105 protein-coding genes (2 of these 105 only partly in view) are annotated in these 113,214 nt (G+C 73.0%); 69 read left to right on the forward strand and 36 right to left on the reverse strand.

Translation table 11 applies throughout. The features are described 5' to 3' along the window. From D1350_RS15830 to aztD, 7 genes are all read left to right on the forward strand, one after another. Nucleotides 1–224: the 3' portion of a carbohydrate ABC transporter permease gene (locus tag D1350_RS15830; protein WP_125777006.1), read on the forward strand. Its footprint begins 715 nt before the window's first position; the window shows 224 of its 939 coding nt (coding positions 716–939); its start codon lies beyond the left edge, outside the window; its stop codon occupies nt 222–224. Further along, nucleotides 221–1,180 (forward strand): carbohydrate ABC transporter permease, encoded by a 960-nt coding sequence (locus D1350_RS15835; RefSeq protein WP_125777007.1) that lies wholly within the window; start codon nt 221–223, stop codon nt 1,178–1,180. The genes D1350_RS15830 and D1350_RS15835 overlap by 4 nt, the downstream gene beginning before the upstream one ends. Beyond that, nucleotides 1,177–2,172: a hydroxyacid dehydrogenase gene (locus tag D1350_RS15840; RefSeq protein ID WP_240644148.1), complete on the forward strand. Its 996-nt coding sequence runs from the start codon at nt 1,177–1,179 to the stop codon at nt 2,170–2,172. Before D1350_RS15835 ends, D1350_RS15840 begins: the two co-directional genes overlap by 4 nt. Before the next feature lie 34 nt (nt 2,173–2,206). Further along, on the forward strand, nt 2,207–3,997 hold the full coding sequence (locus D1350_RS15845) for a glycoside hydrolase family 35 protein (RefSeq protein ID WP_125777008.1): 1,791 nt from the start codon (nt 2,207–2,209) through the stop codon (nt 3,995–3,997). Nucleotides 3,998–4,088: 91 nt separating this feature from the next. Continuing rightward, a complete protein-coding gene (locus D1350_RS15850) occupies nt 4,089–5,339 on the forward strand; it encodes a YibE/F family protein (RefSeq protein ID WP_125777009.1) in 1,251 nt (416 codons plus the stop codon). A gap of 56 nt (nt 5,340–5,395) precedes the next feature. Continuing rightward, entirely contained in the window at nt 5,396–6,130 is a 735-nt protein-coding gene (locus D1350_RS15855; protein WP_240644149.1) for a rhamnogalacturonan acetylesterase, read from the forward strand. A gap of 145 nt (nt 6,131–6,275) precedes the next feature. After that, entirely contained in the window at nt 6,276–7,568 is a 1,293-nt protein-coding gene (gene aztD / locus D1350_RS15860; protein ID WP_125777011.1) for a zinc metallochaperone AztD, read from the forward strand. A gap of 77 nt (nt 7,569–7,645) precedes the next feature. Here aztD and D1350_RS15865 read toward each other — a convergent pair whose 3' ends face one another. Further along, nucleotides 7,646–8,947 carry an ATP-grasp domain-containing protein gene (locus D1350_RS15865; RefSeq protein WP_125777012.1) on the reverse strand — a complete coding sequence of 434 codons (1,302 nt, stop codon included), beginning with the start codon at nt 8,945–8,947 and terminating at the stop codon, nt 7,646–7,648. Nucleotides 8,948–9,090: 143 nt separating this feature from the next. On the opposite strand from D1350_RS15865, the gene D1350_RS15870 reads away from it, so the two are divergent. Further along, complete coding sequence (locus D1350_RS15870) at nt 9,091–9,384, forward strand: type B 50S ribosomal protein L31 (protein ID WP_125777013.1); 294 nt, start codon at nt 9,091–9,093, stop codon at nt 9,382–9,384. Then, nucleotides 9,384–9,551 carry a 50S ribosomal protein L33 gene (gene rpmG, locus D1350_RS15875; protein ID WP_125777014.1) on the forward strand — a complete coding sequence of 56 codons (168 nt, stop codon included), beginning with the start codon at nt 9,384–9,386 and terminating at the stop codon, nt 9,549–9,551. Before D1350_RS15870 ends, rpmG begins: the two co-directional genes overlap by 1 nt. A 13-nt stretch (nt 9,552–9,564) precedes the next feature. Here the strand turns inward: rpmG and D1350_RS15880 are convergent, their stop codons facing one another. Beyond that, on the reverse strand, nt 9,565–11,409 hold the full coding sequence (locus D1350_RS15880) for a helicase HerA-like domain-containing protein (RefSeq protein WP_125777015.1): 1,845 nt from the start codon (nt 11,407–11,409) through the stop codon (nt 9,565–9,567). Between the two features lie 118 nt (nt 11,410–11,527). Between D1350_RS15880 and D1350_RS15885 the strand changes: the two genes are divergently transcribed. From D1350_RS15885 to holA, 4 genes are all read left to right on the forward strand, one after another. Beyond that, nucleotides 11,528–12,424 (forward strand): DegV family protein, encoded by an 897-nt coding sequence (locus D1350_RS15885; protein WP_125777016.1) that lies wholly within the window; start codon nt 11,528–11,530, stop codon nt 12,422–12,424. Nucleotides 12,425–12,555: 131 nt separating this feature from the next. Continuing rightward, nucleotides 12,556–13,503, forward strand: a complete 948-nt coding sequence (locus tag D1350_RS15890) for a ComEA family DNA-binding protein (RefSeq protein ID WP_125777017.1) — start codon at nt 12,556–12,558, stop codon at nt 13,501–13,503. A gap of 3 nt (nt 13,504–13,506) precedes the next feature. Next, entirely contained in the window at nt 13,507–16,062 is a 2,556-nt protein-coding gene (locus D1350_RS15895) for a ComEC/Rec2 family competence protein (RefSeq protein WP_125777018.1), read from the forward strand. A 60-nt stretch (nt 16,063–16,122) separates the two neighbouring features. Continuing rightward, nucleotides 16,123–17,127, forward strand: a complete 1,005-nt coding sequence (gene holA / locus D1350_RS15900; protein ID WP_125777019.1) for a DNA polymerase III subunit delta — start codon at nt 16,123–16,125, stop codon at nt 17,125–17,127. 135 nt (nt 17,128–17,262) lie between these two features. Here the strand turns inward: holA and rpsT are convergent, their stop codons facing one another. The 4 genes from rpsT to D1350_RS15920 form a co-directional block, all read right to left on the reverse strand. Continuing rightward, complete coding sequence (gene rpsT, locus D1350_RS15905; protein WP_125777020.1) at nt 17,263–17,523, reverse strand: 30S ribosomal protein S20; 261 nt, start codon at nt 17,521–17,523, stop codon at nt 17,263–17,265. 280 nt (nt 17,524–17,803) lie between these two features. Beyond that, nucleotides 17,804–18,424, reverse strand: a complete 621-nt coding sequence (locus tag D1350_RS15910) for a type II toxin-antitoxin system PemK/MazF family toxin (protein ID WP_125777021.1) — start codon at nt 18,422–18,424, stop codon at nt 17,804–17,806. A gap of 68 nt (nt 18,425–18,492) precedes the next feature. Then, complete coding sequence (locus tag D1350_RS15915) at nt 18,493–18,888, reverse strand: type II toxin-antitoxin system VapC family toxin (protein ID WP_125777022.1); 396 nt, start codon at nt 18,886–18,888, stop codon at nt 18,493–18,495. Continuing rightward, complete coding sequence (locus D1350_RS15920) at nt 18,879–19,103, reverse strand: type II toxin-antitoxin system Phd/YefM family antitoxin (RefSeq protein WP_240644150.1); 225 nt, start codon at nt 19,101–19,103, stop codon at nt 18,879–18,881. Before D1350_RS15920 ends, D1350_RS15915 begins: the two co-directional genes overlap by 10 nt. 128 nt (nt 19,104–19,231) lie before the next feature. Here D1350_RS15920 and D1350_RS15925 point away from each other — a divergent pair, with 128 nt between their 5' ends. Beyond that, the gene (locus D1350_RS15925) at nt 19,232–20,125 is read left to right on the forward strand and encodes an aminoglycoside phosphotransferase family protein (RefSeq protein WP_125777024.1); all 894 of its coding nucleotides are present in this window, start codon (nt 19,232–19,234) and stop codon (nt 20,123–20,125) included. A 14-nt stretch (nt 20,126–20,139) separates the two neighbouring features. Here the strand turns inward: D1350_RS15925 and D1350_RS15930 are convergent, their stop codons facing one another. After that, nucleotides 20,140–20,937, reverse strand: coding sequence for a maleylpyruvate isomerase family mycothiol-dependent enzyme (locus D1350_RS15930; RefSeq protein ID WP_125777025.1), 798 nt, complete (start codon nt 20,935–20,937; stop codon nt 20,140–20,142). A 137-nt stretch (nt 20,938–21,074) separates the two neighbouring features. Here D1350_RS15930 and lepA point away from each other — a divergent pair, with 137 nt between their 5' ends. From lepA to D1350_RS15955, 5 genes are all read left to right on the forward strand, one after another. Beyond that, complete coding sequence (lepA, locus tag D1350_RS15935) at nt 21,075–22,952, forward strand: translation elongation factor 4 (protein WP_276313761.1); 1,878 nt, start codon at nt 21,075–21,077, stop codon at nt 22,950–22,952. A 103-nt stretch (nt 22,953–23,055) separates the two neighbouring features. Next, the gene (gene hemW, locus D1350_RS15940; RefSeq protein ID WP_125777026.1) at nt 23,056–24,309 is read left to right on the forward strand and encodes a radical SAM family heme chaperone HemW; all 1,254 of its coding nucleotides are present in this window, start codon (nt 23,056–23,058) and stop codon (nt 24,307–24,309) included. Between the two features lie 95 nt (nt 24,310–24,404). Next, entirely contained in the window at nt 24,405–25,172 is a 768-nt protein-coding gene (locus D1350_RS15945; RefSeq protein ID WP_125777027.1) for a hypothetical protein, read from the forward strand. Nucleotides 25,173–25,233: 61 nt separating this feature from the next. Continuing rightward, nucleotides 25,234–26,232, forward strand: a complete 999-nt coding sequence (locus D1350_RS15950) for a hypothetical protein (protein ID WP_125777028.1) — start codon at nt 25,234–25,236, stop codon at nt 26,230–26,232. Nucleotides 26,233–26,312: 80 nt separating this feature from the next. Then, nucleotides 26,313–27,464: a DUF2189 domain-containing protein gene (locus D1350_RS15955; protein ID WP_125777029.1), complete on the forward strand. Its 1,152-nt coding sequence runs from the start codon at nt 26,313–26,315 to the stop codon at nt 27,462–27,464. A gap of 7 nt (nt 27,465–27,471) precedes the next feature. On the opposite strand, the gene D1350_RS15960 is transcribed toward D1350_RS15955, so the two are convergent. Then, nucleotides 27,472–28,332, reverse strand: a complete 861-nt coding sequence (locus tag D1350_RS15960; protein WP_125777030.1) for a DUF3097 domain-containing protein — start codon at nt 28,330–28,332, stop codon at nt 27,472–27,474. Nucleotides 28,333–28,541: 209 nt separating this feature from the next. On the opposite strand from D1350_RS15960, the gene D1350_RS15965 reads away from it, so the two are divergent. The 5 genes from D1350_RS15965 to D1350_RS15985 all read left to right on the forward strand — a co-directional run bounded on the left by D1350_RS15965 (nt 28,542) and on the right by D1350_RS15985 (nt 35,177). Continuing rightward, the gene (locus D1350_RS15965) at nt 28,542–30,980 is read left to right on the forward strand and encodes a glycoside hydrolase family 3 C-terminal domain-containing protein (protein WP_206074566.1); all 2,439 of its coding nucleotides are present in this window, start codon (nt 28,542–28,544) and stop codon (nt 30,978–30,980) included. A 44-nt stretch (nt 30,981–31,024) separates the two neighbouring features. Continuing rightward, on the forward strand, nt 31,025–32,080 hold the full coding sequence (locus tag D1350_RS15970; RefSeq protein WP_125777032.1) for an alpha/beta hydrolase: 1,056 nt from the start codon (nt 31,025–31,027) through the stop codon (nt 32,078–32,080). A 44-nt stretch (nt 32,081–32,124) separates the two neighbouring features. Then, entirely contained in the window at nt 32,125–33,141 is a 1,017-nt protein-coding gene (gene hrcA / locus D1350_RS15975) for a heat-inducible transcriptional repressor HrcA (RefSeq protein WP_125777033.1), read from the forward strand. A 121-nt stretch (nt 33,142–33,262) separates the two neighbouring features. Next, on the forward strand, nt 33,263–34,384 hold the full coding sequence (dnaJ, locus tag D1350_RS15980; protein ID WP_125777034.1) for a molecular chaperone DnaJ: 1,122 nt from the start codon (nt 33,263–33,265) through the stop codon (nt 34,382–34,384). A 4-nt stretch (nt 34,385–34,388) separates the two neighbouring features. Beyond that, nucleotides 34,389–35,177, forward strand: coding sequence for a 16S rRNA (uracil(1498)-N(3))-methyltransferase (locus D1350_RS15985; RefSeq protein WP_125777035.1), 789 nt, complete (start codon nt 34,389–34,391; stop codon nt 35,175–35,177). Nucleotides 35,178–35,293: 116 nt separating this feature from the next. On the opposite strand, the gene D1350_RS15990 is transcribed toward D1350_RS15985, so the two are convergent. Further along, nucleotides 35,294–36,103, reverse strand: coding sequence for an OmpA family protein (locus D1350_RS15990; RefSeq protein WP_125777036.1), 810 nt, complete (start codon nt 36,101–36,103; stop codon nt 35,294–35,296). Next, nucleotides 36,100–37,713 (reverse strand): helix-hairpin-helix domain-containing protein, encoded by a 1,614-nt coding sequence (locus D1350_RS15995; RefSeq protein WP_125777037.1) that lies wholly within the window; start codon nt 37,711–37,713, stop codon nt 36,100–36,102. Before D1350_RS15995 ends, D1350_RS15990 begins: the two co-directional genes overlap by 4 nt. A gap of 247 nt (nt 37,714–37,960) precedes the next feature. Between D1350_RS15995 and D1350_RS16000 the strand changes: the two genes are divergently transcribed. The 8 genes from D1350_RS16000 (at nt 37,961) to leuA (ending at nt 48,368) form a co-directional block, all read left to right on the forward strand. Then, the gene (locus D1350_RS16000; protein ID WP_125777038.1) at nt 37,961–38,308 is read left to right on the forward strand and encodes a histidine triad nucleotide-binding protein; all 348 of its coding nucleotides are present in this window, start codon (nt 37,961–37,963) and stop codon (nt 38,306–38,308) included. A 95-nt stretch (nt 38,309–38,403) separates the two neighbouring features. After that, nucleotides 38,404–39,471 carry a PhoH family protein gene (locus D1350_RS16005; protein ID WP_125777039.1) on the forward strand — a complete coding sequence of 356 codons (1,068 nt, stop codon included), beginning with the start codon at nt 38,404–38,406 and terminating at the stop codon, nt 39,469–39,471. A 10-nt stretch (nt 39,472–39,481) separates the two neighbouring features. Beyond that, nucleotides 39,482–39,934, forward strand: coding sequence for an rRNA maturation RNase YbeY (ybeY, locus tag D1350_RS16010; RefSeq protein WP_125777040.1), 453 nt, complete (start codon nt 39,482–39,484; stop codon nt 39,932–39,934). A 10-nt stretch (nt 39,935–39,944) separates the two neighbouring features. Further along, nucleotides 39,945–41,297 (forward strand): hemolysin family protein, encoded by a 1,353-nt coding sequence (locus D1350_RS16015; protein WP_125777041.1) that lies wholly within the window; start codon nt 39,945–39,947, stop codon nt 41,295–41,297. Beyond that, a complete protein-coding gene (gene era, locus D1350_RS16020) occupies nt 41,294–42,241 on the forward strand; it encodes a GTPase Era (protein ID WP_125777042.1) in 948 nt (315 codons plus the stop codon). Before D1350_RS16015 ends, era begins: the two co-directional genes overlap by 4 nt. A gap of 98 nt (nt 42,242–42,339) precedes the next feature. Then, on the forward strand, nt 42,340–43,920 hold the full coding sequence (locus D1350_RS16025) for an alpha/beta hydrolase family protein (RefSeq protein WP_125777043.1): 1,581 nt from the start codon (nt 42,340–42,342) through the stop codon (nt 43,918–43,920). Between the two features lie 132 nt (nt 43,921–44,052). Beyond that, nucleotides 44,053–46,263, forward strand: a complete 2,211-nt coding sequence (locus D1350_RS16030; protein ID WP_125777044.1) for a DUF7937 domain-containing protein — start codon at nt 44,053–44,055, stop codon at nt 46,261–46,263. A 281-nt stretch (nt 46,264–46,544) separates the two neighbouring features. After that, complete coding sequence (gene leuA, locus D1350_RS16035) at nt 46,545–48,368, forward strand: 2-isopropylmalate synthase (RefSeq protein ID WP_125777045.1); 1,824 nt, start codon at nt 46,545–46,547, stop codon at nt 48,366–48,368. Nucleotides 48,369–48,447: 79 nt separating this feature from the next. On the opposite strand, the gene D1350_RS16040 is transcribed toward leuA, so the two are convergent. Then, nucleotides 48,448–48,717: a hypothetical protein gene (locus D1350_RS16040; RefSeq protein ID WP_125777046.1), complete on the reverse strand. Its 270-nt coding sequence runs from the start codon at nt 48,715–48,717 to the stop codon at nt 48,448–48,450. 101 nt (nt 48,718–48,818) lie between these two features. Between D1350_RS16040 and D1350_RS16045 the strand changes: the two genes are divergently transcribed. Continuing rightward, nucleotides 48,819–49,643 carry a hypothetical protein gene (locus tag D1350_RS16045; RefSeq protein ID WP_125777047.1) on the forward strand — a complete coding sequence of 275 codons (825 nt, stop codon included), beginning with the start codon at nt 48,819–48,821 and terminating at the stop codon, nt 49,641–49,643. A gap of 22 nt (nt 49,644–49,665) precedes the next feature. Further along, nucleotides 49,666–50,772: an acetamidase/formamidase family protein gene (locus tag D1350_RS16050; RefSeq protein WP_125777048.1), complete on the forward strand. Its 1,107-nt coding sequence runs from the start codon at nt 49,666–49,668 to the stop codon at nt 50,770–50,772. A gap of 28 nt (nt 50,773–50,800) precedes the next feature. On the opposite strand, the gene D1350_RS16055 is transcribed toward D1350_RS16050, so the two are convergent. Further along, a complete protein-coding gene (locus D1350_RS16055) occupies nt 50,801–51,982 on the reverse strand; it encodes a Fic family protein (protein ID WP_125777049.1) in 1,182 nt (393 codons plus the stop codon). Nucleotides 51,983–52,142: 160 nt separating this feature from the next. Here D1350_RS16055 and D1350_RS16060 point away from each other — a divergent pair, with 160 nt between their 5' ends. The 13 genes from D1350_RS16060 to D1350_RS16120 all read left to right on the forward strand — a co-directional run bounded on the left by D1350_RS16060 (nt 52,143) and on the right by D1350_RS16120 (nt 65,694). Next, on the forward strand, nt 52,143–52,964 hold the full coding sequence (locus D1350_RS16060) for a metallophosphoesterase family protein (protein WP_125777050.1): 822 nt from the start codon (nt 52,143–52,145) through the stop codon (nt 52,962–52,964). Then, entirely contained in the window at nt 52,961–53,692 is a 732-nt protein-coding gene (locus D1350_RS16065; RefSeq protein WP_240644151.1) for an alpha/beta hydrolase, read from the forward strand. The genes D1350_RS16060 and D1350_RS16065 overlap by 4 nt, the downstream gene beginning before the upstream one ends. A 99-nt stretch (nt 53,693–53,791) precedes the next feature. After that, nucleotides 53,792–54,580, forward strand: coding sequence for a DUF4383 domain-containing protein (locus D1350_RS24150; protein ID WP_206074567.1), 789 nt, complete (start codon nt 53,792–53,794; stop codon nt 54,578–54,580). 168 nt (nt 54,581–54,748) lie between these two features. Then, on the forward strand, nt 54,749–55,249 hold the full coding sequence (gene uraD / locus D1350_RS16075) for a 2-oxo-4-hydroxy-4-carboxy-5-ureidoimidazoline decarboxylase (RefSeq protein WP_125777051.1): 501 nt from the start codon (nt 54,749–54,751) through the stop codon (nt 55,247–55,249). Continuing rightward, nucleotides 55,246–55,629 (forward strand): hydroxyisourate hydrolase, encoded by a 384-nt coding sequence (locus D1350_RS16080; RefSeq protein ID WP_125777052.1) that lies wholly within the window; start codon nt 55,246–55,248, stop codon nt 55,627–55,629. Before uraD ends, D1350_RS16080 begins: the two co-directional genes overlap by 4 nt. Then, nucleotides 55,630–56,535: a factor-independent urate hydroxylase gene (gene pucL / locus D1350_RS16085; RefSeq protein WP_125777053.1), complete on the forward strand. Its 906-nt coding sequence runs from the start codon at nt 55,630–55,632 to the stop codon at nt 56,533–56,535. Next, complete coding sequence (allB, locus tag D1350_RS16090; RefSeq protein ID WP_125777054.1) at nt 56,532–58,067, forward strand: allantoinase AllB; 1,536 nt, start codon at nt 56,532–56,534, stop codon at nt 58,065–58,067. Before pucL ends, allB begins: the two co-directional genes overlap by 4 nt. Then, nucleotides 58,064–59,479, forward strand: coding sequence for a pyridoxal-phosphate-dependent aminotransferase family protein (locus D1350_RS16095; protein WP_240644152.1), 1,416 nt, complete (start codon nt 58,064–58,066; stop codon nt 59,477–59,479). The genes allB and D1350_RS16095 overlap by 4 nt, the downstream gene beginning before the upstream one ends. Beyond that, entirely contained in the window at nt 59,476–60,747 is a 1,272-nt protein-coding gene (locus tag D1350_RS16100) for an allantoate amidohydrolase (RefSeq protein WP_125777055.1), read from the forward strand. Before D1350_RS16095 ends, D1350_RS16100 begins: the two co-directional genes overlap by 4 nt. After that, nucleotides 60,744–61,577 (forward strand): MurR/RpiR family transcriptional regulator, encoded by an 834-nt coding sequence (locus D1350_RS16105; protein WP_125777056.1) that lies wholly within the window; start codon nt 60,744–60,746, stop codon nt 61,575–61,577. The genes D1350_RS16100 and D1350_RS16105 overlap by 4 nt, the downstream gene beginning before the upstream one ends. Then, complete coding sequence (locus D1350_RS16110) at nt 61,578–62,387, forward strand: FAD binding domain-containing protein (RefSeq protein ID WP_125777057.1); 810 nt, start codon at nt 61,578–61,580, stop codon at nt 62,385–62,387. Beyond that, nucleotides 62,384–65,074, forward strand: a complete 2,691-nt coding sequence (locus D1350_RS16115; protein ID WP_125777058.1) for a molybdopterin-dependent oxidoreductase — start codon at nt 62,384–62,386, stop codon at nt 65,072–65,074. The genes D1350_RS16110 and D1350_RS16115 overlap by 4 nt, the downstream gene beginning before the upstream one ends. A gap of 119 nt (nt 65,075–65,193) precedes the next feature. Next, the gene (locus D1350_RS16120; protein WP_125777059.1) at nt 65,194–65,694 is read left to right on the forward strand and encodes a hypothetical protein; all 501 of its coding nucleotides are present in this window, start codon (nt 65,194–65,196) and stop codon (nt 65,692–65,694) included. 163 nt (nt 65,695–65,857) lie between these two features. Here the strand turns inward: D1350_RS16120 and D1350_RS16125 are convergent, their stop codons facing one another. The 6 genes from D1350_RS16125 to D1350_RS16150 all read right to left on the reverse strand — a co-directional run bounded on the left by D1350_RS16125 (nt 65,858) and on the right by D1350_RS16150 (nt 70,709). Further along, nucleotides 65,858–66,502, reverse strand: a complete 645-nt coding sequence (locus tag D1350_RS16125) for a nucleotidyltransferase family protein (RefSeq protein ID WP_125777060.1) — start codon at nt 66,500–66,502, stop codon at nt 65,858–65,860. A 5-nt stretch (nt 66,503–66,507) separates the two neighbouring features. Next, complete coding sequence (locus D1350_RS16130; RefSeq protein WP_125777061.1) at nt 66,508–67,341, reverse strand: ABC transporter permease; 834 nt, start codon at nt 67,339–67,341, stop codon at nt 66,508–66,510. Beyond that, the gene (locus D1350_RS16135; RefSeq protein ID WP_125777062.1) at nt 67,338–68,120 is read right to left on the reverse strand and encodes an ABC transporter permease; all 783 of its coding nucleotides are present in this window, start codon (nt 68,118–68,120) and stop codon (nt 67,338–67,340) included. Before D1350_RS16135 ends, D1350_RS16130 begins: the two co-directional genes overlap by 4 nt. Further along, nucleotides 68,113–68,853: an ABC transporter ATP-binding protein gene (locus D1350_RS16140; RefSeq protein WP_125777228.1), complete on the reverse strand. Its 741-nt coding sequence runs from the start codon at nt 68,851–68,853 to the stop codon at nt 68,113–68,115. The genes D1350_RS16135 and D1350_RS16140 overlap by 8 nt, the downstream gene beginning before the upstream one ends. Nucleotides 68,854–68,969: 116 nt before the next feature. Further along, on the reverse strand, nt 68,970–70,031 hold the full coding sequence (locus tag D1350_RS16145; RefSeq protein WP_125777063.1) for an ABC transporter substrate-binding protein: 1,062 nt from the start codon (nt 70,029–70,031) through the stop codon (nt 68,970–68,972). A gap of 195 nt (nt 70,032–70,226) precedes the next feature. Next, nucleotides 70,227–70,709, reverse strand: coding sequence for a nucleoside deaminase (locus tag D1350_RS16150; protein WP_240644153.1), 483 nt, complete (start codon nt 70,707–70,709; stop codon nt 70,227–70,229). A 127-nt stretch (nt 70,710–70,836) separates the two neighbouring features. Between D1350_RS16150 and D1350_RS16155 the strand changes: the two genes are divergently transcribed. The 6 genes from D1350_RS16155 to D1350_RS16180 all read left to right on the forward strand — a co-directional run bounded on the left by D1350_RS16155 (nt 70,837) and on the right by D1350_RS16180 (nt 77,255). Next, entirely contained in the window at nt 70,837–71,805 is a 969-nt protein-coding gene (locus D1350_RS16155) for a DUF2332 domain-containing protein (RefSeq protein WP_125777065.1), read from the forward strand. Nucleotides 71,806–71,946: 141 nt separating this feature from the next. Beyond that, the gene (locus tag D1350_RS16160; protein ID WP_125777066.1) at nt 71,947–73,242 is read left to right on the forward strand and encodes a cytochrome ubiquinol oxidase subunit I; all 1,296 of its coding nucleotides are present in this window, start codon (nt 71,947–71,949) and stop codon (nt 73,240–73,242) included. Then, a complete protein-coding gene (locus D1350_RS16165) occupies nt 73,239–73,967 on the forward strand; it encodes a cytochrome d ubiquinol oxidase subunit II (protein ID WP_164545189.1) in 729 nt (242 codons plus the stop codon). Before D1350_RS16160 ends, D1350_RS16165 begins: the two co-directional genes overlap by 4 nt. A gap of 92 nt (nt 73,968–74,059) precedes the next feature. After that, a complete protein-coding gene (locus tag D1350_RS16170) occupies nt 74,060–74,686 on the forward strand; it encodes a hypothetical protein (protein ID WP_125777068.1) in 627 nt (208 codons plus the stop codon). Nucleotides 74,687–75,634: 948 nt separating this feature from the next. Then, nucleotides 75,635–76,444, forward strand: a complete 810-nt coding sequence (recO, locus tag D1350_RS16175; protein ID WP_125777069.1) for a DNA repair protein RecO — start codon at nt 75,635–75,637, stop codon at nt 76,442–76,444. A gap of 1 nt (nt 76,445) precedes the next feature. Further along, complete coding sequence (locus tag D1350_RS16180; protein WP_125777070.1) at nt 76,446–77,255, forward strand: isoprenyl transferase; 810 nt, start codon at nt 76,446–76,448, stop codon at nt 77,253–77,255. A gap of 107 nt (nt 77,256–77,362) precedes the next feature. Here the strand turns inward: D1350_RS16180 and D1350_RS16185 are convergent, their stop codons facing one another. The 8 genes from D1350_RS16185 to D1350_RS16220 form a co-directional block, all read right to left on the reverse strand. Further along, entirely contained in the window at nt 77,363–78,403 is a 1,041-nt protein-coding gene (locus tag D1350_RS16185) for an iron-siderophore ABC transporter substrate-binding protein (RefSeq protein ID WP_125777071.1), read from the reverse strand. A 100-nt stretch (nt 78,404–78,503) separates the two neighbouring features. Then, complete coding sequence (locus D1350_RS16190) at nt 78,504–79,358, reverse strand: ABC transporter ATP-binding protein (RefSeq protein ID WP_125777072.1); 855 nt, start codon at nt 79,356–79,358, stop codon at nt 78,504–78,506. Beyond that, nucleotides 79,355–80,413: a FecCD family ABC transporter permease gene (locus tag D1350_RS16195; RefSeq protein ID WP_240644154.1), complete on the reverse strand. Its 1,059-nt coding sequence runs from the start codon at nt 80,411–80,413 to the stop codon at nt 79,355–79,357. Before D1350_RS16195 ends, D1350_RS16190 begins: the two co-directional genes overlap by 4 nt. Before the next feature lie 2 nt (nt 80,414–80,415). Continuing rightward, entirely contained in the window at nt 80,416–81,474 is a 1,059-nt protein-coding gene (locus D1350_RS16200) for a FecCD family ABC transporter permease (protein ID WP_125777073.1), read from the reverse strand. A 29-nt stretch (nt 81,475–81,503) separates the two neighbouring features. Further along, nucleotides 81,504–81,896 (reverse strand): Fur family transcriptional regulator, encoded by a 393-nt coding sequence (locus D1350_RS16205; protein ID WP_125777074.1) that lies wholly within the window; start codon nt 81,894–81,896, stop codon nt 81,504–81,506. Continuing rightward, entirely contained in the window at nt 81,896–82,810 is a 915-nt protein-coding gene (locus D1350_RS16210; protein ID WP_125777230.1) for a metal ABC transporter permease, read from the reverse strand. The genes D1350_RS16205 and D1350_RS16210 overlap by 1 nt, the downstream gene beginning before the upstream one ends. Nucleotides 82,811–82,815: 5 nt before the next feature. Continuing rightward, nucleotides 82,816–83,664, reverse strand: coding sequence for a metal ABC transporter ATP-binding protein (locus tag D1350_RS16215; protein ID WP_125777231.1), 849 nt, complete (start codon nt 83,662–83,664; stop codon nt 82,816–82,818). After that, the gene (locus D1350_RS16220) at nt 83,661–84,653 is read right to left on the reverse strand and encodes a metal ABC transporter substrate-binding protein (RefSeq protein ID WP_125777075.1); all 993 of its coding nucleotides are present in this window, start codon (nt 84,651–84,653) and stop codon (nt 83,661–83,663) included. Before D1350_RS16220 ends, D1350_RS16215 begins: the two co-directional genes overlap by 4 nt. Nucleotides 84,654–84,972: 319 nt before the next feature. Between D1350_RS16220 and D1350_RS24155 the strand changes: the two genes are divergently transcribed. Next, nucleotides 84,973–85,824 (forward strand): helix-turn-helix domain-containing protein, encoded by an 852-nt coding sequence (locus tag D1350_RS24155; RefSeq protein WP_240644156.1) that lies wholly within the window; start codon nt 84,973–84,975, stop codon nt 85,822–85,824. Here the strand turns inward: D1350_RS24155 and D1350_RS16230 are convergent. Next, complete coding sequence (locus D1350_RS16230) at nt 85,794–87,191, reverse strand: glycine--tRNA ligase (RefSeq protein WP_125777076.1); 1,398 nt, start codon at nt 87,189–87,191, stop codon at nt 85,794–85,796. The genes D1350_RS24155 and D1350_RS16230 overlap by 31 nt on opposite strands. Before the next feature lie 254 nt (nt 87,192–87,445). On the opposite strand from D1350_RS16230, the gene D1350_RS16235 reads away from it, so the two are divergent. Genes D1350_RS16235 through amaB form a run of 3 tightly spaced genes read left to right on the forward strand, consistent with a single transcriptional unit; the run spans nt 87,446 to nt 91,621 of the window. Further along, a complete protein-coding gene (locus tag D1350_RS16235; protein WP_125777077.1) occupies nt 87,446–88,636 on the forward strand; it encodes an NAD(P)/FAD-dependent oxidoreductase in 1,191 nt (396 codons plus the stop codon). Between the two features lie 34 nt (nt 88,637–88,670). Beyond that, complete coding sequence (gene hglS / locus D1350_RS16240) at nt 88,671–90,047, forward strand: 2-oxoadipate dioxygenase/decarboxylase (RefSeq protein ID WP_125777078.1); 1,377 nt, start codon at nt 88,671–88,673, stop codon at nt 90,045–90,047. Continuing rightward, a complete protein-coding gene (gene amaB, locus D1350_RS16245; protein ID WP_125777079.1) occupies nt 90,044–91,621 on the forward strand; it encodes an L-piperidine-6-carboxylate dehydrogenase in 1,578 nt (525 codons plus the stop codon). Before hglS ends, amaB begins: the two co-directional genes overlap by 4 nt. A 123-nt stretch (nt 91,622–91,744) precedes the next feature. Here the strand turns inward: amaB and dusB are convergent, their stop codons facing one another. Continuing rightward, on the reverse strand, nt 91,745–92,974 hold the full coding sequence (gene dusB / locus D1350_RS16250) for a tRNA dihydrouridine synthase DusB (protein ID WP_125777232.1): 1,230 nt from the start codon (nt 92,972–92,974) through the stop codon (nt 91,745–91,747). A 50-nt stretch (nt 92,975–93,024) separates the two neighbouring features. Between dusB and D1350_RS16255 the strand changes: the two genes are divergently transcribed. From D1350_RS16255 to D1350_RS16265, 3 genes are read left to right on the forward strand one after another with little or no spacing between them, the layout of a single operon-like run. Beyond that, complete coding sequence (locus D1350_RS16255) at nt 93,025–93,849, forward strand: ABC transporter substrate-binding protein (protein WP_125777080.1); 825 nt, start codon at nt 93,025–93,027, stop codon at nt 93,847–93,849. Next, complete coding sequence (locus tag D1350_RS16260; RefSeq protein WP_125777081.1) at nt 93,846–94,700, forward strand: amino acid ABC transporter permease; 855 nt, start codon at nt 93,846–93,848, stop codon at nt 94,698–94,700. The genes D1350_RS16255 and D1350_RS16260 overlap by 4 nt, the downstream gene beginning before the upstream one ends. Then, on the forward strand, nt 94,697–95,443 hold the full coding sequence (locus D1350_RS16265) for an amino acid ABC transporter ATP-binding protein (RefSeq protein ID WP_125777082.1): 747 nt from the start codon (nt 94,697–94,699) through the stop codon (nt 95,441–95,443). The genes D1350_RS16260 and D1350_RS16265 overlap by 4 nt, the downstream gene beginning before the upstream one ends. A gap of 81 nt (nt 95,444–95,524) precedes the next feature. On the opposite strand, the gene D1350_RS16270 is transcribed toward D1350_RS16265, so the two are convergent. Both D1350_RS16270 and D1350_RS16275 read right to left on the reverse strand, forming a co-directional pair. Further along, a complete protein-coding gene (locus tag D1350_RS16270; protein ID WP_125777083.1) occupies nt 95,525–97,297 on the reverse strand; it encodes a glycoside hydrolase family 13 protein in 1,773 nt (590 codons plus the stop codon). A gap of 95 nt (nt 97,298–97,392) precedes the next feature. Next, nucleotides 97,393–98,412: a LacI family DNA-binding transcriptional regulator gene (locus tag D1350_RS16275; RefSeq protein ID WP_240644157.1), complete on the reverse strand. Its 1,020-nt coding sequence runs from the start codon at nt 98,410–98,412 to the stop codon at nt 97,393–97,395. Nucleotides 98,413–98,619: 207 nt separating this feature from the next. Here D1350_RS16275 and D1350_RS16280 point away from each other — a divergent pair, with 207 nt between their 5' ends. The 4 genes from D1350_RS16280 (at nt 98,620) to D1350_RS16295 (ending at nt 102,796) form a co-directional block, all read left to right on the forward strand. Beyond that, nucleotides 98,620–99,837 (forward strand): sugar ABC transporter substrate-binding protein, encoded by a 1,218-nt coding sequence (locus D1350_RS16280; protein ID WP_125777085.1) that lies wholly within the window; start codon nt 98,620–98,622, stop codon nt 99,835–99,837. Then, a complete protein-coding gene (locus tag D1350_RS16285; RefSeq protein ID WP_125777086.1) occupies nt 99,837–101,408 on the forward strand; it encodes an ABC transporter permease subunit in 1,572 nt (523 codons plus the stop codon). Before D1350_RS16280 ends, D1350_RS16285 begins: the two co-directional genes overlap by 1 nt. A 68-nt stretch (nt 101,409–101,476) precedes the next feature. Beyond that, nucleotides 101,477–102,325, forward strand: coding sequence for a sugar ABC transporter permease (locus D1350_RS16290; RefSeq protein WP_240644168.1), 849 nt, complete (start codon nt 101,477–101,479; stop codon nt 102,323–102,325). A 51-nt stretch (nt 102,326–102,376) separates the two neighbouring features. Then, a complete protein-coding gene (locus D1350_RS16295; protein WP_164545191.1) occupies nt 102,377–102,796 on the forward strand; it encodes a carboxymuconolactone decarboxylase family protein in 420 nt (139 codons plus the stop codon). A 19-nt stretch (nt 102,797–102,815) separates the two neighbouring features. On the opposite strand, the gene D1350_RS16300 is transcribed toward D1350_RS16295, so the two are convergent. The 3 genes from D1350_RS16300 to D1350_RS23795 all read right to left on the reverse strand — a co-directional run bounded on the left by D1350_RS16300 (nt 102,816) and on the right by D1350_RS23795 (nt 104,867). Further along, nucleotides 102,816–104,102, reverse strand: coding sequence for a deoxyguanosinetriphosphate triphosphohydrolase (locus D1350_RS16300; RefSeq protein ID WP_125777089.1), 1,287 nt, complete (start codon nt 104,100–104,102; stop codon nt 102,816–102,818). Nucleotides 104,103–104,153: 51 nt separating this feature from the next. Beyond that, nucleotides 104,154–104,333 (reverse strand): DUF4236 domain-containing protein, encoded by a 180-nt coding sequence (locus D1350_RS16305; protein ID WP_125777090.1) that lies wholly within the window; start codon nt 104,331–104,333, stop codon nt 104,154–104,156. Between the two features lie 84 nt (nt 104,334–104,417). Continuing rightward, nucleotides 104,418–104,867 carry a VOC family protein gene (locus D1350_RS23795; protein ID WP_164545192.1) on the reverse strand — a complete coding sequence of 150 codons (450 nt, stop codon included), beginning with the start codon at nt 104,865–104,867 and terminating at the stop codon, nt 104,418–104,420. 52 nt (nt 104,868–104,919) lie between these two features. Here D1350_RS23795 and D1350_RS16315 point away from each other — a divergent pair, with 52 nt between their 5' ends. From D1350_RS16315 to dnaG, 3 genes are all read left to right on the forward strand, one after another. Continuing rightward, nucleotides 104,920–105,777, forward strand: a complete 858-nt coding sequence (locus D1350_RS16315) for an AraC family transcriptional regulator (RefSeq protein WP_164545193.1) — start codon at nt 104,920–104,922, stop codon at nt 105,775–105,777. A gap of 109 nt (nt 105,778–105,886) precedes the next feature. Continuing rightward, on the forward strand, nt 105,887–106,231 hold the full coding sequence (locus D1350_RS16320; RefSeq protein WP_125777092.1) for a DUF8129 domain-containing protein: 345 nt from the start codon (nt 105,887–105,889) through the stop codon (nt 106,229–106,231). A 64-nt stretch (nt 106,232–106,295) separates the two neighbouring features. Next, nucleotides 106,296–108,416, forward strand: a complete 2,121-nt coding sequence (gene dnaG, locus D1350_RS16325; RefSeq protein WP_125777093.1) for a DNA primase — start codon at nt 106,296–106,298, stop codon at nt 108,414–108,416. A 138-nt stretch (nt 108,417–108,554) separates the two neighbouring features. On the opposite strand, the gene D1350_RS16330 is transcribed toward dnaG, so the two are convergent. Further along, a complete protein-coding gene (locus D1350_RS16330; RefSeq protein ID WP_125777094.1) occupies nt 108,555–109,481 on the reverse strand; it encodes an NAD(P)/FAD-dependent oxidoreductase in 927 nt (308 codons plus the stop codon). Nucleotides 109,482–109,544: 63 nt separating this feature from the next. Here D1350_RS16330 and D1350_RS16335 point away from each other — a divergent pair, with 63 nt between their 5' ends. Continuing rightward, a complete protein-coding gene (locus tag D1350_RS16335) occupies nt 109,545–109,988 on the forward strand; it encodes a MerR family transcriptional regulator (protein ID WP_125777095.1) in 444 nt (147 codons plus the stop codon). Between the two features lie 94 nt (nt 109,989–110,082). On the opposite strand, the gene D1350_RS16340 is transcribed toward D1350_RS16335, so the two are convergent. Beyond that, complete coding sequence (locus D1350_RS16340) at nt 110,083–111,471, reverse strand: MDR family MFS transporter (RefSeq protein ID WP_125777234.1); 1,389 nt, start codon at nt 111,469–111,471, stop codon at nt 110,083–110,085. Between the two features lie 209 nt (nt 111,472–111,680). Between D1350_RS16340 and D1350_RS16345 the strand changes: the two genes are divergently transcribed. Next, entirely contained in the window at nt 111,681–112,832 is a 1,152-nt protein-coding gene (locus D1350_RS16345) for a lytic polysaccharide monooxygenase (protein ID WP_206074568.1), read from the forward strand. 79 nt (nt 112,833–112,911) lie between these two features. Here D1350_RS16345 and D1350_RS16350 read toward each other — a convergent pair whose 3' ends face one another. Further along, nucleotides 112,912–113,214, reverse strand: partial view of a MarR family winged helix-turn-helix transcriptional regulator gene (locus D1350_RS16350; protein ID WP_125777096.1) — the 3' portion only. The gene runs 156 nt beyond the window's last position; the window shows 303 of its 459 coding nt (coding positions 157–459); its start codon lies beyond the right edge, outside the window; it ends in the stop codon at nt 112,912–112,914.

The following is a 113,214-nucleotide window of genomic DNA, read 5'->3' on the forward strand; positions in this document are numbered from 1 at the left end:
TGTTCACGGTGGTCGGTGCCATGCAGCTCTTCGCCGAGCCGCTCCTGCTGGCCTCGCGCGCGCCCGCCATCAGCTCGACCTGGACGCCCAACATGTTCATCTACCAGACCGCTTTCGTGCAGCAGGACATGGGGTATGCCGCGGCGTCGGCCGTGCTGTTCGCCGCCGTGATCGGCGTCCTGTCCTGGCTCGTGACCCGCGTCGGACGAAAGGCCTCGTCATGACCACCGCGACCTCCGTCCCTCCGGTGCCCGGCGCACCCGCCGGCGCGGGCCCCGCGGCCCCGCCCCGCGGCGGCAGCCCGGCCCACCGCCGCGGCTCCGCTCGCGCGGCCGCCGGCCGCCGGCCCGCCTGGGCCTCCCGCATCGTGGTGAACCTTGTCCTGGCCGGGTTCGCGCTCTACACGCTGCTGCCGCTGACGTGGCTCGTCATCGCGTCCACCAAGGACACCGCCGACCTCGTCGGCACGCACGGGTTCGCGCTGGCCGACCTGAACTTCGTCGAGAACCTCACGCGCATGTTCGCCGAGGACGGGGGCATCTTCGGTCGCTGGATGCTCAACACCGTGGCGTACGCCGGGGTGGGCGCGGCGCTGTCCGTGCTGGTCTCGCTGCTGGCGGCGTTCGCCTTCGAGATGTACGACTTCCGCGGCAAGGAGAAGGCCTTCGGCTTCGTGCTGATCGGCGTGCTCGTCCCGGCCGCCGTGACCACCATGCCCCTGTACCTGCTCGCGTCGAGCACGGGAATGGTCAACACCTTCTGGGGAGTCTTCCTGCCGCAGGTGGCGAGCCCGTTCGGGGTGTACCTCGCCCGCATCTTCATCGCCTCGTACGTGCCTCGCGAGCTCATCGAGGCAGCACGGATCGACGGCGCGGGCGACTTCCGGGCGTTCTTCAGCGTGGCGCTGCCGGTGCTCAAGCCCGCCGCCGTGACGCTCTTCCTCATGGCGTTCAGCGCCATCTGGAACAACTTCTTCCTGCCGCTGGTCATGCTCACGGACCGCTCGCTGTTCCCCGTCGCGCTGGGCATCTACACCTGGAACCAGCAGGAGATCGCGGACCCGGCGTACGCGCCGCTCGTCATCGTGGGGTCGCTCCTCGCGATGCTGCCCGTCGTGGCGCTCTTCCTCGCCCTCCAGCGCTACTGGAAGGCCGGCATCGGGGCGGGGGCGCTCAAGTGACCGCCCGCCGTCCCGTCGCCGCCCTCGCGATGCTGCCGGACCTGCCAGTGCGGCTGTTCGGGTCCGACGCGGCCGAGCGCCTCGGCGAGGTCCTGGACCTCCTGCCCGGGATCATGGACTCCGAGGGCCGGTTCCCCGGCCCGGTGGACGAGATCGAGGTGCTGGTCGCCGGCTGGGGCGCGCCCCTCCTCGACGCCGGTCTGCTCGACCGGATGCCGAAGCTCCGCGCCGTCGTCTACACGGCCGGCTCGACCAAGGGCATCATGACCGCCGAGGCCTACGCCCGGGGCGTGCGCGTCAGCACGGCCGCCGGGGCGAACGCGCTCCCGGTCGCCGAGTTCACGCTCGCCGCGATCCTCCTGGCGGGCAAGCGCATCTTCGCGATCTCGGACGAGTACCGCAGCACGCAGGACTACCGGCCGCCGTCGGCCCGGCACGCGCGGTGGGGCAACAACGGCGTCGTCGCGGGCATCGTCGGCGCCTCGCGGATCGGGCGCCGGGTGATCGAGCTGCTCGCGCCCTTCGACGTCGAGGTGCTGCTGTACGACCCGGTGGCGCCCGACGACGTGCCGGGCGTGACGCGTGTCGGCCTGGAGGAGCTGCTCCGCAGGAGCGACGTCGTCAGCGTGCACGCCCCCGCGAACGCCGAGACGCACCACATGATCGACGGTGCCGCCCTCGCCCTGATGCGCGACGGCGCCACGCTGATCAACACCGCCCGGGGCAGCCTCGTCGACCAGGGCGCGCTCGTGGCGGAGCTCGAGTCGCGGCGGCTGTACGCCGTCATCGACGTCACCGACCCGGATCCGCTCGACGCGGGCTCGCCGCTCTTCTCGGCACCCAACCTGGTGCTCACCCCGCACATCGCCGGCTCGCAGGGCAACGAGCTCCTGCGCCTGGGCGACGCCGCCCTGCGCGAGGCGGCGCGCTACGCACGCGGGCTCGAGTTCGCCGACGGCGTGCCCGAGTCGAGCCTCGCCCACATCGCGTAGCCGTCGAACCGCGTAGCCCCCGAGGGAGACCAGCATGACCAGCCTGACCGTCTACGGCGCGCAGCTCCTGCGCGACGGCCGCTCGCACCGCATCCTCTCGGGCGCCCTCCACTACTTCCGGGTCCACCCGGACCAGTGGGCGCGGCAGCTGCGCATGCTCCACGCGATGGGTCTCAACACCGTCGAGACGTACGTACCCTGGAACCTGCACGAGCGGGACGAGGGGCGCTACGACTTCGAGGGCCTCGCGGACCTGGAGCGCTTCGTCGCGCTGGCGGACCGGGAAGGGCTCGACGTCATCGTCCGGCCGGGACCGTTCATCTGCGCGGAGTGGGAGAACGGCGGGCTGCCGGCCTGGTTGACCGCGCGCACAGGCACGCGGATCCGGTGCCTGGACGACACCTACCTGCCGGCGGTGGACCGCTGGTTCGACGAGCTCATCCCGCGGGTCGCGGCGATGCAGCACACGCGGGGCGGGCCGGTCTCGATGGTCCAGGTGGAGAACGAGTACGGCTCCTACGGCTCGGACGCGGCGTACCTGGAGCACCTGCGCGCGGGTCTCGTGGCGCGCGGGATCGACGTCCCGCTGTTCACGTCGGACGGCGACGAGGACTGGATGCTCGCCGGGGGCACCCTCCCGGGAGTGCTGGCGACCGTGAACTTCGGCAGCCGGGCGGGACGCGCGTTCGCGGCGCTGGACAAGTTCCGGCCCGACCAGCCTCGCATCTGCATGGAGTTCTGGGACGGCTGGTTCGACCACTGGGGCGAGGACCACACCGAGCGCGAGCCGCGGGACGCCGAGAACGCGCTGCGCGAGATCCTCGACCACGGGGGTTCGGTGAACCTGTACATGGCGCAGGGCGGCACGAGCTTCGGCCCGTGGGCGGGGGCCAACCGCGGCGGTCCCGTGCACGACGGCGAGTACCAGCCCACCATCACGAGCTACGACTACGACGCGCCGATCGACGAGCGCGGCGACCCCACCGAGACGTACTGGCGCTTCCGTGACGCGCTGCTCGGGTTCCGCCGTTCGGTCGGGGACGAGTCCGAGGTGCCCGACGTGCCGCTGCGCCTGCCGGAGCTCGAGGAGCAGGCCTTCCGGCTCGTCCCGGTGGCCGGGTCGGCGTTCGCCGCCGCCGCCGGGGTCTCGACGTCGCCGGTGCCGACCGTCGAGGAGCTCGGGCTCGACCAGGGCGTCGTGATCCACACCGCCGTCGTAAGCGGCCCGCGCGCCCCGCTCCCGCTGCGCGTCACCGGGGTCCACGACCGGGCGTCCGTCTACGCCGCGGGCCGCCTCGTCGGCTCGGGCGCCGGACCGGTGGTGGAGGTGCCGCTGCCCGCGGTGCCCGCGGAAGGGCTGCGTATCGACGTGGTCGTCGAGACCCTCGGGCGCGTCAACTACGGGCCGCTCGTGGGCGAGCCCAAGGGCATCACCGGCCACGTGATGCACGAACGGCAGGTGGTGCACGGCTGGACGAGCCGCGCCGTCCGGCTCGACGAGCTGGACCGCCTCGCCCGGTGGGACGCGGCGAACGAGGCGGTGGCCGAGGTGGCGCCGCTGACGCTGACGGGCACGTTCGTCGCGCCGCAGCGCGCCGACACCCGCCTCGCGGTCGACGGGGTCGACCGCGGCGTCGCGTTCGTCAACGGCTTCTGCCTCGGCCGGTTCGACGCCGCAGGCCCGCAGCACAGCCTCTACGTCCCCTGGCCGGTGGTGCGGGAAGGGGAGAACACGGTCACCGTCGTGTCGCTCGACCCGCGCACCGGCACCCCGACCCACGCCTGCGCACGGCTCGTCCGCGGATCGGGATTCATCCCGGCCTGAGCGGCCCCCCTGCCGCCCGGCGCCGGCCGGTCGCCTCGCTGGGGAGACGACCGACCGGCGTCGGGCACCCTCGCCGTGTGAGGATGCCGCCATGGCTGCCCACGCACACTCCCACGGGCCTGTGCCCGCATCGCCCCCGAGGACGCGAGCCGTCCTCGCGGCCACCCTGGTCCCGGCGCTCCTCGCGACTCTGATCGGCCTGTGGGCGCTCTGGCCGAGCGCCGACGAGGTGCCTGACCGGGTGCCCGTCGTCGCCGAGGGCAGCAAGTTCGTCGACGTGACGATCGAGGGCCACGCCGACCCGGAGACGGGCAGCATCCCCGTGCGGCTGCCTTCGGGGGAGCTGTCGTCGATGCAGTCGCCCGGTCCGACGATCCCGCTCGAGCCCGGCGACCGGATCGTGGCGCTCAGCATCGAGGAGATCGCGCAGGCGGTCGACCCGCTCGTCTTCATGGACTTCCAGCGGGAGGTCCCCCTCGGCTGGCTCGCCGTCGCCTACGGCCTGGTGGTGCTGCTCGTGGCCCGCTGGCGGGGCCTCGCGGCCATGGTCGGGCTCGGCGTCGCCTTCGCGGTGCTCCTCGGCTTCACCATGCCCGCCCTGCTCGCCGGCCAGCCGGCGATGGCGGTGGCTCTGGTGACCGCCTCGCTGGTCATGTTCGCCACGCTCTACCTGGCGCACGGGTTCTCCGCCCGGACGTCGGCCGCGCTGCTCGGGACGCTGCTCGGCCTGGCGCTGACCGCCGTCGTCGGCGGCTGGGCAGCGGGCGCCGCCCAGCTGACCGGTGCCACGTCCGAGTCCGCCCAGTACCTCCCGTCCGCCGCGCCCGGTGCCGACCTGCGAGGCATCGCCCTGTGCGGGCTCGTGCTCGCGGGCATGGGCGTGCTCAACGACGTGACGATCACGCAGGCGTCTGCCGTCTGGGAGCTGCGGGCCGTGGCGCCCGGGGCCACCCGCGGAGAGCTCTTCGCCCGCGCGATGCGCATCGGGCGCGACCACATCGCGTCCACGGTCTACACGATCGCCTTCGCCTACGTCGGCGCCGCGCTGCCGCTCATCATGATGGTCTGGTTGATCGACCAGTCGCCCGTGTCGGCACTCTCATCGGGCGAGATCGCCGAGGAGGTGGTCCGCACGCTCGTCGGGTCGATCGGCCTGGTGCTCGCCATCCCGATCACGACGGCGATCGCGGCGCTCGCGGTGCCGGGCCCGGTCGCGGGGGCGTACGCGGGGGAGCCGGGGCCGGGGGCCGGTCCCGCGGCGGGTCCGGAGTCGGGGGCCGGGCCGCAGGCTGGGCCGGACACGGACCGGGACGACGACCTGGCGTGGGCGGCAGCCCGCTGACTAGGATGGCAAGCGCTTTCCAACATGTCACCGACGACGAGAGGCAACGACGCCCCATGACCACCGAGAGCGCCGCCACCCCGGCCCGCACGATCTTCCTCGCCGGTGACTCGACGGCCGCCCCCAAGGACCTCGGCGTCGCCCCCGAGGCGGGCTGGGGGATGGCCCTGCCGTTCTACCTCGCTGACCGGATCGCCGTCGCCAACCACGCGCGCAACGGTCGCAGCACCAAGAGCTTCGTGGACGAGGGGCGCCTCGCGGCGCTCCTCGCAGAGGCGCGCGAGGGCGACGTGGTGGTGATCCAGTTCTCGCACAACGACGAGAAGATCGAGGATCCCACCCGGTACACCGAGCCCTGGTCCACCTACCAGGAGCACCTCGCCCTCTACCTGGAGGGTGTCCGGGAGCGCGGGGCGGTCCCCGTGCTCGCCACCTCGGCGGAGCGGCGCCGGTTCGACGAGGGTGGGAAGGCTCTTCCCACCCACGGCGAGTACCCGGACGCGATGCGCGCGCTCGCCGAGCGGGAGGGCGTCCCGTTCGTCGAGGTCCAGCGGACCACGCTCGCCCTGTGGCAGCGCCTCGGGCCCGACGAGACCACGCGGTACCTCCTCCACACGCCCGACGGGCGCCGGGACGACACGCACTTCAACACTCCCGGTGCGGCGGCCGTCGCCGCGATCGTCGCGCGCGGGCTCGTCCAGGCGGGCGTGCTGACGCCCGAGGACGTCCACAGCCTGGACCAGGTCCCCGAGCCGTCCTGGTTCGCCTGGCTCGCGGAGCCGCCCGCGTAGGGCGGGCCGGCTGGGCCCGGCGCCGGCGGCGGCCGGGGGGCACTTTTGATAATGATTCTCGTTCTGTGGTTCACTGTGGCCCGCGCCTGTGAGAATGATTCCCATCACGGGCGTCCACCCCTGTCTGCGCCACGAAGGACGCCACATGACTCGCTCCGTACACCGCCGCCCCGCGGCCCTCGCCCTGGTGCTCACCCTGCCGCTCGTTCTCGGGGCCTGCGCGTCAGGGCAGCCCGCCGGATCGGCCTCGGCCGATGCCTCTGCCGGCGCGACAGCGCCACCCGCCACCGAGAACCAGACGACCACCCCGCGCCTCGCGGTCACCTACGACGGCGGCATCCGGGTGCTCGACGCGCTCACGCTCGAGGAGGCCGCCGACCTCGAGCTCGACGGCTTCAACCGCCTCAACCCGGCCGGCGACGGACGGCACGTGCTCGTCTCGACCACGGGCGGTTTCCAGGTGCTCGACCTGGGGACCTGGGCCGCGGCGCACGGTGAGCACTCCCACTACTGGACCGCCGAGCCCGTCCTGACCGGCATGGTCTACGAGGCCACCGAGCCGGGCCACGCCGTGGCGCACGACGGCCGGACGGCGCTGTTCGACGACGGCACCGGCAAGGTGACGGTGCTCGACGCCGCCGAGGTGGGCGAGGGCGGCGGCGACCTGCGCGAGCTGACCACGCCGTCGGCCCACCACGGGGTCGCTGTCGAGCTGCCGGACGGCGTGCTCGTGGTGTCCGAGGGCACGGAGGAGGGGCGCACCGGGATCCGGGTGCTCGACGCCGACGGTCACGAGACCGCCGCGAGCGACGAGTGCCCCGGCGTGCACGGCGAGGCCGTGGCGGCCGACGGGGCCGTCGTGATCGGCTGTGAGGACGGCGCCCTCGTGGTCCTCGACGGAGTGATCACGAAGGTGCAGTCACCCGACGCCTACGGCCGGATCGGCAACCAGGCCGGCTCCGAGGCGTCACCGATCGTGCTCGGTGACTACAAGGTCGACAAGGACGCCGAGCTCGAGCGCCCCACGCGCGTGTCCCTCATCGACACCCGCACCGCCACCCACCGCCTCGTCGACCTCCCGGCGAGCTACACGTTCCGCTCGCTGGGCCGCGGCAGCGACGGCGAGGCCCTGGTGCTGGGGACCGACGGTGCGCTCCACGTCATCGACCCGGAGGCCGGCACGCTCGTGCGGTCCATCCCCGTCATCGACGCGTGGGAGGAGCCCCTCGAGTGGCAGGAGCCGCGGCCCGCGGTCCTGACGCTCGACGGGTCGGTCTACGTCACGGACCCTGCGGGCAGCGCGATCCACGCCGTGGACCTCGAGACCGGCAAGGTCTGGCTCTCCGCCGAGCTCGACGTGGTGCCCAACGAGATCACGGGCGTGTCCGGCGACGAGGAGGCCCACGGGCGCGAGGACGAGGGGTCGCACCAGGACTGACCGTTCCACCCCGCCCGCGGAGATAGCCCCCGTCTGCGAGACAGGTGCTGGACACGCCTGTCTCGGCGGACTTGGGCCTATCTCGCGGGCTGTACGCCCGTCTCGGCGGGGGTGGTGAGCTCCAGCTCCAGGTCCAGGCCTGCGACGATCTCGTCCGCCCACTCCTTGGCCCGCCCTCCCGTCGGGTCGGCCACCAGGACGTGACCCAGCCGGTCGTTGTTGTCCGCCGGTCGCACCACGCGACCGGCGGGCGGCAGCTCCCAGGCGACCACGCGGCCGTCGTCGGCCAGGTGCTCCGCGCCCCGGACGGCGCGCAGGACGCCGTCGGCCGGAGCCGTGACGAACGAGACAGCCGCGCTCGCGGCGGTGCCGCCCGCCGGCGGGGTCGTCACGTCTCGGCCCAGGGCAAGGTCGACGAGGAGAGCCAGCGGGCTCTCGCCGGTCACGAGCCGGACCAGGTCGAACACGAAGCCGCCGCCCTGGCGGGGGTTGAGCTCCACGACCCGCGGCCCGGCGGAGGTGAGTCGCACCTCGGTGTGGCTGAGGCCGTGCGTGTACCCGAGGGCATCGAGCGTGGCCACCACGTGGCGCTCGACGACGGCGCGCGTGGCCGTGTCCAGGGGTGCGGGGAACAGGTGACCGGTCTCGATGTAGGCGGTGTCCCCGCCGGGGAGCGCCACCTCCTCGACGGTCTTCGCGGTGATCCCGAGGATGCGGGTGCGCCCGCCGGTGGTGACCGCCTCGACGCTCACCTCCGGACCTTCCAGGACCTGCTCGAGGAGGGCGAGCCGCTCGAGCGGCTGTTCCCGCGAGTTCCGCTCGGGTCCGGTGATCGCCGAGAACGCCTCGGCGAGCGCGGTCTCGTCGGCGACGCGACGCACTCCTGTCCCCGAGTTCAGGTCGACGGGCTTGACCACGAGCGGGTAGCCGAGAGCGGCTGCGACCTTGCGGGCGTCGAGCCAGGTGCGGGCGGTGGCGTGGGCTGTGTCGGGCACGCCTGCGACGGCGAGCGCGCGCCGGACGAGGTGCTTCCGGGTGGCGGCGCGCAGGACGTCCGGCGCCGATCCGGGGAGGCCGAGCGCGGCTGCGGCGACCGCGACGGCGGGCAGGTAGTAGTCGCAGGTCGACAGGACGCCGTCGATCCGGCGCCGGCGGGCGACCTCCCTGGCGGCCGCGGCGGTGGCGTGGTCGTCGTTGGTCTCCGCGACCACCACCTCGTCGGCGAGCGCGAGCACCGGGTGAGGGCGCCCGTCGGGCAACCGGTACAGGCCGGGGTCGCGGGTCAGGAGGACGTAGTGGTGCCGTGAGTCGCGAAGGAGCGGAGGGAGCGTCAGGCCGGTCGACTGGAGCCAGCTCTCGATCATCATCACCGTGGACATGCCGTCACCAGCCGGTAACGAGAGTCGTTCTCATCATGAGTCCTGATGATGTCACGAGGAGGCGGCTGCGGCTCACCGAGATCATGGAATGAGAACGGTTCTCGATCTGTTGGGGAGGGCGAGACGCTCACCAGGAGGACGCCATGAAGAAGACCATCCACCCGGAGTACGGACCCGTCGTGTTCCGCGACACGAGCGCGGGCTTCGCGTTCCTCACCCGGTCCACGCTGGTCGGTAGCACGCCCGCAGGCCCGGGGCGTCCCGCCAAGACCGTGGAGTGGGAGGACGGGAACACCTATCCCGTGATCGACATCGAGATCTCGAGCGCCAGCCACCCGTTCTGGACCGGCGCCGCCCGTGTGGTCGACACCGCCGGCCGCATCGAGAAGTTCCGCCGCCGCTATGGCGCCGGCAGCACCGGAAAGGACAACGGCTGATGGCCTCGAAGACCGGCCTCCGCCCGATCGTCACGCTGCGTTCCACCGCGGGGACGGGCTTCACCTACGTGACGCGCAAGAACCGCCGCAACGACCCCGACCGCCTGGTGGTCCGCAAGTACGACCCGCTGGTCAAGCAGCACGTGGAGTTCCGCGAGACGCGGTGACCCCACCGGGCGGCTACCGCCGGCGGGTGCCGAAGATCGAACGCGTCAGCTCGCGGACGATCGTGGTGCCCGCCGTGCGGACCACGGACGTGACCACGCGGGAGCGGTCGCGCGCGGCCGCCTCCCGGCGACGCTGCTCCGCCCGCTCGTCGGCCGAGGCCTTCTGGGCCGCCTCCTTCTCGAGCCGGGAGCGCATCTTCTCCAGCTCCGCCTGTTCCTTCTTGGCGGCGGCCGCCCGTTCCTCCGCGGCCTCCTGCTCGGCCTCGGCCGCCTCGCGCGCCACGACGTCCTGCTGGGCCCGGACCTGGAGCAGCTCGAACGCCGACTCGGGGTCCACGGGCGTGCCGTACTTCGCCTGACCGGGCGAGGCGGCGACGACCTGGTCGATCGTGGCCTCCGGCGCCGGGTCCATCGAGGCCTGCGGGGCTCGGACCCGGGTCCACGCCACGGGGGAGGGCGCCCCCTTCTCCGTCAGCACGGTGACTACGGCCTCGCCGGTGCCGAGCGACTGCAGCAGCCGCTCGATGTCGTACGGCGAGTGCGGGAACGTGCGGGCGGCCGCGCGCATCGCCGCCGCGTCGTCGGGCGCGAAGGCGCGCAGCGCGTGCTGCACCCGGTTGCCCAGCTGGGCGAGGACGTCGCCCGGCACGTCCTTGGGGTTCTGCGTCACGAAGAACACGCCCACCCCCTTGGACCGGATGAGGCGGACGGTCTGCACCACCTGCTCCAGGAAGTCCTTCGTGGCGCCCGTGAACAGCAGGTGCGCCTCGTCGAAGAAGAACACGAGCTTGGGCTTGTCGGCGTCGCCCACCTCGGGCAGCTCCTGGAACAGGTCGGCGAGGAGCCACATGAGGAACGTCGAGAACAGCGCCGGCTTGTCCTGGACGGCGGGGAGCTCGAGGCAGGAGACCACGCCCTTGCCGTCGGCCGTCCGCAGCAGGTCGCCGCTGGAGAAGGCGGGCTCGCCGAAGAAGACGTCGGCCCCCTGGCCCTGGAGGGCCACGATCTCCCGCAGGATCACGCCGGCCGTCGCCGCGGAGATGCCGCCGATGCCCTTGAGCTCGTCCTTGCCCTCGTCGCTCGTCAGGTACGCGATCGTGGACTGCAGGTCCTTCAGGTCCAGCAGCGCGAGCCCCTGCTTGTCGGCCCAGTGGAAGATCAGGCTCAGGCTCGACTCCTGGGTGTCGTTCAGCCCCAGGACCTTGCTCAGCAGCAACGGCCCGAAGTCGGTCACCGTGGTCCGGATCGGCACACCCTTGCCCATGCCGCCGAGACTGTAGAACTCGACGGGGAACTGCGTGGGCGCCCAGTCCTGCCCGATGCTCTGGGCTCGCGCCCGGATCTTCTCGTTGTCCGTTCCGGGTACGGCGATGCCGGACAGGTCTCCCTTGACGTCCGACACGAAGACCGGCACACCCGCGAGAGACAGGCCCTCGGCCATGCCCTGCAGCGTCTTCGTCTTGCCGGTACCGGTAGCGCCCGCCACGAGCCCGTGGCGGTTCAGCATCGACAGGGCGAAACCGACCTGGACGGCCGGGTTCGGCGTGGCGTCGCCCCCGACCTCGCCCTCCAGGAGCGCGCCGAGCGCGAGCGTGCCGCCCTCAGCGGCGTAGCCCGCCGCCACCTCGGCGGCATACCCCTCGAGGCTGCCCGACGGCGGAGCGGTCGCCGGGGTGGCCGTTGCTCCGGTGGTGCTGACCTCGGCCGTGCTGACCTCGGCAGTCGGTGGCGCGGGGGCGGGAACGGGCTCGGTCCGGGTCTGTTCCGCCGCGGCGCGTTCAGCGTCCTCGAGGGCTTTCCTCGCCGCCTCGGCGGCCGCGCGCAGTGCGTCGAGATCGGGGGTCTGTGCGTCCGGCATGGTTCGGATGCTAGGGCGGTACGGGGCGGTGCGCGCGGCGGATGACGAACGCCTGTGGACGCCAGGGCTGACCGGGGGCTTCGGCCAGGGTCTCGAGCGTCGGTAGAGTGTCCGGCACATGCGCGCCATCCGACGAGCTCCCGCCGAGGTGAGACCAGAGGTCCGGGTCGTCACCGACTCCACGTCCTGCCTGCCTGCCGCCGTCCCCGGACCCCGAGGGGGGGTCGGTCCCACGGTGGTGCCCCTGCGCGTCCTCGCGGGTGAGCGCGCGTACGAGGAGGGCGTCGACATCACGCCCGACCGGGTCGCCGAGCTGGTCGCCGCGGGGGAGCGCGTCACCACGTCGCAGCCCCCGCCCGAGGCGTTCACGGCGGTGTACCGCGACCTGGCGGCAGAGGGCGCGAGGAGCATCGTCTCGCTGCACCTGTCGGGCGAGCTGTCCGGCACGGTGCAGTCCGCCCGGGCGGCGGCGGCCCGTTCACCGCTCGCCGTGCGCGTCGTCGACTCCCGGACCGCCGCCATGGGCCTCGGGTTCGCCGCGCGGGCCGCCGCCGAGTGCGCGGCCGCCGGCTGCGACGCCAACCACGTGGCGGACCGGGCCCAGGAGGTGGCCCGGAGCACCAGCGCCCAGTTCGTCGTCGACTCCTTGGAGCACCTCCGCCGCGGCGGGCGGCTCTCCGGCGCGGCCGCCGCGATCGGGACGGTGCTCGGCGTGCGGCCGGTGCTCGGCCTGCGGGACGGCCGGATCGAGCTGCTGCACCGCGTGCGCACCCGCGCGGCCGGGATGGAGCGGCTGCTCGAGCAAGGGGCCGCCGACGTCGCGGCCGCCACCCGGCCCGTCGTCGCCGTGCACCACTTCGGTGCGCCCGAGCGCGCCGGGATCCTCGCGGGCCGGTTGCACACGCGGACGCGGGCCGAGGTGGAGGTGCGACCGCTCAGCGCGGTGCTGGGCGTGCACGTGGGTCCCGGAACCATGGCAGTCGTGGTCACGGACCTGGGCGACCACACGCACTGACGACCGCTCCGACCCCGCTGACGGGCTCGGGCGGGCGGGAGCCCGACCACAGGGCGCAGATCCGGGCGACCGTGCACAGGTGATCCGCGGAGCCGCCCGGAGGACGGCCGAGGCCGCCTACGGTCGGGCGCATGGAGCACCTCACAGACCGTGGGCCGGCCGCCCGGACCGGCACCGGCGACGATCCCGGGAGTGCTGCCGGCGCGGCGGCCGAGCCGCTGGCCGGGGCGCCGGCCGGGGCGCCGGTCGCGGCGCCGGTCGCGGCGCCGGTCGCGGCGCCGGTCTCCGCCGAGGCGGAGGCGGCCGAGCTGGTCGCGCGGCTCCGGTCGCGGCGCTCGGCTGCTGGGGTCGCCGCCGCCTACGCGGCCGCCCACGGGAACATCGGGGAGCCGCCGCCTGAGGAGGGTGCGCGCCGCTGGGCGCTCGCAGGCCGCACCGCGCTGGTCGCCGCCGTCTCGCTCCTGATCCTGGCGGCGGTCGTGGCCCTGGTGGCGTTCGGGCCGTGGCGCGACGGGGACGTCCAGGCGCTCGCTCCGGTGGCCGGCCCCGCCTCGTCGGACGACACGCCCGATCCCGCGCCGAGCCCCGCACCCGCAGGCGCACCCGCGGCGAGTGCCGCTCCCGGCCCGGCCCCCGGCCAGGTCGTGGTGCACGTGGTGGGGCAGGTGCACGGGCCGGGGCTCGTCTCGCTGCCCGACGGCGCCCGCGTGGCCGATGCTGTGCAGGCAGCCGGAGGTGCGACCGGGGAGGCCGACCTGTCGGCCCTGAACCTGGCCAGGCCGGTCGTGGACGGCGAGCAGCTTCGTGTCCCGGCGCCGGGGGAGGTGGTCGTCGTGCCGGAGCAGGGGAGCGGAGGTTCGGGCGGACAGTCACCGGCGGTCGGCGACGGTCTCGTCGACCTCAACACCGCCGACGCCGCGGCGCTCGACGCGTTGCCCGGCATCGGGCCGGTCCTCGCCGAGCGGATCGTCGCCTGGCGTGACGAGAACGGTCCCTTCGCGAGCGTCGACGAGCTCGGCGACGTGGACGGGATCGGTCCGGCGCTGCTGGGCAAGCTGCGCGACGACGTCCGGGTCTGAGGAATGGCCGACCTCCGCCTCCTGCCCGCGGCGGCCACGGCCTGGGCGGCGGCCTGGTGGGTCACCGGGCCGGGCTCGGGTGCGCCAGGCCTCGTCGCTGGACCCGTCGCGCTCGTCGTCGTCGCGCTGGTGCTCGCACGCCTCGTGCACGTCCGGCCGCGCCACGCCGTGCCCGGCGCCGCACGGCTGGGCCTCGACGTACGGGGTCCCGGGCGGGCGGGCCTTCCGCACGCGACCCTCGCGCACGCGACCCTCGCGGCCGCAGGCCTGCTGGCCGTCCTGATCAGCGGGCATGTCCACCTGGCAGGGAGGGCGCCTGTCGCCGCGATCGCCGCCTCGGGGGTGACCGCGACCCTGACCGGGACCGTCGTGTCGGAACCGGCAGGGGTGAGCTACGGTCACGCGCAGGCGGCAGCCCAGGCTCCGGCAGGCTCCCTCGGCGCCGTCGTAGGCACCTCCGACCAGCGATGGGCCCTAGCGGTCCGCGCGATCACCGCCCGAGGCGTCACGACGTCCGCCCGAGCCCAGGTGGAGGTCACGGCGCCGGCAGGCGGAGACGTCGCGTACGGGTCGGAGGTGGTGGTGACCGGTCGCCTGAGGCCGGCGGAGCCGGGCGATCCCGAGGCCGCCCGCCTGGGGGCCACCGCCGTCGCTGCTGAGCCGCCTGCGGGCCTCCACCACGTCACGGCAGTCTTGCGGTCGGCGCTCCTCGCCGTCACGGACGACCTCTCGTCACAGGCCCGCGGGCTCGTCCCGGGCGCGGCGATCGGCGACACGTCGCGCGTACCGCCGGAGCTCGACGACGCCATGCTCGTCTCCGGGCTGACGCACGTGACAGCGGTGTCCGGAAGTCACTTCGCCATCGTCGTCGCGGTACTCACCGCCCTCGCGGCGACGGCACGCCTCCCGCGCGCGGGCAGGGTGCTGCTCGTGGCGGTCGCAGCCGGAGGGTTCGTCGCCCTCGTCCGGCCCGAGCCCAGCGTGCTCCGGGCAGCGGCGATGACGGCCCTCGCGCTGGCCGGGACGTCGCTCGGCCGCCCCTCGCAGGCGGTGCCCGCCCTGGGCGCCACGATCCTCGCGCTCCTCGTGGTGGACCCGTGGCTGTCCCGTTCCTTCGGGTTCGCGTTGTCGGCGACTGCGACGGCAGGCCTGGTGCTTCTCACCGCACCGCTCGCCGCCCGGCTGACCCCGTGGACCGGAGGGCCGCTCGCCTTCGCACTGGCGGTACCGGTCGCCGCCCAGCTGGCGTGCGGCCCGGTGCTCGTCCTGCTGGACCCGTCCGTCTCGGCGGTCTCGGTGGTCGCCAACCTGCTCGCGGCGCCCGCGCTGGTGCCCGCGACCCTTCTCGGCCTGACGGCGACCCTCCTCTCGCCGTGGCTCCCGGCCCTCGCCCACGCCGTCGCGTGGGCGGCGGGCGGTGCTACCTGGTGGATCGCCGAGGTGGCTGTACGGAGCGCGGCCCTTCCTGGTGCCCGGCTGCCCTGGCTCGCGGGCGTCGCGGGCTCGCTCCTGCTGGCCGGGCTCACTCTCGTGGCCCTGTGGGCGCTGCTTCGGCGAGGCCCGCGATCGGGCTGGCCGGAGGCGTGGCGGTACGCGGCCAGGTCCGGCGTGCGCCGTGCGGTCACGGCCCGGCGCCGTTCGTCCGTGCCCCGGCGGATCGTCGCGGGGTCGGCCGTGGTGGCCATCGTCGTCGTCATCGTCGTCGCGATACCCCGGGTGCTCCGGCCCGCGCCCGAGATCCCGCCCGACTGGCAGGTGGTCGCGTGCGACGTGGGCCAGGGTGACGGGCTGGTTCTCCGCAGCGGCCCGCAGTCGGCCGTGGTGGTCGACGTGGGGCCGGACGGCGATGCCGTCGGACGGTGCCTCGACAGCCTGGGCGTGACCCGGATCGACCTGCTGGTGCTCAGCCACTACCACGCGGACCACGTGGGCGGACTGCCCGCAGTCCTTGCCGGGCGCGACGTCGCAGCGGCGCTCGTGTCGCCGCTCGACGCCCCGGCGGCGAACGCCGAGTGGGTGCTCGGGACGCTGGCGGACGCCGCGGTCCCGGTTCAGGTGGCCGCGGCCGGAGACCGCGGTACGACGGGTTCCGCCGCCTGGGAGGTCCTGCTCGCGGGTCTCCCCGGTGCCCGGGACGTCGGTGACCCGGGCACCCGGGGCGAGGCCCCGGCGTCGGGCGGCGAGGGCGGCGACGGGGCCAACGACGCGAGCGTGGTGCTCGCCGTGAGCACGGCGGACCTGGACGTGGTCCTCCTGGGCGACCTGGAGGACGCCGGGCAGGCCGCCCTGCTCGGCGAGCTGCGTGGCCGAGGGGCGGGGGCCGTCGATGTCGTGAAGGTGGCGCACCACGGGTCCCGGGAGCAGTCGGACGGCCTGGCGGAGCTCCTCGACCCGGCGGTGGCGGTGGTGTCCTCGGGGGAGGGGAACACCTACGGCCACCCCACGGACGCTGCCCTGGACCTGTACGAAGGCGTGGGAGCCGCGGTGGTGCGCACGGACGAGTGCGGCACGTTCGCGCTGGTGGTCCGAGGCGGGACGGTGTCGCTCGCGGGCTGCTGAGGCGAGCGTCACCGGCGGTGCGGACCGGGAGGTGTGGGTGGGACGTGGCAGGCTTTGCTCGTGCCCCCAGCCACCCGAGCCCGCCGGTCCAGCGCCCCCGCCCGCAGCTGGGACGAGCCCACGCTCGCGCCCGTCGTGCTGGTGCGCGGGGCGGAGCCGTTGCTGACCGAACGGGCGGTCGACGGGGTGGTGCGGCTGGCGCGCGAGCGCGACCCGGAGCTCGAGAAGGTGGAGCTCGAGGGCGCCACCTACGGCGCAGGGCAGCTGACCGTCGCGGCGAGCCCGTCGCTGTTCGGCGAGGCGAAGGTGGTCGTGATCCTCGGTGCCGACGCGGGCACCGAGGACCTCATGGCCGACACCATCGCGTACGTCGCCCGGCCCGATCCCGAGACCACGGTGATCGTGGTGCACGGCGGGGGGCAGCGTGGCAAGAAGATGCTCGACACGGTGACGGCGTCGGGCGCACCGGTCATGACCTGCGACCCCATCGCCAAGGATGCCGAGAAGGCGCAGTTCGTGGCGAACGAGTTCCGCGCGGCAGGTCGCCGTGCCGACGCCTCAGCCGTACGCGCTCTCGTGGAAGCCCTCGGCAGCGACCTGCGCGAGCTCTCCGCAGCGTGCTCTCAGCTCGTTGCCGACACGACGGGAACCATCAACGAAGGGGTCGTGGACCGGTACTACGGCGGCAGGGTCGAGGCCACCGGGTTCAAGGTCGCCGACGCGGCGGTCGACGGCGACACGGGCCGGGCTGTCGCCCTGCTGCGCCACGCCCTCGACACCGGCGTGGACCCCGTGCCGATGGTCGCCGCGCTGGCCATCCGCCTGCGGGTCCTCGCCAAGGTCGCGGCCATGCGGGGCGGCGGCATCACCGCACGCGAGCTGGGCATCGCGCCCTGGCAGGTGGACCGCGCACAGAAGGACCTGCGTCGCTGGACCCCGGAGGGCCTTGCCGCCGCCATCAGTGCCGTGGCGCAGGCCGACGCCGAGGTCAAGGGCGAGGGCCGAGACCCCGTGTTCGCGGTCGAGCGTGCGGTGATGGCGATCGCACAGGCGCGCCGGGGCTGACCAGCCTCCTGGGCCCGCGGCCGCGCCGCCGCAGGGCGCACGAAAGGCGCCGCTCCCTGTGCCCTGGCGAAAGGGCGGGAGAGCGGCGCCTGACGAAGTTTGAGCGCCGGGCTCAGCCGAGCCTGGACATCACGCTCAGATCGACGCGACCTGCTTGGCGAGAGCCGACTTGCGGTTCGCAGCCTGGTTCGTGTGGATGACGCCCTTCGTGGCGGCCTTGTCGAGCTTGCGCGTGGCGGCGGCGAGCGCGGTGGTCGCCGCGTCCTTGTCGCCGGCGACAACGGCCTCGCGGACCTTGCGCACGAACGTCTTGAGCTCGGACTTGACAGCCTTGTTACGCAGACGGGCCTTCTCGTTCGTCTTGATGCGCTTGAGCTGGGACTTGATGTTTGCCACGTGTGGACTTCCTGGTGTGTTCGCCTGGCGGCGAGCGGATAGGTCGTAGAGGGCGGTCGCAGCTCCGGGACTGGGGTGGGGAACCCGTGGAGAGGAACTGAGACTGTGCCCGCCGACCTGGGCGGACACGCAACCACCAAGATTAGCAGAATTCGACAGGTGCGCCGAGGCAGGCGGCTGTGAACCGGGACTCACCCATGTCGTTCGTGGCCCCGGCCCCGGCCTCGGCCCCGGCCCCGGCTGTGGCCCCGGCCTCGGCGAGGCCGGCCGGCGGGGCGCCTCAGGTCAGGTCGAGCGCCCGCGCCATGTACTTCACGACGTCGTCGAACCGGTCGCGCGGCATGACCGCACCCTCGCGCCGCACGGCGTCGGGGTGCACGCGGATCACGCGGTTGATCCGCACCTCCGACGGCCGCCCCTCGCGGTCCCACGGACCGGTGCCCACGTCGAACCAGATGCGCCCGGCACGCGCCTCCTGCTCGGCGTCGCGGTCGTGGTCCTGGCTGGTGAGCTGGAGAGCGAGGAGCCACGGTCCGTCGTGACCCACGAGCAGAACCGGCCGGTCCTTGCCCTGCGAGTGGTCCTCCTCGTACGGCACCCAGGTCCACACGACCTCGCCCGGGTCGGGCTCGCCGTCCAGGTCGGGCGCGTACGTGGGGGTGACGGTGCCGTCGTAGTCGCCCGGGTACCCGGCGGTCCGCGGCGCCCGGCTGCCCGACGACGTCCGGCCCTCCGCCGGCGTCCGCCGTGCCGACACGTCGGCCGGGCTGGGCGCCGAGGCCACACGCGCGGGTTCGCGAGGCGTGTCCGCCGACCGGTCCGGCGTCGGCTTGTCCGACAGGTGCGACACCACGGCGTCGACGACGTCCTCGAGCAGGCTGATCCACGGGTTCCGAGTCACGCGGGAACTGTAGCGGCCCAGCCGAAAAGGGCCACTCGAACCCTCGGTTGGCGGTTGGTGCCCGAGGGCTACCAGCGGGTGCGCAGCCCTGGCAGCCCTGTGAAGACGTCGTCTCTCGTCACGAGCGGAACGTTCTCGACGAGCGACTGTGCCGCGAGGAGCCGGTCGAACGGGTCGCGATGGTCCCACCCCATCGAGCCCGCGAGCAGAGCGTGCGGTGCGGAGATGCGCAGCTCCTCGGCACGCAGATCGGCGACACGCTGCTCCCAGGTGCTCACCAGGAACCGTGCTTCGTCGAGCTTGCCGAGGCGGACCTTCGTCGCGACCTCCATCGCTGAGACCGCCGACACGAGAAGCCGGTTCTCGCCTCGCGCCAGCTCGTCGCGTAGCTCGGCGGGCAGGCGGTGCGGGGTGCCGAGCAGCCAGATCAGGGTGTGGGTGTCGAGCAGGTAGGTCACTCCCATGCGGCGAGCTCCGACTCGGTCAGCGACGCGAAGAAGAACTCGTCCGGCACGTCGATCGGCACAGTGCCGAACTGGCGAGGCGGCACCGCGTCCACGGGTGCCAGCCGCACGACAGGGCGGCCTGCACGCGCGATGACGACCTCCTCGCCCCGCTCGGCGCGAGCCAGGAGGCTGGAGAGGTTGGTCTTGGCCTGTTGCACGTTCACCGTGGTCACTCCTTGACGGTAAGGACGAACCCTGGTCTGGTCAAGGGAACCAGACCAACCCATCATAAACTCTAGACATCCCGCCTGCCTGCCGAAAAGCCCTGGCCGCGACCTCACGGCACTCCTAGCGTGGCCACGTGCCGCTCCATGACGACGAAGTTCCCGTCCACCCCGACCAGGTCCGCCGTCTCGTCGACGACCAGCTGCCCCGGTGGGCGCACCTGCCGCTGCGTCCCGGCCCCCCGGGTGGTACGGACCACGTGCTCTACCGCCTGGGCGACGACCTGCTGGTGCGCCTGCCCAAGATCGGCTGGGCCACGGGCCAGGTGGAGTCTGACGCTCGCTGGCTGCCGTTCCTGGGCGAGCACCTGCCGGTCGACGTCCCGGTGCCCCTCGCTGTCGGGGAGCCCGGCGAGGGCTACCCGTACCGCTGGTCGGTGACGCGGTGGCTGCCCGGCGCCGCCGCCGCGCCCGGCACGTTCGACGCGGTCCCGGTGGCGCGCCAGGCGGCCGAGCTCGTCGTCGCGCTGCGCGCGGTCGACACGACCGGCGGCCCGGTCAAGGACGGCACGAGCCGGGGGGTGCCGCTCGACCGGCTCGACCCGTCCGTGCGGGACGCGATCGCCGCGTGCGGCACCCGGGTCGACGCCGCGGCAGTCACCCGGGCGTGGGACCGCGCTCTGGAGGCACGGCCGTCGTCGGGCGGCGCCTGGATCCACGGCGACCTGCTCCCGGGGAACCTGCTCGTCCACGAGGGGTGCCTGAGCGGCGCGATCGACTGGGGTGGCGTGGGGGTGGGCGACCCGGCGGCTGACCTGATCCCGGCCTGGACGCTGTTCCGCGGCGAGGCACGCGAGCGGTTCCGCGAGGCCGCGGCAGAGGGCCTTCCTCACCCTGAGGACGCTTGGGAGCGGGCGCGCGGCTGGGTCCTCGTCCAGGGTGTGATCGGGCTGCCGTACTACTGGGACCGGTGGCCGGAGTTCGCCCGGGAGGGCCTGGCGCGGGTCGACGAGGTCCTGGCCGAGGGCTGACCGACCTGGCCCGCTCAGGGGATGATGTGCTCCGCGAGGGCGTGCGTGAGGTCGCGGTGGTCGCCCTCGATCGTGACTCCCGCCTCCTCGGGCGTGAGGCGCCGCCACAGCATGAGGGCGAGCCCTTCGGCGGTGCCGGTCACCAGCACGTCGGGTGCGACCTCCTCCGCACGGTCGCCGGAGGCGCCCAGCACCCACACGGGGGCGCCGGGCACGTCTGTCGCGGCGAGAGCGACGGGGTGCCGCAGAGGAGCCATGCGACCGAGGGCGACCTGGCGCGGCTGGAGCACCGCGACCACCTCGTCCACCGTGTCGCTCCAGACCTCCGGCGCCGCGGGCGCGAGCCCGAGCGCCGGGGCGCCCGCCTCGGCGGCCCGCAGGTCGTGGAGGTGGACGAGCGTCTCGTGGGTCTGCCGACGGTGCCAGAAGGTGACCGGCCCGGTGCCGTCGGGGGTGAGGCCTCCGAGGACCCGCCCCATGGCGTGCGGCCCGAGCGCGCCGAACGTCTCGCGGACCACGGCCGCGTGGACGTTGTAGTGGCTCGCGAGCCCTTGCGCGTCGAGGCCGGAGTCGAGGGCGGGCGGCTCCGGGTCTTCCTCGCCCCGGGCGCGCGCCGCGGCCCAGTCGTGGATCTCGGCGAGGTGCTCCACGAGCTCGCGGACCGTCCAGTCGCCGCACGCGGGCACACGTGCCGCGGGGTCGGCGGTCAGGACGCCTGTGCGGAACTGCTCCTGAAGGTCCGCGAGGACCGACAGGTACGCGATGGTGCTCGGGCTGCCTGCGCCGCGCCCGGCCGGGGTCTCCACGGTCATGGGCGCACCGTATCGCGCACCTCCGACATCGGCGCGAGGCCGCTCGGCGAACGAGGGTGAAGCGCGGGGTGAAGCGCGGGCTGGAGCACGCCACCGCGTGCGTGCGGCCGTGCCCGCCCGCGTGGGAGAATAGGCGGGTGCCCCCGATTCCTTCTCCGCAGAACGCCGCGCGCATCCAGCCCAACGCCACGCCGGCGGAGCTGATCCGCAACTTCTGCATCATCGCGCACATCGACCACGGCAAGTCCACGCTGGCGGACCGCATGCTCCAGCTGACAGGTGTGGTCGATGCACGCGCCATGCGTGCGCAGTACCTCGACCGCATGGACATCGAGCGGGAGCGCGGCATCACCATCAAGTCGCAGGCCGTCCGCATGCCGTGGGAGGTCGACGGGACCCCGCACGCCCTCAACATGATCGACACCCCGGGTCACGTCGACTTCACCTACGAGGTCTCGCGCAGCCTTGCGGCGTGCGAGGGCGCGGTGCTGCTCGTCGACGCCGCGCAGGGCATCGAGGCGCAGACTCTCGCCAACCTGTACCTGGCGATGGAGAACGACCTCGCGATCATCCCGGTGCTGAACAAGATCGACCTCCCTGCCGCGCAGCCGGAGAAGTACGCCGAGGAGATCGCCGGCCTGGTGGGCGTCGACCCCGAGTCGGTCCTGCGCGTGTCGGGCAAGACGGGGGTGGGGGTCGAGGCACTCCTGGACCGCATCGTCGAGGAGGTGCCGGCGCCCCAGGGCGACCCGGAGGCCCCGGCGCGCGCCATGATCTTCGACTCGGTCTACGACACCTATCGCGGCGTCGTCACGTACGTCCGGGTGATCGACGGCAGCCTGAACCCGCGCGAGAAGATCGTCATGATGTCGACCCGTGCCACGCACGAGCTCCTGGAGATCGGCGTCACCTCGCCCGAGCCGCAGCCCACCAAGGGCCTGGGCGTCGGCGAGGTCGGCTACCTGATCACCGGCGTGAAGGACGTGCGCCAGTCGAAGGTGGGCGACACGGTGACCAACGCCGGCAAGCCGGCCACGGACGCCCTCGGGGGCTACTCCGATCCCAAGCCCATGGTGTTCTCGGGCCTCTACCCGGTCGACGGCTCGGACTACCCCGCCCTCCGGGACGCGCTGGACAAGCTCAAGCTCAACGACGCCGCGCTCAACTACGAGCCGGAGACGTCCGTGGCGCTCGGCTTCGGGTTCCGCGTGGGCTTCCTCGGCCTGCTGCACCTCGAGATCGTGCGGGAGCGCCTGGAGCGCGAGTTCGACCTCGACCTGATCTCCACCGCACCGAACGTCATCTACGAGGTGACGCTCGAGGACAACACCGTGGTCACGGTGACCAACCCGAGCGAGTTCCCGGGCGGCAAGATCAAGGAGATCCGCGAGCCGATCGTCAAGGCGACGATCCTGTGCCCGTCGGAGTTCATCGGTGCTGTCATGGAGCTCTGCCAGACCAAGCGCGGCGTGCTCGGCGGCATGGACCACATCTCCCAGGAGCGCGTCGAGATGCGGTACACGCTGCCGCTCGCCGAGATCGTGTTCGACTTCTTCGACCAGCTCAAGTCCCGCACCCGCGGCTACGCCTCGCTCGACTACGAGACCTCGGGCGACCAGGCCGCCGACCTGGTGAAGGTCGACATCCTCCTCCAGGGCGACCACGTGGACGCGTTCAGCGCGATCGCGCACCGCGACAAGGCGTACGCGTACGGCGTGATGATGACGGGCAAGCTCAAGGACCTCATCCCGCGCCAGCAGTTCGAGGTGCCGATCCAGGCCGCGATCGGCGCGCGCGTCATCGCCCGCGAGACCATCCGCGCCATGCGCAAGGACGTCCTCGCCAAGTGCTACGGCGGCGACATCTCCCGTAAGCGCAAGCTGCTCGAGAAGCAGAAGGAGGGCAAGAAGCGCATGAAGACCATCGGGTCCGTCGAGGTCCCGAAGGACGCCTTCATCGCAGCGCTCTCCTCGGACTCGGCAGCGGTCAAGGACGCGAAGGACAAGCGGAAGTAACGTGCCGTCCCTTCCCGAGGGCGTCCCGGTGCCCGAACCCCGGGGTCCCCGCGAAGCGCCGCAGCGAAGCGAGGACGCTTCGTGGGGTGGGGGCGACGGCCGGTTGCCTCCCTGGGTCGCGTCGTCCCCCGCGGGGGTCGCCCCGGGCGGCTCCGGCACCGCGGGCGCCCGGCCTTTCGGCGTCTACGTGCACGTGCCGTTCTGCACGGTGCGCTGTGGCTACTGCGACTTCAACACCTACACGGCGTCGGAGCTCGGCGGCGGGGCGTCGCAGGTGGCCTATGCGACCACGGCCCTGCGCGAGGTGGACCTGGCGAGCAAGGTCCTGGCCGACGTCGGGCTGCCGCAGCGCCCGGTGTCCACCGTCTTCTTCGGCGGCGGGACACCGACGATGCTGCCGGCCGCCCACCTCGCGCGGATCCTGGCCGGCGTCCGTGACGCCTGGGGCCTGGAGCCCGGCGCCGAGGTCACCACGGAGGCCAACCCCGACTCGGTGACCCCGGAGTACCTGGCGGTCCTGGCCGAGGCCGGGTTCACGCGCGTCTCCTTCGGCATGCAGTCCGCCGTGCCTCACGTGCTCGCGACGCTGGAGCGGACGCACGACCCGCTGCGGATCCCGGACGTGGTGCGCTGGGCGCGCGACGCCGGGCTCGACGTCTCGCTCGACCTCATCTACGGCACGCCGGGCGAGTCGCTCGACGACTGGCGTACGTCGGTGGAGACAGCGCTCGCGACCGGCGTCGACCACGTCTCCGCCTATGCGCTCGTGGTGGAGCAGGGCACCAAGATGGCGGCGCAGGTGCGCCGCGGCGAAGTGACGCTGCCCGACGAGGACGACCAGGCAGCCAAGTACGAGCTGGCCGACGCGCTCCTCACCGAGGCAGGCCTGACCTGGTACGAGGTGAGCAACTGGGCGCGCGGGGACGAGCACGCCTGCCGGCACAACCTGGCCTACTGGCGAGGGCACGACTGGTGGGGCGTCGGGCCTGGGGCCCACTCGTACGTCGCCGCGGCCACGGAGCACGGGGAAGCTGGTGCGGCAGAGGCCGCCGGCGTCCGTTGGTGGAACGTGAAGCACCCGCGCCGGTACGCCGCGCTGCTGGAGGCGGGGACGAGCCCGGGCGCGGGGCGAGAGCTCCTGACGCCTGCCGAGCACCACCTGGAGCGCGTCATGCTGGGCGTGCGGCTCCGTGAAGGGCTCGACCTGGGCGTGCTCTCGCCGTCGGCGCGTACCGCGGTGGGGGGTCTGGTGGCCCGAGGGCTGCTCGACGGCCGGGCCGCGATCAGCGGACGCGGCGTCCTGACGCTGCGCGGCCGGCTGCTGGCCGACACGGTGGTCCGCGAGCTCACCGACTGAGGCGACCGGCACCCTCCCCGCGGTGCCCGAGGCGTGTCGGAGGCGGACGCTACTCTGTGCCCGACCTGCGACGCAGCACCCCCGAAAAGGAACCCATGAACAACGCCGTACCGACCGAGCCCTCTGCGCCGCCGCCCGGGTACGGCCCGCCGCCCGGGTACGGCCCGCACCCCGGCTATGCGCCCCGTCCGCAGTCCAGCTCGATCCTGAGCGAGGCGTTCTCCTGGGCGTGGAGCCGGTTCACGCGGAACTGGCTGCCTCTGACGGGCGTGTCGCTGGTGTACACGATCGTCGTCCTGGGCGTCACCGGGGTCGCGATGGTGTGGTATTTCCTGGGGTTGGGCTCGTTCGTTGCGCTGAGCCAGGGGGAGGAGTTCCCGGTCGAGGTGCCGCACGGTGCGTTCGCCGCGTGGCTCGCCGCGGGCGTGGTCCTGCTGTGGCTCACCGGTCCGTTCCTGTACTCCCTTGTGCTGCGCGTGGCGCGCGGGGTGTCGATCACCGGGGCCTCCCTGCTCCAGGTGCCGGGCTACGGGCGTGCCCTCCTCGACAGCTTCGTGGTCGGGTTGCTGACGTTACTCGGCACGCTCGTGTTCTATCTGCCAGGCATCGCGGTCGCGTTCCTCCTGCAGTTCACGCTCTTCTTCACCCTCGACCGGGGTCTGGGCCTGCTGGATGCGGTCCGGTCCAGCTACCACCTCGCCAGCAAGAACCTGGGCGCCGTCGTGATGGTCTACCTCGGTGTCGTCGCGGTCTCCGCAGTGGCGGGCCTGGTGCCGGTGATCGGCCTCGTGGTGGCGATGCCACTGACCCTCCTGCTGGGCGCCTATGCCTATGTCCGGCTGACCGGCGGACAGCCGGCCTGACCGGAACTCCTTGCCCGATCTGTACGTTATCTGGCCACATCTCCATGAAGGGTGAGCCCCAATGAGTGACACCAACGCCGCCGGCCCGGCGCCGGAGCCCCAGCAGCCGGCGACACCGGAGCCCTCCGCTCCTGAGGCCTCGCCGCAGCCGCAGCAGCCGCAGGCGCAGGCGCAGCCCGAGCCGCCGGCCCGGCCGCAGCCGATGTACGGCGCGTACGCACCCCAGACTGACGAGCCCGGACAGCCGGGCCAGTCCGGGATGCCTGCCTACGGTGCGCCGGGCGCGTACGCGAGCCCGTACGGGCCGCCGTCGGCCCCGCAGACGCCCGACTGGAACCGGATGTCTCAGCCCGCGGGTCCCGTGCGGGTGGGGGAGGCCGTCGGGTACGGGTTCTCGGCGTTCGGGCGCAACGCCGGCATCTGGCTCGTCGTCACGTTCCTCGTCGCTGTCGCGGCGTTCCTCATCACGCTGCTCACGACCCCGGCGCTGGGCGACCTGTTCCGTGTCCTCACCGACCCCGTGCTGCTGGCCGACCCGGCAGCGATGGAGGCGGCCGCCGCCGGCGTGGAGGAGGTGACCTTCGTCGGGCAGCTCCTCACGATGGTGGGGTCGGTCGTCGCGTCGATCATCGGCTTCGTCCTGTACCAGGGGGCGCTGGTGCAGACCCGGGACGGGTCTGCCTCGTTCGGCGCGTTCTTCACGATCAGCAACTGGGGCGGCGTGGCGACGTTCGCCGTGCTCCAGGCGCTCGTCAACCTGGTGGCGCTCGTGCCGGGCGTCGGCTGGTTGCTGCAGCTCCTGATCAGCTTCTTCTTCCTCGCGGCGCCGTACTACGTGCTCGACCAGGGGCAGGACGGCCTGACCGCCATCCGGTCGAGCGTGCGCCTCGTGTCGTCCAACGTCGGGGTCGCCATCCTGGCGTTCCTCGTGGTGATCGGCCTGTCGATCGCCGGGGCCCTCGCCTGCGGCATCGGCCTCCTCGTGGTGGTCCCGGTGCTCGTCCTCATGGGTGGGTACCTGTACCGCCGGCTCGAGGGCCAGCAGGTCGTCGTCTCCTGACGGACGGCTCGTTCGGGTCGCGATCCCTCGACCAGCAGTTCAGAGTTGGTCCTCAGGAGGCCCCCGAGGAGAGGGAACACATGAGCGAGAACACGCCCGGCGTGCCGCGCGACCCGAACGAGCCCGACCGGTACGGCGAGAGCACGCCGACCGACCCGTACGCCCCGCGCCCCTCCGAGCCTGACCCGGAGCAGCCACGGCCGTCCGACCCGGAGCCGGTCCTGCCCGACCCCGTGCGGCCCGAGCCGTACGACCCGGCCCCGGTGCGCCCCGAACCGGTCGAGCCCGGCCCGGCCGAGCCGGTGCCGGGCCCCATCGAGCCGGAGCCCTTCAACCCGCCGGCAGAGCCCACGCCGTACTCGGCCGCGGCCGAGCCGCCGGGGTACGGCACGGGCCCGTCGTCGGGGACTCCCGCCTACGGCAGCTCGTCGTCCGGCACGGGTCCGTCGTCGGGCGGCCCGTACGGGGCCCCCGACCCGGGCACGACCCCGCCGGGCAACTACCCGGCGATGCCGGCCTACGGCGGGTCGGGCGGCTCCTACGGGACGCCGGGCGGTGCGTCCACGGGCGGCTTCGGCGTCGGCGAGGCGCTCTCGTTCGGGTGGAACAGGTTCAAGGGCAACGCCCTCGCCTGGATCCTGTACGTCGTGATCCTCGCGGTGGTCGGGGGTGCGTTCAACAGCGGCCAGATCAGCGACTACCAGGAGCAGATGAACGCCGCCCTCGAGGGGCGCACGCTGGCGCAGACCGGCGTCGCCTTCGGGGCGACGGCGCTGTCGATCCTCGGCGCCGTGATCTCGGCGGTCCTGCAGGCGCTCGCCGTCCGGGCGGCGCTCAAGGAGGTGTCGGGCGAGAAGCCCACCCTGGCCTCCTTCTTCTCCGCCGACCGGATCGGCACGGTCATCCTGGCCGCGGTGATCGTCGCGATCCTGACGACCGTGGGCCTCTTCGCCTGCGTACTGCCCGGTCTGGCGATCATCGTGTTCGCGACGTTCACCTACCACAACGTGCATGACAAGGGCCTCGGCGCCTGGGAGGCGTTCACCACGAGCTTCCGCCTGGTGGCGCAGAACTTCGGCCCGGTCTTCCTGCTGCTCCTCGCCGCGCTGGGCCTGATGATCCTGGGGTCGATCCCGTGCGGTCTCGGGCTCTTCGTGGTGGTCCCGGTCGTCACGATCGCGATCGCCTACGCGTTCCGCCGCCTGACCGGCGGCCCGGTCGCCGCGGTCTGAGGCCGCCTCAGGCAGTCACGAAGTCGATCAGCTCCTCGACCCGGCCCAGCAGGGCCGGGTCGAGGTCGCGGAAGTCCCGGACGGTGCCGAGGATCCGCTTCCAGGCCCGGGCCACGTCCTCCTGGGTGTCTGCGGGCCAGCCGAGCTCGCGGAGGATCCCGCGCTTCCACTCCGTACCCCGCTCGATCACCGGCCAGCGCGCGAGGCCGAGGCGCTCGGCGCGCACTGCCTGCCACACGTCGACGTAGGGGTGCCCCAGCACCAGCACGGTCCCCGCCGGGACGGTGCGCAGCGCCTCGTCGGCCAGCCGCTGCTCCTTGGAGCCCGGCACCAGGTGGTCCACCAGCACGCCCACCCGGCGCTCCGGGTCCGGCTCGAACCCGGCCAGCCGGTCGGCGAGATGGTCCACGCCGTCGAGCATCTCGACCACGACGCCCTCGATCCGCAGGTCGTCGCCCCACACCTTCTCGACGAGCTCGGCGTCGTGCTTGCCCTCGACCCAGATGCGGCTGCCGCGCGCCACCCGGGCGCGGGCGCCGTGCACGGCGACGGAGCCGGAGGCGGTCCTCGTCGGGGCGGCGGGAGCGCGGGACACCACGGGGGCGGTCAGCTCGACCGGCCGGCCCTCCACCCAGAACCCGGGGCCCAGCGGGAACGTCCGGTTGCGGCCGCGCCGGTCCTCGAGGACCACCACGTGCATCCCGCCCGACTTCTCCACCCGCACCACGGCGCCCACCCAGCCGGTGTCGACGTCCTCCACCACGAGCCCGAGCTCCGCCGGCATCAGCGTCGAGGCGGGTCGCCGCCCGCGGGCCGCGCCCGGGAAGGACGGGGACAGGACGTCGGAGCTGTAGCGGTCGTCTCGCACGGTCGCGAGCCTAGGGCGCTCGGGCGCCTCCCCGGGGTAGCCGCGCACCGCGTGTCCCCCTGCCGAGATAGTGACTTCGTCGGACGAGGTGACTATCTCGGCGGGGAAGCCTTGCCGAGATAGTGACTTCGTCGGACGGAGGCACTATCTCGGCGGGCGGGCGGCGGGTGGGCGTGCCCCTGCACCTTGCCCCTGGTTGGATGAACGCCATGACGACGACGCCTCCCGCGAGCGACCTCACCCTCGACGAGCGCGTCTCCCTGCTGTCGGGCAGCGGGTCCTGGCTGACCCAGCCTCTTCCCGACCACGACGTCCCCGCGGTGGTGCTGAGCGACGGCCCGCACGGGCTGCGGTACCAGCGCGGTGCCGGTGACCACCTGGGGATCGGGCGCAGCGAGCCCGCGACCTGCTTCCCGCCCGCGGTGACCCTGGCGAGCTCCTGGGACGAGGACCTCGCCGCCGAGGTGGGCCGCGCCGTCGGGGCGGAGGCGCGGGCGCTCGGCGTCGGCGTCGTCCTGGGGCCCGGGCTCAACATCAAGCGCCACCCGCTGTGCGGGCGCAACTTCGAGTACCTCTCCGAGGACCCGGTCGTGAGCGGTCGTATGGCCGCCGCGCTGACCGAGGGCATCCAGTCGCAGGGCGTGGGCGCGTGCCTCAAGCACTTCGCGGCGAACAACCAGGAGTCCCACCGGTTCGTCGTCGACGTGGTCGTCGACGAGCGCACCCTCCGCGAGATCTACCTGGCGGGCTTCGAGCACGCGGTGCGGCACGCCCGGCCCTGGACGGTGATGGCGTCGTACAACCTGCTCGACGGCCTCCACACCACGGAGCACCCCGGGCTGCTCACGCAGATCCTTCGTGACGAGTGGGGGTTCCACGGGCTGGTCATGAGCGACTGGGCCGCCGTGCACGACCGCGCCGCGGGCGTGGCCGCGGGGCTCGACCTGGAGATGCCGGGCAGTCGCGGGCTCTTCGACGCGGAGGTCCACGAGGCGGTCCGCACCGGGGCGCTCGCGGAGGGGGCGGTGACGACGTCGGCCCAGCGGGTGCTCGACCTCGTGGCCCGGGCGCCCCAGCCCGACGACGCGCCCGGCGTGGTCCCGGACCACCTGCGCGAGGCCGACGACGCCCTTGCCCGCCGGGCCGCGGCGGCCGGCACCGTCCTGCTGCGGAACGACGGGCTGCTGCCGCTCGCGCCGGGGACGCGGCTCGCGGTCGTGGGCGCCTTCGCGGAGGAGCCGCGGTACCAGGGAGCGGGGTCGTCCCAGGTGAACCCCACGCGGGTCACGTCGGCGCTCGACGAGCTGCGCGCCCGCGGCGTCGAGGTCACGTACGCGCGGGGCTACGACCCGGCGCGGTCGGCCGACGACGCGGCGCTCCTCGCGGAGGCGATCGACGTGGCGGCCGCGGCCGACGTCGCGGTCGTGCTGGTCGGGCTGCCGGCGGTCCGCGAGAGCGAGGGGTTCGACCGCGAGGACCTGGCCCTGCCCGCGCAGCACGACGCGCTCGTGACCGCCGTGGCGGCGGTGAACCCGCGCACCGTGGTGGCCCTGTCCAACGGGGGACCCGTGCTGCTCCCGTGGCGGGACCGCGTCGCGGCGATCCTGGAGTCGTACCTGGGTGGGCAGGCAGGGGGCGCCGCGCTCGTCGACGTGCTGTTCGGCGACGCGGAGCCGGGCGGACGCCTGGCGGAGACCTTCCCGGCCCGGCAGGAGGACGTCGCGTCGGACCCGTGGTTCCCGGGGCACCCGCATATGGTGGAGCACCGGGAAGGCCTCATGGTCGGCTACCGGCACCACGTCACGTCCGGGATCGAGCCCGCGTACCCGTTCGGGTTCGGCCTCGGTTACACCACCTTCGCGTGGGACGGCGCGGCGCTCGACCGGGAGATCCTCACGCCGGGCGACGGCGCCACGGTCACGGTGACCGTGACGAACACGGGTGGCCGAGCGGGGTCCGACGTCGTCCAGGTGTACGTCCACGACGCGACGGGCGTGGTGCTCCGCCCCCGCCGCGAGCTCGCCGGCTTCGCGAAGGTCCACCTCGCTCCGGGCGAGAGCCGCGAGGTCCAGGTGCGGGTGCCCGCACGCGCGTTCGCGTTCTACGACGCGGGGGCGCCCGGCTGGCGCACGCCCGTGGGCCGGTTCGAGGTGGAGGTGGCCCGGAGCTCCGCCGACGTCGTGGCGACGCTCCCCGTCGAGGTCGAGGGCGGTGTCACCTCGGCGCCCGAGCCCGCCGACGCCGAGCCGGTCGCCCGCACGGACGAGGCGTTCGCCCGCAGGCTGGGGCGCCCCGTGCCCACCCCGCGCCCGGTGCGGCCGTTCACGCGGGACTCGCTGGTCGGGGAGGTCGCGGCGCGCACGCGCCTCGGCGCGCTGCTCCAGCGGGCGATCGTCCGGAGGACCCCGGTGGACGAGTCCGACGACGAGGCGACCCGGCTGATGTACGAGCGGTCGACTCGCGAGCTGCCGCTGCGGGCGGCCGCCATCTTCTCCCAGGGGGCGATCGACCTGCCCACGCTCGACGCGCTGATCGCGGCGATGAACGGCAAGCCGGCCGACGCCGCGAAGCACGCGGGCGCGGCGGTCGCCGGGAGGGCGCGGGTGCTCGGCGCCGCCGTCCGCGCCAGGCTGGGCAGACCGGAGTAGGCGGGCCCGACCGGGCCCGGACCAGGCGCGAAGGAGGTGCGGACGTGCGCGATCGGGCTGAACGTGCGATCCGGGCCGTCGTGCGCGCGGTGGGACGGCTGCCGAGGCCCGTGGTACGGGTCCTGGCCGGGCCCCCGCACGTGGTCGACGGGCAGCGGCTCTACCCCGAGGTGCAGGCCGCGCTGCGGCTCGCGCCGCTCCTGCGGCCGCGGCCGGGCGAGACCGTCGAGCGGGCCCGTGCCCGGGTCGCGCTGGAGGCCCGCCTCCTCCACGACCCCGTGCCCGTACGGCGCGTCGAGGACGCCGAGGTCCTGGGCTCCCGCGGGCCCGTCCCCGTCCGCGTCTACCAGGCGGACCCCTCCAGGTCTCCGGACGGGGTGGTGGTGTACCTCCACGGCGGGGGCTTCGTGCTCGGCGACCTCGACACCGCCGACCCGGTCTGCCGCTTCCTCGCCCGGGCCATGAACGCCGTGGTGCTCTCGGTCGGCTACGCCCTCGCCCCGGAGCACCCCTTCCCGGCCGCCCTGACCGACTCCCTGGACGTGTTCCGCCACGTCCGCGACCAGCCGGGCCCGTGGTCGGACGTCCCGCTGCCGGTCGCCGTCGCGGGGGACAGCGCGGGCGGCAACCTCGCCGCGGTGGTGGCCAACCTCACGCGCGACGACGCGGACGGCGGGCCGGTGTTCCAGCTCCTGCTCTACCCGGGCACCGACATGACGCGCAGGTACCCGTCCGAGGCCCTCTTCGACGGGTACGCCCTGGCGGCCGACCGCTTGTCCTGGTACCACGACAAGTACCTGACCGACGGCGTTCCCGCGGCCGACCCGCGCGTCTCCCCGATGCTCGCCGAGGACCTTGCCGGTGTGGCGCCCGCCCACGTCGTCGTCGCCGGTTTCGACGTGCTCCGGGACGAGGGGCTCGCCTACGCGGCCCGCCTGCGCGACGCCGGGGTGCCCACCACCGTGCAGGTCGTGACGGGCCACGTGCACGGCTTCGCGAACGCGGTGGGGATGAGCCGGCACGCGTCCGAGGCGCTCGCCGAGGCGGTCCAGCCCCTTGCCTCGGCGCTGCGCACCGGTAGTGTCGGTCGCCCCGCGTAGAATTAGCACTCAGGAACCGAGAGTGCCGGACGGAGGTGCGCGCGATGAGTGAGGATCGCAGGCTGGACGTGCTGCGGGCCATCGTGGAGGACTACGTCCGCACGAGGGAGCCCGTGGGCTCGCGCGTGCTCACGGAGCGGCACCAGCTCGGTGTCTCGCCCGCCACGGTGCGCAACGACATGGCCGCCCTCGAGGAGGCCGGGTACATCGCGCAGCCGCACACGTCTGCCGGGCGCATCCCGACGGACAAGGGCTACCGCCTCTTCGTGGACCGGCTCGCCGAGGTCAAGCCGCTCTCGCAGCCGCAGAAGCGCGCGATCGAGACGTTCTTGTCCGAGGCGGTGGACCTGGACGACGTGATGACCCGGGCCGGCCGCCTGATCGCCCAGCTCACCGGCCAGGTCGCCGTGGTGCAGTACCCGTCGCTCCGGCGGTCTGGCCTGCGGCACCTGGAGCTGGTGCCCACCGGGGAGAACCGGCTGCTCGTCGTGGTCATCACCGACACCGGGCGGGTGGAGCAGCGGTTCCTCGACGTGACGCCCGGCCTGGACGACGGCCTGCTCGGCGAGCTCCGCGCCCGCCTGAACGCGGCGGCGGCCGGCAAGCGGCTGGCCGACGTCGGGGCGGCTTTCGAGCGGGTCACCGTCGCGCTGCCCCCGGAGGTCCGGCCCTTGGCCGCCGCTGTCGCCGAGCTCGTCACCGAGACCCTCGGCGAGGAGGGCGAGGAGCGCATCGTGCTCGCCGGGCAGGCCAACCTCGCGCGGGCCGGCATGCGGTTCGAGCAGGGGCTGAGCCCGGTGCTGGAGGCGCTCGAGGAGCAGGTCGTCCTGCTCGGCCTGCTCACCGAGATGGTCGCCGACCAGAGCGTCGCCGTCCGGATCGGCCACGAGAACCGGCTCGAGGGCCTGACCGAGGCGTCGGTGGTCTCCTCCGGCTACGGTACGGACGGCGACACGCTCGCCATCCTCGGCTCGATCGGCCCCACCCGGATGGACTACCCGGGCACCATCGCCGCGGTACGCGCCGTCGCCCGCTACCTCTCCCGGGTCCTGCCCACGTGACGTCCACCTGAGCCCGCCCGGCCCTCGCTCGCACGACCCGGTGCACCCGGGCGCGCGACCGGCGTCGAGCAACTGCACCGTTACCTGACCAGCCGACCGAACCGTCTGCGAAGAGAGACCTGTGACCGACTACTACGAGATCCTCGGCGTCCAGCGCGACGCCACGCCCGAGCAGATCAAGAAGGCGTACCGCAAGCTCGCGCGTGAGCTCCACCCGGACGTCGCGGGCGAGGCCGGCGAAGAACGGTTCAAGGACGTCGCGCGCGCGTACGAGGTGCTGTCCAACGCGGACAAGCGCCAGCAGTACGACATGGGCGTCGACCCGACCGCCCCCGGCGGCGGTGCGGGAGGCGGCTTCGGCAACGGCTTCGGCTTCCAGGACATCTTCGAGACGTTCTTCGGCGGCGGGCAGCCGGCCGGCCCCGTGCCCCGCGCCCGGCGGGGCAACGACGCGCTCGTGCGCCTCGACCTCGACCTGGCTGAGGCCACGTTCGGGACCAAGCGCGAGCTCCAGGTCGACACCGCCGTGGCGTGCTCCACGTGCGGCGGCGACGGCGCGCGCCCGGGCACGTCGGCTCGCACCTGCGACGTGTGCCACGGCCGCGGTTCCGTGCAGCGGGTGGCCCGGTCGTTCCTCGGCCAGGTCATGACGACCGCGCCCTGCGCGGCCTGCGGCGGCTTCGGCACCGTCATCCCGGAGCCGTGCGCGGACTGCGCCGGCGAGGGCCGCGTGCGCTCGCGCCGCACGGTGACCGTCAACGTCCCGGCCGGCGTCGACACCGGGACGCGCATCAAGCTCACCGCGCAGGGCGAGGTGGGCCCCGGTGGCGGGCCGGCCGGAGACCTCTACGTCGAGATCCGCGAGCGGGCCCACGACACGTTCGTGCGCCGTGGCGACGACCTGCACTGCACCCTCCAGGTGCCGATGACGGCGGCGGCCCTCGGGACCGTGCTGGAGCTCGACACCCTCGACGGGCCGCAGGAGATCGACCTCCGCCCGGGCACCCAGCCGGGGCAGGTCGTCACCCTCAAGGGGCTCGGAGTGGGGCACCTGCACGCGAACGGCCGCGGCGACCTCAACGTGCACATCGAGGTCCTGGTGCCCACGGCGCTGGACACCGAGCAGGAGGAGCTGCTGCAGACCCTCGCGCGCCTGCGCGGCGAGGAGCGGCCCGACCCGCGGCTGTCCGCCGCGCACCCGGGCGTGTTCTCGCGGCTGCGCGACAAGCTCTCCGGACGCTGAGAGGATGAGCGCGCCCGTATTCCTCGCGGAGACGTCGTCCGCCACACCGCTCTCCAGCTACGGCGAGGGGTCGGTCTACGTGCTCGACGGGTCCGAGGGCCGGCACGCGGGCGTCGTGCAGCGCCGGGGCCCGGGTGAGCGCATCGACGTGGTCGACGGCGTGGGCGTGCGGCTCGAGACCGTCGTCGAGTCGGTCGTGGGCGGGTCGGTGCACCTGCGGGTGCTACGTGTCGTCGTCGAGCCGGCGCCGTCCGTGGTCCTCACGCTCGTGCAGGCCCTCGCGAAGGGCGACCGGGACGAGATGGCGATCGAGGCCGCCACCGAGCTGGGGGCCAACGTGATCCTGCCCTGGCAGGCCGAGCGCTCCGTCGTGGTGTGGCGGGGCGACCGCGCCGCCAAGTCCCGGGCCCGGTGGGTGAGCACCGTCCGGGCGGCCACGAAGCAGGCCCGCCGGGCGTGCCTGCCGACCGTGGGCGACGCGGTCACCACCAAGCAGCTCGCCGTGCGGACCGCCGAGGTGGTGGCTGCGGGCGGCGTGGTGGTCGTGCTGCACGAGGAGGCGACGACGCCGCTGGCGGAGGTGCCTCTGCCCCAGGCCGCCGGGGACTGGGGCTCTCGCGAGCTGCTCGTCGTCGTGGGGCCCGAGGGCGGCATCGCGGAGGCGGAGCTGGCCGCGCTGACCGACGCCGGGGCCGTCGCCGCTCGCCTCGGCCCGCACGTGCTGCGGACGTCGACGGCCGGGCCGGTGGCTGTCGCGATGCTGAGCGAGCGCCTGGGCCGCTGGGCGGTCTGAGCGCTCTCGCGGCGGGATCCTCGCGTGGTCGTTAGTTCGTCGCATGATCAGCAGTTCGAGCTGCCGATCATGCGACGAACTAACGATCAGCCGGGCGCCCGGCTCCCGGCGACGAACTAGTTCGTCTGCTGCACCACGAAGTCGACCCGGCGGTTGATCGCCTGGTCCTGCGGCGTGCTCTCGGCCACCTTCGGCACCGACTCGCCGAAGCCCTGGGCGGACAGCCGCTCCGGCGCCACCCCCAGCCCCACGAGCGTGGTGAGCACCGTCTGCGCGCGTCCCTGGCTGAGGGCGAGGTTGCGGTCCTCGGCGCCCACGGAGTCCGTGTGACCCTCGATCCGCACCGTGATGTCCGGGTTGGCGAGGAGCACCGCCGCGGCCTGCTCGACCGTCGCGCGGCCCTCCGGCGTCAGGTCGGCGCTGTCGGTGACGAAGGTGATCGCCGGGATGGCGACCAGCTGCTCCTGCACGGCCTGGGGCGCAGCGGTCGGGGTGGGTGCCGGCGTCGTGCTGGGGGAGGTGCTGGGCGAGGCGCTCGGCGTCGCGCTCGTAGAGGCGCTCGGAGACGCGCTCGCGGAGGCGCTCGGCGAGGCCGAGGACTCCTCGCCCTCGTCCTCGTCGCCCGTGGTGCCCGCGGCCCAGGCCGGCATCAGCGCCCGCACCACGCGCACGCCCTCGACGCCCTCGACCACGTCGGCGGCCTCGCGGCCGTCGTCCTCGTTCTGGGCCAGGACCGTCGCGTCCCGCCCGGCGAACGACACCTCGACCTCGCCCAGCCCGGCCTCGGCGAGGGCCGCCTCCGACGCGGTCGTGAGCTTGGCCTCGATGACACCGTCGCGGAAGAACGTGTCCTGCGCGCCGGTGAGCAGCCCGAACCCGACGGCCGTCACCACGATCGGCGTGACGACACGACGCCGTCGGCTCATGCCTTCACCTCGGACTCCGGCTCGGTCCCGGCCGGGGCCGACGTCGCCTCGACGGCTGCGGTCTCCGCCTCGTCCTGGGCGATGGCGGCGGCCTTGGCTGCGTCGTCCTCGATCTGGTCGACGTCGGCGTAGTCCACCTTCTCGTGGAACGTCACGGCGCGGTCCTGCCCGGCGACGAGGTACTCCTGGTACTCCTTCAGGCCGTCCTCGTCGTCGTCCACGAGGTACTGCGCCTGGTCGGACCAGGAGCTCGCGGCGGGGGCGAAGGTGATGCCCGCCGCCTGGATGGCCTCGCGCAGCCGGGCCTCGGACGCACCGGCGACCCTGGCGTACGTGGTGAGGCCCGCGGCCTTGAGCGCAGCCTCGATCTTGGGCCCGATGCCCTCGATGCGCTGCAGGTCCTGCGGCTCGGGCTCCGGCTCCGGCTCTGGCTGCGCTGCCGCGAGCGCGGCGGCCTCCGCCTCGTCCTGGGCGATGGCGGCGGCCTTGGCGGCCTCGTCCTCGATCTGGTCGACGTCGGCGTAGTCCACCTTGGCGTTGAACTTCCCGGTGCGCTCCTGCCCCGCGACGAGGTAGTCCTGGTACTCCTTCAGGCCGTCCTCGTCACCCGCGGCGAGGTACTCGGCCTGGGCCGCCCACGAGCTGGCGGCGGGCGCGAACTTGATCCCGGACGCCTTGATGGCGGCACGTAGCTCGGCCTCCGAGGCGGCCGCGACCTTGGCGTACGTGGTGTAGCCGGCGGCCTTGAGGGCGGCGTCGATCTTGGGGCCGATGCCCTCGATCCGACGCAGGTCCTGCGGCTCGGGGGCGGCGGCGATCGCGGCGGCAACGGCGGGCTCGGCCGGCTCGGCGGCGACCTCAGCCTCGGCGGCGACAGGCTCAGCGGCGGCCTCAGGCTCGGCGGCCGCGGGCTCGGTCGCGACGGGCTCGGCGGCGGCCTCTCCCGCGGCGGCAGCCTCGGCTGCCTGGCGGGCTACCGCCTCGGCCTCGGCGACCACCTCGGCGGCAGCCGCCTCGTCGAGCTCCGGGTCGTCGGGCGTGCCCTGCCGGGCCGCCGACGCTGCCGCCTTCGCCGCTCCCTTGGCGGCCGGCCGCGCCACGACCCCGGCAGCCTCGGGTGCAGAAGCCTCGGCGGCCTCGGCCTCGGCCTCGGCCACGTCACCGGCCACGTCACCGGCAGCGGCGGCGTCCACCGGGGCAGCCTCGGAAGAGCCGGCCTCCGGCTCCGTCACGGCCGCCACGGGCTGGGTCTCCGCGACCATCGCCGCGTCGGCGGCGAGCTCGGCCTCGAGGGCGGCGTCCCGGTCGGCGGCGGACGGCCCGCCGGTCAGGTGGTTCGCGTCGGACTCGACGGCAGACCCGACCGCGACGAGCTCGGTCTTCTGCTCGAGAGCCTTCTGCGCGGGAGCCTTCTCCGACGTCTTCGCCGGAGCCTTCTCGGGACGGTCGGCAGCGGCCGCCGTGGACCCGTCAGCAGCAGCCGACGTGGGCGCGGACGCGGCCTCGTCGGACCGCGTGCTGCGCCGTCCCCAGATCAACCAGCCCACGAGGAGGCCGAGCAGGAACGCGACGATGATGAATGCGAGCGATTCGATGATGAACCAGGCCACGCGGACCTCCAGCGGGTGCGGTGTGTGAGGGCGAGCACGACGACGTGACGTGCACAGAGAATGGCGTACAGCACCGTCGTGGTCGAATGCGGCAGAGCATCCCACATGTCCCAAACCACGGCACATCGGACGACTGTGGCGAGCGCCACGCGAGGTGCGCCGACCGCCCGGGCCGGCCCCCCGGCGTCGGGCAACGAGGTCCGTGACCCGCTGCGCGAGGCGCGCCGCACGCCGGTAGCCTGCGGGTATGACGAGCACCGAGGGTAGCGACTGCCTCTTCTGCAAGATCGTGGCGGGCGAGGTCCCGGCCGACATCGTGGGTGAGTCGCCTTCTGCGATTGCTTTTCGCGACATCGCCCCCAAGGCCCCGGTCCACGTGCTCGTGGTTCCCCGCGAGCATCACGGGGACGTGTCGGCGCTGGCGGCGTCCGCCCCGAACCTCCTGGCCGACCTCGTCGAGATGGCCGACGAAGTGGCCACCGACCTCTCGGACGGTCAGTACCGCATGATCTTCAACGTGGGGCCCAAGGCCGGCCAGACGGTCTTCCACGTGCACGCGCACGTGCTCTCCGGCACGCAGCTCGGCGGATTCTGATCCCTGGGGGAATCCGGGTGAGCCGGGCCCGACCCGTCGATAGGATGGGGGCAACAGTCCCGCCTCCGAAGGAGGGCCTCGGCGCGAGCCGGCTCATGACGACCACACCCACCACACAGTCCCCGCAGCGCCCCGGCCCGGGCGGATCGATCGAGCACCGGATCGTCGTCCCCCCGCACGTACCGATGGTCTCGCTCCTCGGGAGCAGGGACTCCGTCCTCCGGGCGATCGAAGAGGGCTTCGGTCAGGTGGACGTCCACGTGCGCGGCAACGAGATCGCCGTGTCCGGCCCGTCGGGCGACGTCGCCCTCGTGTCGCGGCTGCTCGACGAGCTGGTCCAGGTCGTGGAGGCCGGCACGCAGCTCACGCCCGAGGTGGTGACGCGCTCGATCTCGATGCTGACGGCGCCCGAGGCGAAGCGCCCGGCCGACGTGCTGACGTTCAACATCCTGTCCAGCCGCGGCCGCACCATCCGGCCCAAGACGGTGGGGCAGAAGACGTACGTCGACGCGATCGACACGCACACCGTGACGTTCGGCATCGGCCCCGCCGGTACCGGCAAGACGTACCTCGCCATGGCCAAGGCCGTCCAGGCGCTGCAGGCCAAGCAGGTCGACCGCATCGTGCTCACGCGCCCCGCCGTCGAGGCGGGCGAGAAGCTCGGGTTCCTGCCCGGCACGCTGAGCGAGAAGATCGACCCGTACCTGCGCCCGCTGTACGACGCGCTGCACGACATGATCGACCCCGAGCAGGTCCCCCGGCTCGTGGAGGCGGGCACCATCGAGGTGGCCCCGCTGGCCTACATGCGCGGGCGCACGCTCAACAACGCGTTCATCATCCTCGACGAGGCGCAGAACACCTCCTCCGAGCAGATGAAGATGTTCCTCACCCGGCTCGGCTTCGGCTCCAAGATGGTGATCACCGGCGACGCGACGCAGGTCGACCTGCCGGGCGCTGTCCCGTCGGGGCTGAAGGTGGTCGAGGACATCCTCGTCGGCGTCGACGACGTGGAGTTCTGCCGGCTCACGTCCTCGGACGTGGTGCGGCACCGGCTCGTGAGCGACATCATCGACGCCTACGCACGCTGGGACGTCGTCGCCGGCGGCCAGCGGCCGGGCCGCCAGCCGCAGGACCGCCGCGGCGCCCAGCGCGGCCGGCGATAAGGAACAGGGAATGAGCATCGAGGTCAACAACGAGTCCGGGTACGAGGTCGACGAGGCCGAGTTCGCCGAGCTGTCCCGCTACGTGCTGGACGCCATGCGTGTGCACCCGCAGTCGGAGCTGTCCCTCCTCTTCGTGGACACCACCGTCATGTCCGAGCTGCACGTGCAGTGGATGGACGAGCCGGGACCCACCGACGTCCTCTCGTTCCCCATGGACGAGCTGCGCCCCGGCCGGGACGGCGAGCTGTCGCCGCCCGGGACCCTGGGCGACATCGTGCTGTGCCCGGAGGTCGCCGAGGAGCAGGCCAAGGTGGCCGGTCACTCCACCGTCGAGGAGATGCTGCTCCTCACCACGCACGGCATCCTGCATCTCCTCGGCTACGACCACGCCGAGCCCGAGGAGGAGAAGGAGATGTTCGCGCTCCAGCGCAAGCTGCTCCTGACCTTCCTCGCCACCCGATGAGCGGCACCCGATGAGCGGCGTAGACCTGGCGCTCGCCGCGACGGCCGTCGTAGGCCTGGCCCTGGCCGGGATGCTGTCGGCCGGCGAGGCGGCGGTCCTGCGCGTCACGCGCGCCTCGCTGACGGACGCGCTCGCGGAGGCCGAGGCCGCGCAGGACACCCTGCGGGTGGCGCGGGTGCGGCAGGCGCAGGCGCTCGTCGTGGAGCCGACGGCGACGGTGGCCTCCTTCGCGCTCGTGCGCGTCACCGCCGAGGTGGTCGGCATCGCCGGAGCGACCCTGCTCGTCGCCCGCAGCCTGACCCAGGCCTGGTCGGTGATGCTCGCCGCGCTGGTGGTGGGCGTCGTGATCGGCGTGGTGTTCGTGCGGGTGTCGCCGCGCGCGCTCGGCTTCCGGCAGCCTGTCGCGGTCCTGCTGGCGCTGGCGCCGCCCCTGACGGGTGTGTCGCGCGCTGTGGCGTGGCTGACGCGGATCTCCGTGCCCCGCGCGGAGCCCGCCGGCCCGCTCACCGAGGCCGAGCTACGTGACATCGCGGACCGGGTCGGCGAGAACGAGGCCTTCGAGGAGGAGGACCGTGAGCTCATCCGGTCCGTCATCGAGCTGGGCGGCACCATCGCCCGCGAGGTCATGGTGCCGCGCACCGACATGGTGACGGTCACCGCGAGCACGCCCCTGCGCAAGGTGCTGCGCCTCTTCCTCCGGTCGGGCTTCTCGCGCGTCCCGGTGGTGGGTGTCTCGGTGGACGACGTCGTCGGGGTCGCCTACCTGAAGGACGTCGTGGCCGCGCTGCACTCGCCCCAGGGCGAGACGCTGCCCGACGCCGGCGCGCGGCCCGCGTCGGACATCGCCCGGCAGGCGGCGTTCGTCCCCGAGTCCAAGCCCGTCGACGACCTCCTGCGGCAGATGCAGGAGGGTTCGTCCCACATGGCCCTGGTGGTGGACGAGTACGGCGGCATCGCCGGGCTCGTCACCATCGAGGACGTGCTCGAGGAGCTCGTGGGCGAGCTCACCGACGAGCACGACCGCGCCCCCGACCACGAGGTGGAAGACCTGGGGGACGGGCTCTTCCGAGTCCCCGCCCGCCTGCCCGTGGACGAGCTGGGCGACCTCTTCGACCTGCGCCTGGACGACGACGACGTCGACACCGCCGGCGGACTGCTCGCCAAGGCCCTGGGAAAGGTCCCCCTCCTGGGGGCCGACGCGGAGGTCGGCGGGCTCCACCTGCAGGCCGACCGCGTCGAGGGGCGGCGCAAGCAGGTCGCGACCATCCTGGTGCACAGGGTGCACGCCGACGACGACCTCGAGGCGGAGCCGGCCGACCGCCGACCTGCCGGCACCACGACCGACAAGGAAACCCACGCGTGACCGACGACAAGCACAGATCCGGGTTCGCCTGCCTCATCGGCAGGCCGAACGCCGGCAAGTCCACCCTGACGAACGCGCTCGTGGGGCAGAAGGTGGCCATCACGTCCGGTCGTCCTCAGACCACGCGCCACACCATCCGCGGCATCGTGCACCGGCCGGACGCGCAGCTCGTCCTGGTCGACACGCCCGGGCTGCACCGCCCCCGGACGCTCCTCGGTGAGCGGCTCAACGACCTCGTGCGCGACACGCTCTCCGAGGTCGACGTCATCGCCTTCTGCCTTCCGGCGGACCAGAAGGTCGGCCCCGGTGACCGGTTCATCGCCGGCCAGCTGGCCGACCTGATGACGGGCCGGCGGGCCAAGCCGGTCGTGGCCGTGGTGACCAAGTCCGACCTGGTCGACCGCGGCGCCCTCCTCGAGCACCTGATCTCGGTGGAGCGGCTCGCCAAGTCCGTGGACCGCGAGTGGGCCGACATCGTGCCCGTCTCGGCGGTCGGCGGCTACCAGGTCACCGAGCTCGAGTCCGTGCTGGTGTCGCACCTGCCGGAAGGGCCCGAGCTGTATCCGGGCGGTGAGCTCACCGACGAGCCGGAGGCCGTCATGGTCGCGGAGCTCGTGCGCGAGGCGGCGCTCGAAGGCGTCCGCGACGAGCTGCCGCACTCGCTGGCCGTCGTGGTCGAGGAGATCGTCGAGCGGGAGGGGAGCGGCGACATCGAGAAGGGCCGCCCGCCGCTGCTCGACGTGCGCGTCAACCTGTTCGTGGAGCGGGAGAGCCAGAAGGCGATCGTCATCGGCCGCGGCGGCTCGCGCCTGCGGGCGGTCGGCACGGAGGCCCGGCTCGGGATCGAGAAGCTGCTCGGCGCCCGCGTGTACCTGGACCTGCACGTCAAGGTCGCCAAGGACTGGCAGCGGGACCCGAAGCAGCTTCGGCGGTTGGGCTTCTAGGACTGGGAGCGTGACACGATCCGCGGAGGCAGCTGCGCAGGCTGGGCTTCTAGGCCTGGTTCGGTCGGGATGTGGGTGACGCGGCGTAGCATCCGAAGGTGATCTTCCGGACGGCCGCGACCAGCGCGGCGATCGCTATCGGCCTCGCGGTCGTGGGCGCCGTCGCGGGGCCTCAGTGGGACCCCGAACCGGTGGGCGAGCACCTGAGGCCGACCACCTCCGACACGCAGATCGGCGACGCCCCCCAGGGTGTCGCCCCGGTCGGCACGTACGAGGTGCGGGAGGAACCGGTCACCGTCCACCTCGACGGCGTCGAGGTGGACGGTCTGCTCCGGATGCCCGAGGGTGCGCCGGAGGACGTGCCGGGCCTCGTGTTCGTGCACGGCGCCGGGACGGGCAAGGCGTCGCACGCGTTCACGGAGGCCGCCACCTCCCTGGCCAGCGCCGGGATCGCCACGCTCGTGCCGGACAAGCGGCTGGACACCTACTCGACCCGTCACCGTGACTACATCGCCATGGCCGCCGACTACCTCCGTTCCGTGGATCTGCTGCGTGACACCCCGGGCGTCGACCCCGCCCGCGTGGGCGTGTACTCCGAGTCCGAGGGCACGTGGGTCTCGCCGGTCATGGCGGTGGAGGATCGCCGGATCGCGTTCCAGGTCCTGGTCTCCGCGCCCGTGGTGCCACCGCGCCAGCAGGCGGCGTACGCGGTGGGCAACTACCTCCAGAACACCGACGTACCAGAGAGCGTCTTCCGGGCCATCCCGCGCGCCGTGGGGATGAAGCTCCCGGGCGGCGGGTTCGAGTACGCGGACTTCGACGTGCGGCCCTGGCTCGAGCGCCAGGAGTCCCCGATCCTGGTCGTCTACGGCACCAACGACGCGTCCATGCCGCTCGAGCAGGGCGCACGGCAGGTCATCGCCGACACGGCGACGGGACCCGACCCGGGGGTGACCGTGCGCTTCTACGAGGGCGCCAACCACGGGATGCGTGTCGACGGCGGCCTGCACGAGAACTTCGCCCGCGACGTGTCCACGTGGATCTTCGGCCTGCCCGGCACGGCGCACGCGCAGCCACGCGTGGCGGGCGCTGCCCCGAACCAGGTGTACCTCGCGGCGTCCGTGCCGCAGCCGCAGTGGTACGGCAACGGCGACATCGTGCTGGGCGCGGTGATCGGTGCCGCCGGGCTCTTCGTCCTCGGGGGCGTGGTGCTCGGCTCGATGGCGGTCGCCCGGCGCGTGGGCTCCCGCCGTCGACCCGCTCCCACGGCGCGGCTGATCCCCGGCCTGGCGGGTCCGACCGCTACGCTCGCAACAGGGGCCGCGCTCACCACCGCCGGTCTCGTGCTCTACCTGGTTGCTGTCGCCCGGCTTGCGCTGGACTACGAGAAGGACGCGCTGGTGGTGCAAGGGGGCTGGGTGGGCGTACGCCTCCTCGGCCTGGTGACTGTGGTCGCCGCGGCTGTGCTGCTCGAACGGGTGCGTGACGCGGACGGCCGGGTCGCAGGCCGGCCGGTCGTCGCGGCGCCAGGCGTCACCGAGCCGGGGCCGGACACCCGGCCCGCTGCCCGCGGCGTGGGTGTCGTGGCCGTCTCGGCGGCCTTCTGGGCCATCGTCGGCGGCTCTGTGGCGCTGCTGGTCACCCTCGCCTATTGGGGGGTCTACCAGCTGGGTATCTGAAGGTTTCGTGTGTGTGACCTTCCTCCTGGCGGTTCCGCCTGACAGACCAGGAGGAAGCCGGTAGAAACGACTGCGTACCTGCGGTGCCGCGCCCTTCCTGTCTACGACCGCGGTGCCAACGAGGAGAGACAGATGACGGATCACCACGCGGCCCCGGGTTCGGGGCCGGCCACCAACCCGCCGACGGGTCGCCCCGGGCGAGACCAGGGCACCGACCCGGCGCACGCCCAGACGGTGCGGCTCGACCCGCTCCCGGCCGGCGTCGTGCCCGCCGACCCCGAGGTGCAGTCGCCCGACGGCGCGCCCGCGGCGACAGGCGACACCCCGCAGCCGTCCACCGGGGCAGCCGCGGTTGTGAGCGGCCGGGCAGCCCTGTTCGCCAACGTCCCCGTGGCCGACTACGTCCGCGACGTCGTCGCGACAATCGCCCTCCTGGTGGCGCTCGCGCTGCCATGGACCGTCGCGGACCGGGGCGCCGACCGCGTGGAGGTCGTGCTCGCCACGGCCGTCTCGCTGCTGTCCTTGGCGCTGCCCTACCTCGCGCGCGTCGGGGCGCTGCCGGCCACGTGGACCGTGCACTCCACCCGCAGGGCGCGCGCCTGGGCCGCTGTCCCGCTCGCCGTGGTCGCCGCTGTGCACCTCGTGCGTGACGTCGCGGGCGCGACGGGCGTGGGCACCGGGCTGGGCCTGGCGCTGGCGGGCGCGGCGATCGCAGCGATGCCGCGCGCGGCCGAGCTGGGACCGGTCGACGTCGACGGCGCCGTGACGCGCCGGTGGCGCCACGGTCTGCTCGGCGGCGGCGTGCTCCTCGCCGTCGGCGCGGTCCTGACGCTGGTGATCTTCTACGTCGGGGACAGCCAGCCCGAGGTGCCGGCACTCCTCGCGCCGCTCGCGCTGATCCAGATCCTGGGCATCGGCTGGCTGCTCGTCTGGGGCACGGTCCGAGGCGAGGAGGCGTCGCGCCTCGTGCTCGTCGCTGTCGGCGTGGTGCTCGCGGTCCTCTACATCTTCTCGTCGGGGAACGCCGTGCCGGGCATGGAGTCCACACACTGGGTGCGCTTCGGCTTCGTGCTGCTCCCGGCGATCGCGGCCGTGGCGTCCTCCCCGGTCGTGGGCCGGGGGACCGTCACGCGGCCTGAGACCGGCCGCTCGGCCGACGTGTGGGTGGCGGCCGCTGTGCGTGCCTTCGACGTCATCGTCCTGCTCGCCGCGGTGCTGGTGGCCTCGGCAGTGGTGGTGCTCGTGGCGAACGGGTTCGACGTGGTGCCGGTGCTGCGCCTCGTCCTCGGCCTGATCATGGGGGTGCTCGCCGTGCTGGCGCGCCGCTCGCTCGCTCGCGACGCCTCGACGGGTCACGTGCCCGCGGTCGGCGCGGCCTGCGTGATCGGCGTGCTGGGCCTGGTCATCGTGATCGCGACGACGGGCGCGGGGGACCAGGTCGACCTGGCCGACCTCCTGCTCGGCTTCGGCCTGCCGGCGGTGGCCGCCTACTCGCTCATGGTGCCGAAGGCGGTGCGCGAGCACTTCTCCACCGCGGGCATCGGTGGCGACGCCGGGGTCGACCGCACCCAGGCCTACGAGTGGCGTCCCCGGACCGACCGCTCGCCCGAGCCGGTCTCGCTCCCGTCCACGCCGGTGAACCCCGCGCCTGAGACCCGGCGTCCGCCCGAGCCGCGGCGCGTCACCTCCAGCACCCGGCCCGCCACGCCCGGCCGGGGCATCCCTGGCGGCGACCCGGCGATCATCGGCAACTCGGCACCCGGTTCGGGAGCCCAGCCGGTGGGGCGGCCGGCCGCCCCGCGGGGAGCGCAGCAGCCCGGCGTGCAGCAGCCCGGGTCCCAGCCGGGTCCGCGGCAGCCCGCCGCGCACCCTGCCGCGCAGCCCGGCGCACCTACCGGTGCTCAGCCGACTGGCGCTCAGCCCGCCGGTGCTCAGCCCGCCGGCGCTCAGCCCGCCGTGCGGCCCGGCGCCGAGCACCAGCCCACGCAGGCGATGCCGGCGGTCTCGTCCGCGACCCCGGCTGTCTCGCCCACAGCTCCCGCGGTCCGTCCCGCGGTCCGGCCCACCCGGTCGTCGTCGGGCGCCGACGCGACCCAGGTGATCGGCGCCGCACGCGGTGACTCCACCCAGGTCATGTCGCCGGTGGCCGTGCCGCCCCGGTGGAGCGCCGAGCAGGCGATCGACCCCGCGACGCCGCTGGCCGACCTTGCGCGGATCGTGCAAGAGGCACCCCACCTCCGGCCGCAGGTCGCGGCGAACCCGTCCACCTACCCGGCCCTGCTGGACTGGCTGGGCGCGCTCGGCGACCCGGCCGTGGACGCGGCGCTCCGCACCCGCCGCTGATGGAACCACCGCCCGCGTGTGATCGGTAGCTCGTTGCATGATCGGTAGCTCGAGCTACCGATCATTGCACCGAGCTACCGATCGAACGAGGGCCGCACACGCGGCGGCCGCCCGAGTTGTGGACAGTGGCGTGACAGGAGTCACCCAGGGGTACAGTGACTGCGTGCACCTGGCGGCGAGCCTCCTCCTTCCGTGCCGCGGCGAGGCCTTCTGAGGCCGGTTCCTCGCCGCGGTGGACTTGGCGTGCCGGCCGACCAGGGACACCGAGAGAAGGACGCACGATGGAGAACACCGCAGCACCCGTAGCGACGCCCGCCGACCCCGCACCTGCCTTCGGCACCGCGCAGGGGATCATCGAGGACAACCCGCAGCGACCGTCGGGCATGCCGGTCCGGAAGTACCGCCCGTTCCACGAGCAGATCACCGTGGACCTGGCCGACCGCACCTGGCCCACCCGCCGTATCGAGAAGGCTCCCCGCTGGTGCGCCGTCGACCTGCGTGACGGCAACCAGGCGCTGATCGAGCCGATGAACCCCGAGCGCAAGCTCCGGATGTTCGAGCTGCTGGTCCGGATGGGCTACAAGGAGATCGAGGTCGGCTTCCCGTCCGCCTCGCAGACGGACTTCGACTTCGTCCGGATGCTCATCGAGGAGAACCGGATCCCGGACGACGTGGTGATCCAGGTCCTCACGCAGTCCCGTGCGCACCTCATCGAGCGCACCTACGAGTCCATCCGCGGGGCCAAGCAGGCGATCGTGCACCTGTACAACTCCACGTCGGTGCTGCAGCGCGAGGTCGTGTTCCGCACGGACATGGACGGCGTCATCGACATCGCGCTCGACGGCGCGCGGCTGTGCCGCAAGCTCGAGGAGACGGTCCCGGACACGCGGGTCTACTACGAGTACTCGCCCGAGTCGTACACCGGCACGGAGCTCGAGAACGCGGCGCGGATCTGCAACGCGGTGCTCGAGGTGTTCGAGCCCACGCCGGAGCGCAAGGTCATCATCAACCTGCCCGCCACCGTCGAGATGGCCACGCCGAACGTGTACGCCGACTCGATCGAGTGGATGAGCCGCAACCTCGACCACCGCGAGAACGTCATCCTGTCGCTGCACCCGCACAACGACCGCGGCACCGCCGTGGCCGCCGCCGAGCTCGGCTACCTGGCCGGCGCCGACCGCATCGAGGGCTGCCTGTTCGGCAACGGTGAGCGCACGGGCAACGTCGACCTGGTGACGCTGGGTCTGAACCTATTCTCCCAGGGCATCGACCCGCAGATCGACTTCGGCGACATCGACTCGATCCGCCGTACCGTCGAGCACTGCAACCAGCTGACGGTCCACGAGCGGCACCCGTACGTGGGTGACCTGGTCTTCACCGCGTTCTCCGGGTCGCACCAGGACGCGATCAAGAAGGGCCTCGAGCACATGGCAGCCCGCGCCGAGACGGCGGGCGTCACGATCGACGACCTGGACTGGGGCGTGCCGTACCTGCCGATCGACCCCAAGGACGTGGGGCGCTCGTACGAGGCCGTCATCCGGGTCAACTCGCAGTCCGGCAAGGGCGGTGTCTCCTACCTGCTCAAGGCCGAGCACGCCCTCGACCTGCCGCGCCGCCTGCAGATCGAGTTCTCGCACGCCGTGCAGAGGTACACCGACACAGCGGGCACCGAGGTCTCCGGTGGCGACATCTGGCGCATCTTCGCCGACGAGTACCTGCCGGTCGACGACGGTTCGTACAGCGGGCTGGAGCCGTGGGGCCGCCTGAAGCTGCGCGGCACCCGGGTCTCGTCCACCGAGGGCGGGCCGGCGACGCTCGAGATCGACGTGCTGGACCGTGGCCAGGAGCTCACGCTGACGGGCTCCGGCACCGGCCCGGTCGACGCGTTCGTGAACGCGATCGGGCAGGTGGGCGTGGACGTGCGCGTGCTCGACTACACCGAGCACGCCCTGTCCGAGGGCGGTGACGCCCACGCTGCCGCGTACGTCGAGTGCGCCGTCGGCGACGACGTGCTGTGGGGCGTGGGCATCGACCCGTCGATCACGACGGCGTCGCTCAAGGCGATCGTCTCCGCGGTGAACCGGGCGGAGCGCGCCCCGGCCTGACGGGCCCTACCCCCGAACACCTCCGCCGGTTGTGGCCGGTCCCGACACCGGGACCGGCCACAACCGCGTTCGGCGGGAGTCAGCCGGCGTCGAGCCGCTCCGTCGTGGACTCGCCGGGTTCCTTGCCCGCCGGCGGGTACTCGCAGTCGAGCTGGCTCACGTCCACGTCCCGGGCGTCGGTCCAGCTCGCGCCGTCGCGGGCGGTGTAGACGAACGTGCAGGCCCGGCCGTGGCTGTCGGTCACCGTGGTCACGTAGATCTCGTCGTCCGGCTCGGCGCACCCGGCGAGCGTCGCCGTGGTGAGCAGGGCGAGGGCAGCCGCCCGGGCTGCGGTCCGCCGTCTGGTCATGAGTCCCCCTGGTGCACACCGGACATACCTGGCGTGGTCACGCTAGCGGCGGGGAGTGCTCCGCTCAAGGTCCGGCGGCCTGGTTCTGGCAGGATGCGGGCGTGAGCCTCTCCCTCCGGATCGTCCTGGTCGTCGTCGGCGCACTCCTCTTCCATGTGGGGCGGTTCGGCGAGGACTCCGGCCAGTGGTGGCTGGGGATCGCCGACACGATCGGTGTGGTGATGCTCATCGGCGGTATGTCGCACGCCCGCGCGCGGCAGGATCCGGCGCAGGTGCCCGACAAGCTCGTCCAGGTCTCCGACGCGGGCGGAACGGGCATCGCACGGGTCTACGGCCTGCTGGGCGGTCCGGCGCCGGCGGCCGAGCCGGTGCGGGCGGCGGGCGCGCCGTGGCCCGTCGTGCGCGGGCTGGGCGCCATCCGCGCCGACCAGGTCGTCGCCTACCTCGCGGAGCACGGCGTCACGGCGGAGCGCGCGCCGGACCCGGCGAGCGCCCGGCACCTCTTCGTGCTGAAGGCCGTCCCGGTCGTGCTGGGGTTCGCGCTCCTGCTCGCCTGGACCAGGGCGGGTCTCCTGGACATGTGGCCGCCCGTCGTCGACTCGCTGGCGGGAGTGACGGCCTGGGCCGTCCTCGTGCTGGTGGCGTACGTGGTGGTGGACCAGCGGTTCGCGCGGCACTACCCGTGGCGCCCGGAGTTCCCGACCGACGGCCCGCACGTGGTCCGGCTCGTCGACGTGGGCCCGCGACCCGCGGTCGTGCTGGCGGCCCTGCGGTCGTTCGGCCTGTCGTACGAGGCGGCGAAGCGCACCCGTGACGACCCGGCGACGCCGGTCGTGGTGGCCGACGGCGTCTCGCTCGCCGAGGCGCGACGGTGCACGGCCCTGCTGGCGCGCGCCGGGGCGACGGCGGACGTCGTCGGCCAGTGACCCGGGTGGGTACGGTGACCCCGTGCGCCAGCAGCAGATCCTCCAGCCCGGCACGGCGGTCCCGGCCGGCACCACGTACCTGACCACCACCGTCGAGACGACGTACTGGGGCCGCCTGCCCTGCGCCGCCGACACCGCGGTGGTCACGGTCGACCCCGGCGACGAGGTGGTCGTCGACACCCTCTCCCACGAGGGTCTGCTGGAGGACCAGGGCGGCGACCCCCTGGCGTACTTCGCCGCGCAGGGCGTGCCGGAGGACGCCGTCCTGGAGGACGCGGTGGCGCTGGCGAAGGCCCGGACCAGCCGGCTGGGGCCGCGTGTCCCCGGCCTGCTCGACGTCCCGGGCGCCCACGGCGGCCACGTCGTCACCGGCCCGGTCGCCGTCCGGGGCGCACGCCCGGGGGACCTGCTCGCGATCCGCGTCCTGGAGACCACGCCCCGCGTCCCGTACGGCGTCATCTCGAACCGCCACGGCCGCGGCGCGCTGCCAGGCGAGCTCCCGGAGGGCGGCGCCGGCATCGTGAGCGTCTTCGCCACGGTGGACGACGACGGCCGTGGTCGCCTCCCGCTCGCCCCCGGCTCCGACGCGACGGTCGGCTTCGACCTGCGCCCGTTCCTCGGGATCATGGGCGTCGCCGCGGCGGGCGGCGTGCGGCCGCACTCCGTCCCGCCGGGCGCGTTCGGCGGCAACCTCGACATCAACCTGCTCGGCGTGGGCAGCACCCTGTACCTGCCGGTCCAGGTCGAGGGCGCGCTCGCCTACGTGGGCGACCCGCACTTCGCGCAGGGCGACGGCGAGGTGGCTCTGACGGCGTTCGAGGCGTCGCTGCGGGCGCGTCTCGCCTTCGACGTCATCCCGGCTGACGACGCCGTGGCCGCGTTCGGGGAGCTCGCCGGCCCGCTGGGGGAGACCGCCGAGTTCCTGGTCCCCACGGGGCTCGACCGGGACCTCGACGTCGCGGTCCAGAACTGCGTCCGGGCCGCCATCGCCCTGCTCGGCGCGCGGTACGGGATGGCGCCGGCGAACGCCTACGCCTACCTGAGCGCGGCGACGGACTTCGACATCTCCCAGGTGGTCGACGTGGTGAAGGGAGTCCACGCCAGGATCCGCAAGGCGGATTTCGCGTAGGCGCAGCAATGGTGCTGCTATGGCGCCGTTACGGCGCGAGGCGTCGCAGCTCGCCGGCCAGCCACGGGTATGGGTCGTCGAGCGGGCGCCGGTCCACCAGGACCGACGACTGGAGCGCATCGAGCCCGGTTCCGGCGACGTAGTATCGGCCGCGCGCCTTGCCGAACGGGCGGAGCAGGCCGAGCTCGGCCAGGCGGACGAGGTCCCGGGTGGCGGTCCGCTCCTCCATGGTCGTGCGTCTCATGTAACCGGGGCGTGTGACCCGGTTGCCGAGCGTGGCCTCGAAGAGCGCGTCGGCCGTACGGTCGGGCAGGCCGTGCTGCCGGACGAGGTCGTCGAGCCGGACCCACGTCTCGTCAGCCTCCCGGAACCGGCGCTGCAGCATCTGGGCCTGGAGGTGGTGCGCCCGCAGGTTGAACCGCAGCCACAACGTGGCGTTGTTCTCCGGGTGCCACGACCCGCGACCGGTGGCAGCGAGGACGCGGTAGTAGTCGTCGGTGTTGTCCCCGAGCCATTCCTCGATGCTGCAGAAGGTGGGCTCCAAGACGTTGCCCTGCGCGAGGACGAGGGTCTGGAGCGCCCGTGACATCCGTCCGTTCCCGTCCCGGTAGGGGTGGATCATCACAAGGTTGAGGTGCGCCATGGCGGCTCTGACCATCGGGTCGTTCCCCTTCGGCCGGCGGTGCGCCCGGTCGTGCTCGATCGAGGCGACGAGGCTGTCGATCAGCTGGGGCACCATCTCGGCGTCGGGAGCCTCGTAGACGGTCTTTCCGGTGGTGCTCTCCCGGATGTAGATCGGTCCGGCCCGGAACCCGCCAGGGCTCTTCTCGAGGTCGTGCTCGAGGAGCATGTAGTGCAGGACCCTGAGGAGGTCGGCCGAAACCCGACCGTCAGCGCGTGCCCCGGCGGTCAGGACGTACGTCATCATCCGCCGGTAGCCCATGATCTCCGCCCACGTGCGGCGGTCGGCGTCGAGGGGGGCCTCCTGGTCGACGGCGGCCAGCGCGTCCTGCGCGGTGACCACGTACCCCTCGATCGAGTTGGAACCCTTGAGCGCGCGCGCCTGGGTGGTCCGCCGGAGTCCTCCTGTCCAGCGCCGGGGGACGCGCAGCACGTCGGCGAGGCTCGCACGCATCGCGTGCACGTCGGCGATGACGTCGAGGTCGGTCTGCTCGAGCGGCGGCGTACCGAAGATGCGGTCGCTGGTCATGGCGGTTCTCCTTCAGCTGATGTCTCGATAAGCGCGCCATAAGGACAGGTGTGTCGCTATCAATAGTGCCACGCTTGTCGCCTTGACGCAGGTATTGCGTCACGTCGGGGCCCGCAGGCTCCGACCGGGCGCGTCTCCCACTTCGGGCTAACCTGGGTGAATGACTCGTATCGCCGTACTTGCGGACATCCACGGCAATACCGCGGCTCTGCTGGCTGTCCTCGCGTCGATCGAAGGCCAGGAGATCGACCACGTGATCAACCTCGGCGACATCGCCTCGGGTGCCGTGGACCCGCGCGGCACCCTCGAGGTGCTCGCCCTGCGGGCCGACATCCGCACCGTCAGCGGCAACCACGAACGGCACGTCCTGACCCTGCCGGTGGACGAGATGGGTCCGTCGGACCGTCTCGCGGCCGAGGAGCTCACCGAGCCGCAGCGGGCGTGGATCGCCGAGCTGCCAACCACGCTCGAACCAGTGCCCGGCGTGCTCGCGTTCCACGGCAGCCCCGACGACGACCTGTGCTACCTCACCGGGACCCTCACGCCTGAGGGGATGCGCGAGGCCACCGACGAGGAGATCGTCGAACGGCTCGGCGCCGCATACGGGCGGTATGCCCTGTACCTGTGCGGGCACACCCACCTGCAGGCCGTCCGGCGCCTGCCCGACGGCTCGCTCGTGGTCAACCCGGGCAGCGTGGGCTGGCCGGCCTACCAGGACGACGATCCATATCCGTACCGGGTCGAGGCGGGCACACCAGACGCGCGGTACGCCATCGTCGAGGGCGACGGCGGGTCGTGGTCGGCGCAGCTCGTGGCCCTCGCGTACGACCACGAGTGGGCTGCCGAGCGCGCCGAGTCCCGCGATCGGCCGGGCGTAGCGCACGCGTTGCGCACGGGGCGTGTGGGGTACGGCGCGCTTCAATCCGCCGTCAGCAGATTCGGCCCTTTCTCCGTGCTGGGCTCCGTAGGGTCACTGAGATGAAGCGCTCCGGTGTCCCAGTGGAACTGATCTTCGTTCATGGCGCTCTGGTGCGCGACGGGGAATGGTGGTGGCGGCGAGCCGCAGACCTGCTCCGGGAACGTACGGGAATCCAGAGCCGGGCCCTCCCGCTGCCGTCCTGTGGCGAGACCGCGCCCGAGCAGGTTGCGGGCGGTCTTGCCGCCGACGCGGCGGCGCTTCGCCGTGAGCTCGACGACGTGGAGTCCGCGATCGTCGTCGGTCACTCCTACGGGGGCACCGTCATCGCCGAAGCGGGCAGGCACCCCGCGGTCGCGCACCTGCTCTATGTGTCGTCCTACCTGCCCGAGGTCGGGCAGACGCAGGCCGCCATCATGAGCGGTGAGGACGACCCGGTGCCGATCGGCGACAACGGGGACGGCACGCTGAGTGTCTCCGGCTACGACGCAGCCTCGTTCGGAGCCCGATTCCTTCAGGACGCGGGCGACACGACCCAGCGTCAGGGGTGGGAGCGGGTGACCTCGCAGGCGGCCGGTGCGTTCATGACGCCGACCAGTGCTGCCGGCTGGCACGGGGTCGATTCGACGTACATCATCTGCGGGGAGGATCGAAGCACCTCGGTCGAGCTGCAGCGCCTCCATGCGGGTCGAGCGACGCGCTCCGTCGAGCTGCCGACCGGGCACCACCCGTTCATCTCCCGCCCCGACCTGGTGGTCGATCGGGTGCAGGTCTTGCTGCAGCAGGTGCCCTGACCTGACGCCGACGACCACAAGCGAACGCGCTGGCGTGCGAGTCGGCCCGAGCGGCGAGACGGTGGGGGTACGTGACCGTCCGGCTCCGGGGAGGGAACCATGGTCCAGCAGACAACAGTTGTTCGACGTCGGCGCGGGGTGCACCAGTGGCTGGCCTTGATCGTCGGTCTGGTGTTCCTGGCGATCGGGATCGCCGGCTTCTTCGTGACCGGCTTCAACTTCTCCGACGTCGACAGCCTCACCGAGCACGATCCTGGGCAGACGCTGCTCGGGTTCTCGATCAACCCGCTGCACAACATCGTCCACGTGGTCATCGGCCTCCTGGGCGTGATGCTGTGGCCGTCGTCCGGCGGCGCGCGCACCTTCGGGTGGATCCTGCTCCTCGGCTACGGCGCGACGTTCGTGTACGGGCTCCTGGTGATGAACGGCCAGCTGGTCGACTACCTGAACCTCAACCAGGCCGACCAGTGGCTGCACCTGGGCGCGGCGATCCTCGGTCTGTTGATCGCGATCCTGCCGCGGCCGAAGGACAAGGTGGAGACCACCACCGCGGGCTACGGGGACCCGGACTACCGCGATCCCGACCGGGACCCGGCGTACCGCGATCCCGACTACCGGGACGCGTCGCGACGTGACCCGGCGTACCGGGACCCGGACTACCGGGAGCCGCCGCCGCGTGACCCGGCGTACCGGGAGGCCCCTCCGCGTGAGGCTGCTCCGCGTGAGGCTGCCCCACGTGACCCGGCGTACCGGGACCCGGAGTACCGTGAGCCGCCGCCGCGTGAGGCTGCCCCGCGTGACCCGGCGTACCGGGACCCCGACTACCCGGAGCCTGGTACGCGGAGCCCCGGACCGCAGGACCCGGGTCGCCCCGGCCCAGGTCGCTGAGCCGCGCACCTCGGTTCGGCACGTCGTCGTCGGACCGGCACCTCGAGCTGCCGGTCCGACGACGACGTGCGCGCCGAGGCGCCTTGAGGGCCGGTCCGGCGGCGCGCGTTAACCCATGTGAAACGCGAGTGCCACGCACTGGCCGCGCTGAAACAGTACGTTGCGGGTATGGACATCGCGACGTTCGACGCTCTTCCGGCCTCCGACGCGGCAGCGGCGCTGCGTCCGTGCGCCGACGTCGACCGCTGGGTCGACGCCCTCGTGGCCGGCCGGCCCTACGGCAGCCGCGACGCGCTCCTCGGCGCGGCCGACGCCGCTGCCCGCACCTGGACGGCCGACGACGTCGACGCCGGCCTCGCCCATCATCCCCGCATCGGCGAACAAGCGACCGGCGACAGTACGGAGGCCCGGCTGTCCCGGGGCGAGCAGCCACCGGCCGCGGGCGACACCGCCGCCGCGATCGCGCGCGGGAACGCCGAGTACGAGCGGCGATTCGGCCGCGTCTTCCTCGTCCGCGCCGTCGGACGCACCGCCGAGGACATCCTCGCGAACCTCACCGAGCGGCTCGGCAACGACCCCGCCGAGGAGGCCGCCGTCGCCGCCGACCAGCTCCGCCAGATCGCGCTCCTGCGGCTCGCCGGCGTCGTGACGGACGGGCGGGCCGCATGAGCACCGCGTCGACCCACGTCCTCGACGCCGCGCGCGGCCTGCCCGCCGTGGGCCTCGAGGTCAGGATGACAGGCCCGCTGCCCGACGCCGCCCCGGTCGCCTCCGGCGGGACCGCTCCGGGCGGCGTGGCGCACCCGGGCGAGCGGCCGGCGTCGGGCACCCGGACCGCCGTGACCGACGCGGACGGCCGGATCGCCTGGGGCGCGCTGCCCGCCGCGGGCCGCTACGCGCTGACCTTCGCGACCGGCCCCTGGTTCGCCGCGCAGGATCGTGACACCTTCTTCCCGCAGGTCACGCTCGACGTCACGCTCGGTGACGCGCACACGCACGTGGCCCTGCTGCTGAGCCCGTTCGCCTACACCACCTACCGGGGGAGCTGAATGTCGATCGTCCTGGGAGCCAACCAGTACGGCAAGGCCGAGGTGCGCCTGGTCCGGGTCACGCGGGACACCGCGCGGCACCGGATCACGGACCTCAACGTGACGTCGCAGCTCCGGGGCGACTTCGCCGCCTGTCACACCGACGGGGACAACGCGAAGGTGATCGCGACGGACACGCAGAAGAACACCGTGTACGCGTTCGCCCGGGACGGGGTCGGCGCGCCGGAGTCGTTCCTGGTGCGGCTGGCGCGGCACTTCACGGCGTCGCCGCAGGTGACGGGCGGGCGGTGGGCCGCGGAGCAGTACGGGTGGTCCCGGATTGCCGGCCACGACCACGCGTTCGTGCGGTCCGGCGGCGAGAAGCGTACGGCGCTGGTCCACGCCGATGCGTCTGGCCTCACCGTGCTGGCCGGGCTGCGGGACTGCACGGTGCTGAAGTCGACCGGGTCGGAGTTCAGCGGCTTCCCCCGGGACCGGTTCACCACGCTCCCCGAGACGGACGACCGGGTCCTCGCCACCGACCTCACCGCGTGGTGGCGGTACGAGCCGTCGTTCGCGGAGTCCGCCACGGACGCGGACTTCGACGCCCGGTACCCCGCGGTGCGCGACCTGATGCTGGCGACGTTCGCCGAGCTGCACTCGCTCGCGCTCCAGCAGACGGTCTTCGCCATGGGGCGTGCAGTCCTCGAGGCGTTCGACGACGTCGCCGAGGTGCGGCTGTCGTGCCCCAACAACCACCACTTCCTGGTGGACCTCGCCCCGTTCGGGCTCGACAACCCCGGGGAGGTCTTCTTCGCCGCCGACCGGCCGTACGGGCTGATCGAGGCGGCGGTGGTCCGGTCGGGGCCGGACGAGGCTCCGCCGCCCGAGCACCCGGTGTGGGCCACGATCGGAGGCTTCGCATGAGCCTGCTCGTCGGGTCGGAGCGGGTGCTGGTCGAGGGCGAGCTGCGCCCGGCGGTGCTGCGGATCGAGGACGGGCGCATCGGCCAGGTGTGGTGGGGTACGTCCGACCCCGGCAGGGTCGCGACCGTCGGCGACGACCTGCTCGGCGCACCGGCCCACCGTGCGGAGACGACCTTGCGGCTGGGCGACCGCGTCCTCCTGCCCGGCGTGGTCGACACCCACGTCCACGTCAACGAACCAGGCCGTACCCACTGGGAGGGGTTCACCTCGGCAGCGCGGGCGGCGGCCTACGGCGGCGTGACCACCATCGTCGACATGCCGCTCAACTCGATCCCGCCCACCACGAACGTGGCGGCGCTGCGCGTCAAGCAGGCGGCGGCACGGACGGCGTCGGCCCGCCTGCCGGGTGACGCGGACGGGGAGTCCGGGCGTCTGCCCTGCGACGTCGCCTTCTGGGGCGGCGCGGTGCCGGGCAACGCCGACGACCTGGAGCCGCTCTGGGACGCAGGGGTCATGGGCTTCAAGTGCTTCCTCGCCGACTCCGGCGTCCCGGAGTTCCCACCGCTCCGCCCCGACGAGCTGCTGCTCGCGATGGACCGTCTCGTCCGGTTCGACGGCTTGCTCGTGGTGCACGCCGAGGACCCGGCGGTCCTCGCGGCGGCGCCCCGCTCCCCGTCTCGTGCGTACGCCGACTTCCTGCTCTCGCGCCCGGACGAGGCAGAGACGGCAGCGGTGCGGTCCCTGCTCGACGCCGTCCGCGAGACCGGCGCGCGCACGCACGTGCTGCACGTCTCCTCGGCGAAGGTCCTCGACCTGCTCGCGGAGGCCAAGGCGGAGGGCCTGCCCGTCACCGCCGAGACGTGTCACCACTACCTGGTGCTCGCCGCCGAGGACGTGCCCGACGGCGACGCCGCCTACAAGTGCTGCCCGCCCATCCGCGACCGGGGCAACCAGGACGCGCTCTGGGACGGCCTGCGCGAGGGGATCCTGGACTGCATGGTCAGCGACCACTCGCCGTCGTCGGTCGCGGAGAAGGTGCTCGGGGGACCCGTCGGCGAGACGGACCTGCAGGCGGCCTGGGGTGGCATCTCCGGCCTCCAGACGGGGTTCGTCGCCCTGGCCGACGCCGCCCGCCGGCGGGGCGTGCCCTTGCCGGAGGTGTCGCGCTGGACGTCGGCGAGCACCGCGGCCCTCGTGGGCCTCGACAAGGGCGACCGCCCGAAGGGCATCATCGCCGAGGGCGCGGCCGCCGACCTCCTCGTCTACGACCCCGAGGGGATCACCACGATCGAGGCCGCGCAGCTCGCGCACCGCAACCCGGTCAGCGCCTACGACGGCCTGACGGTCACCGGCGCGGTGACGGACACGATGCTCGGCGGGAGGTTCGTCGTGAGCTCGTTCCTCGAGGCCACGATGCACGGTCAGCTCGACGGCGGGCGCCGGCGCCCGCTGGACGACTTCGAGCACGTCCGCGGCGACGGGCGCCTGCTCGTCCGGCCCGGCAGCGCCGCGGCGCAGGAGGAGACAGCATGAACCAGGTCAACCCCCCGCCCCGCCTCCTCATGGGCCCGGGCCCGGTCGACGCCGACCCGCGCGTGCTGCGCGCGATGGCCGCGTCGCTCGTGGGCCAGTTCGACCCCTTCATGACCGGCACCATGAACGAGGCGATGGCGCTCTGGCGGACTGTCTGGCGCACCGCCAACGAGCAGACGTTTCTCGTGGACGGCACCAGCCGTGCCGGGATCGAGGCCGCTCTGGTCAGCCTCCTGGAGCCGGGGGACGCGGTCGTCGTGCCGGTGTTCGGGCGCTTCGGCCATCTGCTCGCCGAGATCTCCGCGCGGGCCGGTGCCGTGGTGCACACGGTCGAGGCGGAGTGGGGTGGCATCGTCGACCCGCAGGCGATCGCCGACGCCGTCCGCCGGGCGCGCCCGAAGGTGCTCGCCGTGGTGCACGGCGACACGTCCACCACCGTGGCGCAGCCGCTCGACGAGCTGGGCGCCATCGCGCACGAGCACGACGCCCTCCTCTACGTCGACGCCACCGCGTCCCTCGGCGGCAACGACTTCCGGACCGACGCCTGGGGGCTCGACGTCGCCAGCGCGGGCCTGCAGAAGTGCCTGGGCGGGCCGTCGGGCAGCGCGCCCATCACGGTCTCGCCACGTGCGGCGGCCGTCATCGACGCCCGCAAGCACGTCGAGGCCGGGATCCGCGCACCCGGCGACGAGCCCCGGGGATCGCGCATCCAGTCGAACTATCTCGACCTCGCCCAGGTCATGGACTACTGGGGTCCTCGCCGGCTGAACCATCACACCGAGGCCACCTCGATGCTCTACGCGGCCCGCGAGTGCGCGCGGCTCCTCGCCGAGGAGGGCCTGGACCAGGCGGTCGCGCGCCATGCCCTGCATGGCGGCGCGATGCTCGCCGGGGTCCAGGGACTCGGGCTGGAGGTCTTCGGGGACCTGGACCACCGCATGAACAACGTCGTGGCGGTCCGGATCCCCGCGGGAGTGGACGGCGACGGGGTGCGTGCCGCCCTCCTGACCGACTTCGGCATCGAGATCGGCACCTCCTTCGGCCCCCTGCACGGCGTCGTGTGGCGCATCGGCACCATGGGCTACAACGCCCGCCGGGACGCGGTGCTCCTCACCCTCGCGGCGCTCGAGCAGGTGCTGCGCCGGTCCGGGGTCGCGGTCCCGCCGGGCGGCGGGGTCGCGGCGGCGCTCGCGGCGTACGACGACGCCACGGCGGGCCCGGGCGGTCCCGGGGAGCCGGGCGGTCCCGGGCCGGGCGAGCCGGGCGGTTCCGGGGAGCCGGGCGAGCAACACTATGTCGTCAAGCAATGTCACTCTGCGTCAACAGAGTCGACCGAGAGTGACATCGCGGGCGGCACACATGTTGCCCCGCGAGCGCCGATCACGGCGGACGAGCCTGGAGCGACGGCATGACGTCCGCGCGCTGGGTCCTCGACCGCTGCGCCGACCTGAACGCGTACTCCGCCCGTCCGGACGCCCTGGAACGCGCGTACCTCACGCCGGAGCACGCGGCGGTCAACACCGCCGTCGGCGCGTGGATGCGTGACGCCGGGCTCGACGTCGAGACCGACGCCGCGGGCAACCTCTGGGGCCGCCGGCCCGGCGACCCCGATCACGCGGGCGGCGCCGCGCCTACGGGACCCGAGCCCGCTCTCGTCCTCGGCTCGCACCTCGATACCGTCCCCGACGCGGGCAGCTACGACGGCATGCTCGGCGTGGTCCTCGCCGTGGCGGTCGCCGAACGCCTGCGCACCACGGAGCTCCCGTTCGCCCTGGAGGTCGTGGGCTTCTCCGACGAGGAGGGCGCCCGGTTCGGCAAGGCGTTGCTGGGCAGCTGTGCGGCGTCGGGCCAGTGGGACGCGGCGTGGTGGGACCAGCAGGACTCCGACGGGGTGAGCCTCCGCGAGGCGTTCGCGCGGTTCGGCCTGGTCCCCGACCGGGTGGGCGACGCCGCCCGCAGGCCGGAGGACCTCGTGGGCTACCTCGAGGCGCACATCGAGCAGGGCCCGCACCTGGAGGCGGCGGACCTCCCGCTCGGCTACGTCACGACGATCGCGGGCGCGCGGCGGTTCGTCCTCACCGTCACGGGCGAGGCGCGGCACGCGGGCGGCACCCCGTACGACCGCCGCCACGACGCGCTCGCCGCCGCCTCGGAGATCGTGCTCGCCGCGGAGAGGCTCGCCCGGGAGTCGGGCTGCCTCGCCACCGTGGGGGCGCTGGACGTGCAGCCCGGCGCGGTCAACGTGATCCCCGGCCTCGTGACGATGACGCTCGACCTCCGGGCCCGCACCGACGAGGAGCGGGACGCGCTCTGGGACCGCCTGCAGGCGGCGGCCGGCACGGTGGTTGAGGCCCGCGGCGTCACGTTCGCGGCCGAGGAGACGCACCGCGCGCCGTCGACCGCCTGCGCCCCCTGGCTCAGCGAGGCCGTGGTGGCCGGGATCTGGAAGGCGGTGCCCGGGGGCGAGGCCCTGGGGCTCTGGAGCCCCGCGGGGCACGACGCGATGGCGATGGCCGCCGTGACCGACGTGGCGATGCTCTTCGTCCGCTGCCACGACGGCATCAGCCATCACCCGGCGGAGGCGGTGCGCGAGGACGACGTCGCGCTCGCCCTGGACGCGCTCGAGGCGGCCGTGCTCGCGGCCGCTGCCCGGTACACGCAGGGGGAGGCCACACCATGACCACGGACCACGTCCCGCTGGAGGACCGCATCGCGGGCCGCTACGGCGAGCTGTCGCCGCAGGAGCGCCGTGCGGCGGACACCCTCCTCGACCACATCGCCGACCTCGCCACCTACCGGGCCACCGAGCTCGCCACGCTGGCAGGCGTCTCGAAGGCGACGATGAGCAGGCTCTTCCGCCGCCTCGGCTACGACGACTTCGAGGGGCTGCGCGAGCACCTGCGGATGCAGCGCGGTCGCGGGCTGCCGGTCGCGGTCGAGCCGGCGCCCGGGCTCCGCGAGCGGTTCGAGCAGGAGGTGGCACACCTCCAGCGCGCCTACGCGACGCTCGACGAGACCCTGCTGGCCGACGTGGCGGAGGCCCTGGCGTCAGCCCGTCAGGTGGTCGTGGTGGGGCGTCGCGGCAGCCACGCCGTGGCCGTGGAGCTGCGCCGCAACCTCGCGCAGGTGCGCGGCGGGGTCGTGTTCGCCCCCGCGCCGGGCCAGTCGCTCGCCGAGGACCTGGTGGGCCTCGGCCCTGACGACGTCGTGGTCATGGTCTCGTTCCGCCGCCACGCAGCGGGCGTGGCCGGGGCGGTCGACGCCCTGGTCGCCGACGGTGTCCGTGTCCTCCTCCTCGCCGACCCCACCCTGCGCCACCTCGCGGGCCGGGTGACCTGGTGGATCGAGTGCCCCGTGGGCTACGAGGGCGCGTTCGACTCGCACGCGGTCCCGATGAGCCTGATCGCCGCCCTCTCCGACCAGGTTCTCGCCCGGACCGACGACGGCGAGCGCCGCATCGAGACCATCGACCGTACGTACGCCGCCCTGCGCGAGATCGAGGAGAGCTGAATGGACCTTGACGTCGACAGCGTCCGCACAGCCCGGACCCGCGCGGACCTGGCGCTCGCTCCGGGTGAACGGTTCCTTGCCGGGGGCACGTTCCTCTACTCGGAGCCGCTGCCGCCGGGCGTGACCGGTCTCGTGGACCTCCTCGGCCTGGGCTGGGAGCCCTGGACCATCGACGGTGGCGGCCTGCGCGTCTCCGCCACCTGCACCGTCGAGGAGGTGCGGGCCGGGCTCGGCGCCCTCGGCGCGCGGAGCGGCCCCTACCGCGGGCTCGGGATCGCGCAGCCGTGCGCGGACGCGCTCCTCCTGTCGTTCAAGGTGGCGCACACCGCCACGGTGGGTGGCAACCTCAGCCTCGCCCTGCCGGCGGGGGCCATGGTCTCGCTGTTCGCGGCCCTGGGAGCGTCGGTCCTGGTCTGGGCTCCGGGCGGGGGTGCTCGGGTCGAGTCGCTGACCTCCTTCGTCACGGGGCCGGGCGAGACGACCCTCGCCGACGGTGAGGTGCTCCGGGAGGTGCGCGTGCCGGCGTCGGCCCTCGGGGCGCGGACCGCGTTCCGGAAGATCGCGCTGACGCCGCTGGGCCGCTCGTCCGCGGTGGTGACGGGGCTCCGGGCCGAGGAGACCGCCCGGCTGGTCCTCACCGCGTCCGTGCCGCGGCCCGTCCCGCTGGAGGTGGCCCCCGGCGACCACGCCGCCCTGGACCGGGCTCTCGACGCGGTCACCGAGTGGTTCGACGACCCCCACGGCGCGCCCGACTGGCGGGCAGCCGTGACGCGCGGCCTGGCGCACGAGGTGCTCGAGGAGCTCGCGTGAGGATCGACGGGGCCGCGGTCGACGCCGCGCCGCGGCCCGGCCAGTGCCTGCGGACGTTCTTGCGCGAGCAGGGGCGCACGGGCGTGAAGAAGGGCTGCGACGCGGGCGACTGCGGCGCCTGCACCGTGCTGCTCGACGGCGACCCGGTGCACTCGTGCATCGTCCCGGCGCACCGGGCCGTGGGCTCCGAGGTGGTGACCGTCGCCGGGCTCGGGACGCCCGACGACCCGCACCCCGCCCAGCAAGCCTTCGCCGACGCAGCCGGGTTCCAGTGCGGGTTCTGCACCGCGGGCATGGTGTGCACGGCGGCGGCGCTGGGGCTGCCCGCGGCCGAGGCACCCGAGCCCGCCGAGCTCGACCGCCTCTTCAAGGGCAACCTGTGCCGGTGCACGGGCTACCGGTCGGTCCGCGACGCGCTCGCCGGCCGCCGCAACGTCGAGACCGCGGTGGCGGGGGAGTCGTTCGGCCGCCCCGTCGCCGCCCCGGCCGCCCTCCGCGTGGTGACCGGGCGCGAGGCCTACACGCTCGACGAGCCGGAACCGCCGGGGATGCTGCACGTCGCCGTCCTGGGCAGCCCGCACCCGCACGCCCGCATCACGCGGATCGACGTCGCCGCAGCCCGCGCCGCGCCAGGCGTGCACCTGGTCCTCACGTACCGCGACGTCCCCGCGACCCCCTACTCGACAGGTCGCCACCAGGACCGCAACGACGACCCCGACGACACCCTCATGCTCGACCCCGTCCTCCGCTTCCGCGGGCAGCGTGTGGCGGTCGTCGTCGCCGAGACCCTCCGCCAGGCGCGCCGAGCCCTCCGGCTCGTCGACGTCGAGTACGAGGTGCTGCCCGCCGTGCTGGACCCCGAGGCCGCCCGGGCGCCCGGTGCGCCGCTCGTGCACGGCGACAAGGACCCTGTGCTCGCCCGGATCGCGGACCCTGGCCGGAACGTCGTCGCCGTGGTTCGCGAGGAGTACCCCGTCCCCGGAGCGGTCGACGCCGCGCTGGCGGTCTCCGCCGCGACCGTGGAGGGGGAGTGGAGCACCGCACGCGTCAACCACGCGGCGCTCGAGACCCACGGCGCCCGCGCCTGGGTCGCCGACGACGGCACCCTCACCGTCCGTACCTCCTCCCAGGTGCCGTTCCTCGTCCGCGACGAGCTCGCCCGGCTGCTCGCGCTCGACCCCGCCGCGGTGCGCGTGGTCGTGGGCCGCGTGGGCGGCGGTTTCGGCGGCAAGCAGGAGCTGCTCGTCGAGGACGTGGTGGCGCTCGCGGCGCTCCGCACCGGGCGCGCGGTGCAGTGGGAGCTGACCCGCGAGGAGCAGTTCACCGTGGTGCCCTGCCGCCACCCCATGCGGGTGCGCGTCCGCGCGGGGGCCGGCGCCGACGGCGTGCTCACGGCGCTCGCGATCGACGTCCTGTCCGACACCGGCGCGTACGGCAACCACGCCCCGGGCGTGCTGTTCCACGGCGTCCACGAGTCCATGGCCGTGTACCGCGTGCCCGCCAAGCGGGTCGACGCCGAGGCTGTCTACACGAACAACCTGCCCTCCGGCGCGTTCCGCGGGTACGGGCTGGGGCAGGTCATCTTCGCGATCGAGTCGGCGCTCGACGAGCTTGCCGCCCGGCTCGGCCTCGACCCGGTCGAGCTGCGCCGGCGCAACGTGGTGCGTCCGGGCGACCCGTTCGTCGTCGGCTCGCTCGTGCAGGACGACCTCGACTACGGGTCGTACGGGCTGGACCAGTGCCTCGACCTCGTGGACGAGGCGTTGCGCCGCGGCGCCGCCGAGAGCCGCGACGGTGCCGCCGAAGGGGGCTGGGCCCGCGGGGCCACCGACGGCGGGGGGCGTGCCGCTCCCGTCGGCTGGTCCGAAGGGCGCGGCGTGGCGCTCGCCATGATCGCGACCGTCCCGCCGCGGGGGCACTACTCGAACGCGCGGGTGTCGGCGGACGCGGACGGCGGCTTCACGGTCGACGTCGGCACCGCCGAGTTCGGCAACGGCACCACCACGGTGCACGTCCAGCTCGCCGCGGACGCCCTGGGGGTGCCGCCGGACCGGGTGCGGGTGCGGCAGTCGGACACGGGGACCTCCGGGTACGACACCGGCGCCTACGGCTCCGCCGGGTCCGTCGTGGCGGGCAAGGCCGTGGCGCAGGCGGCGGCGCGCCTGCGTGAGCACCTCGACGGGGGCGACGGCGTGCGCTCCGCCGAGGGCTCGCACGACGGGTCGCCGCGGTCCGTGGCGTTCAACGTGCAGGGTTTCCGCGTGGCCGTGAACCGGGCGACGGGCGAGGTGCGGGTCCTGCAGTCGGTCCACGCGGCCGACGCCGGCGTGGTCATCAACCCGGAGCAGCTGCGCGGCCAGATCGAGGGCGGGGTGGCCCAGGCCCTCGGGTCCGCGCTCCAGGAGCAGGTCCAGTTGCACGACGGCGAGGTGATGACCCGCGCGTTCCGGCACTACCGGGTGCCGCAGCTGGTTGATGTGCCGCCGACGGAGGTGCTGTTCGCGGACACGGTCGACACGACCGGGCCGCGCGGGGCCAAGTCGATGAGCGAGGCGCCGTACAACCCCGTGGCGCCCGCACTGGCGAACGCGATCACCGACGCGACGGGCGTGCGGCCGCACGCGATCCCGATGCAGAAGGACACGCTGTGGAGGCTCCTGAACGGCGTGGGACGATCCTCGGCATGAGCCGGACGAGATCGCTCCACCGGAGCCGAGCATGGTGTCTTGCTGTCGCGGGCCTCGGGGTGGTCGTCGCGTCCCTCGCGGGCACGGACTGGACCGGCTGGCTCATGCGATCGGTCGGGATGTTCGCCCTGGTGGGCGCCTTGACGCGCTGGATCAGTCTGAGTGCTCAGGATCCGGTCACCAGGTCGCTGGTCGACGGCGAGATCGTCGAGCAGGCCGTCGATCCGGCGCCCCGCAGCGCGGGGACCCGCACGTTCCTCGACAACCTCCGGATTCTCCTCGGCAGGCGGAGGACCGCCGGGCAGGATCTGGAGTCTGTCCTGTCCGGCGGTGCCGTCGAAGTGATCACCTACCGGATGACCGACCCGAAGCCGACCGCGGTCGGCCTGAGGGTCGGCCTCGACACGGCGTCGCGGCTCGAGATCAGGGGACTGATCGGACCTCCGCCGTACGTGCTCGGCCAGGCGTCGCCGCCGGAGCGCGGTGGGTTCAAGCACGCGCTGTTCAGGCAGGTCGACGGCACCTCGGCGTCGGGCAGCTGGACGCTCGCGGTGCCGACGGTCGATCTGCCGTTGGTGACACTCGTCCTCGAGCGACTTTCCACCGGGACGGGCTCCTGACGACAGTTGGTGCTCCAGCGTTGTCACTCTGGGTACACATGGTCACCACGAGTGACAACGCTGGACGCACAAGTGTCCTGACGGGGGCGCTCGGCCACCCGCGTCGGCTACCACACGGGCCACCTGCGCCGGCATTCTGCGCCGCCGCCCGCGTCCGGGCGACTCAGCGCGCGGGGACGTCCACGTCGTCGCCGCCGCCCAGGTCCGTGCAGTCCACGTCCAGCGCCCCGTGGGTGCGCAGGTACGGCCCCGCGCCCACGTCGCCGCGCACCTCGGCCGAGACCGCCGCCCAGTGCGACCGCCCCAGCAGCACCGGGTGCCCCGGCCGCCCCCCATAGGTGGCGCGGGCCAGGGAGAGGCGGGTCCCGGCGGCACCACCCCCGGCTGACACTTCGTGCTGTTCCCGCGGACCGTGCGCGGGAGCCATTGCGAGGAGCCGCGCCACCGCCTCCGGGCGCAGGCCCGGGAGGTCCACGAGGGTGACGACGGCGCACGCGGCGGGCGTCGCCGCGCAGGCCGCGAGGCCCGTGCGGAGCGACGCGGCCACGCCGCGGGCCCAGCCCGCCGCGACGACCGGCCGGGCCCACGACGGCACGAGGGGAAGAGCCTCGGCAGCGCTCGCGCCGAGCACGACGAGGACGTCGGCGCACCCGCCGTCGCGCAGGGCACGGCAGGCGAGCTCGACCCAGGGCACGCCGTCGGCGGCCCGGACGAGCGCCTTGGGCGTCCCGTACCGGGACCCGGCCCCGGCGGCCAGGACCAGGCCGACGGCTGCGGGTCCGGCGGAACCGGGGCCGAGCGGAGGCACGGCTCTCAGCGCTGCCCGTACCGGGCGAGCACGAGCGACTCGATCACCTGCGCCACGACGTACAACAGCAGCGACACGAGCGTCACCACGAGCACGCACGCCCAGACGAGGTTGTTCTGCGACTTGCCCGCCGCGTCCACGACCATCGACCCGAGGCCCTGACCGGTGATGAGCCACTCCGCGAGCAGCGCACCCGTGATCGCACCGGGGACGGAGATCCGGACGGACGCGAACAGGGCCGGCAGCGCCGACGGGAACGCGACCTTGACGAGCATGGCCCAGGCCCCGCCGCCGTAGACGTGCACCACGTCGGTCATCTGCGACGACACGGAGCGGAGCCCCTGCACGATGTTGACCAGCGCGGGGAACACCACGACGATGCCGCTGATCACGGCGACGCGCGTGAGCGTGTCGGTGAACAGCAGCCGGATCACGGGCGTGAGGGCGATGAGCGGCACCGCCCGCAGGATGAGCGCCACCGGCATCACGGACGCCTCGACCGGCTTGGAGAGCACGATCAGGGCGGCCAGCGCCGTCGCCGCCAGCATGCCCGCCGCGAACCCGATGGCCGCGTCGCCGAGGGTGACGCCGAGGGCGTCGAGGACGTCGGCCCGCACCTCGGCGGAGTCGTCCTTGAGGTACAGGTACTCGAAGACGTCGGCGGGACCCTTGGCCACGAACGTGTTGTCGACGAGCGCCACCGCCACGACCCACACCACGGCGATGATCGCGAGCATCACGAGGCCGGTCGCGAGGGCCTTGCCCACGCCGTTCAGCACGGCGCGCCCGGTCCCGGGGCGCAGCCCCGTCGCCCGGCGCAGATCGGTCGGCCCGGTCATGCGCGACCCCTTCCGCTCGCCCAGGGCGCGGCGAAGCGGCCCAGGAGGCCGAAAACGCCGTACCCCACGCCTGCGACGAGCGCGCAGGCGAACATGATGCCCCAGGCCCGTTCGACCATGAGGCCCTGCCCGGCCGCCACGAGCGCGGGGCCGACTCCCCGGTCGACGCCACCGATGTACTCGCCGAGGATCGCACCGAGGAACGCGGCGGGCGCCGCGATCTGCAGGGCGGACAGGACCGCGGGCAGCGCGGCGACGAGCTGCACCTTGGTGAGCTGCTTCCAGCGTCCGCCTCCGTACACGCTGACGACGTCGAGCGCCGCGCGGTCGGCGGACCGGAAGCCGAGCATGGCGCCCACCACGGTCGTGAAGAACACCGACAGCGCCGCGAGGACGACAGCGGTGGGTGAGGCTCCGCCGTCGTCCGCCGGGCCCAGGATGATGTAGAGGATCGGCGTGATGGCGACGGTCGGCACGCAGTAGCTGATCACCGCGACCTGCATGATCGCGGACTCGAGCCGCGGGACGAGCAGCACCAGGGAGGCGAGCGCGAGGGCGAGCCCGTTGCCCCAGAGGAAGCCGAGCACCGCCTCGTTGACGGTCCCGGAGAAGTTCTTCGTATAGAAGCCCAGGCCGTCCACGCCGAGCTGGCGCAGCACGCCCGGGGGAGTCGGCATGGACTTCCCGTCGAACACCGTGACGGCCAGCAGCCACCACAGCGCGACGATCCCGACGAGTCCCGCCAGCCCGGTGAGCCAGGACCGGAACCGGTCAGGCATCGCCGGACCCTCCGGAGGAGGCGTCGCCGAACAGCAGCTCCGACGCGTGGTCGTGCAGGGCGTGGAACTCGGGCGTGCGCATCATCTCGGGCGTGCGCGGGCGCGGGAGGTCGACCTCGATGACCTCCTTGATCCGGCCGGGCCGCGGGCTCATGACCGCCACCTGGTCGGAGAGGAAGATGGCCTCGGAGATGCCGTGCGTGACCATGAGGGTGGTGGCCGGCTTCTCGGTCCAGATCCGCAGCAGCTCGAGGTTGAGGCGCTGGCGGGTCATGTCGTCGAGGGCGCCGAACGGCTCGTCGAGCAGCAGGACGGACGGCTTGACCACGAGGGCGCGCGCGATCGACACGCGCTGGCGCATGCCGCCCGACAGCTGACCGGGCTTGGCCTTCTCGAAGCCCTCGAGGCCCACGAGGCGGATCAGCTCGGTGACCAGCTCGTGGTCCACCGGCTCGCCCGACACCTCGAACGGCAGGCGCACGTTCGACAGGACCGAGCGCCACGGCAGCAGGGCCGAGTCCTGGAACGCGATGCCCAGCTCGTGGTCGCGGCGGAGCTCGAGCGGGGTCTTGCCGTCGACGAGGGCCGTGCCGCTCGTGGGCTTCTCCAGCCCGGCGAGGATGCGGAGGATCGTCGACTTGCCGCAGCCCGACGGGCCGAGCAGCGAGAGGAAGCTGCCCTGGTCGGTGTGTAGCGTGACGTCGTCCAGCGCGGTGACCGTCCTGCGGCCCATGCCGAACGACTTCGAGAGGTTCGCGATGTGGAGGCCGGTGCCGGCCCCGCCCTGCCCGCTCGGGGCGGGGACAGGGGCGGGGCCGGTACCGGTGGTGACGTCCTGGGTCACGGGATTCAGTCCTTGAGCTCCGGCTTCTCCTCGAGGAGCTCCTCGAGGAGGGACAGGTCGAACACGTCCTCGGCGGTCACGTCGATGCCCGCGGCCTCGAACGTGGCGAGGTTCTGCTCCAGCATGTCGTCGCTGATCGTGAAGATGCCGTTCTCGGCCGTCTCCTCGGTGTTGACCAGCTGCTCGCACTGGATCGTGTTCTGCTGGATCTCCTTCTCGAGCTCCAGCTCGAGGTCCGCACCGTACTCCTCGACGGCCAGCTCGGCGCCGCCCTCCAGGTCGGCGCAGGCGTCCTTCCAGCCCTTGATCTCGGCCTCGAGGAACGCCTTCACGTAGTCCGGGCGCTCGGCGATGGTCTCGTCGGTGGCGATGACCGACTCCGCCACGAAGGGCAGGCCGTTGTCGGCGAACAGCAGGTTCGTGACCGGCTTGCCCTGCGACTCCACGATGATCGACTCGTTGGTGACGTAGGCCAGGAAGCCGTCAACCTCGCCGTTGACGAGCGGCGACGGGTCGTACTGGACCGGCACGATCGTCACGTCGTCCTCGGTGAGGCCGTTGGCCGCGAGCAGCGCGGCGAAGAGGAGGCCGTTGCCGCCGTCCTGCACGCCGATCTTCTTGCCCTTGAGGTCGTCGATCGTCTCGATGTTCGCGCCGTCCTTCAGGGACAGGATCGTGAACGGGTTCTTCTGGAACGTGGTGCCCACGATCTTGATCGGGGCGTCCTCGTTCGCGACGACCTGGGCGACGGTCACGGCGTTCGTGAGGCCGAAGTCGGCCTCACCCGAGGCGACGAGGTTCTCGGTGGCGCCCGGACCGGCGTTGAAGGTGACCGTGCCGAAGCCCGCGTCGGCGAAGTAGCCCTTGGAGTCGGCCATGAACTCGCCGGCGAACTCGGCGTTCTTGATCCAGGAGAGCTGGACCGTGACGTCGCCGAGGCCTTCGCTCTCGCCGGCGGTCTCGGGCTCGCCGGAGCCGCAGGCGGTGAGGGCGAGCGACGCGACGGCCGCCGACGCCACGAGGGTGGTGAGGCGCGCAGCGCGCGTGCGCGGACGGGAAAGCTTCATCGTGTGGTTCTCCTGTGCTGGTTCTGACGCCGAAACCCCTGTTACAGATTGCGACCCTAAGGACCCTCGATTGCACCGCTCGTGTCGTCGGGTTACGCAGCCGTTAAAGGTACCGGACGCTATGTAATCGTTATGTGCGCGTCAGATCGTTCGTGGCGGGCATCACCGGGCGGGAATGCCGTGGAAATCGGTGTTTCAGTAGGGCGTCCTGTCGGGGCGGGCAAGCCAGGCATCGAACGGGCTCTCGCACCCCTCGACGCGGAGGTTCCGGACGGAGGTGGGCCAGGTCGCCCGGTCGCTGCCGAACAGGTCGTAGAAGGCACGGTCGTCGAAGCCCCCGCGCGCCGCGTCGTCCCGGTCCGCGGCGAAGACTACGCGGTCCACCCGGGACCAGAGCGCGGCCGCCAGGCAGAGGGGGCAGGGCTCGCACGAGCTGTACAGCATGCTCCCTGCCAGCGAGAACGTCCCCAGCGCCTGGCAGGCCGCGCGGATCGCGACCACCTCGGCGTGCGCCGTGGGGTCGAGGTCGTGGGTGACGCGGTTGACGCCCGAGGCGACCACCTCGCCGTCGTGCACCACGATCGCGCCGAACGGGCCGCCGCCCGCGGCGACGTTCTCCACGGCCAGCTGTACGGCCTGGGCGAGCCAGGCGTCGTCGTCTTTCGAGATGGCGTCCACGGTCCCGAATAGTGCCACCTGACGGTTTCCGGCGCGTGCCGGAGACGTGTCCGTCACGAAACAATTGTTTCTGTCTGGAACGCGAGTTGCGGGACGTGCGGAGCTTCTCGCCCTACGCTCGGTGCCCATGGGCACTTCCGAGACGTACCGGGTCTTCGCCACCGACTGGGCGCGGGGCGCCTCGCCCCGCTACGAGGACTGGTCGCTGGGCGTGGCCGACGACGCCGAGCTCGTGGCGCTGCTCGACGAGCTGCCCGCGCCCAAGCGCCAGCCCAACCTGCTGTTCGCGAGCGCCCGCCTGCTGGGCGTGCCGCTGCGGCCGTGGCACGAGGTGCGGCCCTGGCTCCTGGCACGCTGGCCCGACGTCCGGGCCGAGATGCTGGCCCGTGCCACCCAGACGAACGAGCCGGGCCGCTGTGCCACGCTGCTCCCTTTCCTTGCGGCGGTCGAGGGGCCGGTCGCCCTGATCGAGGTGGGCGCGTCGGCGGGGCTGACGCTGTACCCGGACCGGTACTCGTACGAGTACGTGTCGCCCGACGGCGTGCGGCGGATCGACCCGGCCGACGGGCCGTCGCCGGTGGTGCTGCGCTGCGAGGTGCCGTCGTTCGACGGCCTCCCGTCCAGCCTGCCCGAGGTCGTCTGGCGTGCGGGCATCGACCTGAACCCGCTGGACGTGACCGACCCCGGCGACCTGGCCTGGCTCGAGGCGCTGATCTGGCCGGAGCACGAGGACCGCGCCGACCGCCTGCGCCACGCGGCGGCGATCGCCGCGGCCGACCCGCCCCACGTGGTCCGGGACGACCTGAACGACGCCCTGGCCGCCCTCGTGTCCGAGGCGCCCGAGGGCGCGACGGTGGTGGTGCAGCACTCCGCGGTGCTGGTGTACCTCACGCCCGAGGACCGGGCCTGGTTCGTGGAGCAGGTGGGGAGCCTCGGCGTGACCTGGCTGAGCAACGAGGACCCCCTCGTGCTGCCCGACGTCGCCGCGCGGCTCCCCGAGGGCGTCGATCCCGCGGGGCGCTTCCTGCTCGCGCGGGACGGCGTGCCCGTGGGGCTGGCGGAGCCGCACGGGCGGGCGCTGCGACTGCTGGGATAGCGATCGCCCGGCGGGGTAGGGCCTGCCCTACCGTGCCGGCGGGTGCCTGCCCCACGGGGCTCTCAGGGTTCTCCCTGGTTCCGCCCGGAACCTCGCCGGGACCTGTTCCCGCGGGCCCGGCCGGTCCCTACCGTCGGCATCGTGAGCGCTGTCGACCTCGCCCGCCTGCAGTTCGCGCTGCTGGCCGCGACCCACTTCCTGTTCGTCCTCCTGACCTTGGGGCTCGGACCGGTCGTCGCCGTGCTCGGGACGCGCTGGGCGGTCACCGGTCGTGAGGTCTTCGAGCGGGCGACGCGGTTCTGGGGCCAGCTCTACCTGGTGAACTACGCGCTGGGGATCGCGGCGGGCATCGTGCTCGAGCTGCAGTTCGGGATGCACTTCCCGGGGCTGCTCGACGTGGCCGGGGAGGTCTTCGGCGCACCGCTGGCCGTGGAGACGATGGTCGCGTTCTTCCTCGAGTCGACCCTGCTGGGGCTGTGGGTGTTCGGCTGGCACCAGCTGCCGCGGTGGCTCCACGCGACCCTGTTCTGGCTGGTGGTCCTGACCGGCTACGCCTCGGCGTTCACGGTGATGGTGGCCAACGGCTTCCTGAAGAACCCGGTGGGGTACGAGCTCGTCGACGGCGTCGCGCACATCACCGATACGGCCGCCCTGATCCTGAACCCCGCGGCCCTGGTGTCGTCGCTGCACGTGCTCGGCGCCTGCCTCGTGGCGGGCGGCTTCGTCCTGGTGGGCGTCAGCGCGTCGCGGCTGCGGCTGCACCCGGCGACGGGTGGCCGCCAGCGGGCGGGCCGGCAGCCCGCCGACGTGGACGAGGACCTGTGGCGCCGGTCGATGCGCGCCGGGATCGCGACCGGGCTGGTCGGCGCCCTCCTGGCGACGGGGGCCGGGTACGCGCAGTTCACGTACCTCGACATGGACGACGCCGTCGCGGTGTACCCGGGAGTGGTGGGGACGTCCCTCGCCGTGATGATGGGGTTCGCCAACCTCGTGGTGCTCGGCGGGTGGGTGCTGGCACTGCTGCTGATCCGGGGCGCGCTCTTCCGGCTCCGGCCGAGGGTGCGGAACGGGCTGTTCCGCACCCTGGCGGTGCTGCTGCCCGCGCCGTTCGTGGTGGGGATCCTCGGATGGCTCGTGCGTGAGCTGGGCCGCCAGCCGTGGGTCGTGGTGGGCGTGCTGCGCACCGAGGACGTCGTGTCCGACCAGCCCGCCTCCGCCGTGCTCACGTCGCTCGTGGTCCTGGTCGGCCTCATGGTCACCCTCGCCGTCCTCGACTGGTGGGTGCTCCGCCGGCTCGCCGCCCGGGGCGCGGAGGGCCTCGTGCTCGGCGCGCCGCCCGGCCAGGTGCTGCACGACGACGGCGCCGGTCCCGAGGACCTGCTGCGCTTCGGCGCGGCGCCGGAGGGCCTCCGCGCGGCGCCGGAGGTGGTCCGGTGACCGCCGCCGTGTGGGGCGTGCTCCTCACCGTCCTGCTCGCCGGGTGGGCTCTGCTCGACGGCGCGGTCCAGGGAACCGGGGCAGCGCTCGGCAGTGCGCCGACGGGGGCGGAGCGGCGGGTGAGGCTCGCCGCCGTCGGCCCGCTGCTCCTCGCCGGCGAGGTCTGGCTCGTGGCCGCGGCGGGAGTCCTGGTGGGCGCGTTCCCGCACGCCGAGTCGGCGCTCGCGGCCGCGGGCTACCCGGTCCTCGTGGCGCTCGTCGCCTCGTGGGCCGCGCGCGACGCGGGACTCTGGCTGCGGAGCCGCCGTGCCTCCGCGGTCTGGCGGTCGGCCTGGGACCGGGTGATCGTGGTGGCGAGCACCGTGCTCTCTGCGGCCTTCGGCGCGCTGCTCGGCGTCGTCTGGGGGAGCGTCTGGGCGGCAGCGGGTCTTGCGGTGACGTTCGTGCTGCTCGTCCGCCTGCACGGCGCGGCCGTGGTGGCCCGCCGCCTGGGCACGACGGCCCGCGCCCCGCTGTGGCTGACCTCCGTGGCCGTGCTGTCTCCGGTGCTCGTCACCGTGGTGGCAGCCTGGCCCGCGCTGATGCACGGAGCCGTCTCCGTGTCGGCGCTGGCCGCGCTGGGCGGGATCGTTCTCGCCGCCCTGCCCGCGCTCGTCGTGGTCCAGGTCGCGGCCTGGTGGCTGGTCGCGAGGCCGCTGGGGCGACGGGACGTGGTGTTCTTCTGAGGGGTGGCGCAGTCGTGACTCACCGGGTGAACCGGACATCGGGGCCGGTCAGGGCGCGGGGAGCGTCGGGGGCTGCCGGTAATATCCAGATGGTGAGCCTCAAGAACCGCATCCTCCTCGTCACGCTCGGTGCGGTGGCGATGGCACTGGCGTCCGAGTTCGCCGGCCCGCTGCCGCAGTTCCTGGTGAGCCTCCTCGTCCTGGGCGGGTTCCTCTCGTTCCTCACGGCGCTCGTGCTGCCCACCGACCTGCGGAATCCGCCGGTGCACAGCATGACGATCCTCGACCGCGGCTACATGACGCCGACCGAGCTGCACCGGCTCCTCGGCATCCTGCCCCCGGCGGGCATCGGGACGCTCGAGGCCCGGGGCGCACAGTGGACCGTCGCCCGGCACGTGTGCCGGTGGCGCGCCGACCACGTGGTCGAGGTGCTGGCCCACCACGAGGTCGACGCCGTACGCGACCGCGAGATGCTGTCCGTGCTGCAGTGGGTGGGCGTGAACCTCCTGCCCGCCTTCGCGGGCTTCGCCCTCTGCGTGCCCCTGCTGGCGTTCACGGGCTTCGGCTCCATCCCGTCGAACTTCCTGCAGGCATTCGCCCTGTTCGTGGTGTGGGCCGCGCTGGCCCTGGTCACCCGCGCGGTCCTGGAGCGCTACGTGATCCACCGCGCCGTCTGGGAGCCGGAGCTGACGGAGCACGGCACGTTCGTGGAGCGCTGACCCTGTCGTGTCGCTGCCTCAGGACCCGGCCGTAGAAAGGTGCGGCGTAGGTCCCCTCGCCCCAGGGTGAACAGCGACTGGATCGTGCGCAGGAGGACGTCGTCGAGTCCGATCACGTGGGAGCCAACCGCTCTGACCCACCAACCTCGACTCGCGTCTCCTACCGCCCTGTTCCGATGGCGGGAACGGAGTCCGTCCAGTATGGGTGGGAAAGTACTTCCATCGTCCTGGACGCCGCGGTTCTTGATCTCGAGGCGCTGACGGATTCGTGCGGACGGATGAAACTAGGCATAGGCACGCTTGAGGACAACTGTCGTTTGTTACGCACCCAATCGGGAGACGGGGTGGCTCGGTGACAAGTAGCGCGGCTGGGTTGCGCCGCCTGCTAGAGAGGTATTTTCCGGAGTTTGGTGACGAGATCCGTGAATATGCGCGAGAGAGGTTGCGCTCCGATCTCGAGGCTGGATTCTCCGCGGAAGAAGCCGGCTTCGTGGGTGTGAACGAGTGGCTCTTCGAGATTGTGCAATGTACCCGTTCTTCCGAAAATGCGCCCATCGTCATCGCAGGCCAGAGGGTTGACAGAGCGGTTTTCTGCATTTTCCGAGGAGATCCTCGACACGGGAAACGAACATGTGTCGAACGAGTTCTTGCTCGAGGTCGTCGAGTACCTCGTCGGCGAGCCGGGGGTCTGGGACGAGGTGTCAGAATTTGCGGGCCCCCGGCTCCAGGCGAGCGTACGGAGGGAGCGATTCGGAGCCTAAAATGACGTTATTCAGCGGCTTGGCGGACGACCGTCCCGGATGGCAACGTCCACGGCTGCTGTGCAGGTCGTCGACAGGCGGCACCCGTGACAGGGCTCCTCTCATGTTCGAGGGCCGTCGTCCGGCGGTTGGCGTCGATAGCCGCCGGTCGGGTCACGATGTCGGTGAGGGCTGGGACAATGGTCCTGTGCCCCTGTACCGAGACGACGCGATCGTTCTGCGCACCCACAAGCTGGGTGAGGCGGACCGGATCGTCACGTTCCTCACGCGGGAGAACGGCAAGGTGCGGGCGGTCGGCAAGGGCGTGCGGCGCACGTCGTCCCGCTTCGGGGCACGGCTCGAGCCGTTCATGGTGGTGGACGTCCAGCTGCACGTGGGCCGCAACCTCGACACGGTGACCCAGGTGGAGACCGTGGGCCCGTACGCGCGCGCCATCTGCGAGGACTACGGCCTCTACACCGCCGGGGCCGCCATGCTCGAGGCAGCCGACCGGCTGGTCGAGGCCGAGCGCGAGCCAGCCGTCCAGCAGTACTGGCTGCTCGCCGGCGCCCTCCGGGCCCTCTCCGAGCGGCACCACGACTCGGGGCTGGTCCTCGACTCGTACCTGCTGCGCGCGTTCTCCGTGGCAGGCTGGGCGCCCAGCTTCACCGACTGCGCCCGGTGCGGCGAGCCCGGGCCGCACCGCGCCCTCAACGTGGCACAGGGCGGCGCCGTCTGCCCGCGCTGTCGGCCCCCGGGCTCCACGGCACCGGCCGCCGAGACCTTCGTCCTCCTCGCCGCGCTGCTGGCGGGGGAGTGGGACGTCGCCGACGTGTCCGACGCGCGGCACCGCAAGGAGGCGAGCGGGCTCGTCGCCGCCTACAGCCAGTACTACCTGGAGAGAACGTTGCGATCACTGCGCATGGTCGAGCGGGACACGCCCGCCGTCCCCGCACCTGCCATCCCTGCCGTCCCGCACAAGATCCCCGCGATCCCCCGTGAAGGCGAGGCGATCTGAGGTGGCGACCACCCCGGCGTCGGGCGCCAGGACGTATGTCCGGCCGTTCCCGCACCCCAGCGGCGCCACCGCGCCCGCGATCCCGCTCGAGTTCGTGCCCCGGCACGTGGCCGTCGTCATGGACGGGAACGGCCGCTGGGCCAACGCGCGCGGCCTGCCGCGCACCGAGGGCCACAAGGCGGGCGAGGCCGCCCTCCTCGACGTGGTGGCGGGCTGTATCGAGGTGGGCGTGCAGAACATCTCCGCGTACGCGTTCAGCACCGAGAACTGGAAGCGTTCCCCGGACGAGGTGCGGTTCCTCATGCGCTTCACCCAGGACGTGATGCGCCGCCAGCTGGACACGATGGCGTCGTGGGGCGTGCGGGTGCGCTGGTCCGGGCGCCGGCCGAGGCTGTGGGCGTCGGTGATCCGGGTGCTGGAGGAGGCCGAGGTCGCCACCCGCGACAACGACGTGTGCACGCTCACGATGTGCGTCAACTACGGCGGCCGGGCGGAGATCGCGGACGCGGCGGCGGCGATCGCCCGCGACGCGGCGGCGGGCACGCTCGACCCGCGCAGGGTGACCGAGAAGACGATCCAGAAGTACCTGTACGTGCCCGAGCTGCCCGACGTGGACCTGCTGGTCCGCACCGGCGGCGAGCAGCGCACGTCCAACTTCCAGATGTGGGAGGCCGCCTACGCGGAGCTCGTCTTCCTGCAGGAGGCGTGGCCCGAGGTGGACCGGCGGCACCTGTGGGGCGCGGTCCAGGAGTACGCCAACCGCGACCGGCGCTACGGCGGGGCCGTGGACGCGGTGGCCCAGCAGGGCTGAACGTGCGGCTGCCGAAGTAGTGCGCCCGTCCGGCCCTGCGCGGGATGAGACCCGCGCGGCCCGGACGGGCGCACTACTTCGGCAGCCGCACGCTGTGCGTGGGGGACTCAGTCGGCGACGACCGCCGACAGGTCCTCAGCGAGCTTCGCGATGCCGTCCGGCCAGTCGTAGGACAGGGCCGTGGGCGGCGACACCGACGACACGTTGACCTGGCCGACGACCTGCGCGACCTTGCCGGCGGCGAACGCCGGGACGGCCTGCAGCTCCTTGCGGGTCGGCAGCGCGGCCGCCTCCTCCTCGGTGTACGTGTAGGCCACGACCACGTCGGACTCGAGCTTGTCGAGCTCCTCGTACGACAGCGTGTAGAAGAAGCCGCCGTCCGACGTGTCGAGCTCGTCGACCGACGGGGCCGTCGTGAAGCCGAGCGCCTCGAGGAACCCGGCGCGCGGGTCGGCCGAGGTGTACACGTAGACGAGGCCCTCGGAAGGGCTGTCGACGATCGCGGCGATCGTCTTGCCCTCGAACTCCGGGTGCTCCTCGGCGATCCCGTCCGTGAACTCGTCGACGTCGGCGAGCACCTGCTCACCGGCGGCCGTACGCCCCAGCGACTCGGCGGTGATGGAGATGGTCTCGTCCCACGGGGTGGTCCAGGCCGCCTCGGGGTAGACGACGACCGGCGCGATCTCCGAGAGCAGGTCGTACTGCTCCTCCGTGATGCCCGAGTACGGGGCCACGATCAGGTCGGGCGCCGCCTCGACGAACTCCTCGTACGGCACGGACTCGCCGTCGTCGGTGAGGACGACGGGGTGCTCCACCCCGGCCTCGTCGTAGGCCGCCTCGACCCACGGCAGGAGGTTGCCCTCGCCGACGGTCCAGACCTGCTCCGCGACGGCGACGGGGAACACGCCCACGGCGACGGCGGCCTCGGTGGAGCCCCAGCCCCACGTGGCGACGCGCTCGGGCTCGGCCTCGACCACGGTCTCGCCGAAGGCGTGCTCGATCGTGACGGGGAACTCGTCGGTGGCTCCACCGGCGGCGGGGGACGAGGCCTCGGTCGCGGAGTCGTCAGGCGACGCGCAGCCCGCGAGGGCGAGGGCGGTCGCGGCGACGAGGCCGGCGACCGCGGTGAGGGAACGGCGAGGACGCACGGGTTCTCCCAGATAGAAGGTGTTAGGTGAGGAGAGCCTAACCTCAGCCGGACCCCTATTACGTCACGACGGTGTTACGAAAATGCCAGTGTGCCGCACGTCACGCGGAGTGGAACCGGCCTACCGGGACGACGAGGGGCGAACCGGACACCGGGTCGGGAACGACCTGGGCCCGGAGGTCGAACGCCGACAGCACGACCTCGCTGGTCAGGACCTCATTAGGGTTGCCTTCGGCAACGATCTTGCCCGCGCTCATCACCACGAGGTGGTCCGCGTACCGGGCGGCGAGGTTGAGCTCGTGCAGGACCATCGCGACGGTGGTCCCGCGCGTCCGGTTCAGCTCGGTGAGCAGGTCGAGGAGGTCCAGCTGGTGGCGCACGTCCAGGAACGTCGTGGGCTCGTCGAGCAGCACCACGTCCGTCTGCTGGGCCAGCACCATCGCGATCCACACGCGCTGCCGCTGGCCGCCGGACAGCTCCTGGACCGGGCGGTCGGCCAGGTCGCCCACGCCGGTGGACTCGAGGGCCGCGAGCACCACCGCGTCGTCGTCGGACGAGTGCCGCCCGAACCAGCCCTGGTGCGGGTAGCGCCCGCGGGCCACGAGCTCGGCCACGCGGACGCCGTCCGGCGCGATGGACGACTGCGGCAGCATGCCGACGCGTCGCGCGAGGTCGCGCCGGGCCATCCGCGAGACGTCCTCGTCGCCGAGCATCACCCGGCCGCCGTCAAGGGGGTGCAGCCGGGCGAGCCCGCGCAGCAGCGTGGACTTGCCGCACGCGTTGGGCCCCACGATGGCGGTGATCTTCCCGGGCGGCAGCGTGAGGTCGAGGCCGTCGATGACGCGGAGGCCGTCGTAGCCGAGCACCACGCCCTCCGCGCGCAGGGTGTCGCTCCGTGCGGCTCCGGGGTGGTCGCTGGTACCGGTGGCGTCGGTGACGCGGACGGCGGCGGTCATGCGCGGGACTTCCTCTCGTTCGTGGCGAGCAGCCACAGCAGGTACGGCGCACCGACGATGCCCGTCACGATGCCCACGGGGGCGGAGACGCCGAGCACGGCGTGCTGTCCCACCAGGTCGGCCGTGAGCACCAGCACGGCGCCCACGCCGGCGGACGCGAGCAGGGCGGCGCCGCCGTCGGACAGCAGGCGGCGGGCGATCGCGGGGGCGACGAGCGCGACGAAGGCGACCGGGCCCGCGAAGGACGTGGCGATCGCCACGAGCCCCACGGCGAGCAGCAGCGACCCCACCCGCGCGGCGTCGACGTGGACGCCGAGAGCGCGGGCGTTGTCGTCGCCGAGCGCGAGCGGCCCCTGCGTGCGGGCCAGGAGGCTGACGGCGAGCGCCAGCACCGCGGCGACGACGGCGAGGAGCGCCAGCTCCTCACCGCGGATGTCGGACACGGAGCCGACGGTCCAGAGCAGCGCCGACTGGGCGACCCGCTCCTCGGCGTTGGACAGGAGCCACGCCAGCAGCGACGAGCACAGGTACGCGAAGCCGACGCCGACCAGGACGAACCGGATCGAGTGAAGGCCCCGGCGCCAGGCGAAGAACCAGATCGCCACGGCGACGAGGAGCGCGCCGGCGAACGCCGCGCCCGCCACGGCGAGCCCGGTCACCCCGGCGACGAGCAGCGCCCACACGGCGCCGAGGCTGGCGCCGCTGGCGATCCCCAGGATGTCGGGGGAGGCGAGCGGGTTGCGCAGCGTCGACTGGAACAGCGCGCCGGCGAGCCCGAAGCACGCTCCCACGACCACGGCCGCGGCGACGCGTGGCAGCCGCAGCCGGTGCACGATGAACACGTCCTTGGCCTCGCCCACGCCGAGCAGCGCGGTGAGCGCCCGCCCGGGCGGCAGCGACGCCGCGCCCAGGGAGAGGGCCAGGGTCGCCAGGGCGACCAGGAGCACGGCGCAGGCCGCCAGGACCAGGACGAGCCGCCGGCGTCGGGCGGCGCGGAGGTGCCGGACGGCGGAGCCCGCCGCGACCGCGTACGTCGTCATCAGGTCGTTCGCCATGGTCACACCCCCGCCACGTTGCGGCCGCGGGCGACGGCGACGAGGACCGGGGCCCCGAGCAGGGCGGCGACGACGCCTGCCTCCAGCTCGGAGTGGGGCAGCACGAGCCGTCCGATGACGTCGGCGCCGAGGAGCATCACGGGCCCGAGGAGCGCGGCGAGCGCCATGACCCACCGGTAGTCGGTGCCGACGAGGCGGCGCGCGGCGTGCGGGACGGCGAGGCCGACCAGGGCGATGGGGCCGGCGAGGGCGGTGGCCGTGCCGGACAGCAGCACGACCGCGACGCCTGTCATCGCCCGGGTGGTGCCGACGCGCTGCCCGAGCGCCCGCGCTACGTCGTCGCCCAGGGCGAGCATGTTGAGCCGGTGCGCCAGGACCACGGCCAGGATCGTCCCGACGACGACGAACGGCCAGAGCGTGGCGACCGTGTCGAGGCCGCGGCCCGTGAGCGAGCCGACCACCCAGAAGCGGTAGAGGTTGAACGCCGTCGCGTCGCGGAGCAGGACCAGCGTGATGAGCGGCGTGATCAGCGCGGTGACGGTGGCGCCCACGAGGGCGAGGCGCACGGGCTGCGCGGCGCCGATCGAGAAGACCAGCAGGGCCGCCGCCGCGGCGCCGAGGAACGCGAACCAGACGTACCCGATGGGGGCGGTCACCCCGACCAGCCAGAACGCGCAGACCACGGCGAGGGACGCGCCGGAGTTCAGTCCGAGGAGGCCGGGGTCGGCGATCGGGTTGCGGGTGACTCCCTGGACGAGCGTGCCCGCCAGGCCCAGGGCGACACCGGCGGCGAGGCCCACGAGCGTGCGGGGCAGGCGCTGCTCCAGGACGACGCGGTGGTCCTGGTTGGCGGCGTCCGGGGCCACGAGCGCGTTCCAGACGTCGGCCGGGGCGATGTCCCGCACGCCGAGCGCGAGGCTCGCCACGGCGATCAGCCCCAGGGCCACCAGAGCCAGGACCAGGGCCAGGGCCCGACGCCGCGCGCGCCGGGCGACCGGGTCGGCGCCGGCCGTGCGGGAACGAGTCACCTCACCCGAGGACTCGCGTGGTGAGGTAAGCATTGCCTAAGTCTCGCACAGGGCGAGTGGTGCTAGGAGCGGCAGTCCGCGCAGGTGCCCCAGAGCTCGACCGTGTGGTCGATGTCCTCGAAACCGTGCGCCGCACCCACCGTCGACGCCCACGACTCGACGGTGGGGCCGTCGATCTCGACGGTCCGCCCGCACCCGCGGCACACCAGGTGGTGGTGGTGCTCGCGGCGTGCGCAGCGGCGGTAGAGGCTCTCGCCGTCCTCGTTGCGCAGGACGTCGACCTCCCGGGCCTCGGCAAGGGCCTGCAGCGTGCGGTAGACCGTGGCCAGACCCACGGAGTCGCCGCGGGAGCGCAGCACCTCGTGGAGCTGCTGGGCGGAGCGGAAGTCCGCCAGGTCGGCCAGGGCGTCCGCCACGGCGGTGCGCTGGCGGGTCATGCGGGGTGGTGCGTTCATCAGGCGCAGACCTCCTTCTCGCCCGGACCTGTGGCGGTCGCGACCTCGACGTCGTCCGGGATGTCGGGGTGCGGGTCGGTGGCGGGGGACCGCCGGGTCAGGAGCGGCCGGGCGAGGACCGCGACGACGTAGGCCGCGATGGCCAGCACCACGATCGTGGCGCCGGGGGAGACATTCTGCCAGTACGTGATCGTCAGCCCGGTCACGCACACGACCACGCCCACCACGCTCGCGGTGAGCATCGTCCGCGTGAACGCGTGCGTGAGCTGCTGCGCCACCGCCACGGGCACGATCATCAGGGCGCTGACGAGCAGCAGGCCGACGACGCGCATCGCGACCGTCACGGTGAGGGCGGCCACCACCGCGACGGCGATGTTGAGAGCCCACACGGGCAGGCCGGACGCCGTGGCGAACTCCTCGTCGTGGCTCACGGAGAATAGCGCGGCGCGCAGCCCGATGCCGACCGACAGCACCACGGCGGACAGCACCACGGTGAGCACGAGGTCCGTGCCGGAGACGGTCGAGATGGACCCGAACAGGTACTGCATCAGGTTGCCCGACGTGCCACCGGCCAGCCCGATGAGCAGGACGCCACCGGCGATGCCGCCGTAGAACATGATGGCGAGGGCGAGGTCGCCCGACGTCCGGCCGCGGCGGCGCACCACCTCGATCAGCACGGAGCCCGCGACGGCGGCCACGACCGCACCGGGAACCGCCAGGACGTCGTCCTCGCGGAGGCCCATGGCCGCTCCGACGAGCCAGCCCAGCGCCACGCCCGTGAGCGCGACGTGGCCGATGCCGTCACCGAGCAGCGCGAGCCGCCGCTGGACCAGGTACGTGCCGACCACCGGGGCGCTCACGCCGACGAGCAGCGCGGCCAGGAGCGCCCGCTGCATGAACGGGTCGGTGAGCATGTCGATCACGGCTGGACCTCCAGCTCGGCCAGGGGAGCGCGGCGCTGCTCCTCGTCGTCGTGCGGATGGACGTGCAGGTGCCCGACGGCGTCGTGGTCGCCCCGGGCGGCGGGCGGTGCCCCGTCGTGGACCACGCGTCCGTGACGCAGGACCACGGCGCGCGTGACGAGCGGGGTGAGCTCGCCGAGCTCGTGGAGCACGACGAGGACCGTCAGGCCGTCGTCGACCAGCGAGCGCATGGTGGCGGCGAACGCCTCCTGGCTCGGCCGGTCCACGCCGGCGACGGGCTCGTCGAGGATCAGGAGCTCCGGTCGCCGAACCAGGGCGCGGGCGATGTAGACCCGCTGCTGCTGGCCGCCCGAGAGGACGTGCAGGGCGTCGTGGGCCCGGTCGGCGAGGTCCACCTGCTCGAGGGCGGCCCGCACCTCGCTGCGCCAGCCGCGGGGCAGGCGCAGCCGGCGGCCGTGCAGCAGGCCGGAGGCGACGACCTCCTCGGCCGTGGACGGGACGCCCGACCGGGCGCCGACCCGCTGCGGCACGTAGCCCACGCGTTCCCACGGGACAGCGGAACGGTTGGTGCGCGTGGAGCCGACGCTCGCCCCGGCGGAGCCGGGGAGGCTCCCGCCGAGGACGCGCACCGTGCCCGCGCTCGGCGGGTTGACCCCGACCAGCGTCTTGACCAGCGTGGACTTGCCCGAGCCGTTGGCTCCGAGGAGCGCGACCACCTCGCCGCCGCGGACCGTGAGGTCGATCCCGCGGAGGATGTGGCTGGCGCCGGCCCGGACGTGCAGGCCCGACACCTCGATGACGGGCTCGCCCGTCGTCGGCTCACGGGTCACAGGCTCCGCCGTCACGAGCACACCAGGCCTTCCTCCAGCGCCGCCAGGTTGGCGCGCATCACGGTCACGTAGTCGTCGCCGGCGGCCGTTGCCTCCTCCGACAGACCTTCCAGGGGGTCGAGCGTAGCGGTCTCGACCCCGAGGTCCCCGGCCAGGGTCTCGGCGACCTTGGGGCTCACGAGGGTCTCGGAGAAGATCGTGGTGACGCCGTGCTCGCGCACCACGTCGCCGATCTCCCGCAGACGGGCGGGCGACGGCTCCGCCTCGGGGTCGAGCTCCGTGATGCCGTACTGCTCCAGGTCGTAGCGCTCGGCGAGGTAGCCGAAGGCGACGTGGCTCGTCACGAGCGTCGCGCCGGTGCAGGCCGCGAGGCCGTCGGCCAGCTCTTGGTCCAGGTCACCGAGCTGCTGGGCGAGGCGCTCCGCGCCGGCCGCGTACTCGTCGGCGTGCTCCGGGTCGGCTGCGGACAGCTGCTCCGCGACCGCGTCGCCCACGACGGCGAGCCGGCTCGGGTCGAGCCAGAAGTGCGGGTCCAGGTTGCCGTGACCGTGGCCGTCGTCGGCGGCCTCCTCCTCGGCGTGCTCCTCGGCCGTCTCCTCCTCCGCGTGCTCGTCCTCGGCGCTGCCCGGGTGCTCCTCGAGCTCCGCGACGTCTGCCGCGTCCACGACGCGCTCCGGCTGCCGGGACTCGATGCCCTCGTCGACGGCGGTCTGGAAGCCGGACAGGTACACGACCACGTCGGCCTCCCCGATGGACCGGACCTGGGCGGGGGAGAGCTCGAGGTCGTGCGGCTCGGCGGCCGGCGGCGTGAGGTTCTCGACGGTGACGAGGTCACCGCCCACCTGCTGCGCCACGTACTGGAGCGGGTAGAACGAGGCGAGCACCGTGACGCCGTCGTCCCCTGTGCCGCCCTGGGCGTCACCGCTCGAGCAGGCTGCGAGCGGTGCGACGAGAAGGGCGAGGGCGGGGAGGGCGGCGCGGAGCGCGGCGCGACGAGGCTTCATGAGAGTCATTCTCACTTTTGGTGAGAACGGTTGTCAAACCTCGTCGTCACGGCGCCGAGGGTCGTCCGGGTTGGGGCGAGACGGCCGCGGATGGACATGTGCCGTGCTGGTGAGGTCACACACGGTGACAATGTGGACGCAGAGTGACATTGCCAGGCGCGACCAGGTTCCTCCGGCAGGGTCCGACGGCAGGGTCCGACGGCAAGGTCCACCGGCGTGGCGCGTGGACCCCCGAAGGGAGCGGTCCCGCGAAAGGTTGTCCACAGCCTGGCGTCCCGCCGTGTGGCGCCCGGCCCTCTCGCCAGGAACGATCAGCGCCATGGATGCAGCGGGGCTCGTTCGTGCGGCGAGGGATCGGAGCGGGCTCACCCAGCAGGACCTGGCGGACCGTGCGGGCGTCTCGCGCGCGACGGTGGCGATGATCGAGACGGGTAGCCGGTCGCCGTCGCTCGGCGTCCTGGACGGCCTGATGGCGGCGGCCGGGCTGCAGCTGCACGTCGAGCTCGAGCCGTTGGACCAGGACGTCCGCCGCCTGCTCGGGGAGGTGGCGGACGGCCCCGCACCCGCCGAGCGCGTCGCCGAGCTGTGGAGCGCGTTCCGGGGACTCGCCGACGCGGCGCACCGGGTCGAAGGACTCGCTGCGGCCGCGCTCCTCGGTCTCCCGGTCCCCGTCCCGGTCTGCGAGATCGCGTTCGCGGACACGCCCGAGACGTTCGCCTGGCTGGCCGAGGGCCTTATCGGCTCCGGCCCGCGTACCGGCTCCGGCCCCGGCTCCGGCGCAAGCCCCGGCCCCGGCTCCGGCGCGCGATTCTGGCTCCGCCTGCCCTGGGAGGACCGCCCGCTGTTCCTGGTCGAGTCGGAGGCGCGGCTCCGGGAGATCCTGGACGAGTGCGACGAGGGCTGGTTCTGGCTCACGTACATCTTCGACGAGGTCCGGGCGCGCTTCGTCCCCGCGGACGACGTCGGACGCCATGTCACCGTGCTGACCGAGCGGGGGTCCATCCCCGTGCAGCCGATGCACGAGATCTCGTGCGACGACCCGCGGGCCGAGCGCATGCTCCGGGTCGCCCGCGCAGAGCTCGAGGGCAGCCCTCGACTCGAAGGCGGCTCCCGGCTCGCGGGCGACCCGGAGGATGGTCGTCAGGCGCCGACGAGGTACCCGCCGAGGTAGCTCACGACCTTGTCGAGCGCAACGCGCTCCTGCGTCATGGAGTCACGGTGGCGGATCGTCACGGCCTGGTCCTCGAGCGTGTCGAAGTCCACGGTGACGCAGAACGGCGTGCCCACCTCGTCCTGGCGGCGGTACCGGCGGCCGATCGCACCGGCGTCGTCGAAGTCGACGTTCCAGAGCTTGCGGAGCTCGGCGGCGAGGTCGCGCGCCTTGGGCGAGAGCGCCTCGTTGCGGGACAGCGGCAGCACCGCGGCCTTGACGGGCGCGAGACGCGGGTCGAGCTTGAGCACGGTGCGCTCGTCCACGCCGCCCTTCGTGTTGGGCGCCTGGTCCACGGTGTACGCCTCGACGAGGAAGGCCATCAGGGACCGGGTCAGGCCGGCGGCCGGCTCGATCACGTACGGGAAGTACTTCTCGTTGCTCACCGGGTCCCGGTACATCAGGTCCTTGCCGGAGTGCTCCGTGTGCGTCCGCAGGTCGAAGTCCGTGCGGTTCGCGATGCCCTCGAGCTCGCCCCACTCGCTGCCCTGGAAACCGAAGCGGTACTCGATGTCCACGGTGCGGGTGGAGTAGTGCGAGAGCTTCTCCTTGGGGTGCTCGTAGTGCCGCAGGTTCTCGCGGGCGATGCCGAGGTCCGCGTACCAGTCCGTGCGGTAGTCGATCCAGTACTGGTGCCACTGCTCGTCCGTGCCCGGCTCGACGAAGAACTCCATCTCCATCTGCTCGAACTCGCGCGTGCGGAAGATGAAGTTGCCCGGCGTGATCTCGTTGCGGAACGACTTGCCGATCTGGCCGATGCCGAACGGCGGCTTCTTGCGTGCCGTGCCCGCCACGTTGGCGAAGTTCACGAAGATGCCCTGCGCGGTCTCGGGCCGCAGGTAGTGCAGGCCGGACTCGTCCTCGACCGGGCCGAGGTGCGTCTTGAGCATCATGTTGAAGTCGCGGGGCTCGGTCCACTTGCCGCGCGTGCCGCAGCTGGGGCACGCGATCTCGGCCAGGCCGCCCTCGGGCGCACGGCCCTTCTTCTCCTCGAACTCCTCGACGAGGTGGTCCTCGCGGAAGCGCTTGTGGCAGGAGAGGCACTCGGTCAGCGGGTCCGTGAACACGCCGACGTGGCCCGAGGCGACCCAGACCTGGCGAGGCAGGATCACCGACGAGTCGAGGCCGACGATGTCGTCACGGCTCGTGACCATCGCCTTCCACCACTGGCGCTTGATGTTCTCCTTGAGCTCCACGCCCAGGGGACCGTAGTCCCACGCCGACCGCGTCCCGCCGTAGATCTCACCCGACGGGAACACGAAACCTCGCCGCTTGGCGAGAGAGACGACGGCGTCGAGCTTGGCGGTCGCTGAAGGCGCACTGGCCACGTAGATCACTCCAGGTCGGGAACGGGCCCGCGCGAGGCGCCGGCATGCGCTCGCGGGGGTCGCGGAAAGAATCAGGGTCAGCCTACCGGTCCCGCTCTCGTCGAACCTGCCCTTTCGCCGGGGCGAGATTTCGCGCGCCGCCAGGGCCTGCGACGGGGGAATTTGCGGCGAAAGACGGCTCGCGCAGGCAATATTCCCGTGAGCGAGCGCCGGAGGACTCCCTTCGACCGCCTTCCCCGTGGCAGGATGCCGCCATGAGCTCTTCGGCGCGGGCGAACGCGCGAAGCCGTGTCCCCCTGCCTCGGCAGGCAGAGGTCGTCGTCGTGGGCGGCGGCGCCCTCGGCACGTCCGTAGCCTTCCACCTTGCCGAGGACGGGGTGGACGTCCTGCTGATCGAAGCCGCGGACCTCGCGTCCGGCAGCTCGGGGAAGCCCGTCGGCGGAGTCCGCGCCCAGTTCTCCGACCCGGCCAACGTGGACCTCGGGAACCGCAGCCTGGAGCTGTACGAGGACTTCGCGCAGCGCCCGGGCGCCGACATCGGGCTCCAGCAGCCGGGCTACCTGTTCCTCCTCCCCGACGACGCCGACGTGGCCCGGTTCACGGACGCCGTCGCCATGCAGAACTCGCGGGGCGTGGCGAGCCGCATGCTCACCACGGACCAGGCGTGGCGCCTGAACCCGTACATCGACCCCGACCGGTTCGCTGGCGCCGCCTACGCGGCCCGTGACGGGTACGCCCTCCCGCACGCCGTGGTCGAGGGCTACGCCGCGGGCGCCGAGCGGTTCGGCGCCACGGTCCGCACCCAGTGCGCGCTGACCGAGGTGGAGGTGCGGGGCGGCGAGGTGGCCGCCGTCTGGACCGAGGAGGGCCGGGTCCGGACCCGCGCGGTGGTGCTCTGCACCGGCGCGTGGACGCGCGAGGCCGGTCGCCTCGCCGGGCTGGACCTGCCCGTGGACCCGTACCGCCGCCAGATCGCGTTCACGCCGGCGCTCGATCCGGCACCGCCGCGCATCCCGTTCACGATCGACTACGGCTCCACGTTCTACTTCCACAACGCGGAGCCGGACGGCCTGCTGCTGGGCATCGCCGACCCGGACACCCCGATCGCGTTCGACACCGAGTACGACCCGGTGTGGCTGCCGCTCCTCCAGGGTGCCGCCGAGCGGTGCGCGCCCGCGCTGGCCGACGTCGCCGTCGCTCGCGGCTGGGCCGGCCTGTACGAGATGACGCCCGACCGCAACGCCCTCATCGGCGAGGCGACGGACGCTCCGGGCCGCATCCTCTACGCCGCCGGATTCTCGGGCCACGGGTTCCTGCAGGCTCCGGCGGTCGGCGAGGCCGTACGCGACCTGTACCGGGGCCGCGAACCGCGGGTCGACGTGTCCGGCTTCTCGGCGGACCGCTTCAGCCGCGGCCTGACCACCAACGAGTCCCTCATCGTCTGAGACCCAGACGCCTGAGCCGAGAGAAGAGAGTGCCATGACGTTCCACGAGCCGTGGCGGCTGCGCGCGGCGTTCGCCCGCAGCCTGTCCGACATGTACGGCAACGAGGTTCCCGCCTACACCACGCTGCTGGAGGTGTCCCACGAGGTCAACGCCGACTTCGTCGCGGCGAACGGCGCCGACGCCGAGCGCCTGGGCTCCATCGGCCGCGTGACCGCCGAGCGGCACGGCGCCATCCGGGTGGGCACCCCCACGGAGATCGCCCAGGTCGCACGGATCTTCGGGGCCATGGGCATGCACCCGGTGGGCTTCTACGACCTGCGTGACGCGTCGTCGAGCGCGGTCCCCGTCATCTCGACGGCGTTCCGGCCGGTCGACCGCGCCGAGCTGGCCCGCAACCCGTTCCGCGTGTTCACGTCGATGCTCGTCACCGGCGACCGCCGCTTCTTCACCGCCGACCTGGAGCAGCGTCTCGAGCGGTTCCTCGGGGCCCGCGCGCTCTTCGGCCCCGAGCTGCTGGCCCTGGCGGACCGCGCCGAGGCCGACGGCGGGCTCGAGGACGACGACGCGCAGACGTTCCTCCGCCTCGCCACGGAGGCGTTCGAGCTGTCGCGCGAGCCCGTGGACCAGGCCTGGTACCGCGAGCTCGAGGCGGTCTCGGCCGTCGCCGCGGACATCGGCGGCGTCGCGTCCACGCACATCAACCACCTCACGCCCCGTGTCCTCGACATCGACGACCTGTACGCGCGCATGCAGGCCCGCGGCATCACGATGATCGACGCGATCCAGGGCCCGCCGCGCTGGGAGGGCCCGGACGTGCTGCTGCGCCAGACGTCGTTCCGCGCGCTCGCCGAGCCCCGCACGTTCCGCACGCCGTCGGGCGAGATCGTCGAGGACTCGCTGCGCGTCCGGTTCGGCGAGGTCGAGGCGCGCGGCATCGCCCTCACCCGGGCGGGCCGGGCCGCGTACGACGCCGCGGTGGTCGAGGTCGACGAGCGCGCCGTGGGCCTGCCGGAGGCGGAGCGTCAGGCCGTCGCCCGCGACGTGTGGCAGAAGACCTTCCCCACCACGGAGTCCGCCCTCGCCGACCAGGGCCTGGGCTACTTCACGTACGAGGTGCACGACGGCGGCACGGTGTCCCGCGAGCCGGTCGTCTACGAGGACTTCCTCCCGCGGTCGGCCGCCGGCATCTTCCAGTCGAACCTCACCGACGAGGGCTCGAAGGACGCCTCCCAGGAGGGCACCGACCGCGACGCCGACTGGATGTCGGGCGCGCTCGGCCGCGACCTGAACGACCCCTTCGACCTCTACACCCGCCAGGTCGAGGACTCCCTGTCAGCGGCCGCGCGTACGCTCGATGTCGACCCCCAGACCTTGTCCGCAGCCACCACCACCCCCGGAGCGCTCGCATGACCAGCACCACCCAGACCACCGACCTGACCGAGTCCGCCCCGACCGAGTCCGCCCTGACGGCGGAGCTCCGCGACAACGCGCTCGCGGCGCTGGAGCGCCTGGGCGCACAGGTCCCGGTGCCCGACGCCGACGAGCAGGGTCTCCCCGTCGTCTCGCCGCTGTCGGGGGAGACCCTCCTGACGCTGCCGCGAGCGGGTGCGGCCGAGGTGGACGCCGCCGTCGGGCGGGCTGCCGAGGCGTTCACCACGTGGCGTTCCGTGCCGGCGCCCGTCCGCGGGCAGGTCGTCAAGCGCCTGGGCGAGCTGCTCACCGAGCACAAGGCCGACCTGGCCCAGCTCGTCACGCTCGAGGCCGGGAAGATCACGAGCGAGGCCCTGGGCGAGGTCCAGGAGATGATCGACATCTGTGACTTTGCCGTCGGCCTGTCGCGCCAGGTGGGCGGCCGCACCATGCCGTCCGAGCGGCCCGGCCACCGGCTCATGGAGACGTGGCACCCGCTGGGCGTCGTCGGCGTGATCAGCGCGTTCAACTTCCCCGTCGCGGTGTGGTCGTGGAACACGGCGGTCGCGCTGGTGTGCGGCGACGCCGTGGTGTGGAAGCCGTCGGAGAAGACGCTGCTCTCGGCGATCGGCTCCGCCGCGCTGCTCGACCGGGCGCTCACGGAGGCCGGGTTCCCGGCCGGGGTGTCGCAGCTCGTGCTCGGCGAGCGCGAGGCGGGGGAGGCCCTGGTGGCCGACCCGCGGGTCGCGCTCGTGTCCGCGACCGGGTCCGAGCGCATGGGCGCCCAGGTCGCGCCGGTCGTGGCGGCGCGCATGGGCCGTCTCCTGCTGGAGCTGGGCGGAAACAACGCCGCGATCGTGGCGCCGTCGGCCGACCTGGACCTCGCCACCCGGGGCATCGTCTTCTCCGCGGCGGGCACCGCGGGCCAGCGCTGCACCACGATGCGCCGGCTCATCGTGCACGAGTCGGTCGTGGACGACGTCGTCGCGCGCCTCGCCCGCGCCTACGAGGGGCTCCCGGTGGGCGACCCCCGTGCTGAGGGCACGCTCGTCGGCCCGCTCGTGGACGCAGGGGCGCGCGAGCGCATGGTCGCCTCCCTCGAGGAGGCTGTGGCCGACGGCGGACAGGTCGTCGCGGGCGGCGCCGTCGTCGACGTGCCCGGGGCTGCGGGCGCCGCGTACGTGCACCCGGCCATCGTGCGGATGCCCGCGCAGACCGACGTGGTGCGCCGCGAGACGTTCGCACCGATCCTCTACGTGCTGACCTACTCCACGCTGGACGAGGCGATCGCGCTCCAGAACGACGTGCCGCAGGGCCTGTCGTCGTCGATCTTCACGATGGACGTGCGCGAGGCGGAGACGTTCCTCTCCGAGGCCGGTTCCGACTGCGGCATCGCGAACGTGAACATCGGCACGTCGGGCGCTGAGATCGGCGGGGCGTTCGGTGGCGAGAAGTCCACGGGCGGCGGCCGCGAGTCGGGGTCCGACGCGTGGAAGCAGTACATGCGCCGCGCGACCAACACCGTCAATTACTCGACGGAGCTCCCTCTGGCGCAGGGCGTCAACTTCGGCTGAGACCACGTGCCCCACCGGCGTTGTCACTCTGAGTACACATCGTCACTCAGGGTGACAACGCCGGTGCGGCACATCAAGGTCCGTGAGGCCAGCCCCGTCAGCAGGCCAGGCACGTCAGCGGCGTCAGCCTCCGCTGACGCTCAGCTCCGCCTCGCGGAGCTTGGCCTCGAACTCCGCGTTCAGGTCGCGCGACTCCAGCCAGCCGTACGGCAGGTGCGGCGTCTTGGGGGACCCGGCGCGACCGCGCTGGCCCTCCGCGTCTGCGCCCGGGTACGGCTGGTCGAGGTCGAGCCCGTCGAGCAGGGTCCGCAGCTCGGCGAGGCTCGACACCATCGCGAGCGCCCGCCGAGCGTCGCCGCCCACGGCGTAGCCCTTGAGGTACCAGGCCATGTGCTTGCGCAGGTCCCGGACGCCCTTGTGCTCGTCGCCGTCGAAGTAGTCGATCATGAGCTCGCCGTGCCGGTAGATGGTCTCGGCCACGTGACGCAGGCCCGGCCGGACACGCTCGTCCGACCCGTTGAACGCGGCCGCGAGATCAGCGAACAGCCACGGGCGACCCTGGCACCCCCGCCCCACCACGACGCCGTCGGCCCCCGTCTCCCGCACCATCCGCAGCGCGTCCTCCGCCGACCAGATGTCGCCGTTGCCGAGCACCGGCACCGTCCGGACGGCCTCCTTCAGCCGCGCGATCGCGGTCCAGTCGGCCTCGCCGGAGTAGTAGTCGGCGGCGGTGCGGGCGTGCAGCGCCACGGCCGCCACGCCGAGCGACTCCGCGATCCGCCCCGCCTCGAGGTACGTGAGGTGCTCCGGGTCGATGCCCTTGCGCATCTTGACGGTGACCGGGATCCCGTACGGCTCGGCGGCGTCGACGGCGGCCTTCACGATGTCGGTGAAGAGCTGCCTCTTCCACGGCAGTGCCGCGCCGCCGCCCTTGCGGGTCACCTTGGGCACGGGGCAGCCGAAGTTCAGGTCGACGTGGTCCGCCCGGTCCTCGCCCGCGATGATCTTCACGGCGGCGCCCACCGTCGCGGGGTCCACGCCGTACACCTGCGCCGACCGCGGCGTCTCCTCCGGGCCGAACGTCACGATGCGCAGCGACTCGACGTTGCGCTCCACGAGCGCGCGCGACGTGACCATCTCGGCCACGTACAGGCCGGGGTCGAAGCCGCCCGAGGCACCGGCCTCACGGCACAGGGTGCGGAACGCACGGTTGGTCACCCCGGCCATGGGCGCGAGCACCACGGGGGTCGTCACGGTGAGGGGCCCGATCCGGAGCGGGGGCAGCACGGCGCCCGACGCCGGTCGGTCGCCCGGCTGCACCGTGTCGAGAAGGGTGGAAGTCACGCCTCCCATTGTCACAGATGGCCTCCCCGCGACAGGGCGGGGTGCGTCACACTGTGCACATGCAGCGCAGACTCGTCCCGGTCCTGGCCGTCTCCACCATGCTGGCCCTCGCCTCCTGCTCGGGTGACGCGAGCGGCACCGACGACACCGCGGGCAGCGGTCACGTCACCGAGGGCAAGCTCACGATCGCCACCGGTGAGCCCGCCTACTCTCCCTGGGTCGAGAACGACGACCCGGCGTCGGGCGAGGGCTTCGAGGCCGCCGTCGCGTATGCCGTCGCGGACGAGCTGGGCTTCGCCGCCGAGGACGTCGAGTGGGTCCGCACCACCTTCGACCAGTCCATCGCGCCCGGACCCAAGGACTTCGACCTCAACCTGCAGCAGTTCTCCATCACGGACGAGCGCCGCCAGGCCGTGGACTTCTCGTCGCCCTACTACGTGACGACCCAGGTGGTCATCACCGTCGAGGGGTCGCCCGCCGCGGACGCCACCACGCTGGCGGACCTGAAGCCGCTCCTCGTCGGCGCGGCCACCGGCACCACGAGCTTCGAGGCGGCCGAGGCCTCGATTGCCCCCGAGGCCGGCGTGCAGGTCTTCAACTCGAACGACGACGCGAAGCTCGCGCTCCAGAACGGGGCTGTCGACGCGATCGTCGTCGACCTCCCGACCGGGTTCTACCTCACGGCGGCCGAGCTCGACGGCGGTGTCATCGTGGGCCAGCTTCCCGGCTCCGCGGGCGGCGACGAGTTCGGCATCGTGCTGCCGAAGGACTCGCCCCTGACCGAGGACGTCACCGCCGCCGTGGACAGCCTGCGCGAGGACGGCGCCCTCGACGAGCTCGCCGCCCAGTGGCTCGGCGGCGACACCGCCCCCGTCCTGGAGTGACCCCCGAGGTGCACGCACCCAGCGGGCTCGAGCTGGACCGTCGTGCCTACCGTCGGCGGCAGACCGCCCGCTCGGTGCTCGTGAGCCTGGGCAGCACCGTCGTCTTCGCGGCGGTGCTCGTCCTCGCCCTCCGGTCGAGCCCTGGCTGGGCGCGGGTGCAGGAGTCGTTCCTCGACCCGGTCGTCGCCTGGGAGTCGCTGCCACGCGTGCTCGACGGGCTCCTGCTCAACCTGCGGGTGCTCTTCGTCGCCGCCCTCGGTGTGCTGGTGCTCGGCCTGCTGCTGGCGACCCTGCGGACCCTGCGCGGCCCCGTCTTCTTCCCGCTGCGGGCGCTCGCGGCCGGCTACACGGACCTGTTCCGGGGGACGCCGCTCATCATCGTGCTCTACGTGGTGGGCTTCGGCGTGCCCGGCCTGGAGCTGTTCGGCCGCATGGACGCGGCGTTCTGGGGCACGGTGGCGCTCGTCCTGACGTACTCGGCGTACGTCGCGGAGGTGTTCCGGGCCGGCATCGAGGCGGTGCACCCGTCGCAACGGCTGGCAGCCCGGTCCCTCGGGCTCACGCACGGCCAGACGATGCGGCGCGTCGTCCTGCCGCAGGCCGTGCGCAAGGTGACGCCCGCCCTCATGAACGACTTCGTGGCGATGCAGAAGGACGTGGGCCTGATCTCGGTCCTCGGCGCCGTCGACGCGGTGCGCGCCGCGCAGATCGAGGTGGCCCACCACTACGACTTCACGCCGTACGTCGTGGCCGGCCTGCTGTTCGTGGCGATGGCGCTGCCCGTCATCCGCGTCACCGACTGGTACACGGCCCGGCTCCGGGCCCGCGAGCAGATGGGGAGCCTCGTATGAGCGACGGCACCGCTCCCGTGCTGGAGCTGCGAGACGTGCGCTGCGCCTTCGGCGACCACGAGGTTCTCCGCGGCGTGTCGCTGGCGGTGCGCCGGCACGAGGTGGTCGCGCTGATCGGTGCGTCGGGGTCGGGCAAGTCCACGCTGCTGCGCACGGTGAACCTGCTCGAGCACATCGACGACGGGCAGATCCTGCTCGCCGGCGCGGACATCAGCGACCCCCGGGTGGACGGCGACCGTGTCCGGGCCCGGATCGGCACCGTGTTCCAGGCGTACAACCTCTTCCCGCACCTGAGCGTGCTCGACAACGTGACCCTCGCCGCCCGCCTCGTGCACAAGGTGCCCCGGCCGACGGCGGAGGCACGTGCCCTGGACCTGCTCTCCACCATCGGTCTCGGCTCCAAGGCGAAGGCGTTCCCCGACACGCTGTCCGGCGGCCAGCAGCAGCGGGTCGCGATCGTGCGCGCCGTGGTCACCGAGCCCGAGCTCCTCCTGCTCGACGAGATCACGAGCGCCCTCGACCCCGAGCTCGTGGGGGAGGTCCTCGACCTGGTGCGGCGGCTCAAGGACGACGGCGCCACGATCCTGATGGCCACGCACGAGATGGCCTTCGCACGCGAGGTCGCCGACCGGGTCGTCTTCCTCGACGCCGGCAGCATCTGCGAGGAGGGACCGGCGCGTCGTGTGCTCGCCACGCCGAGCGAGCCGCGCACCCGGGAGTTCCTGGCCAGGGTCCTGCCCTGACCTTCTTCGCTCTGGGTATGCAGATGGTCGGGGTTCCGAGCTCGGAAACCCGACCATCTGCGTAGCCACAGCGAGGAGGGGTCAGAGCGCGCGGAGCCAGACGGTCGTGTCGAGCGGCAGGGTCACGCCGTCGTCGGCCACGCCGGAGCCGTCGCCGGAGCCCAGCGGGCCGGACGCGACGAGAACCTCCGCCTCGGCGGGCAGCGCCACGGGTGACTCGCCCAGGTTGGCGACCACGACGACGTCGTTCACCTGGAAGGCGAGCACGTCGGTCGAGTCGGCGTACGCCTCGACCCAGGCCAGGCGGCCCTGCCCGAGCTCGTGCGCGTGGCGCACCTCGAGGGCGGCCCGGTACATCTCGAAGGTCGAGCCGGGCACGCCGTACTGCTGGTCCGCGGCGTAGCGGGCGTAGGACGCGGGCTGCGGCAGCCAGGTGGCCGCCGTCGGGCCGAAGCCGAAGCCCGCGTCGTCGGCCGACCAGGGCAGCGGGACGCGGCAGCCGTCGCGGCCGGCCTCGGCACCCTCGGTCCGGAAGAACGCCGGGTCCTGGCGTACCTCGGACGGCAGGGCGGTGTGGTCGGGCAGGCCGAGCTCCTCGCCCTGGTACAGGTACGCCGAGCCGGGCAGGCCGAGCATGAGCAGCGACGCGGCGCGGGCGCGGCGCAGGCCGAGCTCCTCGTCGGGCTGCGGGTCGTGGGCCGCGATGCCGTTCAGTGGGCCCGCGGAGGCCTCGGCGGACAGGCCGAGCCGGGACGCGTGGCGCACCACGTCGTGGTTGGAGAGCACCCAGGTGCTGGGCGCGCCCACCTCGTCCATCGCGGCGAGCGACACGTTGACCGTGGTCCGCAGCGCGGGAGCGTTCCACGGCGTGGTGAGGAACGCGAAGTTGAAGGCCTGCTGCATCTCGTCGGCCCGCACGTAGTTGGCGAGGCGGGAGAGCGGCTCCACCCAGGCCTCGGCCACGAGGCAGCGGTCGCCGTCGTACCCGGCGAGGAGCTGGTGCCAGGCGCGGTAGATGTCGTGGACGCCGTCCTGGTCGAACATGGGGCCGTTGTTGCCGGCGCCGGTGGCGCCGTCCTCCGGCGCACCCGGGTCCGTGCCCTCGACCATGGCGACCTTGCCGGCCCAGTCGGGCAGGCCGGGGGCCTTGATCATGCCGTGCGCCACGTCGATGCGGAAGCCGTCCACACCCTTGTCGAGCCAGAACCGCAGCACGTCCTCGAACTCGGTGCGGACCTCGGGGTTCTCCCAGTTGAGGTCCGGCTGCGAGGAGTCGAACAGGTGCAGGTACCACTGCGGGCCGAGGGGACCGTCGTCCTCGCCCGGCGCGAGGCGCGTCCACGCCGGGCCGCCGAAGATGGACTGCCAGTTGTTCGGCGCCTCGTCACCGGCCAGGCCCCGGCCGTCGCGGAACATGTACCGCTCGCGCTCGGGGGTGCCGGGGGCGGCGGCGAGGGCCTCCTGGAACCACACGTGCTGGTCCGAGGTGTGGTTCGGGACCACGTCCACGATGACCCGCATGCCGCGCTGGTGCGCGCCGGCCAGCATCTCGTCGAAGTCCTCGAGGGTGCCGAACAGCGGGTCCACGTCGCGGTAGTCGGACACGTCGTATCCGGCGTCCTTCTGCGGCGAGCGGTAGAACGGGCTGAGCCAGACGGCGTCGACGCCGAGCTGCTTCAGGTGGTCGAGCCGCCGGGTGACGCCGGGCAGGTCGCCCACGCCATCGCCGTTGCCGTCCGCGAAGGAGCGCGGGTAGACCTGATAGATCACCGCGTGACGCCACCACTCCGCACCGGGGGCGGGGGAGTGGACGGGCTCGCCTGCGATGAGGGGAACGACGGTCGGTGCAGACATGGAGCGGTGCGGTCCTTACGCTCGGGGGGCTTGCAAAGATTGCAGCAAGCGTACGGCAGGTGACCCCTCGCCCGGAACGCCTGACCAGCAGCCGGCTACTGCGGAGCGGCCCCGGTGGACCCTCGGACAACGAGCTCGGGCGCGAACAACAGCTCGGAGCGCGGGGCCCGCTCGCCGTGGATCTCGGTGAGCAGGGCGCTGACGGCGGCGCGGGCCATCTCCGTCACGGGCTGCCGCACCGTGGTGAGCGGCGGGTCGGTGAAGGCCACGAGCGGCGAATCGTCGTAGCCCACCACCGAGACGTCCTCCGGTACCCGGCGGCCGCGCGAGCGGGCGGCGCGGATGGCGCCGAGCGCCATCAGGTCGGAGCCGCAGACGATGGCGGTGTGGCCGGAGTCGATGAGCTCGCCCGCCGCGGCCTGGCCGCCCTCCAGCGTGTAGAGGGTGATGACGGCGTGGTCCCGCGCGTCCTTCTCGGACGTCACGAGCCCGTAACGCACCAGCTGCTCGGCGAACGCGGCGAGCTTGCGGCCGGCCGGGACGAACCGGTCGGGGCCGATCGCCATCCCGATCTGCCGGTGGCCCAGCGACACGAGGTGGCGCACGGCGAGCTCGACGCTCGCGCTGTCGTCCGGCGACACGAACGGGGCGTCGATGCCCGGCGCATAGCCGTTGACCAGCACGATCGGCAGCCCGCGACCACGCAGGCGCTGGTAGCGCTCGATGCTTGCGCGGGAGTCGGCATGCTTGCCGGAGACGAACACGATGCCGTCGACGGCGTGGTCGATCAGCGTCTCGACGTACTCGTCCTCCGTGGTGCCGCCGGGGGACTGCGTGCAGAGGAGCGGCGTGTAGCCGTGCTCGGCGAGCTGCGACTCGATCGCTTGCGCGAACGCCGGGAACACAGGGTTCGTGAGCTCGGGGACGATCAGCCCCACGAGCCCCGCCGAGCGGGAGCGCAGGGTCGAGGGTCGTTCGTAGCCGAGCACGTCGAGGGCCGCCAGGACCGCCTGCCGTGTCTCCCCGGCCACGCCGGGCTTGCCGTTGAGCACGCGCGAGACTGTCGCGGTGGAGACGCCCGCCTGGGCGGCGAGGTCGGACAGTCGGGTACGCACGCCCGGAAGCCTAGGTGACACGGGACCTCCTCGTCCTGCAAGTCCGGCAGCAGGTGGTGGGCGTGTCGGCGCCACTGCCTGCAAACGATGCTGAAACTTTATCGCAACGACTTGCAAGGTGCTGCCCGCCCGCCTTACGGTCAGGGCACGGGCCCGACGACGAACACCCGCCACGGGCCGCCCACCAACCCTTTGGAGTGACCACCGATGCGACGGAGCATCCTTCTCGCCGCCGCGCTGACGACGACCCTCGGGCTGTCCGCCTGCGCCGGCGGTACCGAAGAGCCGGGCGACGACACGTCGTCGCCCGCCGCAGCCGGCGACAGCCTCACCATCTGGGTCGACGAGACCCGCCAGGCCGCGGTCGAGGCCGCTGCCGCCTCGTTCGAGGAGGAGACCGGCACGGATGTCGAGCTCGTCCTGAAGAACTTCGAGGACATCCGCCCCGACTTCCTCGCCCAGGTCCCCACGGGCGAGGGCCCCGACATCACCGTCGGCGCGCACGACTGGCTCGGCGAGCTCCTGTCCGCCGGCGTCGTGTCCCCGATCGAGCTCGGCGACCTCGCGGGCGACTTCGAGCCCGTCTCGGTCCAGGCGTTCACCCAGGACGGCCAGGTCTACGGCCTGCCGTACGCGGTCGAGAACATCGCCCTGATCCGCAACACGGCGCTCGCCCCCGAGGCCCCCGCCACCTGGGCCGACGCCGTCGCTGCCGGCCAGGCCGCAGGCGCGAAGTACCCGATCCTGCTCCAGACGGGCACCGAGGGCGACCCGTACACGTCCTACCCGCTGCAGACGTCGTTCGGCGCTCCGGTCTTCGAGCAGAACGAGGACGGCTCGTACACGCCGGAGCTCGCGCTCGGCGGCGAGAACGGCACCGCGTTCGCGACCTGGCTGGCCGAGCAGGGCAAGGCCGGCGTGCTGAGCACGGACATCACGTACGACATCGCCGTCGAGGCGTTCAAGAACGGTGAGTCGCCGTACATCGTGGGCGGCCCGTGGATGCTCGAGCAGTTCGCGGACCTCGAGCTCGCGATCGACCCGATCCCGGCCGCCGGCTCGCAGCCGGCCCAGCCGTTCGTGGGCGTGCAGGGCTTCTACGTCTCGGCCCAGAGCGAGAACGCCGTGTCGGCCACCGACTTCCTGGTGAACTTCATGGCCACCGAGGAGGCGCAGCTCGCCCTCTACGAGGCCGGCAACCGCCCGCCGGCGCTGACCGCCGCCGCGGACACCGCGTCGTCCGACCCGATCACCGACGGCTTCCGCACCGTCGGCGCCGACGCCGTGCCGATGCCGTCGATCCCCGAGATGGGCTCCGTGTGGGCCTTCTGGGGCGTCACCGAGGCGCAGATCATCTCGGGCGCGGCCGAGCCGGCCGCCGCCTGGGAGAAGATGGTGGCCGACATCCAGGGCGCGATCGGCTGATGTCAGCACCCCTGTCCCGGGGCTCCACCCTTGTGAAGGGGTGGAGCCCCGGGTTCCTGGTCAAGCTCGTCCTCATGGCGATCGTGGACGCTCTCGGCGTCTTCGCGATCCTTGCCGCGTGGGGCGAGGAGTCGTACGGGATCCTCGCGGCGATGCTCGCCCTGCTGGTGGTCGCCAACTGGGCCTACTTCTCCAAGCGCGCGCTGCCGCTCAAGTACATCCTGCCGGGCCTGGCGTTCCTGCTGGTCTTCCAGGTCTACGTGGTCGCGTACACGGGCTATGTCGCCTTCACGAACTACGGCGACGGGCACAACTCCACCAAGGAGCACGCGGTCGCCGCGCTCCTGGCGCAGAACGAGCGTCGCGTCGAGGGCTCGCCCGCGTCGCCGCTCACGGTCGTCGCCCAGGGCGACGCGCTCGGCTTCGCGATCGTGTCCGACGACGGCGACGTCCTCGCCGGGACCGCCGAGCAGCCGCTCGAGGAGGTCGACGACGCAGGCGTCGACGGCGACCGCGCCACCGACGTGCCGGGGTACGAGGTGCTCGACCGCGCCTCGGTGCTGGAGCGTCAGCAGGAGGTCACCGCCCTGCGGGTCCCGGTCTCCGACGACCCGAACGACGGCTCGCTGCGCACCCAGGACGCCCGGACGGGCTACGTCTTCCTGCCCTCGCTCGTGTACGACGAGGCGGCCGACACCCTGACGGACACCGTGAGCGGCACCGTCTACACCCCTGACGACAACGGCCTGTTCGAGGCCGAGGACGGCACCACGCTGCCGGTGGGCTGGCGCGTCGTCGTCGGCTTCGAGAACTTCCTCACCGCGTTCGGCGACGACCGGTACGCGACGCCGTTCCTCAAGATCCTGATCTGGACCTTCGCGTTCGCGGTGCTCTCCGTCGGGACCACGTTCCTGCTGGGCCTGTTCCTGGCGATCACGTTCAACGACGTGCGCCTCCGCGGCCGCAAGATCTACCGCACGCTGCTCATCCTCCCGTACGCGATCCCGGGGTTCCTCGCGGCGCTCCTGTGGTCGGGTCTGCTCAACAAGAGCTTCGGGTTCATCAACCAGGTGCTCCTCGGTGGCGCGGCGATCCCGTGGCTCACCGACCCCTGGCTGGCCAAGCTGGCGGTCCTGGGCGTGAACCTGTGGCTCGGCTTCCCGTACATGTTCCTCATCTGCACGGGCGCGCTGCAGTCCCTGCCGGGTGACGTCCTGGAGGCCGCGAAGATCGACGGCGCCGGCCGCTGGCGCACGTGGCGGTCCATCACGCTGCCGCTGCTCCTCGTGTCGACCGCGCCGCTGCTCATCTCCAGCTTCGCGTTCAACTTCAACAACTTCACCCTGATCTACATGCTCACGAACGGCGGGCCGAGGTTCACGGACGCCTCCGTGCCGCTCGGGCACACCGACATCCTGATCTCGATGGTCTACTCGATCAGCGGCATCGACGGCTCGGCGCCCAAGAACTACGGCCTGGCCAGCGCGCTGTCGATCGTCATCTTCCTCATCGTGGCGACCATCTCCGCCCTCGCCTTCCGGCGTACCCGCTCTCTCGAGGAGATCGCCTGATGACCGACGTGACCACCGCCCGGCGCGGGCGGACCACCCGGGCCGCGCGACCGGCGTCGGCCCCGAGGATGTCCCGTGCCGTCTGGATGCGGGAGCTGGGCTGGCGGCACCTCGTCGGGGTCGTGGGCGTGGTGTACGCGGGCTTCCCGCTCGTGTACGTGCTGTCGGCGTCGTTGTCCGACGGAGGCACGCTCACCGGCTCCAACCGGCTGTTCGCGGACGTGAGCACCGCCAACTACGAGGCGCTGGGCGACACGTACTTCTGGACGTGGATGCTCAACACCCTGCAGGTGGCGATCGCGACGTCGGTCGGGACGGTCCTCATGGGGGCCGCGGCGGCGTACGCCTTCTCGCGGTTCCGCTTCCGCGGGCGGCGGGCCGGGCTGACCTCCCTGCTCATCATCCAGATGTTCCCGCAGATGCTCGCGTTCGTCGCGATCTTCCTGCTGCTCGTGGGCCTCGGCAACGTGGTCCCCGAGCTGGGCCTCAACTCGAAGCTCGGGCTCATCTGCGTGTACCTCGGCGGGGCGCTCGGCGTGAACACGTTCCTGATGTACGGGTTCTTCAACACCGTGCCGAAGGAGCTCGACGAGGCCGCCAAGATCGACGGTGCCACGCACTCGCAGATCTACTGGACGATCATCCTGCGGCTCGTGTCGCCGATCCTCGCGGTGGTGGGGCTGCTGTCGTTCATCAGCACGTTCGGCGAGTTCATCATCGCGCGCGTGCTGCTGCAGTCGGAGAGCAACTGGACGCTGGCCGTGGGTCTCTACGGCTGGGTGTCGTCGCTGCTCGAGGCGAACTGGGGGCTGTTCGCGGCGGGCGCGGTGCTCTCGGCCATCCCCGTGCTCGCGCTGTTCCTCTTCCTGCAGAAGTACATCGTGGGCGGTCTGACGGCGGGGTCCGTCAAGGGCTAACGTGTGGCCCCTTAGTGCAAACCGGCACATAGGGGACTACGGAGGATGGTCATGACGGAGAACCTGCGTCACGAGGAGTCGTTCCGCAAGGCGTCCGTCGAGCACGGGCTCGAGGTGATCGACCGCATCGGCTCGCCGGGCGTGCGGAACCTCGTGTCCGCGCTCGACGGCGTCGCGCCGGAGCTCGGCTACCAGATCCTGGCGTGGGGCTACGGCGAGCTCTACGAGAGCGAGCACGTGACGCCCCGCGACCGGCAGCTCGTGACGATCGGCATCCTGGGCGCGATGGGCGGGTGCGAGCCGGAGCTCCGGCTGCACCTCGACACGGCGCTGAACGTGGGCGTCACCAAGGAGCAGATCGCGGAGATCGTGGTGCAGGTGGCCGGCTACGCGGGGATCCCGCGGGCCGTGAACATGGCCATGGTGGCCAAGGAGATCTACGCGGCGCGGGACGCGGCGGCGGCCGGCTGACCGGCGGCCGGGGATCGGGTCAGATCCCCGGCCGCACCAGCCGGGCATGGAGCTGCATCGCCGACACGTCGGTGAGCGACGCGACCTGGTCGACGACGACGCGGAGCCGCGCGGCGTCGTCGGCCGCCGCGGCCCAGTCCGCCGCGAAGGGCGGCTCGAGCGCCATGGGCGCCCGGTCGGCGAGGACCTTGACGAGGTCGGCGATGATCTCGCGCTGCCGCAGGTAGAGCGGCTCACGCTCGCGCGGCGCCATCACGTAGGTGACGGCGATGCCCTTGAGGGCGAGGATCTCGGCGACGGTCTCGTCGGGCACCACGAGCATGGCCGCGTACCGGGTGAGCGTCCCGTCGCCGTACTCGGCGCGCGTCGCGTCGAGGGCGGCGCCGATGAACCGGCCGATCAGCTGGCTCGTCGCGTCCTTGAGTGCGGCGAGGGCCCGCCGGGACCCGTCGAACTCCGTGACCAGGTATCCGGTGTCCTTGAGGCGGCAGATCGCGGCGTCGAGCGCGCCGGCGTCGTTCCACGACCCGTACCAGCTGCGGACGTACTCGGCGACGCGGGCCCGCTCCTCGGCGTCGTCCATCCGGGCCAGGTCGAGGCGACCGCCCACCACGCCGTCCTCGACGTCGTGCACGGAGTAGCTGATGTCGTCGGCGAGGTCCATGACCTGCGCCTCGAGGCACTTCACGCCCTCGGGCGCGCCGTCGCGGAGCCAGGTGAAGACCGGGAGGTCGTCCTCGTAGACGCCGAACTTGTGCGTGGGCAGCCCGTCCGCCCGGAGCGGGCCGGCGCCGTGCGCCCACGGGTACTTGACGCTCGCGTCGAGGCTCGCCCGGCTGAGGTTGAGGCCCACGGGGGTGCCGTCGGGGGCGAAGACCTTGGGCTCCAGGCGGGTCAGCAGGCGCAGGGTCTGGGCGTTGCCCTCGAAGCCGCCGATGTCGGCCGCCAGCTCGGCGAGCGCGCTCTCCCCGTTGTGCCCGAACGGGGGGTGCCCCAGGTCGTGCGTGAGGCATGCGGTGTCCACGACGTCCGGGTCGCAGCCCAGAGACCGCCCCATCTCGCGGCCCACCTGGGCCACCTCGAGGGAGTGCGTCAGCCGGGTGCGGACGAAGTCGTCGCTCCCCGGCCCGAGAACCTGGGTCTTGGCACCGAGCCGGCGCAGCGCCGACGAGTGGACCACGCGGGCGCGGTCACGCTCGAAGGGCGTCCGGGCGCTCGACTTGGGCGGCTCGGTGAGCCACCGCTCCGCGTCGGTCTCCGTGTACGACGACGGAGCTCGCCTCCCGTACTCGTCCTCCTGGTGCACGACACCACTCTAGCCACGCGGGGGCCGGCTCCCGGCCACCCGCGTGCGCTGCTAGCTCTGCTTCCAGGAGAAGGCGCCGGGCAGGTCGACGCTGTGCTTCTTGGTCTTCGAGTTCCACGACCAGGGGCCGACCTTCACGCTCCAGGACGAGAAGCCCTTCTGCGTGAAGTTGAACTTCATCGGACCGAACGACATGCGCTTGCGGAACTTGATTCCGGACAGGAGACCCATGGTGCTTCCTCGATCGCTGGGACGTGGCTGGACAAAGGGTACCGAAGCGCCGAGACCCGACGAACCACCGTCCCGGGTGTCTTGTCAGACCTTGTCAGCCATCCAGGCGTCGCTCGCGCGCTGGAGGTCGGCGGTCGTGACGGACTCGGCGACGGTGAGGAAGTACCAGCGGTGTCCGAACGGACAGCGCACCGCGGCCTGCCGGAAGCCCTCGAACCAGTCCGCGGGCTCGATCAGGCTCGTGGCACCGGCGGCCATGGCCTTCGCGTACGCCGCGTCCGTGTCCTCGACCGGGATCGAGAAGCTGGCGTGGGTGGGGCCGCCGTCGGGGGCGACGGAGTCCGGGGGGAACGCCTCGGCCACCGTGAAGGTGGACTCGCCGGCCGGTCCGCGCAGGACCAGGTCGGAGTGGATGATCGCGTCCCCGGCGATCACGGAGTCGACGAGCTCGGCGCCGAGCGCCGCCTCGTAGAAGGCGATCGCCTCGCGCGCGCCGGAGACGGTGATGTTGGGGTGCAGGGGTGACATGTTCATGAGGTCCACCCTGGCCTGGCGGGTCGCCGAGGGTCTTGGAAGAATGCGACACGTGTTCGATCCCGAGATGTCTCCGCGCAGCACGCTCGGCCTCGTCGACCCCGAGGCGGCGCGGCAGCACTTCCGCCTGACGCGCCTTGCGCCCGCCGCAGACCTTGCCGACCTCGTCGAGTGGCACTGGGTCATCACCTGGGACCTCCTGCCGGGCGGTTCGTACACGCAGGTGGTGGTGCCCCATCCGTGCGCCAACGTGGTCGCGGAGGCCGACGTCTTCGCCGCCCACGCCATGCCCGCGGGCCTCTTCGAGCGCACGCTGACCGGTGCGGGCGGCGTGGTGGGGACCAAGCTTCGGCCCGGTGCGCTGCGGGTCCTCGCGGGGCTCCCGGGTGCGGGGCGCCGCGGCGAGATCATCCCGGCGGAGCGGTTCCTGGGGGAGGGGGTCGACGTCGCGCGTGCCTCGGCGCTCGCGGTCGCCGGGGCGCTGGCCGGCCGGCCGGAGTCCGCCGTCGGACACCTCACGCCGTTGTTCCAGGAGGCCGCCCGGCGGAACGGGACCCTGGCCGGGGTGGCGGCCGTCGCGCGCGTGACGGAGGCGTTCGCGGTGCTCCGCTCGCTGGGGCCGGCGGAGCCCGTCGCGGGGCTCGCGGCCGCGCTGGGGACCACGCCGCGCTCCCTGCAGCGGCTCTTCGCCGACTGGGTCGGCGTGGGACCCAAGTGGGTGCTGCAGAGGCACCGCGTGCACCTCGCCGCCGAGCTGCTGGCCCGCGAACCCGCGCGCGAGCTCGCGGAGCTGGCCGCCGAGGTGGGCTACTACGACCAGGCCCACTTCAGCACGGACTTCGCCCGCGCGACGGGGCACACGCCGGCGGCCTACGCCCGGCGCTGCGCGGGCTCGCTGACGACGGTGTGACGGCGGTGCCGGTGCCGGTGCCGCGCCCGGCCGGTGATGCGGGACGCCCTTCGCCCGCCTACGGTCGACGAGAACGGCGTCGCACAGGGCGCCCGGCGAGAGGACGACGATGACGGACGACCAGAGCACGCCGACCCGCGACGACCTGCCGCTGCCCGACTACGACCACCTCAACGTGGGCACGCTCGCCCACCGCGTGCGTGCGCTCGACGCGCCCGCGCTGGAGAAGATCCTGGAGTACGAGCGCACGCACGGCGACCGCATGCCGGTCGTGACCGTCCTGGAGCAGAGGCTGAGCGAGCTGCGTGAGGGAGCGGAGCCGTCCGGGGGCGACCCGGTGGGTCCGACGCCCGAGGGGATGCCCGGCGGCAGCCCGGTGTCGCCCGAGACCCAGGGCCCGCCGGTGGTGCCGCCGCCGCACGGCGTCCCGGAGGGCGGCAGCCCGGAACGCTGAGACGTTCCACAGGTCACGCTCGCCGAGGCCTCCGCGCGGCCCGCCGACGCCTAGACTCACCTGCGTGGCAGGACTGATTCGGCGCGAGGACGTGGACACCGTCCGCGAGCGCGCGCGGATCGAGGAGATCGTGTCCGCGCACGTCACGCTCAAGCCCGCGGGAGTGGGCGCCCTGGTGGGCCTGTGCCCGTTCCACGACGAGCGGAGCCCCAGCTTCAACGTGCGCCCGAGCGTGGGCAGGTACCACTGCTTCGGCTGCGGCGAGGGCGGCGACGTCATCTCGTTCGTCATGAAGATCGACGGGATGGGCTTCACGGAGGCGGTGGAGCACCTCGCGGGCAAGGCCGGCGTGCAGCTCCGCTACGAGGACGACGGCGGCCCGCAGCGCCCGCGCGAGGAGCCCGGCAAGCGCCAGCGGCTGCTCGACGCGCACCGTGTGGCCGCCGAGTTCTATGCCGAGCAGCTCATGGGGCCGGGTGCGGCTGCCGCACGGACGTTCCTCGCGGAGCGCAGCTTCGAGCGTACGGACGCCGAGCGGTTCGGGGTGGGGTTCGCCCCCAAGGGCTGGGACTCCCTGCAGAAGCACCTGCTGGGGCGGGGGTTCTCGCAGGCGGAGCTGGTGGCGTCGGGCCTGATGAGCCAGGGGCAGCGCGGCTCGTACGACCGGTTCCGCGGACGCCTGGTGTGGCCCATCCGGGACGTCACGGGAGCGGTGATCGGCTTCGGCGCCCGTCGCCTCTTCGAGGAGGACCAGGGTCCCAAGTACCTGAACACCCCGGAGACCAGCCTCTACAAGAAGTCGCAGGTGCTCTACGGCATCGACCTCGCCAAGCGCGACATCGCCCGCGACAAGCGCATCGTGGTGGTCGAGGGCTACACGGACGTGATGGCCGCCCACCTGAGCGGCGTCACGACGGCGGTGGCCACGTGCGGTACGGCGTTCGGCCCGGACCACGCCAAGGTGGTGCGCCGCCTGCTCGGTGACACGGCCGCGGGCGGTGGCCTGCAGCTGCGGTCGGGCACGTCGCTGGGCGGCGAGATCATCTTCACGTTCGACGGGGACGCCGCCGGCCAGAAGGCCGCCGTCCGCGCGTTCGGCGAGGACCAGCGCTTCTTCGCGCAGACGTTCGTCGCCGTCGAGCCGAGCGGCATGGACCCGTGCGACCTCCGGATGGCCAAGGGCCCCGAGGGCGTCCGCGCGCTGGTCGACGGCCGGGTGCCGCTCTTCGAGTTCGTGGTCCGCACCACCCTCGCGGGCTTCGACCTGGACACGGCCGAGGGTCGCGTGGGCGCCCTGCGCGAGGCCGCGCCGGTGATCGCCGGCATCCGCGACTCCGCGCTGCGCCCGGAGTACGCGCGCCTCCTCGCCGGCTGGATCGGCACGGACGAGCGCGCGGTGGTCCGCGAGATCCAGCGGGCGTCGTCCACGCCCGTCCGGGCGGCTGACGGCGGCAGGCCCCCTGCCGGGCAGCGACCCGGCGACCAGGGCCCCGGCCGGTCAGCCGGGCACGACGGCGGAGCGGGTGGCCGCGCCCGCGACGACGGCCGACGTGACGACGGCCGACGGCGGGACGACCGCAGGCCCGCCGACTGGGCCGACGCTCAGGGTGACGTGGCGCGCCCGGGCGAGCGACCGGCGTCGCCCTCACCCCACGGCGTCCCGGGCTTCGCTGCGGGACGTCGCGGGGACCCCGAGGCGGGCCCCGCACGGCCCGACCTGCGTGACCCCGTGGCGAGCTCCGAGCGCCTGGCGCTCGTGGCGGTGCTGCAGTTCCCGCAGCACGTGCCGGAGGCGTTCGACATGCTCGGCGACACCGCGTTCCACGTGCCTGCCTGGCGGGCCGTGCACGCGGCGATCCGCGCGGCCGGGGGAGCGACGGCGGGCCGGGCCCTGGGCGGTGCCCAGTGGGTGGCCGCCGTGTCGGAGGAGGCCCCCGAGACGGTGCGCGACCTGGTGACCGAGCTGGCGGTGGTGCCGCTCCCCGAGGACCGGGAGGCGGCGATCCCGGGGTTCGTCGCGGGGATCGTGCGCCGGGTCGTCGACCTGGGGCTCACGCGCCGCATCGCGGACGCGCGGAGCCGGCTGCAGCGGCTCGACCCGTCGGACCTCGAGGCGTACCAGGCGGCGTTCGCCGACCTGCTCGCGATCGAGAACGAGCGCCGGACACTGCGCGAGAGCGCGTAGGGCTGCGCGGGCGTCCCCGCACCCCGCGCACTTTGTCGTCGGGTCGGTAGTTCGATGTGCCGATCCGACGACAAGGTGCCGAAGCGAAGTGCCGATCCGACGACAAGGTGCGCGAAGCTGCGGCGGAGCCGGCACCCGCTACGACAGGTCGTGGTCCCGGCCGAGCAGGTGGGCGTCGGCGGAGACGGCGGCGACGAGCCCGGACGCCGCGGCCGTGAGGACGGACGCCATCGGCATCGGCGTGGCCGAGGTGTGCGCCATGTCGCCCGCGGCGAAGACGCCCGGCGCGCTGGTCCGGCCCATGGCGTCCACCTCCACGCAGCCCGAGTCGAGCAGCGACAGCCCGAGCTGCTCCGCGAACGGCGCGCGCTGGGCGAACGGCCCGGACACGAACAGCCCGCCCACCTCCTCGTCGGGACCGTCCGCGAACGAGACGGTGGCGCCGACGGCGCTGCGGCACACGCCCTTGACGGGCTCCTCCCGGACGGCGACCCCGGCGCGGTCCAGGAGGGCTCGGGTCGCGGGATCGAGCTCGCCACCGTCTGTGAGGACCGTGCGCGAGCTCGCGATGCGCTCCACGAGCAGGGCCACGCGCGCGGTGTGCGGGCCGTTCCCCAGCACGGCGACGTGCTTGCCGGAGAACTCGTGGCCGTGGCAGTACGGGCAGGTGGCCGCGACGGTGCCGAAGATCGGCTGGAGGCCTGGGAGGTCGGGCAGGGTGTCCGCCACGCCCGTCGCCAGCACCAGGGCGCGCGCGGCCACCGGTGACCCGTCGGCGAGGTCGACGCGGAAACCGTCGTCGTCCCGTGTCACGGCGGTCGCGAGGAGGTCGCGGACCTCGACGGTGCCGTAGGCGGCGAGGTCGGCCCGGGCGGCGCTGCGGAACTCGGCGGGCGGCATCCCGTCGTGCGTCGCGAAGTTGTGCAGGTGCTCGGCGGGGGCGTTGCGGTACTCGCCGGAGTCGAGCAGGAGCGCCGTGCGGTGCATCCGGCCGAGGGTCAGGGCCGCCTGGAGGCCGGCGGGCCCGCCGCCGATCACGACGGCGTCATAGGTGGTCACGGGCATCGGGGATCTCCGATCGTCGGGGTGTGCTTGCGTCACCCCGTCAGCATGTGACTTCATGTGAACATGAAGTCAAGCGATCCGCACCAGCCGCCGTGGTCCGTGGGCGAGACGGCCCGCCGGTTCGGCCTCGAGACCCACGTGCTCCGCTACTGGGAGGACGAAGGACTCCTCCTGCCCGAGCGAGACCCGGCCGGGCGGCGCCGCTACGGTCCCGACGACGCCGTCCGCGTGGGCGTGATCCTGCGCAGCAAGGCCGCGGGGATGAGCCTCGAGCAGATCCGCGTGATGCTCGACGCCGGGGCCGCCGACCGGCACCAGGTCCTCCAGGCGCACATCGACGACCTTGACCGGCGCATGGCCGAGATGGCCGTGTCGCGCGAGATGACCCTCCACGCGCTGCAGTGCCGGGCGCACGACATCGCGACGTGCCCCAACTTCCGCGCGCACGTGCGGGACCTGATCGACGGCACCGCCGAGACGTTCGCGCACGTGCGCGAGCGGCTATGAGATCGGCCGCCGAGAACAACACTGCGCAGGCAACCGGGTCAGGTTGCCTGCGCAGTGTTGTTCTCGACCGGGTTGTTCTCGGCCGGGCTGAACGTCAGACGGCCGCCTGGTCCGGAGCCGCCACGGCCGCCGTGGCGCTCGCGGGCCGGTCCCGGGGCATGAGCGTCACCGCGCCGAACAGCACGACCGCGCTGACGAGGACCCCCCAGAAGACGAGGTGCACCGCGTGGGCCAGCCCGGCGCCGTCCGGGGTGCCGTCGGCGCCGATGACGGTGTTGGCGTTGACGATCGCTCCGAACACCGCGACGCCCACGGCCGACCCGAGCGAGCGGGCGAACATGTTGGTGCTCGTGACGGCCCCGCGCTCGCCCCAGGCGGCGCTGCTCTGGGCGGCGATGAGGGTGGGCACGGCGGTGAGGCCCATGCCGGCCCCGATCACGAAGCAGAACACGGCCACCTGCCAGATCGGAGAGCCGGCGCCGAGCAGGAGCGTGAGCGCCGCGCCCGCGATGACGATCGTGGACCCGATGAGAGCGGTCGAGCGGAACCCGATCCTCAGGTAGACCCGCCCGGCGAACGACGCCGTGAGCGGCCAGCCGAGGGTGAGGGCGGCCAGCGCGAATCCCGCAACGAGCGCGCCGACGCCGAGCACCTCCTGCGCGTAGACCGGCACGTAGGTGGACAGGCCCATGACCACGACGCCGATGACGAGGGAGCCCGTGGTGGTGGCGGCGATGAGCCGTCGGCGGAGGAGCGACAGGTCGAAGATCGGATGGCTCACCCGCCGCGCAACGAGCACGAACGCCGTCAGCAGCACCGCCGAGCCCGCGAAGATCCCGACGGACACGGGCGACGCCCACGGCCAGGCGCTGCCACCCTCGAGGAGCCCGAGCACGAGCAGCGTGCTGCCCCCGGTGAGCAGCACGGCGCCGACGACGTCGATCGGCTCGCGCGCTCCCTCCCGCCGCGACTCGTGGAACCGGACCCAGAGCATGCCGGCGGCCAGGAGGCACAGAGGGATGTTGATCCAGAAGATCCAGCGCCAGCTCGCGAACTGGGAGAAGACGCCGCCGAGCGTCGGGCCGACGACGGCCGACATGGCCCACACCGAGGCCAGGTAGCCCTGGGTGCGGGCCCGCTCCTCGAGGGAGAAGACGTCGCTGGTGATGGTCATGGACATGGGGAGCACGGCGCCCGCGCCCAGGCCCTGGACCACGCGCGCGAGGATCAGGGTGGTCATGGACCAGGCCGCGCCGCACAGGACCGAGCCGACGAGGAACAGCCCGATCCCGACCAGCATCATGCGCTTGCGCCCCAGGACGTCGGCGAGGCGACCGTAGACCGGCACCGAGACCGCCTGCGCCAGCATGTACGCGGAGAACAACCAGGGCACCTGGGCGAACCCGCCGAGGTCGCGCGCGATGGCCGTCGAGGCCGTGGCGATGATCGTGGCGTCGAGGGCCACCAGCGACGTGGCGAGCATCAGGGAGACGAGGATCTGGCCGCGCTCGGAGCGCAGGCCGATCCCGGACCGGGGTTCGTGAGGCACGTCACCTACAAGGTTGCCCAGGGCATCGCCTATTCCGGATGCCGCCCGCCACCGGCCACCTAAACGTTACGCAGGATTGTGACCCCCGCCGCGGGCTCCCACCATCGAGGCGCCCCCCGATCTCTCCGACGAAGGAGTTGGACGTGTCCCTCGCCAAGACCCTCAATGCGGCCCGGACGGTGGCGGCCCTCGCCGCTGCCGGGCTCCTGGCCGCGGTGGCGCTCGTCGTCACCCAGCCCCAACCAGAGGCCGCCTTCGCCCATGGCGCCATGACGTTCCCCGCGACGCGTACCTACGCGTGCTACGTCGACGGCGTCCAGAACGGCACGGGTGGCGGGCTCAACCCGCAGAACCCGATGTGCCAGGCCATGCTGGCCGAGAACGGCAACTACCCCTTCTACAACTGGTTCGGCAACCTGCTCAGCAACGCCGCCGGCCGCCACCGCGAGGTGGTCCCCGACGGCAACCTCTGCGGCCCGCAGGCCACCTTCTCCGGCGCCCGCCGCGCCAGCACCCAGTGGCCGACGACGACGCTCACCCCGGGCTCGACCGTCACCTTCCAGTACAACGCCTGGGCGAAGCACCCCGGCACCTGGGCGCAGTACGTGACCCGGGACGGCTGGGACCCGACGCAGCCGCTGAAGTGGAGCGACCTCGAGGCCGCGCCGTTCAACTCCGTGACGAACCCGCCGCTGCGCAGCGGCGGGCCGCAGGGCGACGAGTACTACTGGAACGTCACCCTGCCGAACAAGTCCGGCCGCCACATCATCTACTCGGTCTGGACCCGGTCGGACAGCCCGGAGGCGTTCTACAACTGCTCCGACGTGATCTTCGGGCAGGGCGGCGGCCAGCCGACGCCGACGCCGACGCCCACGCCGACGCCGACCCCGACGCCCACTCCCACTCCCACTCCCACCCCGACCCCGACCCCGACGCCCACGCCTACCCCGACGCCCACCCCGACCCCGACGCCCGGCCCGGGGCAGTGCAGCGTGGACTACAAGCTGTCGACCACCTGGAGCGGCGGCTTCACGGCGGCGGTCACCATCCACAACAACTCGACGAGCCCCGTGAACAACTGGCAGCTGCGGTGGCAGTTCGCCAACGGGGAGACGGTGGCCCAGTCGTGGAACAGCACGCACGCGCAGTCCGGGTCCACGGTGACCTTCTCGGCGGCTGCGTGGAACGGCACGATCGCCCACCACGGCACCACCTCGTTCGGCTTCAACGGGACCGGGGTGCCGCGCACCCCCACCGGTGCCGCGCTCAACGGGACGCCGTGCAGCATCGGCTGACGCAGACCTGACGCAGCACCCGGCGCCGAGGTAGTGAGCTCGTCCGACAAGCTCACTACCTCGGCGTCTTTGTGCACCGTCAGTCGAAGGGCACCGTCACCGGCGTGCCGTCCGAGGGGACGGCGTCGGAGAGCTTGGCCAGGGTGGACCGCAGCGCCGCCAGCTCCTCCTCGCCCACGGCCCGTCGCAGGTCCTGCTCGAACTCGAGCGCCGTCGCCCGCAGGACCTGGAACAGGGCCTGACCCTCGGGCGTCACGACGATCAGCTGGACGCGGCGGTTCGCGGGGTCCCGGTGCCGCGTGATGATGCCGCGGTCCTCGAGGGCGCGCAGGTGGTGCGTGAGCGTCGCCTCGCGGATGCCCACCGCCGCCGCGAGCTCGCG

This window comes from Antribacter gilvus (assembly GCF_003946865.1).
GTDB lineage: Bacteria > Actinomycetota > Actinomycetes > Actinomycetales > Cellulomonadaceae > Antribacter > Antribacter gilvus.

What these genes read in the sequence shown, in the direction of transcription:
- D1350_RS15835 (WP_125777007.1), top strand. Translation starts at nt 221, where the DNA reads ATGACCACCGCGACCTCCGTCCCTCCGGTGCCCGGCGCACCCGCCGGC.
- D1350_RS15845 (WP_125777008.1), top strand. Translation starts at nt 2,207, where the DNA reads ATGACCAGCCTGACCGTCTACGGCGCGCAGCTCCTGCGCGACGGCCGC.
- D1350_RS15850 (WP_125777009.1), top strand. Translation starts at nt 4,089, where the DNA reads ATGGCTGCCCACGCACACTCCCACGGGCCTGTGCCCGCATCGCCCCCG.
- D1350_RS15855 (WP_240644149.1), top strand. Translation starts at nt 5,396, where the DNA reads ATGACCACCGAGAGCGCCGCCACCCCGGCCCGCACGATCTTCCTCGCC.
- aztD (WP_125777011.1), top strand. Translation starts at nt 6,276, where the DNA reads ATGACTCGCTCCGTACACCGCCGCCCCGCGGCCCTCGCCCTGGTGCTC.
- D1350_RS15865 (WP_125777012.1), bottom strand. Translation starts at nt 8,947, where the DNA reads ATGTCCACGGTGATGATGATCGAGAGCTGGCTCCAGTCGACCGGCCTG.
- D1350_RS15870 (WP_125777013.1), top strand. Translation starts at nt 9,091, where the DNA reads ATGAAGAAGACCATCCACCCGGAGTACGGACCCGTCGTGTTCCGCGAC.
- rpmG (WP_125777014.1), top strand. Translation starts at nt 9,384, where the DNA reads ATGGCCTCGAAGACCGGCCTCCGCCCGATCGTCACGCTGCGTTCCACC.
- D1350_RS15880 (WP_125777015.1), bottom strand. Translation starts at nt 11,409, where the DNA reads ATGCCGGACGCACAGACCCCCGATCTCGACGCACTGCGCGCGGCCGCC.
- D1350_RS15885 (WP_125777016.1), top strand. Translation starts at nt 11,528, where the DNA reads ATGCGCGCCATCCGACGAGCTCCCGCCGAGGTGAGACCAGAGGTCCGG.
- D1350_RS15890 (WP_125777017.1), top strand. Translation starts at nt 12,556, where the DNA reads ATGGAGCACCTCACAGACCGTGGGCCGGCCGCCCGGACCGGCACCGGC.
- D1350_RS15895 (WP_125777018.1), top strand. Translation starts at nt 13,507, where the DNA reads ATGGCCGACCTCCGCCTCCTGCCCGCGGCGGCCACGGCCTGGGCGGCG.
- D1350_RS15915 (WP_125777022.1), bottom strand. Translation starts at nt 18,888, where the DNA reads ATGGGAGTGACCTACCTGCTCGACACCCACACCCTGATCTGGCTGCTC.
- D1350_RS15930 (WP_125777025.1), bottom strand. Translation starts at nt 20,937, where the DNA reads ATGACCGTGGAGACCCCGGCCGGGCGCGGCGCAGGCAGCCCGAGCACC.
- D1350_RS15945 (WP_125777027.1), top strand. Translation starts at nt 24,405, where the DNA reads ATGAACAACGCCGTACCGACCGAGCCCTCTGCGCCGCCGCCCGGGTAC.
- D1350_RS15950 (WP_125777028.1), top strand. Translation starts at nt 25,234, where the DNA reads ATGAGTGACACCAACGCCGCCGGCCCGGCGCCGGAGCCCCAGCAGCCG.
- D1350_RS15955 (WP_125777029.1), top strand. Translation starts at nt 26,313, where the DNA reads ATGAGCGAGAACACGCCCGGCGTGCCGCGCGACCCGAACGAGCCCGAC.
- D1350_RS15965 (WP_206074566.1), top strand. Translation starts at nt 28,542, where the DNA reads ATGACGACGACGCCTCCCGCGAGCGACCTCACCCTCGACGAGCGCGTC.
- hrcA (WP_125777033.1), top strand. Translation starts at nt 32,125, where the DNA reads ATGAGTGAGGATCGCAGGCTGGACGTGCTGCGGGCCATCGTGGAGGAC.
- D1350_RS15985 (WP_125777035.1), top strand. Translation starts at nt 34,389, where the DNA reads ATGAGCGCGCCCGTATTCCTCGCGGAGACGTCGTCCGCCACACCGCTC.
- D1350_RS15990 (WP_125777036.1), bottom strand. Translation starts at nt 36,103, where the DNA reads ATGAGCCGACGGCGTCGTGTCGTCACGCCGATCGTGGTGACGGCCGTC.
- D1350_RS16000 (WP_125777038.1), top strand. Translation starts at nt 37,961, where the DNA reads ATGACGAGCACCGAGGGTAGCGACTGCCTCTTCTGCAAGATCGTGGCG.
- D1350_RS16005 (WP_125777039.1), top strand. Translation starts at nt 38,404, where the DNA reads ATGACGACCACACCCACCACACAGTCCCCGCAGCGCCCCGGCCCGGGC.
- ybeY (WP_125777040.1), top strand. Translation starts at nt 39,482, where the DNA reads ATGAGCATCGAGGTCAACAACGAGTCCGGGTACGAGGTCGACGAGGCC.
- D1350_RS16015 (WP_125777041.1), top strand. Translation starts at nt 39,945, where the DNA reads ATGAGCGGCGTAGACCTGGCGCTCGCCGCGACGGCCGTCGTAGGCCTG.
- D1350_RS16030 (WP_125777044.1), top strand. Translation starts at nt 44,053, where the DNA reads ATGACGGATCACCACGCGGCCCCGGGTTCGGGGCCGGCCACCAACCCG.
- leuA (WP_125777045.1), top strand. Translation starts at nt 46,545, where the DNA reads ATGGAGAACACCGCAGCACCCGTAGCGACGCCCGCCGACCCCGCACCT.
- D1350_RS16040 (WP_125777046.1), bottom strand. Translation starts at nt 48,717, where the DNA reads ATGACCAGACGGCGGACCGCAGCCCGGGCGGCTGCCCTCGCCCTGCTC.
- D1350_RS16055 (WP_125777049.1), bottom strand. Translation starts at nt 51,982, where the DNA reads ATGACCAGCGACCGCATCTTCGGTACGCCGCCGCTCGAGCAGACCGAC.
- D1350_RS16060 (WP_125777050.1), top strand. Translation starts at nt 52,143, where the DNA reads ATGACTCGTATCGCCGTACTTGCGGACATCCACGGCAATACCGCGGCT.
- D1350_RS16065 (WP_240644151.1), top strand. Translation starts at nt 52,961, where the DNA reads ATGAAGCGCTCCGGTGTCCCAGTGGAACTGATCTTCGTTCATGGCGCT.
- D1350_RS24150 (WP_206074567.1), top strand. Translation starts at nt 53,792, where the DNA reads ATGGTCCAGCAGACAACAGTTGTTCGACGTCGGCGCGGGGTGCACCAG.
- uraD (WP_125777051.1), top strand. Translation starts at nt 54,749, where the DNA reads ATGGACATCGCGACGTTCGACGCTCTTCCGGCCTCCGACGCGGCAGCG.
- D1350_RS16080 (WP_125777052.1), top strand. Translation starts at nt 55,246, where the DNA reads ATGAGCACCGCGTCGACCCACGTCCTCGACGCCGCGCGCGGCCTGCCC.
- pucL (WP_125777053.1), top strand. Translation starts at nt 55,630, where the DNA reads ATGTCGATCGTCCTGGGAGCCAACCAGTACGGCAAGGCCGAGGTGCGC.
- allB (WP_125777054.1), top strand. Translation starts at nt 56,532, where the DNA reads ATGAGCCTGCTCGTCGGGTCGGAGCGGGTGCTGGTCGAGGGCGAGCTG.
- D1350_RS16095 (WP_240644152.1), top strand. Translation starts at nt 58,064, where the DNA reads ATGAACCAGGTCAACCCCCCGCCCCGCCTCCTCATGGGCCCGGGCCCG.
- D1350_RS16100 (WP_125777055.1), top strand. Translation starts at nt 59,476, where the DNA reads ATGACGTCCGCGCGCTGGGTCCTCGACCGCTGCGCCGACCTGAACGCG.
- D1350_RS16105 (WP_125777056.1), top strand. Translation starts at nt 60,744, where the DNA reads ATGACCACGGACCACGTCCCGCTGGAGGACCGCATCGCGGGCCGCTAC.
- D1350_RS16110 (WP_125777057.1), top strand. Translation starts at nt 61,578, where the DNA reads ATGGACCTTGACGTCGACAGCGTCCGCACAGCCCGGACCCGCGCGGAC.
- D1350_RS16120 (WP_125777059.1), top strand. Translation starts at nt 65,194, where the DNA reads ATGTTCGCCCTGGTGGGCGCCTTGACGCGCTGGATCAGTCTGAGTGCT.
- D1350_RS16130 (WP_125777061.1), bottom strand. Translation starts at nt 67,341, where the DNA reads ATGACCGGGCCGACCGATCTGCGCCGGGCGACGGGGCTGCGCCCCGGG.
- D1350_RS16135 (WP_125777062.1), bottom strand. Translation starts at nt 68,120, where the DNA reads ATGCCTGACCGGTTCCGGTCCTGGCTCACCGGGCTGGCGGGACTCGTC.
- D1350_RS16140 (WP_125777228.1), bottom strand. Translation starts at nt 68,853, where the DNA reads ATGGGCCGCAGGACGGTCACCGCGCTGGACGACGTCACGCTACACACC.
- D1350_RS16145 (WP_125777063.1), bottom strand. Translation starts at nt 70,031, where the DNA reads ATGAAGCTTTCCCGTCCGCGCACGCGCGCTGCGCGCCTCACCACCCTC.
- D1350_RS16155 (WP_125777065.1), top strand. Translation starts at nt 70,837, where the DNA reads ATGGGCACTTCCGAGACGTACCGGGTCTTCGCCACCGACTGGGCGCGG.
- D1350_RS16190 (WP_125777072.1), bottom strand. Translation starts at nt 79,358, where the DNA reads ATGACCGCCGCCGTCCGCGTCACCGACGCCACCGGTACCAGCGACCAC.
- D1350_RS16195 (WP_240644154.1), bottom strand. Translation starts at nt 80,413, where the DNA reads ATGGCGAACGACCTGATGACGACGTACGCGGTCGCGGCGGGCTCCGCC.
- D1350_RS16200 (WP_125777073.1), bottom strand. Translation starts at nt 81,474, where the DNA reads ATGCTTACCTCACCACGCGAGTCCTCGGGTGAGGTGACTCGTTCCCGC.
- D1350_RS16205 (WP_125777074.1), bottom strand. Translation starts at nt 81,896, where the DNA reads ATGAACGCACCACCCCGCATGACCCGCCAGCGCACCGCCGTGGCGGAC.
- D1350_RS16210 (WP_125777230.1), bottom strand. Translation starts at nt 82,810, where the DNA reads ATGCTCACCGACCCGTTCATGCAGCGGGCGCTCCTGGCCGCGCTGCTC.
- D1350_RS16220 (WP_125777075.1), bottom strand. Translation starts at nt 84,653, where the DNA reads ATGAAGCCTCGTCGCGCCGCGCTCCGCGCCGCCCTCCCCGCCCTCGCC.
- D1350_RS24155 (WP_240644156.1), top strand. Translation starts at nt 84,973, where the DNA reads ATGGATGCAGCGGGGCTCGTTCGTGCGGCGAGGGATCGGAGCGGGCTC.
- D1350_RS16235 (WP_125777077.1), top strand. Translation starts at nt 87,446, where the DNA reads ATGAGCTCTTCGGCGCGGGCGAACGCGCGAAGCCGTGTCCCCCTGCCT.
- hglS (WP_125777078.1), top strand. Translation starts at nt 88,671, where the DNA reads ATGACGTTCCACGAGCCGTGGCGGCTGCGCGCGGCGTTCGCCCGCAGC.
- amaB (WP_125777079.1), top strand. Translation starts at nt 90,044, where the DNA reads ATGACCAGCACCACCCAGACCACCGACCTGACCGAGTCCGCCCCGACC.
- dusB (WP_125777232.1), bottom strand. Translation starts at nt 92,974, where the DNA reads ATGGGAGGCGTGACTTCCACCCTTCTCGACACGGTGCAGCCGGGCGAC.
- D1350_RS16255 (WP_125777080.1), top strand. Translation starts at nt 93,025, where the DNA reads ATGCAGCGCAGACTCGTCCCGGTCCTGGCCGTCTCCACCATGCTGGCC.
- D1350_RS16265 (WP_125777082.1), top strand. Translation starts at nt 94,697, where the DNA reads ATGAGCGACGGCACCGCTCCCGTGCTGGAGCTGCGAGACGTGCGCTGC.
- D1350_RS16270 (WP_125777083.1), bottom strand. Translation starts at nt 97,297, where the DNA reads ATGTCTGCACCGACCGTCGTTCCCCTCATCGCAGGCGAGCCCGTCCAC.
- D1350_RS16280 (WP_125777085.1), top strand. Translation starts at nt 98,620, where the DNA reads ATGCGACGGAGCATCCTTCTCGCCGCCGCGCTGACGACGACCCTCGGG.
- D1350_RS16285 (WP_125777086.1), top strand. Translation starts at nt 99,837, where the DNA reads ATGTCAGCACCCCTGTCCCGGGGCTCCACCCTTGTGAAGGGGTGGAGC.
- D1350_RS16290 (WP_240644168.1), top strand. Translation starts at nt 101,477, where the DNA reads ATGTCCCGTGCCGTCTGGATGCGGGAGCTGGGCTGGCGGCACCTCGTC.
- D1350_RS16295 (WP_164545191.1), top strand. Translation starts at nt 102,377, where the DNA reads ATGACGGAGAACCTGCGTCACGAGGAGTCGTTCCGCAAGGCGTCCGTC.
- D1350_RS16305 (WP_125777090.1), bottom strand. Translation starts at nt 104,333, where the DNA reads ATGGGTCTCCTGTCCGGAATCAAGTTCCGCAAGCGCATGTCGTTCGGT.
- D1350_RS23795 (WP_164545192.1), bottom strand. Translation starts at nt 104,867, where the DNA reads ATGAACATGTCACCCCTGCACCCCAACATCACCGTCTCCGGCGCGCGC.
- D1350_RS16320 (WP_125777092.1), top strand. Translation starts at nt 105,887, where the DNA reads ATGACGGACGACCAGAGCACGCCGACCCGCGACGACCTGCCGCTGCCC.
- D1350_RS16330 (WP_125777094.1), bottom strand. Translation starts at nt 109,481, where the DNA reads ATGCCCGTGACCACCTATGACGCCGTCGTGATCGGCGGCGGGCCCGCC.
- D1350_RS16335 (WP_125777095.1), top strand. Translation starts at nt 109,545, where the DNA reads ATGAAGTCAAGCGATCCGCACCAGCCGCCGTGGTCCGTGGGCGAGACG.
- D1350_RS16340 (WP_125777234.1), bottom strand. Translation starts at nt 111,471, where the DNA reads ATGCTCGCCACGTCGCTGGTGGCCCTCGACGCCACGATCATCGCCACG.